Origin of the sequence: Planctopirus hydrillae (genome assembly GCF_001707835.1) — a bacterium.
Lineage (GTDB): Bacteria > Planctomycetota > Planctomycetia > Planctomycetales > Planctomycetaceae > Planctopirus > Planctopirus hydrillae.
This window is the reverse complement of the sequence record NZ_LYDR01000027.1, coordinates 10001-118716: the sequence shown is the minus strand read 5'-3', so window position 1 is coordinate 118716 and position 108716 is coordinate 10001. Positions and strand designations below refer to the sequence as shown.

Here is a 108716-nt window from a genome sequence, read left to right as displayed (position 1 = left end):
AGAAGGTGGCGGATCGCATTCGCAGCTATGAGTTTCAATTCTTTCCGTTTCAGAAGATCGTCATTGATAGCTGGGCAAGGATTCACTCTCCTGATCATGCTCGATATCGGGGAAGCGTGCCAGCATATTCTTACGAAGAGCGACTATTGCTTCAGCCAGCTCTTCCTGACGAATTCGACGATGGGTGTGGAATCGGTCAGTCCGTGGGGGTGATGCTTGACACCGGGCTTGGGAATAAGAGTGATCTCGCCACCCAGGGCTTTGTATCTGGTGGCGAGTTCACCGGTGTTTTCATCCCAGGGTACGACTTCGTCGGCATCGCCATAGACATGGAGCAGGGGGATGTTTGCCTTGGCCAGGGGTTCGAGTTGATCGATCGGGCTTAAGCCGGCTTTGGCAATGTCGATATCGCTGGCGATCCCGGCAATCTCCTTGAGTGCTTTCCAATTGGGAGCGCTGCCTGGCCCTTTGTATTGGGCGTTAACGGGTTGGCCAGCAGGCCAGCTCAGGATATTACACACCGGGGCGTCGCCGTAAATGCAGCAGACTTTGTCGGGATGCCGGGAGGCCCAGTTGTAAACATATAAGCCACCCCGGCTGATGCCGACGAGTGCTGGCTGCTGGTCGAAGCCATAATTGCGTGTCAGAAGATTGTAAAACTCTTCCCATGCTTTCATGGCGGGTGCTAAACCGAACTGATTGGGAGTCGGTAAATAAACAATTGCGAACCCTTCCCGCAGCATGCGGGTTTCGAAGTCATTGAGCACATGCGGAAATTCGCCAATCCAGACCCAGGGCTTGCCGCGGCCTTCGGGAATGTTGTGTGCCATTTTGGGCATGACAATCATGGCCTGTTTGCCACCACTCTCGAGCTGATGTACGGGAAAGCCCTGCCACTGGGACTGGCTGGGTGGCAGCTCCCCGGCGATCAAAGCGGCATTCATTCCCAGACCGACCCACAGTCCTACTGCAATGAGGCTGGAGGTGATCTTTGTGAATGATGTTGTTGCAGACATCGTGATCAACAAGTGCGGTATCGAGCTGAATGCGTGCATCGGTGGATGATCCTTCAGGGTTGATTCAATGAATGTCTGTTTTCAGTCAGAGTTGGCATGCGTCACTAAGCTGTTGTGGAATTTTCCACGACAACCTCCGGCCCTTTCAATGGTTGAGTTCATGATTGTGATCTGACTCTTTCGGCAATGCCACCTTTTCCAATTGCAAGGTGAGTTGAAACACTGTTCAGACTGGTGATGAGAGTCGTGAACTGATTTGGGGAGTCTGCGGGTGGCGATGATTTCCCTGTGGGTTATGCCGAAATCTCTCGAATTCTAAGTCAGATCATTTGCCGGAGCCGTGCGGTGTCGCCTATTTCGCCAGACTACCCTCAGGTTTTGAGGCGTGCTCGCGATCCGCTCTGGATTGCGGGAGCCGTTGCTCTGTTATTTCTCGGGCTGATTTTTTGGGATCAATCGTACTCGCTCGATTCTCAACGCGATTCTCTGCGACCGTCATCGAGCGTGAACCCTGGCATCTCGCAGACTCTGGCAGCTCGTCCGAAATTTATCCAGACGGCTCATCTGGCCAGCGCCCATGAGATGTGCCCGCTTCCAGCCTCTGCTTTTGGTGTGGCAGCTTCTGCGCTATCGCCTGTGAATCGACTTGATTATGCACCGTCGCGGACTGGTGCACCGATTGTCGATTTCTTCACTGGTGGCGGCTACTACATGCCCCGCACGCATTGTCTGCTCACATCGGAGGGGACGAGTGATTGGCCGTGGATTATCGCGCTGCTGATGCTGAATGCCGCGGTGATTGTGGCCTATCTACGAATTTTTATTTTCTGGATGAGATCTTACTTCGACGAGCGGGCTGAAGATCGCAATCAGCAGTTGTTCGATCTGGCCGCGATTTTTCTCTTCTGCGCGATCTGTGGCTATGCCATGTCGATGCTGATGTTTGTCTGGCCCGCCTATCGGCTGCTGGCATTCTTCCTGCTGGCACTCAATATCTTTTCCTGGCGATTTTGTACCAATCTCGCATCGTTCGGGAAGATTTTTGCGTCGAAGAGGTTGGAGCGTCAGTTGCGTGAGACAGTCGAGTCGAGGGCCGTCGAACTGGAACGGCAGGTGAGGAATCGCACATCGGAGGTGAACCGTCTCGCGGAAATCGCGCGCCGGACGGCGAATGGTGTGGTGATTACCGATCGCAAGGGCCGTGTCGAATGGATTAACGAAGGGTTCACCCGCATCTGCGGTTATACCATTGAAGATCTTCGCGGGAAAAAACCGGGAGACGTTCTGCAAGGTCCCCATACCAACCCAGAGGTCATCCAACGAATTGGTGATGCGATCCGCCAGGGGCTTCCCGTCACAGAAGAAGTGGTGAACTACTCCAAGAGCGGGCGAGAATACTACATTCGGATTGAAATTGATCCACTGCGCGATGAACGTGGCGAGATCTCGGGTTTTATGGCGATTGAAAGTGATATCACTGAGCAGCATCAACATCAGGAGGAACTCAAACGCCACGCCGAGGAAATGGTGCGTCTCAGGAATGCTGCTGAATCGGCCAATCGTGCCAAGACCGATTTTCTCGCCAATATGAGTCATGAAATCCGCACGCCGATGACAGCGATTCTGGGCTTTACGGAACTCCTGGCCGAAAACAGTGATTCGGCGGGGACGACTTCGGCCGAGCGTGTCGAGTGCATCGAAACCATTCGCCGCAATGGCGATCATCTCCTCGCGATCATTAACGATATCCTCGATCTCTCGAAGATCGAAGCGGGCATGATGACCGTCGAGAAGATTCCCACGGATCTCGTGCATCTACTTAAAGATGTCGAATCCCTGATGCAGTTCAAGGCGACTCGCAAGGGGATCAATCTCCGTTTGAACCTTGTGGAACCACTGCCCACGATCATCCATACGGATCCGGTGCGGCTGAAGCAGATTCTCGTGAATCTGCTGGGGAATGCCATCAAGTTTACCGAGCATGGCGAAGTCTCGATAAAGGTGCATACCGATGCGAATCCCTTTCCGGGCTTAATCGTGATCGATGTCGTTGATACCGGGATCGGGATGACTTCTCAGCAGATGAGTCAACTCTTCGGCGCTTTTGTGCAGGCTGATACCAGTACCACGCGCAAGTTCGGCGGCACTGGCCTTGGCCTGCGTATCAGCAAAAGCCTGGCTCAACTCCTGGGTGGAAACATCACGATCAACAGTGAGCCAGGGAAGGGGAGTGTCTTTCAACTCACCATTTCAACGGGGCTGGCTAAAGCGCCACAGGAAGTCGTCACAGACAACAAGCCCGAGAGTGCCACGCAACGACTGGTGAAAGAAGAGGCGGCGGTGGAGATTGTCAAACAGCTCCCGCTGAGTGGTCTGAATATCGCTCTCGTTGAGGATGGGTTGGATAATCAGCGACTGATTGCTTTTCATCTTCGCAAGGCCGGTGCAGATGTCGCGGTGTTTGACAACGGGAAACTGGCACTCGAAGCGATGACATCCGACGGAACGATTCAAGGTTCTCTGGGGAATGTCGGTCTATTTGATCTCATTGTGACTGACATGCAGATGCCTGAAATGGATGGCTACACTTTCGCGCGATCACTGAGGACGAAAGGGTTCACTCACCCGATTATTGCCTTGACGGCACATGCCATGGAATGGGACAAGAAACGCTGCCTCGATTCCGGATGTGACTACTATATATCCAAGCCAGTGGATCGTGCGGCATTGATTGATACCTGCCGTAATGCGGTCGCGGCATCGGTCAATACAAATTGATACGAATTCCAACTAAAAGCAGCGGTCATCGACAAAAACTGGGGGTTCGCGAAGACGCTCAACCCGAGCCAATTATGGCACAGTTGTTAATTGGAATCTATATACATTGTTGGCTGTATCAGGAGGTGAGAACACCACGTTTTCAATATTAAAAAATAGAAGATGCCGGGCGGAAAAGCTTGAAAAGGTCACTTTCCGCCCGGCGGCTATCGTTGTCGAGAATGGTTGGCTTAAGGTTTCATTTCTTCGAGTTGATCCGCCTTCTTCTCGCCAGCCTTCTCGATAGCATCGGCCTTTCGCTCTCCAATCTTCTCAATGTCATCAGCCTTGTCTTCTGCGACACCGGACTTTGATTCACCGGTAAGAGTTTTTCCTGTCTGGTTGCGAATTGCATCGGCTTCGCTATTGGCTTCGTTCCGGACATCGTTGGCCACACGCTTCGTTTCGTGCCGGATCATGTCGGCCTGTGGCTGCATGGGGCTTTCGCTACATCCGACCAGTCCGGTAATCAACGTGATGGCTACGGCGCCGCTCATTAAATTCTTCATCATGTCTCTCCTGAAAAGGGTGTGCGAGTTTGGCAGTCGTTGAGCAACTCTCGGCAAGGCGAACTAGAACTGCCTTGCTGAAATTCGGGGATGGTGTGTCAGCTTGAGATCTAATGCGTTTCCCAGGAAATAACAGCGTGTTGCTGGTTGCGAAAACATGCTTGCCCAGTATTAACACTGGCAGGCTGCAAGCATGGCACACAGATCGCCCTGATTTCGTGGAAAGCGAGTTCATCACCAGTTCATCCCCTGCTATCGGGGATGTGACTTTAAGCAAGTGGTGTGCCGACGAACTTTCGTGCTGGTTTCGCTGAGAAATCATTGAAAATCGACAACAGGATGGTCGTTCAGCGATCACATCGACTCGTGGCAACACGCAAGTGTGCACGATGAGACCTTTGTCTCTGGCAGCTTCCCGCCTCAATTCGCTCGGGGTGCCATTCGCTGTGAGTGTTAATTGGCTGTGTATGAAAATTTGCGTGGGCGGAAAGTTACAGAGAAGGTTGAGGTCGTATGAGGCTGAGGCCCACGCGTCGACGTTCTTTGTCGATGTCTGCGACCCAGACGGTGACACGGTCGCCGACAGAGACAATTTCGTGCGGGTTGCGAATGAACTGATTCGACATTTTGGAAACGTGGATCAGGGCGCTGTCTTTCAGGCCAATATCGACGAAGGCACCGAAGTCGACCACATTGAGGATGGTCCCTTCCAGTTCGACACCTTCCGCAAGGTCTTCAAATCGCAGAATGTCCTGCCTGAAGACCGGCTTGGGCAGGTCGAGACGTGGATCGCGCCCGGGCCTTAGCAGCGAATCGAGGATATCGCGCAGAGTTTCCATGCCGACATGCACATCGCTGGCTAGACGTTCGAGTTCGGCAGGTTGCTGCTTGATCTGTTCGGCCTGCTGCAGCAATTGGCTTCGCCACTGACTGGTCGAGTTCTCGCCGGTTAACTCGACGAGTGGAACCTGCAGCTTTTCCAGCAGAGTTTTGGTGGCTGGGTAGCTTTCCGGGTGAATCCACGTGCCATCCAGTGGTTCGCTGCCGGCGACTTTCAAAAAGCCCGCTGCCTGAGTGAAGATCGTGGGGCCGATCCCCTGGACTTCGAGCAGTTCGGCCCGATTTCGAAATGGGCCGCGAGCTTTGCGTCGATCGACAATGCGTTTTGCCAGGAGTTGATTCAGCCCTGAGACATACCGCAATAACGAGGCACTGGCGGTATTGAGATCAACCCCCACGTAGTTCACGCATGATTCGACGACACCATCCAGAGCCGACTTGAGTTGTTTGGGCGGGATGTCGTGCTGATACATGCCGACCCCCAAGTGTTGAGGCTCGATTTTGACGAGTTCGCTGAGGGGATCGAGCAAGCGGCGGGCAATGGAAATCGTCCCTCGAGCGGTGGCATCCAGCTCGGGAAATTCTTCGCGGGCGATCGTACTGGCGGAGTAAATGCTCGCCCCGGCCTCATTGACAATAATGTAGTGGACATCGGGAAGTTCATCGCGAATGGCCTGTGCCACAAGTTCTTCGGTTTCGCGGCAGGCCGTGCCGTTGCCAATCGCGATGGTTTTGATGCCATGCTCGCGAACCAGTTGGACAATCTTGTTGCGGGCCTCGAGTTGCCGGTCGGCATTTCCGGTGATGTAGACCACATCGAGTGCGAGGACATCGCCAGTTTCGTTGAGCACAGCCAGCTTGCAACCCGTTCGCAATCCCGGATCGATGGCCAGCACCCGCTGGGGTGCTAACGGAGGTTGGAGCAGCAGATTGCGAAGATTTCTGGCAAAGACATCAATCGCGTGCTTCTCGGCTTTGAGTGTCACATCTTTGCGTAGTTCGCGGTCGAGCGAAGGGAGCAAATGCCTTTCGAGTGCTTCGGCGATGGCCTCGTTCATGAACTGGTTGTAGCAGCGGGCATCGACGTTGAGAATTTTTCCGGTGACAAACTGTGCGCGATGCTTATCCCACGAAACCTTGATGCGCAAAACCTCTTCGCGCTCACCTCGATTGAGTGCGAGCAGCCGATGAGGCGGGATTTTCATGATCATGTCGGAGAAGTCGAGGTAGTCGCGGTACTCGGCCTGCATCTGAGGTGTGGCTTTTTCGATCCCTGTCGATTGCAGGCGACCTGTCTGACGGAGAACCTGTCGGCAGGCTTCGCGAACGGCTGAGTTCTCACTGATCCACTCGACGATGATATCCTGTGCACCACACAAGACCTCTTCGATATTATTCAACCCCTGTTCTGTGGAGATGAAGCTCGTCGCGGCCTGCTGCAAATCACCTAATGTCCGGTCATCATGCAGAATACGTGTGGCCAGTGGTTCGAGACCACGCTGCCTGGCAATGGTGGCCCGGGTTTTTCGCTTGGGTCGAAATGGAAGATAAAGATCTTCGAGTTGTTTGAGTGATGTCGCACTGCGAATGGAGGCTTCCAGTTCCGGCGTGAGTTGCTGCTGCTGCTGAAGCAGGCGGGTAATGGCCGATGCCCGTTCTTCCAGTTGACGCCCGGAAGTGAGCTCTTCGCTGATGAGCCGCAGTTTCTCTTCGTCGAGATTGCCGGTGGCTTCTTTGCGATACCTGGTGATGAACGGGATGGTGTTCCCTTCATCGAACAGACGGACGGCTGCTTCGACCTGGGCAGGCCGAAGTTGCAGAGTTTGAGCGATTCGATCCGTTAATGGTGCGGGAGACGGCATCCGTGATGTCTCAATGGATCAGGAAAGTGATATCAGAAAACTGGAAAGTCGGTCTCTCAAGAAACAAATCAATGATTCGCAAGGGCAAACTTTTCGGATTGTTTCACTTCCACACATCGTGGCGTGTGAACAACTTAAGTGCCAGTGCATGCGATGGTCTCTCAAAAAGGTACCGACAATAGCGATTCTTTCAATTGTTCTCATCGGTCTGGCGGCGAATTGTCTTCTTCGGCTGCAATTGCCGATCGTCATGCAGTCGATGGAGGGTGATTGCCGATTCTGCCTGAACAACTGGCCTAACGCTCAATCCATGGGACGGATTAGCGTAAGCCTCATGTCAGGCATCGCTGGAAGAGCGTGCTTGCCGTGATTAACTGACGCTTGCGGCTTGATCCCACTTTTCGGAACAAATTGATTGATTTCGGCGGCTCTCGCCGGTCGATCACATGAAACAGCTCAGATGGAAGATTGAACTTCGGGTTCGATTTCGATGCGAGCTGTAACCGGGAGTGGTTACTGAGAATCAGGTCGCTGCCTTTCAAGGAGGAATCATGCGACACCGACTTCGACTTTATACAGGTGATGACAGCGAGTGCCTGGCTCAGGACAACCGTGTGCCTGTCCGGCTGAGCGAGATTCGTCGTGCTCTGGCTGATGCATCACGATTTAATCGTGCCTGGCTCAACGACTTCGAAGACGAAGAAGTGGCCATCTCTCCAGATCTGTACGACGTGCTGTCGGCATATCTTCATATGCGTCCGGGTGCATGAGCTGCTTTCGCGGTTCAACCTGATTCTGGCGGTCAAAGCGCTGAATCCACATCAACAGTTGGCCCTTGCTCCCGTTCTGATGGGAGCAGGGGACGTTGAGTGTTGCCATTCTCCATGGGTGCTGCGTTGGAGAGCACTGTGATGACTGGGGTGACGTCGTTGTGCCTTTCCTGGAAAATCACAGCGAGTTGTTGGTTGTGAAGACATGCTTGCCCAGTATTAACACTGGCAGGCTGCAAGCATGGCACACTTCACTTACGGCACACAGAGCGCTTCTATCTCATGGAAAGCGTTTGACTCTATTTCGTGGGATTTACTCGGCGTCTGGATGTGCGGGTGCGGTCTTTGGTTCATGCGGCGGTAAGGTCGAATAGACGGAAACCAGCCGCGACACGAGAATTGCCATGTAGAAGACGCCCGTAATCGCTTCGATCATGGCCAGCATGCGTGCCAGTGGTGAGATGGGAATGATATCGCCATAGCCGGCCGTCGTCAGTGTGATGAAGCTGAAGTAGAGGGCGTTGAACGCATGCATCCGCTGGTCGGGTTCGTGGGGTGTGCTGAACTGGAAGGCGACGCCACTGATCGCGAGATCATCTGCGAGCATGTAGAGTGGGATCCAGGCCATGCCCAGCATGAGATAGCCGCAAATCGCTGCACAGACGACTCGCTGGTCGACCTGAGGTGCCCTCACGATGTACTTCAGCAATTGTGAGATGACGTACAGAAAGAAAATCGTGGTCGTCACCAGATAGATTTCCGGGCCGAGGAGTCTGGGTGAAAAGTGATTGACCCATTTGGCAACCAGCGTCGGGATGGCCAGCGATAAGGCCACAATCAATGCCGATTTCTTTTCGGAGACGGCAATGATGGCCATTGTCATCACCAGTGTGATGAGTACGGATTCAATCAGATCTTTCTGTGGCATGCGCTCAAGAAACGGAGCTGCCAGAAAGAGCAGAATGAGTGAACCCAGCAGTTCAAAGGTCGAATAACGAATCGGCAAAGCTCTCGGTTTCGATGAAGTGCCTGAGTTCTGCCTTGCAGGACTGGCTGTGAGAACTTCCGAGGGATGGGAGGTTGTGCTCATGGACGGATTATTCAAAGAGTTTTCCGTGTGGAAGGCGATGGCCCGGGCTGTGCTGCCGGTTCATCGAACTCACGATGGCAGGTCATTCAGGCGTGACCTGCGACGTGTGTCGATCCTTGAAGTTGATTCTGCAGTTTGGCGTCAGGAATGGTATTCGGCTGTTTCGATGTGTTCTGGCAAGGGGCCCAGGCCGATCATGCGGGCCATGCGTCTGCGTACGGGGTTCGCCATGAAGAAGATCATCCAGCGGAAGATCCACATGCCCACGCCTTTGGCGCGAAAGCCTTCATTGGGGTTGAAGATTTTCGCATGAGCGAATGCCTGGATTTTCTGGATGAACTTCACGGGCTTCTCACGCCGCAGTTGCACCAGATGCAGATCGTCCAGCGTTACTTTCCCTTCGCGGAGTTTTTCTCCCAGCAGATTTGATGTTGCCACGGCATCCTGAATGGCCATGTTCACACCGACGCCACCGGCTGGCGACATGGCGTGGGCAGAGTCTCCAATACAAAGGAAGCCAGGTCTGGCCCATTCATTGAGCCGATTGATCTGGACGGAGAGGAGCTTGACCTGATCCCAGCTTTTGATCGATTTTGTGGCTTCTTCCAGGAATGGGGCGAGTTGTATGACCTTCTCGCGGAAAGCCTCCAGGCCATCGGCCTGAATCTGGTCCAGCTTGCCTTTACCAATCACTGTGCCGCACTGGAAGTAATCTCCACGATCAATCGTGACCATCATCTGGCCGTTGCCCACTCGACCGAGGACGTGGCCTTGCGGATCTTCCATGGTTTTGGGCAGGTGGTACCACAAGACGTCGATGGGGACACCGATTTCCTGCACGTGCAAGTCGGCCTGAGTGCGTAATCGGGAGCCGCGACCATCGGCGGCGACCACAAGATCGGCACGGATTTCATACTCTTCGCCATCGTGGATCGCTTTCACTCCCACGATCTCGCCGTTCTCAAACACGAGGTCTTTCGCTTCGGTGTTCATCATCAGTTGGAACGTCTCAAATTTCGAGGCGTATTCGGCCAGGAAATTGAGAAAATCCCACTGGGGAGCAATGGCCATAAACTTACAATGTGTCGGCAAAGTCGTGAAATCAGGCCCATCAAAGACGTGGCCATCGAGTACTACCTTGAGACTCGGGTACTCCTGGTGGGGAACCTGGGCTCGGAACGCTTCCAGTTGACCCAGTTCGTAGAGGAGTTCGAGAGTGGAAGGATGGATGGTATCTCCCCGGAAATCCCGGAAGAAATCACCATGCTTTTCCAGCACGATGACTTTGACTCCTGAGCGTGCCAACAGGCAGCCCAGCATGAGGCCGGCTGGCCCGCCACCCACTACGCAGCATTGCGTCTGAATCATCTTGGTTCTCTTCCAGCCTGGCGATTGGTGTGGGTAACCCGCTGTTTCCGGGGGCGGCGATCAGTCAACGTGTCGGACAGGCTCCTGCCTGCCGATGCCGCAGCATGGGCATATCACGTCCATCGACCATCACAGTGCACGCGCATGCACGAACTTCGTGATGTGTGCAAGCATGGTGTATTCCGAAGACTCCATGCACCGTGCAAGCGAGAGAAGGCAATAGGCAGGCGGGAGCCTGCTCTACGGAGATGGAAGAGTCGGCTCGACCGTTGGAATCAGCCTGTTGAGAAACGTCGGCAAGGCTGGTGCATTCCGAGGACTCCATGCATCCTACGTTTGGACGGTCGATAGTGGCAGGTGGGAGCCTGCCCTCCGGAACTGCGAAATTGCCCAAGGGGAATTCAGGAATAGATCACGGTTCTCCCCAGTGAGAAATCATGGCTGCGTAAAATCAAGGCGATCGCACGGGCAATTTTTGATCCACCGATCTCCGACGGTTCGATCGGTGAGATCGAAGAATAGTCACGATCCTCGTCGCAGATCAACCGCAGGTCGAGTACTGGAAATCCCGCCAAAATGGCCTCGCGAGTGATGATATCGTTGAACAGAGACAATCCCATTCGATCTGTGATCGTCATGCCCGGGATTGAGTCATAGATCGTGCAAACGACGATGTTCGAAATGCGGTGTGCCAGCAGACGAAGTAGCTGCCGGTATTCCGATTGAAACTGTCGCTGCATGTCCGCCAGATCATGAAGTAGTGCTGGCAGATCCGCTCCGCTGGATCGAAAGAGCGGGGCACTTTCCAGAGCGTTGTTGCCTCCGGCACTGAGTACCAGATGGGATGTCCCATCAGGAATGGCTTGCAATTGTCGGGGAACATTCTCTACGACGGCTCCATCGCGGGCGAGAAGTGTGGCCTGCCAGTCTGTCGGCAACCTTTTCCGCAAGTGCTCAATCACCGGCGAACCTTCAGCCACGTAAGCCGCGTTATCGAAAATCGAATCGCCAAGCAGCGCGGCATGGGGCATGAGAGAGGCTCGCGAATTGTCATAAAGCGCCGGTTTGATGAAACGCCGATCGGGATCCCACGAATGGAGAGTATTTCTTGTCGGGTGCATGCCAATGCACCATTTTTGGTTGATCAACGCAAGGGTGGTGCATTCCGAGGACTCCATGCACCCTACGTTTGGAAGGTCGTTAGTGGCAGGCGGGAGCCTGCCCTACGGAACTGCGATGTTGATTAATTTATCTCGCGGAGTGGTGGAATGGCTGGTCCGTTACCTCCGTTGAAAAAATAGTCGATTTGCACGAGCGGCCAGTAGAAGACATATAGAGAAAAGTTGATGTGATCGCGGGATGTATTAATGGGTTCGATAAAGTAATACCCATGCGAGTGATACCTTTGTGCCTCGCGAATACCAATGCGCGAGAGGACCAGGAACGATCCAACGTACAGCACAATAGCAATGATCACCGCGACATCGGCTCGATGCATGGTTCGGGGCATGGGCGTCATCCGATTAATAACGGCATGATTTGCAGGGTCTCTGTTATCGCACCATCTTTGGTTGGTCAACGCAAGGATGGTGCATTCCGAGGACTCCATGCACCCGACACATGAGAGAATGCAATCGGCAGGCGGGAGCCTGCCCTACGAAATGCTGGCTTCTTTCCTTCCTGCTTTATTCCCTTCTCCCCTCGACTACACTTCCAGTTTGCAGATGCCCCATTGGCCGAAGTTTTCTTCGACTTCTGCCTGTACGTACTTCACCTGCTGGCCAGGCCAGGCGCGGACGACTTCGCACAAATGCTTTGCGAACCAGTCGGCCAGGAGTTCAGCCGTTGTGTTGGCAATGGGGAGCAGGGCGCAGTCTTCCAGAGGAAAGACCCAGCGGCGATCCTCGAACTTCGCTTCGACTTCTTTCGGACCAACTTCGACTTTGATGGTCGGATGCTGGAGCGGCAAGAGGACTTTGTGATCCAGCTCATGGACGAGCTTCTGCGTTGCATCCCGAAGTGCGATGAAATCGAATACATAGCTGTTTTCATCGAGCGGGCCAGTCAACTCGACAGCGACTCGCCAGTTGTGGCCGTGCAGCCGCTCGCAGATGTTGCCGTTAAAGGTGATGAAGTGGGCGGCGCTGAAAACGAGATGGTCTTTGGTGACGCGAACGCGGAATTCGGGCATGGTGGGGGTTCTTGGTTGATGGTTGATGGTTGATGGTTGTGAAGTAGGGTCCGCTGTGCGGACCATGTTGAGTGTGAAATGGCTGTTGGTTTGTCAGAAGTTTACTTGATTCATTGAGGTGGATGACGTTGGCGTGTCGAATTTGGTCCGCATAGCGGACCCTACACAAACGGTCGTCCGCATCGCGGACGCTACGCAGATAGAATCGTGCAAAGATAAACTAACCAGGTGGCGGCGATGAGGTCGGCGGTCGTGCCGGGGTTGCGTTGGTGGCCGTCGGCGCGCAGCCATTGGTCAAAAGTATGATAGAGCTGCCAGCCAGTGGCCGTATAGGGCCAGCCGGCTTCCAGGATGTTTCGGGCCTGCAAGGGAACCTCGGAATGGAACTCAGCCCCCAGCTTCCGAGCAATCAGAGAATCGCCCTGTTGTGAGAGAAGTTCCAGTTGTAATCCGATGGCCGCGACTTCCCACGAAGCGGGGGGAAACTCCCAGCCGGAGGCAAGGCTCAAGGAATCTGTATTCGCTTGAGACTGCTCATCAATCCACCGTTCCAAGCGTGGCAACCAATGTTGGAACAGGCGGGCGAAACCATCGGCATAGCAGGCCGCAATCTGATCACGATCCCGAGCGAGATGCATGACCTCCTGGAGTGATATTGTGGGAGTTTCCCGCACATCCTGTGTGGTGCTTTTTCCCAGCCCGCCGGGTTTGGCTGCCATAATTGCCCGGTACATGGCGGCTGCATCGGCGGTGGTTGATGTCGCGATCAGATGGGCAACAGCCTCTTGCCAGCTTTCCAGTGTTGTGCCGGTTCGAGGGGTCATGCCAGTTCGCCAGGTCATGGCCAATGGAGCGACCAGCAGGACGATCCCGAGGTTCACATTAGAAGGGGAGGAGCTTTGCGATGCAGCCACGGCCTGTTCAATCCACGTTCCGAGTGAGCCGGGGGCTTCCTGGCTCGGCTGGGGCTCGAGTGCAGCCTGGCTGCTGAACTTTGCCAGTAACTCGCCTGCATGGCAAAAATCGACGTAGGAGAGATCGTCAAATGATGTCCAGGGATGCACATTCCCGGCTTTGCGTGAAGTCGCCTCGATAAGGCACGCCAGCTCGATGGCCTCGCCAAGGAGAAGGGCCTGGTTTTCAAGGGTTTTGTCGAATTTTCTGGCCTGGTTCTCGTGCCAGCGAGAAAGAGTTTCCGTGATCTCTTGAAAAACTTGCATCAAAAAAGCGTTTCCTGTGGGTGCCTGCCGGGTGCCAGATTTCGTATTTTTCGCGGGAGAGATGTCGAAAACGAGGTGAGTGAGAGGACTTTCGTCAAAGTGAAGGGCTCTCGATCTTTAGAATTTTGCCAATTCGCCAGAGTCTGTTGGAAGCTCACTCTCCGGCCCGATATCATCTCAGACGCTGCAAGGGCACAATAGCCCATAGGATCACGTCAGGGAAACTGGTTGTCGACCTGTTTCAGAGTGTGCTGAGACAGGGCCCACCGAAGTAACGGAACAATGCATGAAGATTCACGAGTTTCAGGCAAAAGAACTTCTGGCCAAAGCCGGAGTGGCTGTACCACGCGGAATTGTCGCCAAGACACCTGAAGAGGCTCAGGCCGCTTACGGTCAACTGGGAACAGCAGTCGCTGTCGTTAAATCGCAGATTCATGCGGGTGGTCGAGGGAAGGGACGGTTCAAAGAGCAGCCCGAGCAGCCCGGGGTGGTGCTGGTGAAGTCGGCTGCGGATGCAGCCGCCCATGCCAGCCGCATGCTGGGCAATACCCTCGTGACGATCCAGACGGGCGAAGAGGGTAAGAAAGTGCAGACGCTGCTGGTCGAGCAGGGTCTGAAGATTGCCCGCGAGCTGTATGCGGCCTGTGTGGTGGATCGTGAAGTGGCCGGCCCCGTGATCATTGTCTCTTCAGAAGGGGGCATGGATATCGAAGAGGTGGCGGCTCATCATCCGGAGAAGATTCTCACGGAAGCGTTTGATCCCGTCTATGGTCTGGAAGGCTATCAGGCCCGCAAGCTGGCTTTTGCTCTGGGTCTGGAAGGGAATGCTCTCAAGAACGCCGAGAAATTCTTCCGGCAGCTTTCGAAATTCTTCCTCGACAACGATTGCAGCATGGCGGAAATCAATCCGCTGGTCGTGACCGAAGAGGGCGAACTGCTGGCTCTCGATGCCAAAGTGACGTTTGACGACAACGCACTCTTCCGCCATCAGAACGTTTTGGCTTATCGCGATCTGGCCGAAGAAGAGCCATCTGAAATCGAAGCGCAGAAGTGGGGCCTCAGCTACGTCAAGCTCGATGGCAATCTTGGTTGCCTGGTGAATGGTGCCGGGCTGGCGATGTCCACCATGGATCTGATCAAACTGCACGGCGGTGAGCCAGCCAACTTCCTCGATGTGGGTGGTGGTGCCAATGTTGATCAGGTGACAGAAGCCTTCCGCATTATCCTCGCTGATAAGAACGTCAAAGGGATTCTCGTCAACATTTTCGGTGGCATCATGAAGTGCGACACGATTGTGACAGCACTTTTGACGGCCTACGACAAGATTGGTATTCAGGTGCCGCTGGTTGTTCGTCTCGAAGGAACCAATGTGGAACTGGCCCGCAAGATGTTGGCGGAAAGTGGCAAGAAGATCACGACGGGTCTGGATCTGACTGACGCTGCCAAGAAGGCCGTCGCTTCGATTGCCTAGTCCGGCGCATTCACACAACAGGTTTTGAACTTCTTCATCTTCCGAACATCACGTATCTATCGTCGTAGAAAGAATTCTCGAAATGTCGATCCTTGTGGATAAAAATACCAAGATCATTTGCCAGGGGATTACTGGCAAAGCCGGGCTGTTTCATAGTCAGCAGTGCCGGGCCTATGCGAAAGAGCATCGTCCTGGTGAAGATGTGTTTGTCGGCGGCGTGACACCTGGCAAAGGGGGCACGACGGTCGATGATTTTCCGGTTTTTAACACCGTTGCTGAATCCTGTGCCAAGACGGGAGCCAACTGCTCGCTGATTTTCGTACCGCCTCCTTTTGCGGCCGATTCGATTCTGGAAGCGGCTGATGCCGGGATCGAACTGATTGTCTGCATTACTGAAGGGATTCCGGTTCTTGATATGGCGCGGGTGAAGAAGGCGTTGGCCTTTTATCCCAAATCGCGTCTGATCGGGCCGAACTGCCCGGGTGTGATCACTCCCGGTGTGGCGAAGATTGGCATTATGCCCGGCTATATTCATAAACCAGGGACCGTGGGACTGATCAGCAAGAGCGGTACGCTCACTTATGAAGCGACATGGCAACTGGGGAATCTGGGGTTAGGGCAATCGACCGCTGTCGGTATTGGTGGGGATCCCATCATCGGGACGCCTTATATCGAATTGCTCGAAATGTTCCAGAACGATCCCGGGACTGAAGCGATCATGATGATTGGCGAAATTGGTGGAAATGCCGAAATCAAGGCGGCTGAGTACATCAAGGCCCATGTGACCAAGCCAGTGGCGGCATTCATTGCCGGCCAGACGGCACCTCCTGGCAAGCGCATGGGTCATGCGGGGGCCATTATCTCGGGTGGTGCCGGGACAGCCGAAGAAAAGATGGCGGCTCTGGAAGCTGCGGGTGTGGTTGTGGCACGCAGCCCGGGCGAGATGGGTGTGGCTTTGAAGAAAGCGATCGACAATCGCAAGTAGACTTTCCTCGCTGAGAGAGTCATGCTGGCGAAGGATGCAATGATGCTGACGAGACCCCGCCGGAGCAGGGGATTTGCCCAGTTCCGGTGGGGTCGATGATATCGAGTGTCGTTGCGAATCCGCTGATTGATTGAAACTGGTGATTCCGACTGAGTCATATCAAGATGGCGATGGGAAGATCATGCGAGTGCGTTTTGCCTCGTGTGGTCTGGCGACAGTCTCCTCGAATCGGTGAGTCCATCCTCCACAGGAAGACCCTTGCATGATTGCAGCCTCGCATGATGATGGATACTGGCTGGGGTTTGATTTAGGCGGCACAAAAATGCATGCCGGTCTGTTTGACCGCAAGCTGCAACCTGTGGGCCATCGGAGAAAGAAAACCCGCGGGCATGAAGGTGCCGAAGCGGGTGTGGAGCGAATTTGCAACAGCATTGAAAAGCTGCTTGTGGAACTGGATGTTTCTGTCTCGCAATTGCGCGGGATCGCAGTGGGTTGCCCCGGGCCGTTGGATCTCGACAAGGGGATCATTGTCGAGTCTCCGAATCTGGGTTGGAAGAATGTGCCACTGAAGGAGATTCTCGAAAAGCGATTTGGTTGCGAAGCCACCATCCTCAACGATGTGGATGCTGGTGTGTATGGTGAGCATCGCTTTGGAGCAGGTTCTGGTGCCCGTACGACTTTAGGAGTTTTTCCCGGGACCGGGATTGGTGCAGGTCTCGTCTATGAGGGGCGAATTTACCGCGGTCGCAAATCGTCTTGCCTGGAATTGGGGCATATTCCGGTGGTGCCCAATGGGGCCATGTGCGGTTGTGGTCGCCGAGGATGCCTGGAAACAGTCGCGAGTCGATTGTCGATGTCGGCCGAGATTGCCAAAGCGGCGTATCGTGGACAGGCCCCCCATCTGATGCGGGTGGCGGGAACAGATCTGGCGAACATTCGCAGTGGCACATTGGCTGAGGCCATCAGCGATGGTGACACAGTGGTCGAAAAGATTGTTCGCGATGGAGCCCACCATCTCGGTGTCGCGATTGCAGGAACTGTCAACCTGTTGCTTCCTGATGTGATTGTGCTGGGGGGAGGATTGGTGGAAGCTTTGCCCAAGCTCTTCCTGGAAGAAGTTCAAAATGCTTTGGGACGTCACGTGATGCCCGCCTATGAAGGGGCTGTCGAAGTGAAAGTTGCCAAGCTGGGAGATGATGCCGGCGCACTGGGTGCTGCCGCCTGGATTCGTCATCTTGTCGAAGAGAAGACTGCCAAGAATTGATGTCTGGAACCCCCGGGAGATGGTTCGAGTGACCGGCGAGTCGCCCTTGAAAGACGTTGCGTTTCGATCCCTGCCCTGGCATGAATCTGTGATTGGTACCGGGGAAGCATGGAGGAGGCCGGCATGTTGATAGGTCTGAGAGGATTAGAGGGTGTCGAAAGTGGTGGAGGCCACCGCTCGCCGGCGCATGTTCGACCGGTGGCTGTGATTGATATTGGTGCCACGTCGATTCGCATGGCGATTGCTGAACTTCACGAATCGGGAGAGGTGCATCTGCTCAGCACGCTGTCGCAAGCTGTGCATCTGGGGCGGGACGTTTTTTCGAAGGGTGTGATCGACAAAGCGACCATTGAAGAGTGTGTGCGCGTGCTGCGCAGTTATCGGCGAGTTCTGGCGGAGTACGAACTTTCCCGGCCTGACCAGATTCGTGTGGTGGCCACAAGCGCTGTTCGCGAGTCGATGAACAAACTGGCCTTTCAGGATCGAATTTATACCGCTACTGGTCTGCAGGTCGAAGTGATCGACGAGGCCGAAGTCAGTCGGATTACTTACCTGGGTGTTCAGCCACTGCTGAAATCCGACAAACAGTTTGCCGAATGGGGAACGCTGGTTGTCGAAGTAGGTGGGGGTAGTACGGAAATTCTGGTGCTCCAGAATTGTGATGTGCAGTTTTCGCAGACCTATCGGCTGGGTTCATTGAGACTGCGGGAAACGATCGAAGCGTATCAGTCTTCCCGCGTCACGATCCGGCATATTCTGGAAACACAGATGCGGCGTGTGATCGAGCAGGTCTCGCAGCATGTGAATCGTTCAGAAATCCGCAATATGGTTGCACTGGGTGGCGATATGCGGTTTGCCGCCCATCAACTGGGTGGCGAAGTGGGCCATGATGGCATGCTCAGGTTGAAAGTGAATGAACTCGAACAGTTGACGAATACGATTCTCGATCTGAATGAAGACAAGATAGTTCACAAGTACCACATTTCATTTCCTGATGCGGGGACATTAGGGCCGGCACTGCTGGCTTACGTCCAGATGGCGAAGTCATTCCAACTCGATGAGATTCATGTGGCGAACGTCAATCTGCGCGATGGCATGCTGACGGACATGGCTTCGCACGGGGCTCTTAATGAAGATTTTCGCAATCAGGTGGTGCGTTCGGCGATTGAGCTCGGGAGGAAGTTTAACTTTGCTGAAGCTCATGCCCGGCATGTGGCTAAACTCTGCAAAATCCTGTTTCAGGGTTTACGAGAAGAGCATCATCTGGAGCCCCGGTTCGAACTGCTGCTGACTGTCGCTGCACTTCTGCACGAAATCGGTCTGTATATTGGCCCGAGCGGCTATCATAAGCATTCGATGTATCTCATTCTGAACAGCGAGTTGTTCGGTCTCAGCCGGACGGATGTGATGCTGATTGCGTTGACGGCCCGATATCATCGCAAGACATCTCCCAAGCCGACGCATACTGGCTTTACACAACTGGATCGCGACCAGCGCATTGCGGTCGTGAAGATGGCGGCACTGTTAAGACTGGCAGATGCTCTCGATGCTTCGCACAGCCAGCGACTGCACGAATTGTGGTTCGCCCGGGAAGGTTCGAGACTGGTGATCAGTCTGCCTCAAGTCGAAGATCTGGCTCTGGAACAACTGGCACTGAAACAGACCGGAGCACTTTTTGAGGAAACCTACGGAATGTCGGTTCTGCTCCGAAAACTGAGGCAGTAAGCCATGTGTTGATCCAGTGGCGATCTGCCATTGAGCCTGACTGACCAGAGAAATCTTTGGATCGCTATCGATCATCCGCCGTTTATTGTTGAAGAAGTCGCCTATGAATTCCAAAGCCAGCCAGCCTGCTCAATCTGCTGTTTCACAGTCTGCGGAGAGTCGTTTTTTCAATCGCGAGTTGAGCTGGCTCGAATTCAATCAGCGGGTGCTCGATGAAGCACTCGATGCGACATCACCGCTGTTAGAGCGACTCAAGTTTCTGGCGATTACCGCCTCGAATCTTGACGAATTCTTCATGGTGCGTGTGGGCAGTTTGCAGATGCTGAGGCGACAGCAGAACACGTCGCGCGATCCTGCCGGCCTGACGGCAATCGAGCAACTGGAAGCCATCAGCCAGCGAACACATCAGATGGTGAGGGAACAGTATCGCTGCCTGCTCAAAGAGATTGAACCTGCGTTGCAAGCCGATCAACTCCGTCGAGTCACCAAAGATGAGCTTTCGGATCGCCAACATACGGTCATCCGGCAGGTCTTCGAGCAGAAGATCTATCCAATTCTCACTCCGATTCGAGTGACGGGCCATGATGATTTTCCGCAACTCGTCAATCAGACAATGAATCTGTGTGTGCGATTAAAAGGTGAGAGCGATGACTCACCCAAGTTCGCGGTGATTCCCTTTGGACGGGGGCGTGAACGCATTGTCACGTTGCCTCATGAGGCGGGTGGGTATTCTTACATTCTGCTGGAAAACCTGCTGGAAATCTGCATTGGCAGCTTCTTTGCCGGTGAGATGGTTCTGGAATGCGTCCCATTCCGCATGACTCGCAATGCCGATATGGAACTGCGCGAAGATGGTGCGAGCGATCTCTTGAAGGAAATGGTGGAGGCACTCGATGCCCGCCGCGAAGGGGATTGTGTCCGGCTGGAAGTTGCGTCCACGGTTTCCACAGAAACTTTGAGCTTTCTGATGCAGGTGACAGAGGTCTCCGAGCAGGATGTCTATCTGCTCGACGGGCCACTGGATCTGACCGTCATGATGCGGGTGTTTGAGATTCAAGGGTTCGACCAGCATCGCGATAAGCCGTGGCCCTCACGCAATTCGCCCAGGATCGATGCGACTCAAAGCATCTTTCAGGAGATCGCGAAAGGGGACATTCTGCTGTATCACCCTTACGAAAGTTTCGATCCCGTCGTGCGGTTTATCGAAGAGGCGGCTGTTGATCCTGATGTGCTCGCCATTAAGCAGACGTTATACCGCACCAGCCGCAACAGTCCGATTGTCTCTGCTCTCAAGCGGGCGGCACAGAATGGCAAGTATGTGACGGCAGTCCTGGAACTCAAGGCCCGCTTTGATGAGGCCCGCAATATTGAGTGGGCACGCGATCTGGAACGATCAGAAGTTCAAGTGATTTATGGCGTCAAAGGTCTCAAGACGCATGCTAAAGTCTGCCTCGTGGTTCGAAGAGAGCCGCATGGCATTCAGCGGTACATGCACTTTGGAACAGGCAACTACAATGAAATGACATCGAGGCTGTATGTCGATGCCAGTCTCTTTACTTGCGATGAAGATTTAGGGTCGGATGCGACGGCGCTGTTTCATGCAGTCACAGGTTACAGCCAGCCTCAGCGTTTCCGCAGGCTGGAAGCAGCACCCTTAGGGTTGCGTGAAAAACTGCTCGAATTGATTGATGCCGAAATCGACCGCAAGAAGCATGGCCAGAAAGCGATGATTCACGCCAAGCTCAACGCGCTGGTTGATGAAAAGATGATTGAGGCGCTGTACCGTGCGTCTCAGGCGGGTGTCAAAATCCGGCTCAATGTCCGTGGCGTCTGCTGCCTGAAACCGGGCATTGAAGGATTAAGTGAGAACATCGTCGTCACGAGTATTGTGGATCGATTTCTGGAACATAGCCGGATTCTGTACTTTCATCATGGGGGAGACGAACTGGTTTTCATTTCCAGTGCCGACTGGATGCCGCGAAACCTGGATCGACGGATCGAACTTCTGGTTCCGGTCAATGCACCGGCCGCCAAATCGAGGCTGCTCAGTATTTTGAAGACTCATTTCATGGATACTGCCAAAGCTCGAAAACTTATGCCTGACGGGCGTTATGTTCGCAGTGCTGTTCCTGCGGGGACAGAGCCGTTTCGCAGCCAGGCTCAGCTCTATGCGAGGATTTCTGAGGAAGTTCAGGAAGCTGAGCAAATGCGACCCACCATGCTGGAACCACACCTCCCTTCTGATGTGGAGAAGCTGAGTCGCTGATTCTGTCGGGGCAGTCCATTTGGCAGGAGAGAACTTCGCAGGAGATGACAGCGAAGAGTTGATGCTCAAGGCATTCTGGCTCAGAGCCACCCCGTCGCAAGCATGGCACATTGCGCGAGACACTGTTCTGTCATCGGGCAATTCTCAGGATAGTGGCACGCGAAGTTTACCTGGGCTGATTCAGCCACTCGATCGGCTTGGCCTTGCTGTCCGTGGCCTGGCTCTCTTTCGATAACATGGTCGCATGGAATCGTACAAGGCGGCCCTGTTGATCGCCTGCCAGCAGATCGCCTGTCGTTCCATCAAACGCCAGCGAAAGAGCCATCGCTGGAAGTTTCAGACGGTTTGTAATGGATCGTTTTTCGGGATCACCGCCAATCAGCACGATCTGCTGATCGCGTAGTGCCAGAGCGAGGCATTCTTCGATCCCGGCAGTAGAGTTTGGAGGGCGGTATGCGATGCGGACAGGAGCTGCGGGGAGCTTCACTTTCTGTACGACTTTGCCATCTGCAATATTCCAGATCAGCAGTTGTGCTTCCTGAGCGATACTGGCAGCCTGCTTCTCAGAAAGGCAAACGACATCACTGATCGAGCTCGTATGCGATGAAAAAGTCAGTTCAATATTGCCAGTTCGGGCCGAGGCCACTTTGATCGTTTTGTCTCGACTGGCCGAGAGAAGTCGCTGGCTGTCAGGTGTCCAGGCCAGAGCGGTAATCCAGTCGGAATGATCTTCGGAAAGTCGATACTCGATGAGCGATTGTCTTTCATACCAGCGGATGGCCCGATCCGTTCCGCCGGTTGCCAGCCATTTGCCATCGGGTGAAAAGCGAACGGAAGTGGCTTCATCGACCGTCATGGCAATGGTTCGCTGGCCAGGTGATCCTGCGGATGAGAGTGGCCAGGGAGCAATGCCGATGGCACCCCATCGGCCGGGCTTCCCGGAAGCGATGGCAAGCGTCTGGCCATCGGGCGAAAAACTCAGCGATAAAACACGTTCACATGGCAACGGCAGGCGGTGTGAGAGCTGTGCTGCTCGATCCCAGGCCAGAACTTCCCCATAGCCAGATGTGACAATCTCGCCGGAAGTCGGTTGCATCGCCAGGGCGGTGATGGCGACCGGTCGAGTGACAGTTGTGGAGTTTACCGCCGGATTTGTGCTGGCTGCTCCAGCCAACGTCACAATCGATGTTTGTTCGTGGAGACCGATACCCGGCGAGGCACCCTGTTCAATCCAGTGCCGCAATAATGCGAGTTGATGATCAGAGAGTGAAGGCTGATCTTTAGGCATTAAGCCTTCGCGGCAATCGGTGTAAAGTGATGACTCTTCGGGGCGGGAAGGGATAAGAACGGCTCCGGATTCGCCACCACGCTGCAGGCTCGCCCAGTTCTCCAGATTGAGGCTGCCTCCCGCCACCCGGCTGTTATGGCAGGCATAGCAATGTTTGACCAGCAGTGGGGCAATGTGCCTGGAGAAGGTCAATTTTCCATCACCCCATCGACCGTTTTTCAGATCTTCGTCCCGGGGTGCCTGACGAGTTTCTTCGGCTTGAAGCCATGCCGTGAGGCGGGTTTCAGCGACACGATGATCAAAGCGTCGAGCTTCCTCTTCGATGGTCAAAACTTCGAATGCTTCACGGGCTTGATCAACGGCCTGGCGGAGTCCTTTCAGTTCGGGTTCCGCCTGTTGAAGCTGCTCCTGCAGTGGTTCCTGACGCTGCTTGAGTTCGATGACTTTTCGCTGGAGGGCAGCCTCTTTTTCTGAAGGGTAGGGGGCACCGGCCAGTTCATCGTCTTTCACGGTCGACTTGGCGAACTTCTCGCGAAGCTCGCGGATCTCCTTCTGGCTGGTGTCCAGCTCACGACGGATTTCGCCAAGTTGGTCGTGTACAGGATCCAGTGGCTTGGCTGTGCGCCTGAGTTGATTCTGAGCATTCAACAAGACCTCTTCCGCAGCAATCCGGCGCGAGGTGGCCGACTTCCACACTTCGGAAGTTTGAGCGACGGCAACCGTCAATTCCTCTGGCGGACGGGTCTCTTCTGCCCATGAGGTCGTGGAACAAATCAATCCGCAGGCGATCGCACCGACGAAGCCAGGGAGCATGCCGATTCCGATCGGCATGCTCCCTGGGATACTCTGGGCCATGACAGAAAGCCAGGCGAAGTGAGATAGTCTCGGCATGGCAAGTGGGTGTCTTCTGTATAGTTTGGTCTGGGCAGGGTCGGTAAGTCTCTACACGTGCAGAGGCTATTAGAACCCATCAAACTACACAGATCTGTCGTGTGATTCGAGTGGATTTTTCGTGCAGATCGTCTGTTGAAACTGGCACGACTCAATGCAAACAGACCATGAGACGCCAGTCAGGAACTGGTGTGACATGGTCTGGAAGAATGCATGTGGCTGATCCAGTCAAAGCTTCGACTGTATAAGCTCAATGTTATCAATTACTTACGATGACGAATTCGAGCCCGCATCTTTCGCTTTTTGCGACCAATCTTGCGGCGGCCCCGCCCAGTTTTCTTAACACCCATGACCTTAACGCTCCGTTGTTTCAGCGTCCGCGAAGTAATTTATTCCGTCAGAAGTGATGAAGGTTAGCAGCAACTCGACGTTCCTTCAAGCAACTGCCCGGGAATCCATCACTTCAGGGCTGCTTGTGCTCACTTCGCCCATGATCGTGGGAGTGATCGTGGGAGTGATCGTGGGAGTGATCGTGGGAGTGATCGTGGGAGTGATCGTGGGAGTGATCGTGGGAGTGATCGTGGGAGTGATCGTGGGAGTGATCGTGGGAGTGATCGTGGGAGTGATCGTGGGAGTGATCGTGGGAGTGATCGTGGGAATGGTCGTGGGAATGGTCGTGGGAATGGTCGTGGGAATGATCGTGGGAATGATCGTGGGAGTGATCGTGGGAGTGATCGTGGGAGTGGCGTGTGGCGATCTTCTCTGGTGCGATCGATTTCTGAGGCTGCGTTCCACTTACGAGATAGGCGGCTTCAGCAGCCCGATAAATCTCACGAATCGGTCGGCCTGCCAGTTCGGCCACCTGTCGACAGCTTTCAAACTCAGGTGCAAACGATGGTGCCAGTTGGGTTCCCAGCCCGAGTTTGCCTTCCACGGGGCCAAACTCTGTCTCGACGATCACCGATTGTCGTGTGCGTTTGGATCGTCGCATGATCGAGCGGCGGATTCCCAGCGTGCCGGTTTCAGTGAACAATATTGCTTCCAGTTTCGGGCCGTCAGCCGGGTGGCACAGGAGACTCAACAGCACTCCCGGGCGGTTCTTCTTCATGTCGATCGAAGTTAACCAGACATCAAATGCTCCCGCTGTGGCAAGCTGCTCGCGGACATAGCCGATCACTTCTCCACTGACATCATCCAGATTTGTCTCCATGAGCAGAACGGTGTCGCTCTCGGGGTCGGCAATGGCCTCACCCACAAACAGCCGCAGAATGTTCGCCCGTTCCGGCATGTCGCGAGTTCCCGCGCCATGTCCAACTTTTTCAATCACCATTTCCGGAACACCCAGCGTGAACCGGTTGACCAGCACCCGCAGAATGGCAGCCCCCGTGGGAGTTGTCAGCTCGTAAGGGAGGTCTTCCTGCGCGAGGGGAATCCCCTTGAGAAGTTCGGCTGTCCCTGGCGTGGGAATCCGGCAGCGCCCATGAGCAATCATGACATCCCCACGACCGGTGGGAGTCGGGCTGGCCAGAATTTCATCGACACCCAGGAGATCGAATCCCACCGCGGCGGCTGTGATATCCACAATCGAATCGATGGCTCCGACTTCGTGGAAGTGGATTTTCTCCATGGTTGAGCCATGCACATGAGCCTCGGCAATGGCGATTTCCTGGAAGATCCGCTTGGCCAGAAGCCTTTGTCGGATGGTCAATTCATCCGCACGATCAAGGATTTCGTAGATATCGGCCAGATAGCGATGGGCGTGCTGTTCCGGATGATGGACTTTCATGTGCCGGGCTCGAAAGCCACCCCGCATCACCGTTTCGAATTCGATCCGAACTCCCGGCAAGCGCAGCGAGTTGATCGCGGTTTCGAGTGCGAGTTCCTCGACACCGGCATCAACCAGTGCCGCCACGGTCATATCTCCACTGATTCCACTGGCGCAATCGAGGTACGCAATTCTCATGCTGCTTCATTCCCTGGCCATGTTGCCTATTTGTGATAGAGATCAATTGGCCAAGAGATTGACGTTTTTCGGGCAGGTTTGGCAAGTGCGAGAGAAGTCGGCACAATACAGATTCCTCGCCGCCAGTGAATTCACTGACCGGCCTCCACTTTGAGCCAGTCGTAAAACAGGAATGGCATTTATGGCCGACATCCGTGTCACTCACGAAGCGCAGGTGACCGTGATTTCGTTTCCAGCAGTCTTTCAAAGATTGCGTGAAACCGAAGTTGAACAGATTGCCTCCACATTTCTCGCTGCCATGCAAGGGGCGCAGCCGAGGAAAGTTCTTATTGATCTTGAGGGTGTCGAGTTCTTCGGCTCTTCGTTTATCGAATTGCTGGTTCGCGGCTGGAAGAGAATTAAAGAAGATCAGCAGGGAGTTTTCGCCCTGTGCAGCGTCTCACCTTATTGCGTGGAAGTGCTGCAGGTGACTCATATCGATGAAGTCTGGCCACGCTACAACACAAAGCAGGAAGCACTCGCAGCCATGGCCACGTGAATCGGCCGAAGGTGTCAATCGCTCCATGATTTAATGGTGCGCTGAGGTTGCTTAAAGCATGCTTGCTCAGAGCCGCAAGCATGGCACATAAGTGCTGATAAATCGTGGAAACCGTGAAAAAGTTGCCTTTTTGTAACAACGAAAAACCCCGGTTACTGAGTTGTGAAACTGAGTGACCGGGGTTTGTTTTGTTAATCAACTCTCTGGCAGCGTAAACCCCAATTGTCTTTTGATCGACTGGCCCGCATACGCTGCCCCAAAGCCCGTAAGGGCATTAGTCGACGGAACTGATGGAGAGTTGGGCTTTCTCGACCAGTTCGATTTTCGATTTGAGGTCGGCCAGGTGTGCAGCGGTGTAAGGATCGAGTTTGACGCCGTCCTTCTTTTGGGCTGCTTCGATCTTGGCCTTGATCGCATCGAGGTGAGTGCGAGCCAGGACACGGGCATCATCGGGTGCACCCGTAGGTCGGGTGGCCATTGAGCCGAGTGCCTTGATGATGGCCCGCTGCAGGTTGCGGCGGTAGCTGTCGACCAGTGGCTTGCGGGCGGTGTAGTCGCCAGCGGCTGGATCGTTCAGTTCGCTGAAGACCGGCACAATGATCAGATCCATATGCTCGGCAAGTGTGTAGGCATCATCATCAGCACCCACTTTGCGCTCATTGTCTTGAATGCGCGAGAGTGTGAGCGATGACATCAACTGGCTGAGCAGCTTGAGTTGCTGTGTTTCAACGAGCTGATGCAATGCCAGATCCTGTCGTGCGGGTGTCGTGGTTCCCCAGTGCGACCACTTATTGGTTGCCAGGAAGTTAACCACATTTGGGTCGAGCTTGGGGGCAGCGAAGGCCATTTCCGCCAGGAGCTGAGTGGCGGCCCGCTGTTGTTTGGCATCCATGACACGGAACGGTGCGCGGGCATTGGCATCGCCCTTGTGATCGCGAGCGACCTGCAAACCACCTGGCAGACGAGCCGCAAAGTTAGCCGTCTCCCAGTATTCACCGAGCAGGTGGTTGAACGCGAGCCGGACATTCTGATAGCCATCCCCTTCGACAGCGATCTTTTCCACGACCTTGGGCAGCAGTTCATTGACGAGAGTCATCTGACGTTTGGCAAAGGCCGAAATATCATTCCCCATATCGAAGCGGTTTGAATAGGGGTCAGCATCGCTGGGGCGGGTATCTTCGTCAGTCGAATAGTCGAGACCAGGTTCAGCGGAGCGGCTGGCGATCTTCTTCAGCTCGGCCGGTTCGTCGCCACTGATTGGTTTGTAACCATATTCGATGGCCCAGTAATCGTATGGCCCGATGGTTTTGGTGTAGTAAGCACCTTGTGGCTTGCCGGGAAGGGCAATGCTGACCGGGCAGTAATCCATTACTGAGGCGACCGTCGCTTCGTTGGCTTTGGCGGGGTCTTCAATATCCGCGAGGGATTTCCAGGCACTGGCTTTGAAGTTATGCCTCAGGCCCAGTGTATGGCCCACTTCGTGCATGACGACTTCCTTGAGTGCCTGCTCGATGTATTCTTCGGGAAGTTTGCCATCTTTTGTCATGTCGCCGCGTGCGAAGAGAGCGGCTGCCGCCACACCCATCTGCCGCTGCATCCCTGTGGTCAACTGGCACAGACGGTCATTGCCTGGCATCGCCACAGTGGCTTCGGGTTTGGCCTGAAGATCAAAGAGACCGTTGGCTTTATCGCTGGGCGTAGCGAACAGGTTGTAATCCCGTGCCCACGACCTGAGGAAGCCGGCATCGAAGAGAATGTCGGCGTCGAGAATCTGACCTGTGAGTGGATTCACACGTGATGGTCCGATGGCAAAGCCGGCATCAGCGGTAATCCAGCGGAACGTGTTGTAACGCACGTCTTCCGGATCCCAGTCGTCGTCGTCTCGCTGCTGGCGAACTTCGATGGCGTTGGCAAAACCAACTTTCTCGAAGGCTTTGTTCCACTCTTCAATACCGGCTCGAACGACAGGCCGCAGATTGATAGGAATGGTCTTTTCCATGTAGAAAATGATGGGATCTTTAGGTGGCGAGAGTCGGGCGGAAGGATCAGCCTTCTGCAGATCCCAGCGGGTAATGTAACGCACAAAGTGCTGAGGATCGGCGTTGTCGGAGAAGTCCTTGGTGGCTGTGAGGAAGTAACCCACCCGGTCATCGGCTTTGCGAGGTTTGTAGCCTGTGGATGGAAGCTGGCTGATGCTGTAATGCACACCGACTTGCACACCACGGGAATCGGGGACAGTGTCGATCGACATCGAGCTGGAATAAACCGCATTAACGGCGATTTCCATGTTCTTGGGGAAGCCTTTGACCTTGTTGATCGTCGATCGATCCATCACAAAGCTGCCGCCAAAATTGCGGCCAATCTGCTCGTCATCGCTCAGGAAAACTCGCGTCATATCGACGAGAATGCCACTTCCCGACTCTGCGATCACGGGGAGGGCATACATAATGCTGTCGCTGTAAGCGAGTTGGACGGCTGTGGCTTCAGGGCTGCCGGGTTTGGCTTTGAAGCGGACATTCTTCTTCAGGAGATGAACTTTTTCGCCCACCTTGCGGAATGTCCAGATGACATCATCACCCCAGCTCATGCCGCTGGAGAGGAAGCCACCACCCACACCACTGACACCGCGTGCCAGCGAAGAGAGCATGAGGTATTCCTGCTGCAGTTGAGCGGGTTTGAATTCGACCAGTACCTGCTGATCTTTGAAATAGATGGTCCAGAGACCTTCGACCTTTTTGGCACCTTTTGTTGCCAGAGCAAACTTGTCAGGTGCAGCTTCCTGGGCCTGGCAGGAGGATGTGGCCCAGTCCCCCGTAACTGCCGAGGCAACAATGAGTAAGGCCCCAAGCCACCACGTTCTACGCATAGATCATCCTTTGGAACTGATTTGTCGTGCTAATTGATGCAATCGATACAGACAGCCCAGGTTCTTCACCTTCGCTACAAGATTCTAGCTGATGTTGAAGCGTGTGGAATGGATCAGTTCGCTGGATCGATCGCATTCGTGAAAATCATCGCACCCTCGATTTCCCGAAAATGCGGGTTCGGAGGTCTGTACCAGAGAATCTACGACAAACTGGCAGGCAGTGTGGGAGGAAGATTTCACAGGGCGAAATGGTCTCTTGTGCACTTTCGGTGAAGTTATAGCTCCCTGTGTGCCATGCTTGCAGCACTGGGCAAGCATGTCTTCGCAAGCAAAACATCCCTTTTGTTTTCAGAGAAACATCTCAGCGCCATTGGCAGTTCGCAAGGGGCCTTCATAAGGCGAGCATTCCTTAAGTGAAATGCGTGGAACTTGGCACAGACAGCGTGTCTGGGAGCTTGTGAACGACTAGATTCAGGCGTCGACGAGGACCACAATCACCGTGATATTGTCCTTCGAGCCGCCATCTTCTGCCGCTTTGACAATGGTCTCGGCAATCTTTTGGGGATCATCACCAGTGGCCAGAAGCTGCTGAAGCTGAGGATCTGGAATTCCCCCCGTGGCTCCATCCGAGCAGAGCAGAATACGATCGCCAGTCTGAAGTGGATAAGGCTTGGCACCGCTCCCCTGCGAACCATCTTTGGCTCCCAGATACCGATAGAGCACATTGCGATACCGATGGGTAAGGGCTTCTTCCGGAGTTAAAGTCCCCGCGTCCACCAGAGCCTGGGTGAGCGAATGATCGGTTGTCAGTTGCCGAAAATCATGCTTTCGCAACAGATATGTGCGGCTGTCTCCCACACCGCCAGCGAACATCACATCATTGACAATGACGGCAAAAGTGACAGTTGTCCCCATGTTATGAAGTTTGGAATCGAGTTCGCCAAGAGCCATGATTTCGCTGTTCGCCAGCGCAATGGCGTCGTCGATCACCTTGACCACATGCTCACTTGTCGAGCTCGAAAATTGAATCTGGCTGGCAATCTTTTTGGGGATCACTTCCATCGCCAGAGCACTGGCACGCTCACCAGCCGATTGCCCACCCATACCATCCGCGACGAGAAAGAATCGATTCTGAGCGTCCACAAAGAGCGCGTCTTCGTTGTTATCACGAAAGTTGCCCTTAATACTTGTGGAACCGACTCGAAACTTCATGATCTCGACACTCACTGGAATTCACTGGATCAGGCTGCAAAAAGATCTTTCCTCCCTCTGAAAAAACAGTCAGGTCGAGGGATTCCACAGGCTCTTTGCGTGGCCGGATTTAGGGCACTCTGTCAACTTTTGCGTCTGTCAATTTCTGCGTCCGTCAACTCGGATCGCACAATCTATCCTAGCTGAACAGCCTCAGTCACAACAGCATTTCATGGCTCTTCAGGGACAATTGTGAAAACATCAAAGCCTTCGCGTCACTTTTTTACCGAAAACCCGAATTCTCCAGCAGTTGAGTCGCAAAAACTGTGAATTTTCAGGAGACAGAATCCAATCGTGAAAATCATGTCGAAAATCTGAGTCACAGCGAGGTCGTGGGACTTACTGACTTTTTTCGCTCGTGCCGGGTGGCGATTTCGGGCGTGATGGCAAAAAGGCCTCCAGGGGGTCGCTCACGCCGAGAGTGGTCACAGAAAAAAGAACTTCACCTGCTTCAAATCCGCAACTCGCACCGGCACATCGCGAAGTTCCTTCAATCAGACGGAACACACGATCTTTCGTGGGCGGAAACTGTGATTCGTAGGCCCGCACTGAGGCGATCTTCTGGGGCAGGGTGGCCGAAATGTCCATGACGAAAGAGTTCGGCCCACTCAGGGAATCCAGCGAACTCAGGCTCAGCGAATACCAGAATTGTTTCGAGATCGTGTGGACGGGTAAGTCGCCAAACTCGTCATCCCACTTGGAAAGTCGGCTGTAAAAAACAGCAGCATCGGTGATCTGAGCGGCCTGCCAGTGATCGGGCGAGGCCATCGGCGTCTTGCCTGCAATTCCCAGGACAATTCGCGGACGATACTTTCGAAAGATTCTCGCTAAAGCCACTCGCTGCCCGAAACCGTCAAACAACGTTCGGTTCGTGATCAGGAGATTGTGACGCATTTGAATCCCCAATGCCTCGGCAGCAAGGCGGGATTCTTCCAATCGGCTTTCGCGGCCCGAGCTCAATGGTGTCGGCTCACCATCGGTCAAATCGACAATGCCCACTCGATAGCCGAGTTGTACGAAAGCGGCGAGAGTTCCACCGCAGCCAATCTCGACATCATCCGGATGAGCACCGACGGCAATCACATCCAGTTCATCGTGATTCGATGTCAAAATATCGCGCGACATGCAGCGGTATTCCGTGGGTCAAGGAGTCCGGGTTCTGTATCCATCAGCAGGCATTTCGGCCATGTAGGCTGCCAGATCAGGCTGAGAAATTCCATCCCGAGACACGAAATCATTCTTCGACAGAAACGAGATCTATCCAGCCGTCAGTTCTGCATCGGCTCGGCAGATCAGGTCGTAGCTGGTGTCACTATCCGGAGCAAGACGCAATTCGTCGACAAACCCAGGCTTCTGCAATAAACGACCCAGGCGAGCGAGAACATGCAGATGCGTGCGGGAATCCCGGCAGAGTACCAGAAAGAAGATATCCGTCAGGCCGCGATTCGGTGCTCCAAACGGAATTCCTGAGGGAGTACGCCCCATGGCGATCAAAGATTGACCCAGGGCATCAGGGACTGGGTTTCGCGGATGAGGAATTGCCACACCCATATCGAAAGCCGTCGATAGCACCGATTCCCGCTCCTGGATGGCCGCAAGCAGTGCAGCGGGCTGCCAGATCTGCCACGTCCTGCCGGCAACTTCCAGCATCGATTCCAGCACAGATCGTTTCGTGCGTGCTTCGAGTGGAACCTGAATTGTTTCACGGCTTAAAAGGGCCGCAATCGGTGAGGCGGTGGCATGTTCAACCGTCCGGTGGCTCTGCTCGATAATGGCCAGTTCCCGGTCGGTGTATTCCCGCATCTCCTGTTCGAGCCAATGCGTGATTTCCGTCGGGTGGAACTGCCAATCTCCAGCCACTTTACGACCCGGAATTCGCCCGCGATTCACGAGTTTTTCAATCTCGCGGCGGTCTCGGCCCAGATGTCGAGCCAGTTCATCGAGGCTGTACCAGTCGCGCGACATTCCTCTGGCCAGGTCAGGAGGTTTCAGCAGATGGAATCCGTAGCAGCCGGCTCTGCAGATCGTCTGCTAATAACATGCAAATAAACCAGACAAATTGTCTGAAAAAACACCAAAAATGGATTTCACCAAGAGTGGCGGGCTTAAACAATCTTCACGAGACAGAACCTGAGTTTTTTTTCGCGATTTGCGCCGGTTCTGTCTTCCCGGGGCCAGTTCTCTGCCGTTGCAGTTCACAAAAGCCGCATCATCGGTAACGAAAAGTCGGCAACACGGTCAAAAGAAGTGAACTTAACATCTGTTGTTCCCGGGAGTCACATCCAGATGAATCGCTCCAAACTCGAAAAATCCCATGGTGTGATGAAAGACGCTGTGTGAATCAGCCGAAGCCTGCGATTATGCAGGACGACTGTGATTTAAGACGCCTGTTGTTTAGGACAACTGTGATCACGCGGGAGAATCATTGCGGAATTGGCGAGCCCAATGTCCCCAGGCAGCCGGCCAGACTCGGGCCAGCGATTCCCGCACGTTGGCAAACAATCGGCGGGAGGGAAGTTCCCACAGTTTCTCGGACCAGACGTGAACTTCAAATTTACCTTCAAACCCGCCAATCACAAATTCTTCCAGAATCGCCCGCACCGGGAGAATGCCATCACCCGGCAGACACATCTCGTATTCGGTCGAATTGGGACATGGAAGATCATTCACAAAGACCAGTGAGGTATGCGGGGCGATCGTTCGGAGCGATTTCTTCCAGTCCGATTCGAGGCCGCAATGATACAGATCAATTGCCAGTCCCACATTCGGGCACTGTATCTGATCGAGGATGCCGATCGTCTCATCACAAGTGTTGAGAAACGACCAAGTATGATGGAACGTTTTGCGCATGGGCCGCAAAGCCAGTTGCACTCCCAGTTGCTCGGCACGTTCCGAAAGGGTGCGAATGCCATCCACCACATTTCGCCGCGCATGCTTCGTGATATGCCCATTGAGGCCGCCAGCCACCAGAACGACGGTTTCCGCACCAACGATCGCAGCTTGCTTTAACGCATCGAATCCATCATGGATCGCTTCGGTATATCGATAGCCATGCGAGCCCGTAAAACCACCGGCAAAGCTCAGTGAAGAGACGGACATCCCTGCATCCTGCAGCAGGATGGCCGCGCGATCCTCACCAAAATCAGCCAGCCTGGGACGCCACAGCCCGATCGACCTGAAGCCCTCGGAGCGGAAGTTCAACACCGCTTCCTCGAAAGGCATGCGCATCAGGGTTAACTGACTCAATGCCAGTCGAGGAAACTCCCGTTCTCCCGGAGAAGAGAACGACCCTAATCCCTGAGGGATGGGTTGTGCCAGAGGTGGCGGTTGTATCTGTGACCAGAGATGCTGAGTATCCACTCGTCATTCACCATCAGGTAACGATTTGCATCAATCAACAACAATCGTCTTGATCGATGATCAGACAATTGCCAGTCGAGGAAGTCCGTCGCCCTGTCCTTCCACATTGTCAGTTCATTCAGGTCACTGACTCAGACGGCCACAGGTCTCGCTGGTTACTATGAGCCTCCAGCAAACTTCCGACAAGTCCATTTTTGCAAGACATCGTTTTCACGTTCCGTTGTCTCACCGAAGTTCTGCATCATAGGCATCGCGTACCGGCAAGTCATCCGTCAGAGACAGGGAATTTTCAGAAGCTCTTTCCCTGTCTCTGACTCGCTGAACATATGCAATTCGAACGACTACCCCCGCGTGGTGATGGCATAGTTGGAAGTGTCGGCAATGTTCACCCAGACATGCACATGTGGTGCACCTCGATAATGCCACACAAAAGCCGGCCCCTCGATGCGCCAGTTATCCCACACACCATCATTTCCCAGATCGTTCGATCGATAGAACGTCAGTCGGCACTGATCCAACCCGCCCTGTGCCGCCAGACACTTCATCACTTCATCGCGATCAATCTGACGATAAGGCTCCACTAAAGTTGCCAGGATGTCAGCCGCGAATGCCTGTTGATCTTTCGACATTTCAGCCACCAGCAGACCGACCGGGGCTTTCTGGCTCCCAAAATGAACCTGGGCTTCAGGTGGTGCCTGAGGTGCCAATGCCTGCTCGCGCTGTTTGCCATCGAGCATGGTGTACAGGCTGTTCGCCTTCAGTGCCTGAGGCCAGAAGACATTCCCTTTGTGGCTCGGTTCTTCATTGAACGCTTCAGCGGCATGACCATAGAAAATCGGCCCGCCAAAGCAGGCATGAGGCGTGGTGTCTCCATCGCAGCGAATGGTCAGATGCCGACCGGTCATCACCAGTTCGAAAGGCCCTTTTTCAGGATCACCAAAGATGGCAATCGACTGATGTTTCCCATATCCACCGGCATCATCTTTCAACTGCTTACGAATGCGGTCGTGCCAGTCCGGGTGATACAAACCCCAGAACAGCGCCTCGATCATCTCCTGCTGATCTTTCGTAAAGAGCTTGCTCCCGATATTCGCATCCGAGATCTGCCAGTTGTTCGAGACATGCGTTCGCAGCACCCCTCGATCGTCCTTGTAATCCCAGTCGTAACAGACTTCTTCCCTCTGCTCGGGAGTCAGCGATTGAAACAACGTCTTGACGAGGTTCTCCGAAGTTGGAGTGGCCGTCGATTTTTCCTCGGCCCTGAGCAGAGACGAACTTGAGTGGGCGAGCATTGTCGCTGCCGAGGCCAGAGCGGCTGTCTTGACAAAGATTCTTCGCGAAGGTGCAGCAGGCTTTTGTTCGAGAGGGTTCTGGCAGCAATCGTCATTCAACGATGCCTTCCCGACGGTTTGTTCATTGGGGTTCATGTGCATGTCCTCGAGCGCAGGGGTCTTCCATCACGTTGCCGGCATACCGCCAAACAATCAGTATCTGGTTCATCCCCGAAAAAGGCAAAGAGATTTCCTCCAGGAGGAATCGGCCCTCACCCACGATGGAACAGCGTTTTCTGTGCGATACTTCCAGTCCTGAACAGTCCGTAGACACAAATAGGTGTCATCTTCGCTCAGGGGTGGCCCGGCCAACTCGTGGCCGGGTCGTTGTGCTCAACACAACGACAAGAAGCCGCGCCATGCGTGTCTCACGCCATCACTCTCGTCTCGCCCTTAATTGCCCAAACGTCGATTGACGTTGGTTGATCATCGCAATTCTGGTGCAGATCTATCACGTGCCTCACAACACGCAGCGATCAACTGTCGGATGGCTTGCGGATCGTTAGAAAATCCCCAGATGATCGCGAGCTTCATCGGTCATCCGGTCCGGTGTCCATGGGGGCGACATCGTCAGCTTGATGGTCGCGGTCTCCACCGATTCCAGTCGCTCGAGTGCCATGCGCGCCTGATGCACAATCTGTGGGCCGGCGGGACAGGCGGGACTCGTCAACGTCATTTCGACTTCGACCTGACCACCATCAAGAGCCGTGACTCCATAAATCAAACCTAGATCCACAATGTTGACCATCAGTTCCGGGTCAATCACTTCGCGCAGTGCCGTCAGATACTCATCCTGTGCCGCAGCTTCCGCGAGTGCGGTCTGAGCAGCCGTCTCTTCAGGAGCTGCTGCCGGAGCAGAGGTCTCATTTGTGGTTTCGCCGGTCACGGGTTGATCCGTCACCGCGGCCTTGGCTGGTGCCTTCGCTGGTTCATCAGACACAAAAATCTCGCTATCGCGGATTTCGACAGCGAAGGTTCGCACACCTCGTGTAGCGGGCATGCACATCGCTTTGCCTGTCGATAAATCAAACCGCGCGCCATGGCGTGGGCACTTGATTTCCTGACCCACCAGCGGCCCATCCGTTAATGGCTGCCCGTCATGCGTGCAAAGATCTTCAATGGCGTAAAAGAACTCGCCCAGCCGGATGAGCAAGGCAGGGGTTTCATCCACTTCAATCGAAAGCCGGCCGCCGTCTGGAAGTTCCGTAACACTGGCAACTCGTTCAAACCCCATCACAAAACCTCAAAATTCCTGGTCGCATTTCGCAAAAGTTGTCAGTTCATTCGGTCCCACTTGCCAGTGAATCCAGCCATCTCCCTGGACTTCAACATGGCAACCGGCGGGATTCATTCGCTAGGTATCTCTTCCTAATCCCAGTTTGCGCTCGACTGCCTGGCTTAATGTTTCCTGCACTGCAGGAACCGGAATCCGATCATAAACCTGCTGGAAGAAGCCTTCCACAATCATGTGCATCGCTTCATGACGCGAAAGGCCTCGGCACATGCAATACAAAATCTGATCCTGATCCACTTCGCCCACTGTCGCACCGTGTGTACAACGGACATCATCCGTCTCGATTTCGAGGCCGGGGATGGCATCCGCACGGGCTGTTGTCGAGAGCAGCAGACTGTCATTTCGCTGATAACCGTCGGTCCGGGGGGCCCCCTTTTCGACATCGATCATCCCGCGCCAGATCACTCGTGATTCATCCCGCAGCACATCTTTATAAAGAAGATCGCTGCGTGTATCCGGTGCCCGGTGTGTCTGCTGAGTATAGTACGAAATGACCTGACGATTGATCGCAAACGTCACGCCATTCACTTGAGCCACCGCGCCGCGTCCATCCAGCGAAACATCCTGATGAGTATGTGCCAGGCGGCTTCCCAATCCACCGACTGTCCACTGCAGGAAGCCATCTTTCTCCACATGTCCGGCCTGTGTCGCCAGATGCCAGGTCCGATGATTCCAGTTCTGAAGCTGCACATATCGCAAACGTGCTTCCTGTCCCAGAAGCAGTTCCACCCCGCCCACATGCAGCCCGGTATGGGTCGCATGCAACGATGTCGTTTCTTCCAGGAGGGTTGCCTCAGCACCATCTTCGAGGATCACCAGTGTGTGGCTGAAGTCAGCCGCTTTATCCTTCGCCAGCGCCACCAGTCCGTAGAGCGGGGCTTCCACTCTGACATTTCGCGGAACATAGAGCACAGTTCCACCTGTCCAGAATGCAGCGTGCCAGGCACTCATCCGGTCCTGATCATGCTTGACGGCCTTCTGCATCAGGTAAGGCTTGAGCAGTTCGCCATGTGTTTGAATCAACTGGGTCAGGCTGCCAAACACCACACCGCGGGCCGCCAGTTCTTCGGAAAGCTCAGAAATCGCCAACTGACCATCCACATGAATCACACGCCCGGCAAACTCCGCCCGATCCGCCAGCAAAGTCCCAATGGCCGGATCGGAATTGGCTTCCAGTCCACTGGCGGCATTTGCTTCTGCCGCAGCTTGAGTCGTGACCAGATGAAATTGCGAAGGCTTCAGCGCCCGCAAGTCAATCCGCTTCCATTCCTCGGGATCGAGCGGCTGCTCAAGAAATTCCGTGTACTTGGCAAAAGCCTCGCGGCGAAGTTCACTCACCCAGGCCGGCTCATTGCGGCTGGAGAGAAATTGCTCGAAAACTTCCTGAGAGAAGCCGGCAGCAGAACTGGATGCGATGACAGTCGACATAACCTGAGTCACTCAAACTAAGAAGATAGGCGGATCCGTCGATTCTGCATTCTGGGCAGAAACAACCGTAAAAATTCATGTCGCTAAGCAGATGTTATTCCACGAATCAGCCAACGCTGCCTTCCATCTGCAACTCGATCAGTCGATTCATTTCGACGGCATATTCCATGGGCAACTCTTTGACCAGAGGCTCAATAAACCCGGTCACAATCATGGCCGAGGCTTCGGCTTCCGTCAGGCCGCGGCTCATCAGATACAGCAGCTGTTCTTCAGCAATCTTCGAAACCGAAGCTTCGTGCTCGATCGCCACATGCTCCTGCTCAATTTCAATATACGGATAGGTATCGCTGCGGCTCTCCGCATCGAGAATCAGGGCATCACACACCACATTCGATTTGCAATTTGTGGCGTGTGGTTCCACTTTAACAAGCCCGCGATAACTGGCTCGACCACCCGCCTTCGAAATGCTCTTGGAAACAATCCGACTCGAAGTATTTGGTGCGCAGTGCACCATCTTGGCACCCGCATCCTGATGCTGACCCTTACCGGCAAAGGCAATCGAAAGTGTCTCGCCGCGAGCACCCGGTTCCATCAGGTAGATCGCAGGATACTTCATCGTCAGTTGAGAACCCAGATTGCCATCGACCCACTCCATGAGTGCATTCCCATAGGCCATGGCCCGCTTAGTCACCAGGTTGTAGACGTTGTTCGACCAGTTCTGAATCGTCGTGTACCGGCAACGGGCATTTCGCTTGACGATGATTTCGACCACAGCCGAGTGCAGACTTTCGCTGCTGTAAGTGGGAGCAGTACAGCCTTCGACATAATGGACGGAGGCTCCTTCATCCACAATGATCAGCGTTCGCTCGAACTGACCCATGTTCTCGGAGTTAATGCGGAAATAGGCCTGGAGTGGAAACTCGATCTCGACCCCTTTGGGGACATAGATAAACGAACCACCCGACCACACCGCTGAGTTGAGAGCAGCAAACTTGTTGTCGAATGACGGAATGACCGTACCAAAGTGTTCCCGCACCAGCTCAGGATAATCCCGAATGGCCGAGTCAGTATCAGTGAAGACCACACCCTTCTTGGCCAGATCTTCCTGCAGACTGCCGTACACCACTTCCGATTCGTACTGCGCCTTCACCCCAGCGAGATACTTCTTCTCGGCTTCAGGAATACCCAGTCGATCGTAGGTCTTGCGGATGTCGTCGGGAACGTCATCCCAGGACTGTTCCTGGCGATCGGATGCCTTCATGTAATAATGAATGTCCTGGAAGTTGAGATGCGAGAGATCCCCGCCCCAGGTCGGCATCGGCTTGGAAAGGAAAATGTCATAAGCTTCCAGTCGAAAGTCACGCATCCATGCGGGCTCTTTCTTCATTGCCGAAATCTGCTCAACGATCTCACGATCCAGCCCTTTACGGCTCTTGAACGTGTAGTTATCCGTCGAGTCATGGAACCCGTACTGATATTCGCCGATTCCCAGGTCATCGCTGGTTGAACTACTGAGATCTGTGGCCATTGCTATCCCCTTAAACTGTTGTTCGGGCACATGGGCCAGAGCGAACAGGTCTGTTTTCTCACATCAAATCGATCTTCATCTGCGACTGATCTCGCAGCGATGTTTCAAGCCGAAACAACTACACACTGGCTGGTTCAGCAGTGCGGTTGTGAGCTTCTGACGACCGGCCACTCGCACGGGCTGCTTCTTCAGCCGCCTCTTCCGGATGTCGCAGTCTGACTTTGGAATAACCTTCGTTATGAAGTTCACGAGCCAGCGAAGCATCGCCGGTTTCGACAATCTTTCCAGCCAGCATCACATGGGTGAATTGAGGAACGTTGTATTCGAGCAGGCGTTCGTGGTGCGTAATGATCAGCACGCCCATCTGCGGGCCGGAGAGCTTTCGTAATCCTTCGCTCACCACGCGAACTGCATCGCTGTCAAGCCCCGAGTCCGTTTCATCCAGTACGGCAAAACGTGGCTTGAGCATTGCGAGTTGCAGAATTTCCATCCGCTTCTTTTCACCACCCGAGAAACCTTCATTGAGGTATCTGCGGGCAAATTCACCATCCATACCCAACTCATCCATCATCGACTTGAGTTCTTTGCGGAACTCCCGCATCGGGATGAGCCCTTCGCCTTCTTTGCGATCGGGATTACGGATGTTCGTAATCGCGTGACGCAGAAAGTCAGCCACTTTCACGCCCGGAATCACAATCGGATACTGGAACGCCAGAAACAATCCCAGTCGGGCCCGCTCGCAGGCATCCAGCTCATTGAGAGGCTTGCCATCGATCTCAATCGAGCCCTGTGTAATTTCGTACTTGGGGTGACCCACCAGCGTGTAAGCCAGTGTGCTTTTGCCCGAGCCGTTCGGTCCCATCAGGGCATGAATTTCACCCTGGCGAACTTCGAGGCTCACGCCGCGAAGAATAGGGAGTCCTTCCACCGAAACATGCAGATCTTGAATCTTGAGCGAGGCAACCATGAAACTCTCTTTTCCACTCTCGACAGAAAACAATGGAGGATCAAAAACTCGCTGAAACAGCGAGGTCAAATTGATGTGCTGACAACCTCAGTTGAATTTGTGCTGGTCACAGGCGCAGTCATCGACGATATCGAGACCACAGGGGCCAGCTTCCCGTATCCCGAACGATGCGGCACAGGGAGTTGAGACACCGTATTACGGCCCAGTTTTCGGGCACGAATTTTATCCTGAATGCGCATCACCCCTTCGAGTAACGCTTCGGGGCGAGGTGGACAACCGGGAATGTAGACATCCACAGGAACCACCAGATCGACACCTTTCACTACATGGTAGCCGTATTTGAAATAAGGCCCACCACCAATGGTGCAGGCACCCATGGCAATCACGTATTTCGGATCTGGCATCTGGTCATAAAGCCGCCGGATTCGACTGGCCATCTTGTAAGTGACCGTCCCCGCGACAATCATCAGGTCGGCTTGCCGAGGCGTGGCACGAAATGCTCCCGAACCAAATCGATCCAGGTCGTATTTGCTCATCCCCGTGGCCATCATTTCCATGGCACAGCAAGCAATCCCGAAAGTCAGTGGCCAGACGCTCGAAAGTTGACCCCAGTTCATCGCCTGTTCAAGCGTGGTGACAATCAGGTTCTCTTCAAAGCGGCCTTCAATCCAGGGGCTGCCCGCACTCGGCAGTGAATGATGATTGAAGTCGGTACCCGCAGCAGAGGGAGGTGTTTGTTCGCGATTCATGACGTCGCCTCCACCGCATTCCGACTCGGTAATGCCAAAACGGCCACATCAGAGCGGACGGCCACATCAACCCGGGCTGCCACATCAGAATTTCCGCAGCGAACATCCTCTCGAACAGACGTTTCCACCATTCCTGTTGGAACTGGAAAAGCCTCGATCGGATGGAACTCACAGTGACCATCGCCATTGCGACATCGATGTGTCATCGTCAGTGGTACGCCCAGCACCTTCTCAAAGACCTGCTGTTCCAGATCGCAGATCGATTCATCGCTCGCTGCCAGTTCATGATAGGGGCAGTTGTTTTCCCGCAGCACCGGCAGACTTCTTGAACTGTCAGTGGTCACATCCACCGCATGCACACTGAATCCGCTACTCTCCAGAAGTGCCGCCAGTTGCTGCATCCGATCTCGCAATTCGGGAGCATTGACCGATTTCGAGTATTGCTCTACCAGTGCGTCTCGGATGCGACCTTCAAGAATCTTGCGAATGCCTGCATCAGGAATATTTCGCAGTTCCCGCCACAGAATTTGTGCCAGGTCAGCGTAGTTATCCCCCAGTTCTCTCAAACCAGCGGGGGAAACCGTGTAGGAATGATAAGGGCGGCCGCGATGCGCCTTGACTGTCTGCCGCAGAATCCAGCCGCCAGAAAGCAGCCGGTTCAAGCGTTGACGCACAGCGGTCTGCGTGACTTTCACCGAGTCACATAAATCCTGAATGGTGACGGCACCCAAAGGCTGCATCCGCTCAAGGAACTCACGGTCCCCGGGATCCAGTATTGGTTTCATCACTCGTTCTCCTGATCGACTCAAATCGCCAAGCTGAAAATTAAGTTCGACAGAACTCTTTCTCAGGCAAATTCACTCCCGCATCACCAGATCAATCGCGGCTTCATCACCAGTTCCGACCAGCAGTCCGCAGACAATTCTGTCAATCCACCTGCCGGAATGACGCAACTCATTGAAAAAATGAGAGTTGTGAAGCTCAGGTGTTTCGCGAAAGTGGTCACTGTTCGCAGAAGTCGGTAGGCTCCTGAAGTGGCCTCTCTTGCTATGCTAGACATGCCAAAAGGTTTTGACAATGAATTGTGCGAAAAATAATAAGTTGAGACTGAATCTCAACTTAGGGCCTCCCAATGGACGCTGCCCCATGTGAGTCAAATGGTCAGAGCCGACCTTGGCATCTCGGGTGTCGACAGTGCACCATCACCACGATTGCCGACATTCGTCATCACAGCCATGCCGCAAGCCGGGAAGTTGAAGGAAATCGTTATGGAAGCTTTTTCGTTGGAGCGGGTGGCGAATACCGGAGAGACTCTCGAACTCGTCTGGAGCGACGGGTTGGTGCAGCACATCCCCTGGAGCGATCTTCGCCGAAAGTGTCCCTGTGCTGTCTGTCAGGTCGAGCGCGAGAAGCCCACGCTTGTCGAGCCGGTCAAACCTGCGAACCTGTTGGCCGTGATTGATCGAGCCGAAACACTCCCCATCAGACTGACTTCATTTCGTGCCGTTGGCAACTACGCCTACGCCATTTCCTTCAGCGATGGCCATTCCTCAGGGATCTATTCTCTCTCCACACTCCGGCAGATCGGCAACTAGTTTCACCATGATTCTCCGGCGTCCTTTCCTGGTTTATATGCTTTCCATGAAGTAAGAGCGCTCTGTGTGCCATGCTTGCAGCTCTGGGCTATCTATCACACACATCTGTCACTCAAGCGTGGCCCGGCCAACTCGTGGCCGGGTTGTCGTGCAAAGCCACGACAACAAGAAGCCGCGCCATGCGCATGCCCCTCAAGAGCCCTCGCCCACATCATCGTGGAAGAGGGCAGGGTGAGGATCTTCTCTCTGATCTTAGGTAGGGTGCATGAAGTTCTTACGGAATGCACCAGCTCTACGTTTACCTGACAAACTGGAGTCCACACGCCATTAAGGCAACTCTTCGATGACAATGTCCTTAAAGCGAATCTCCGCCACTCCGCCACCGTGAATCTGCAGTGCCAATCGTCCCGCAAGTGGAATCTTGGCATCGTCTTCGGTGTAGTCTATGGTTTCGACACCATTGAGCCATAAACGAATCCGCGGGCCTTCACATCGGATACGGTAATCGTTCCATTCCCCTTTCTTCAATGATTTGGCCAGAACTTCAGCCGTCGGCTTTGCCAGCATTTTGTTCCGCCGACTCTCGTCATAAAGCGCCCCGTCATATCCCTGGCCAATATCGGCCTGATAGCCAATCATCTCGTGATGATCCGGAATCCGCTCCGAGCGAATCTGCACTCCGCCATTTACGAAACCCTCTTCACCTTCAAGTTTGTACTTCAGCCGCAATTCAAAGTTCCCGTAGCTTTTTTTCGAGGCCAGAAACTCGTTACGGGGAACCTTTTCTTTGAGCGAACCTCCCACAATCACGCCATCAACCACCCGCCATGTCTTCGCCGTGTCACCTTCCCACCCTGCCAACGATTTCCCATCAAACAATGAGACCGGTTCAGCCGCATCGACTGTTGATAAATTTCCTCCGCACAAGGCGAAAACTCCGCAGAGCATTCCTGTCCAACAAACCCATCGTTGCCACATCATTGATTTCCTCTTGGGGCTCTACTTGTCGTGATCATGATATTCAAATCGACGAACTCACTCAGTCTAGCAGTCATCACAGTGCATCCGCGTAAGAACTGGGAGCAGGCTTTGCTCCGGTCCTTTCGAGAGCACTGAAAAACTCTTCCAAAGCAGCCAGATAGCGTGCCGTGATCCAGTCGTTGTGTCCCACTTCGTCCAGCAGAATAAACTGGGCCTGAGCATGAGCCTTCGCCACCAGCTTCCGGATCGACTTCCAGCGAATCAGTCGATCTTGAGCCCCATGGCTGATCAGGATCGGGCAGTGAATCTCGCCAATCGCTCGCCACGAGTTGAGCTTCGATGCCGGGATCACCCAGGCCAGTGGGCCATAATTTTGCCAGGCCACATTCTGTAACGAGCGAAATGAACTCTGCACAATCAGCGCCCGCGGCGTGATCATCCGCGCCAGTTGAATCGCAATCGCACCACCCAGAGACTCACCCATCAGCACCACATCGGCTTCATTCACACCAGCCAGTTCCGCTACTCGCGTGCGGGCCGCTTGACTGTCTTCAATCACACCTTCAATGGTCGGCACACCTTCACTGCGGCCATACCCACGATAATCAATCATCAGCGTGGTCACTCGAAACTGCTGCTGCAGAATCGTCAGCCACTCTGTGCGATAAGCAATGTTTCCCGCATTCCCATGGGTGATCAGAATCACTGCCCGCGGGTTCTCACAGGGGCAGTACCACGCGTGCAGCTTCGTACCATCTTTCGATTCAATCCACACATCCTGCTTGACGAGCCCCGGCGGATTCCAGCGACCCACCGGATACTTCACGGGATAAAACAGCATCCACTCGTAAATTCGTGGCCGCTTCGATTTTGGCTGTTGTTGAGAGGACGTCGAGCGATGACCAATCAGCGGCAGATGTCGAATTGTCAGCCGTACCGCTCGCCTGATCTCGCGGTAAAGTCCCATGATCCATCCCCGTAGTCACAATCTCAACCAGAAACATCTTTGCCATAACTCGCAATCTTACCAAAACACCTGGCTTTCGACTGGCACAATGTGAGACTCTTTTTCTCAAGCTCAATTGCAGGTTGTCCATCCCTGCCGAAAATGATGTACTCTCTACCAGAAAAAACAAATCTCAAATCTGTGCCGATCCACTGCTGAGCCTCCGGAGAATTCTGATGCCCATCTCCCCCAAAAAATTCGCATTATTTCTGGCATGGATGATCTTCATTTCCTTTGGGCAGCCGGTACATGCTGCGCAGGCGGTGCTTGCTCAGGAACCTGTGCCCAAAGCGGGCAGACAGCGCCCACCCAATCTCATCTGGATCATGGCCGATGATCTCGGATATGGCGAACTCGGCTGCTATGGGCAGAAAGTCATTGCCACGCCTCACATCGATCAGATGGCGCGGGAAGGGATGCGCTTCACACAGTTCTATGCCGGTGCGACTGTCTGTGCCCCATCTCGCAGTGTGCTCATGACGGGCCTGCACCACGGACACACCCGTGTCCGCGGCAATGCGGGTGACAAAAACCCAGCCGCCCAGGCCCTGAGAGAGCACGATATCACCGTAGCCAAACTTCTTCAGCAGGCCGGCTACAACACCGCACTCGTCGGCAAATGGGGCTTAGGCGATCAGGGCGAAGCCTCGACGGGAATTCCCGCAAAACAGGGCTTTGATGAGTTCTTCGGATATCTCAATCAGGTCCATGCCCACAATCACTACCCCGATTTTCTCTGGAGAAATGAATCGCGCGTCACCTTGCCCAATAAGATTGTTTCCGTAGGCCAGAAGGGTGGGGGATATGCCACAGAACCTCTCGCCTATAGTGATGATCTCTTCGCCGATGAAGCCGTCCGTTATGTGGAAACTCATCAGGAAAAGCCATTTTTTCTCTACTGGAGTATGGTGGTTCCCCATGCCAACAACGAACGTAACAACGCCTTGAAAAATGGCACAGAAGTCCCTGATCTTGTTGACTACGCCAGGCACGATTGGCCAGCCGCCGATCAAGGCCATGCCGCCATGATCACCCGGATGGACAGCTATGTGGGCCGCCTTCTCAAGGTTCTTAAAGAAAACGACCTCGCTGAGCACACGCTGGTCATCTTCACCAGCGATAATGGCCCGCATAACGAAAGCAATCACAACCTAAGCCGCTTCCAGCCCAGCGGCCCATACAGCGGTATCAAACGCAGTCTGACGGATGGTGGCATTCGCGTCCCTTTCATCGCCTGGTGGCCAGGAAAAATTACTCCCGATTCCACCAGTGGACACGTCGGCTATTTTGGCGATTGGATGGCAACTGCCGCCGAGTTGGCGGGGACATCCCTGCCACCGAATTGTGATTCCATCAGTCTGGTGCCCACACTCCTCGGCCAGCCTGAAAAGCAGCAGTCGCACGAGTTTCTCTATTGGGAGTTCCATGAAGGGGGCTTCCGCCAGGCGGCGCTCTATCAGGGTCGCTGGAAAGGAATTCGACAAGGTGGCCCGGATCAACCTCTCCGACTGTACGATCAACAGCAAGATCCCGCTGAAAAAACCAACGTCGCTGCCGAGCATCCCGAAATCGCAGCAAAAATCTCCGCCTATCTCGCCACCGCCCGCACCGAATCTGCCGACTGGCCCGCAATCTGGCAGCCAGCAGCCAGAAAAGGGAAGTAACCTATCAGGGAGCTTCCGTAGTTTCCGTATTCAAGGGAAGTTTTTCGGCAGGGAAGTTTTTGGGCTGAGTCGAAACCCTCAATCCGTCCGATCCTTTCGCCCATTTCACTTCCGGATGTGAGCAACCTTACGGGTTTGTCACGTACTGACGAGGCCTCGACTCGCGGTGAAGATTCCAGTTCGACATGCCGAACTGGACAGAGTGGGCATTTCTCGATTCTCGAGGAGTGCTCAACCGACCATTTCACCATTCTCGAATAGACAGGCGGGCCAGCTTTGGAACGGACACGCGCGAATCAGCTCAATCGGCGTCGTTTTCTGGCTCAGGCTGGTCTTGTGGGTGGCGTCGGAGCCGTCGCGACTCAAGCCGGTTCCTCTCAGGCTCTTGCCGCCAGCAACTTGGCATCGAATTCAAAGCCCAGCCGTGTTCTGGTCCTCGGTGCCGGAATGTCGGGCCTGACAGCCGCACTGGCACTCCACCGGCGGGGCCACGATGTCCAGGTTCTCGAATACCAGAATCGAATTGGCGGCCGGCTGATCTCCGTCCCACTCAAAAATGGACAGACAACCGAAGGGGGCGGTGGTCACTTCCGCACCAACATGCCCCTCGTTTGTGGCTATATCAGCAGGTTTCGCTTACCACTCATTGCCATGAATGACGGCTGCCCCAGGTTCCATGTCGCCGGGCAGATCGGTGACGCCAATCTCATGCAGCCCTGGCCGTGGGAGCTTCAACCGGGCGAACGCAACGTCTCTCTCCCCTCATTGCTTGCCAATGCCCTGGTCAAAGTCGGCATCAATCTCAATACCGTTCTCGAACCACATTGGCCCAATCCACAGGTTCTCAAGCAACTTGACCCTCTGACGCTCAAAAGTCTGTTGCAATCAACGGGAGCATCGGAAGCTTTGATTCGTCTGATCGATGCTTACGCCGCCGAAGCGACAGTCGATACTGCCGTCCTGGCGCTCTTGCCAGATTTCGCCTATCACTTTGCCGATCGAAATCTCTTTCGCATTGCCGGTGGAAACGAGCGTCTACCTCAAGCCATGGCACAGGTTCTGGGGAACCGGGTTCATCTGGGAGTACCAGCCGTCTCGATCCGGCAAACGGCTACCGAGATTTCAGTCGTGACCAAAGACGGCCGCACATGGACAGCCGATTCCGTGATCAGCACCATCCCGTTTACCATTTTACGGGAGATGGAAATCACACCCCGCCTCTTACCCAGAAAGCAGGCTCTCGTCGATCAACTGGAGTGGTCGCCCGTCGTTAAAGTTTATGTTCAGACTCGCACTCCATTGTGGCTCAAAAATGGCGTGCATGGCTGGCCGATGGCCGCCTCTGATCGTCCCTGGGAACGCGTGATTGATATCACGGGCAACGAGCCGGGAGGTTATGGCAACATCTTCTTTTACCTCACTGGCAAGAATGCCGAGAACTTCCTCAAGCGCCCGAAAGAAACCCGCGCCATGGAAGTTGTCAATCAGTTTCGGGCCGACCTGCCCGGCCTCATCGACGAGGTTGTGACTGTGGGTGAATTTTCCTGGCCCGATCAACCGTGGATCAAAGCCGCTTTCGCCAACCTGCCACTGGGGGCTGGCTGGATGATTCAGGAATGGCAGATCCCCGAAGGCCGACTCCACTTCGCCGGCGATTTCACCACGCTCAAATCGGGCTGGGTCGAAGGAGCGATTGAATCAGGGTTACGTGCCGCCCGCCAGATCGATCCCCAGGCCAGACCCGAGTTTGAGATTGAGTGGATTTAGCGATGATCACGCCATTGGCTTGCTCAGGCAGCTCACAGAATTGGGCGAGTCTCACCCACCTTTGCTCTCGGCAAGGCCGTTCTGATCATCCATCGCCCAACGTAAAGCAGCATCCCCGCTAGCGCCGTGATGATGCAGAACCGGTGAAGCGTGCCCACATCAACCAACCCCACCAAAGGGTTCCACCGGCTGATCGGCACAAAAGGCTCCACATCCCTGTGCATCACAGCATCCAGCAGAAGATGGCTGTAGGTGCCAAAGAACGCACTCCACCAGATCACACCCCACCGAACTGGGATGAATTGCGACTGCCCAAGCAACCGGAGGCCCAGATGTGTCAGCGGCCTCCCAAACGCACCGGCCACCACACCAATGACCGTGGCTCCTAAAATTGTGTGCGAGATGCCATGCAGATGCCCCGGCACACCAAGAAAATCTTTTCCGGTTTTGAGGACATAGAGCGGCTCAAGATCAATCAATACCTGTGCCAGGCCAAAGGTCATCAGCGAAAGCCCCGCAGGCTGAAGCCCCTTCCACAACAAACCCGGCCCCATATGAAATGGTGTGAATGGCATGCTTCTCTCTGACAAGGGCCACAATCCATTTTTCTACGCCGGCTAGCGAGTCTTGCACAATCCCTTGGCTTTGTCACTATGAATGATTCTGATGGTCATTCAGGCGTTGATTGCCACCATCTGACTCCTTCAATGAAGTGACCTATGCGATATCTGATATGTTGTGGGCTGATACTATTTTCGGGCTGGCCGTTCTACCTGGTTGAAGCCAGGGAAGTCGCGGATAAACCCAACGTCCTGCTCATCTTCATCGACGATCTCGGCAAAACCGATATTGGCGTGGAAGGCTCGTCGTTTTACGAAACACCTCGCATCGATGCTCTTGGGAATTCCGGGGCACGCTTCACACAGTTTTACTCAGCCCATCCCGTCTGTTCGCCAACACGGGCCGCTTTAATGACTGGAAAAATGCCTCAGCGAATAGGCATTACCGACTGGATCCGCCCGGAGAGCGATGTCGCCTTGCCGCAAACCGAAGTCACCATCGGGCAGGCTTTTCAGGAAGCAGGCTATCACACTGCGTACCTCGGCAAATGGCACCTGGGACACAAACCATACCAGCATCCTTCAGCCCGGGGCTTCGATTGGACGAAAGGCGTCAATCATGGCGGCCAGCCCTCCAGCTATTACTTCCCGTACAAAAATCCCCAGAAACCGCAAGGGCCGAACAATGTCCCCGATTTTGAAGATCGCCAGCCAGAGGACTACCTGACCGATGTCTTGACCTCGAGTGCGATTGAGCATCTGCAGCAGCGCGACCGCACACGACCATTTTTTCTCTGTCTTGCCCACTATGCAGTTCATACACCCATTCAGCCACCCAAAAATTTAGTCGCTAAATATCAGTCCAAACGGGCTGAAGAGAAGAATCCAAAATCTTCAGGCGAAAGGATTCAAGAAGGTTCGGCCATCTCGCGAAGTAGGCAGGATGATCCCGAGTATGCAGCCATGGTCGAGAATCTCGATACCCAGGTCGGCCGTCTGCTCGATGAATTGAAAACGCAAGGGATTCTGGAGCAGACGATTGTCGTCTTGACTTCAGATAACGGCGGTTTGTGTACCCTGAATGGCAAATCGCCAGGGCCGACCTGCAATCTTCCTTTACGAGCCGGCAAAGGCTGGACTTATGAAGGTGGCATTCGCATCCCCACGTACATTTCCTGGCCCGGAAAGATCTCGCCTCAGGTCCTCGATCTCCCCGCATATACCTGTGATTTGTATCCGACCTTATTAAGCCTGTGCCAGATACCACCCAGGCCCACTCAGCATGTCGATGGAATCTCACTCGCTGGACTGCTCACGAAGTCGTCAAGTTTGCCAGAGAGCGAACGAACTCTCGTCTGGTACTACCCACATACGCATGGCTCAGGCCACAAACCCTCAGCCGCCATTCGACAAGGCCCCTGGAAGCTGATTCACTTTCTCGAAACAGACCAGGTTGAACTCTATCACCTCGATAACGATCCCAGCGAGAATCACAATCTGGCATCGAAGCAGCCCGAACAAGCCCTCCAGCTTCAGAAAGAGCTGCAGAGAATCATCGAGTCTTCCAAGTAACCAGATCGAATCACCATGCGGGGCTTCATGCAGCCTTCAGGTTCCAGCCGGTATCCTGAAGGCTCGAAGCAGAGGGGATTGGTGGTACGGCACATCGTGCACACAGACCCTTTGGCCGTTTTCTCTGGGAGCTTCCACATGTTGCGATCTCTTCACGCCTGGGCGATTTCATTCTGTATTGCCAGTTGTTTTGCCGCTGCTGCCGATACCCAAGCGGGTGAAGTGCCGACCGATCTCCAGCCCATTGGTGGTCACTGGTTTCTCAAAACCACTTCCAGATCTGATCAGGCGAGTTCCGACAGACCCATCTATTTCTATCGCGATGGTGAGCAGTTTGTGGACTTGTTTTCTTATCACACGAAAGATTCCAATCAGGATGGGATCGATAATCTTCGCCTGAGCCACGACGAAAATTTTCTGATCATCGAGAGTCAGGGATATCCCAATCATCCCACAGCGATCTTCCCGAATTCAGGCAACCCGAACTCGATTCGAGTCCAGTCATTCAAATTCCGTTTGCCTCTCCGGCCCCGGCTGGCAGAGAGCATCACGCGCTTGCCGCGCGGCCCCATCGGCATGGCTCTCAATGGCGTCGTCTTTTTTAACCCCTTCGAAATGGAAGGCCAGAATGCTGTGGCCGGATATTCGGAGGTCTGGCTCGATTCGTGTTGTGGCCATCCTCAGCAAACGGGTGTTTACCACTATCATAAATATCCCACATGCGTAAAAAGCCCTTTCCGTGAAGATGGAAAGCAGCATTCACCGATCATTGGTTTTGCGTGGGATGGCTTCCCGGTTTACGGCCCCTTCGAATCTTCCGGAGTGAAGGCGATGGATCTCCAGGGACAGCAGGCACTCGATGTCTGCAACGGGCATACCGATGAGCTTCGCGGATACCACTATCATGTGACACCAGGACGCTTCCCTTACATCTTGGGTGGTTATGCTGGTGTCGTGGAAACCAGCAACAGCCGTGATCTCAGGCGGCCGCAGCAGGGGGCCATCGAAGACAATACTCAACCAGGAACTCGTATGGAGGATGTCCTCGTTTCTGTCAGGCCAGGGACTGCCTCGCGAGGGAAAACACATCAGATCCAGTTGGTTCTAAAGCCAGAAAACGCCCGCCGCAGAATCCCCGATGGAGTTCCTTCATGGGTGCAGGTCGGCCCTTATGAAGCGGCAAACATCACGCGTCAGGGGAATCTCATAACGGCTGATCTCACCATCCCTGACGATGCTGCTGTCGATGTTCTGTTCGATGTCCACGTCGAATTTGGTGGCAACCGAAATCCTCTTGCCTATAAACGCAATGATGCCTTTCGAGTTGTCGATTGATACCACGATCCAAGGTTCGTAACGAACAGCGCAAAGCCTGCTCAATCTTTCAACCTGCTGTCAGCCAGCCTTGGGTATCACGATTCTGCGTGGCACGACCTCGGGTGGCACGCCCTGAAGGCTTTGCGGAAGGGCGTGGTCTTTCTCGGCGTGCGAGGGGTTGAATGTCTTCATCAACCCTCACGTCAATCGAGTTCAACATCACGAACGCATCCCAGGCATGCTCGATAAACTCTACGCGCCATCGACTTCTGGAATGGGTACGATGCTGGCATCCGCTGACTGAATCATCACGTTCTGATTTCCCGCTCCTGGAGCACAAAATGCGAGTTAACCGCAGTCATCATGGCACGCTTCTCTTCCTGGCACTCATGTGTGCCATTCCCCCAGCGACCGCCGCAGACTGGGTTCAATTCCGCGGTGCCGGAGCGAGCGGTGTGAGCACTCAATCCAAGCTCCCCATCCGCTTTGGTGAGAACGAAAACCTCTTGTGGAAAATCGCACTTCCGGGGGCAGGTTCTTCGAGCCCTGTTGTCTTTGGGAAAAAGGTCTTCGTCACCTGCTACTCCGGCTACGGACATGCTGTTTGGTAGGATGACGTCTCGTGGCTGTGACACACTGTAGGCTTGCAAGCGATCGTTCTGTACCATTTGCCGGTGCTGAAAGATTCAATTCGTATTGATCCGCCTCTACAAGGATGTTCGTATGCGGTGCTTCATGCTCGCCGTGGTTTTTGCCATTGCTTCACAGGTTGCAGTCCTTTCAGCCATTGGTGGGGAACGGGATCAAGCGTTGGTTGCTGGTTCAGCAGTGACGTTTCACTCACTCCAAGATTGGAAGGTATTCGCCGCGTCTGAAACTCATTTTTCACTCAGAACTGGGCTAGAGATCGTCGGTCGCACGTACGGCAACCATGAACGAGGAATCCTGATTCCTGAAGGACGCCCATGGTGCTTGACGAGTGCGGTCGTCAATCCCAGCGTCGAACAATGGCATGTGTTGCTCGACGATTTTCAGTCTCAGCCAGTCAACGGACTTTTTGTCGGAGAGTATGGGCACGATTCCCGATTTCAGTCTTCTGCCAACTTCATTGAGGCGGTCTCGAAGAGGCAGACTCCCATTCATGTCAGAAGTCTGAAGTTTGTCACCGAGGGCGATGACTCCTCACGACGGATGGCTGTCATCTCGCAGATTGCCGGGCTCAAAGTTCTGGATCTTTCAGAGAGCCAAATCAATACAAGTTCGCTGCGGCCCATGGCAACATGTCGGACAATAGAATCTCTCGATGTGTCTTGGACGCAAGTTGACAATGGCCTTGTCGAGATCATTGAAAACTTCCCGCAACTGAAGAGTCTGGGGGTCGGACACACACAAATCAGCGGAGTATTGATCAAAAAGGTCATGGATCTTCGCGATATTTGCCGGTTGGAAGCGGCGGGGATCCGCGGAGATATGTTTGAGCTGCACGATTGCTTTCCGTCAAAAAGTATAGAAGAACTGGATCTCACGGATAGCATCATTGACAGCCGATTGGCCCAGAAGATCCTGGCTTCTCCGCAATTGACTTCAATCTCCTTGAAACGTACGGCAATTGACGATGACGCCTTCCTGCGAATTGGTGATCTGACGCGATGGCGAAGCATCGATGTCGGCTCGTGCGAGATTTCCGACAAGACTAGCGAACTCTTCAGTCAAATGAAGAACATCGAATTGATTGACATCTCCGAGTGTAAAGGAATCTCTGATGGAGTAATCCGGAGGATTTGGAGTCTACCAAAACTTCGTGAAATCAATCTTTCCGGAACTGGCATCTCAAATTCGGCTTTGCAAGGGGTGGGTGATTCACCTGCACTACAAAGTCTCTGTTTAGGAAAAGCGAGGATTGATGATGAGAAATTGGAACTCCTCGGGGCTTGTCGCAAACTCAAATCATTAACCCTCAATGGCTGCGAAATCTCGTCAAGTGGATTGCAGCACCTAAGCGAGTGCAAGGAAATCGAGTGTCTGGATTTTTCGGATTCGCAATTCTCCGGCCCCATCGCCAAAGGAGTTGGTTCTAGATCCCAGATGCGTATGCTGGTGTTGAGTGAAACAAACATCACCAGCGACGATCTGGAAGAAGTAATAAGACAGTGTCCTCACATCGAGTCGCTTGTTTTGTCAGGCGATCAGGTCACGGATGACGTTCTAAAGGCCATCGCAACTCTGAAAGACTTGCGAGTCGCTTTTGTTCCTGTGTCTGATGACGTTACAGCTGCTGGAGTTGAATCGCTGGTTGCATGTAATAAATTGCAATCACTCTACTTGTCTTTTCCAAAAGAGACCGTCGCGTCAGAGGCTGCAGCGAAGCTGGAGAGAGAATTCAAAGGTGCGTTGTACATTCGTTGAACGTGATTGTAAGGATAAATTTCTCACCGAGTGAGTCATCTGGATGGGTAACAGTTGTTTGGAGGAACTCTGTTTTATGAAAGTGCCTGCCAGTACAATCAATTGTAGAGGGTCTATTGAATGACTGTCGATGAGCTTCTTCGTTCAATGGAGCATCTTGTGCTGCACGAGGGGGCCTCCGTTGCTGCGATTGCCGAAATCGAGTGCCATTTAGGAAAGTCACTTCCAGCTCTCTATGTCGAATTGATGATTCGATCAAGTGGCATTGAAGGGTTTCTTGGCGAGGCGGAGTACCTCACCCTTTGGCCTCTGGAGAATCTGGTGGAACTCAATGAAGGCTATGGCGTTTGCCATTTCGCTCCCGGGATCTGGTTGTTTGGATCGAATGGCGGCGGCACTGGATATGGATTCGATCTTCGTCGCGACGGCATGCCTGTTGTGGAAGCTCCCTTCATAGGCCTGTCGTTGGACGAGGTGGTGCCGAGGGGTAACAGCTTCGGCGAGTTTCTGAGAAGCTTGCAAAGTGGTTAATACGAATTGCAACTTGAAATGGCGCGTTGGAATATGGCAAGCAACATGCTTGCCCAAAGCTGCAAGCAGGGCACGCAGAGCGATATTCCAAATTGGAACGCGTATCGTCAGGTGATTGGTATCTGGCGAACCTATTTAGGCGAGATTTGCCAGCCAAAAAATAAATCGCCGGTCAAGGGCTGCCACCCTCGACCGGAGACCTGATCTATCGGTGCCCTTCCGCTTCCTGTGACATCCTTCCACAGTGCAAGGCGAAAGGTTTGCACGCCGCATGATCATCGACAATGTCGGTCAGTATTTGCGGACGAGGAAGTCACCTCCCGGCCGATGGCGTTTCACCGGGAGTGAATTGGAAGGGTAACAGAGGCTTGCTCAGGGAGTTTGTGGAAAATGGCGTAAATCGACAGGTGTATCATGGTCGACGAATCGTTTCACTGTGGGATCCATGGCGGTTGCCCAAGGCCATGCCACCATCGACGCTAGTCGAGGCAACGCGCATTGAATCCTCCGGATGGCCGGGGGTTATTGTGTTTAAGTCGATTTTGGTTGTGTGGCATGCTTGCAGCTCTGGGCAAGCATGTTTTTGCAACCAGCAACGCAGTGGTTTCCTGGGAACGAGGTTTAATCCAGGGCCGGGTACCATGTGCCCCATCTCTTCATTCGCTTCCTGGTCGATCGAGTTCAACAGTACGCAGGCAGCCAAAGCAGGCTCGATAAACTCTACGCGCCATCGATTTCTGGAATGGGTACGATGCTGGCATCCGCTGACTGAATCATCAAGTTCTGATTTCCCGGTTCTGGAGCACAAAATGCGAGTTAACCGCAGTCATCATGGCACGCTTCTCTTCCTGGCACTCATGTGCGCCATTCCCCCAGCAACCGCCGCAGACTGGGTTCAATTCCGCGGTGCCGGAGCGAGCGGTGTGAGCACTCAATCCAAGCTCCCCATCCGCTTTGGTGAGAACGAAAACCTCTTGTGGAAAGTCGCACTTCCGGGTGCAGGGTCTTCCAGTCCGATCATCGCAGGGAACAAAGTCTTCGTCACCTGCTACTCCGGCTACGGACAATCGAAATCGGAAGAGGGAGATATCAATTCGCTGCAAAGACATCTCGTTTGCGTGGACTGCGAAAGTGGCCAGGTGCTCTGGACAAAAACCATCGCGGGAGAGCAACCCGAGGATAAATATCAGGGCTATCTCACCGATCACGGCTATGCGAGCAATACACCTGTCACCGATGGTGAACGTGTCTATTGCTTCTTCGGCAAAAGCGGGGTGATTGCCTTTGATTTCTCGGGAAAACAGCTCTGGCAGACGAATGTCGGAAAAGAGTCCAGCAGTCGCCGCTGGGGTTCCGGTGCCAGTCTGATTCTTTACAAAGACTCTGTCATTGTGAATGCCTCCGAAGAAAGCCAGTCCATTCGTGCACTCCATAAACTGACTGGGGAACTCCTCTGGAGTGAAACCGCGTCGGCCTTAAATCTGGCTTACGGTACCCCTTCAGTGATCACTGTCGATGAGAAACGCAGCGATCTGGTGATTGCCGTTCCGGGAGAAGTGTGGGGCCTCAATCCCGATACGGGCCGCTTGCGCTGGAATGCCGAGCACAACCTCACGGGCAATATCTGTCCCAGCGTCTTTTCTCAAGGCGATGAGGTGTTCATCTTTGGAGGATTTCGATCGGCGGGAAGCTTGTGCCTGAAGGCAGGCGGGCAGGGAGACGCCACGTCTTCGGCTATCAAATGGACCAGCCGCAACAGTTCTTATGTCGCGACACCTCTCCTTTACGAAGGACGAATCTACTGGATTGATGATCGCGGGCAGGCGTTCTGTGTCGATGCCAAGAATGGTGAACTGATTTATCGAGAGCGTCTGGAAGATCTCAGCTCCGGTGGTCGTCCAGTCTATGCATCACCTGTTGTCGCCCAGGGGCGGATTTATGTCCCTACCCGGTGGGATGGTCTCCTCGTCTATTCAGCGAAAGAAAAGTTCGAGATCCTGGCGTTGAACAAATTCCCCTCCGATCCCAGTGACTTCAACGCCTCTCCTGCCATTCGGAATAACCAGTTGTTCCTCAGGTCAGATCGATTTCTGTATTGCTTCGCCGAGAAGCATCCGTGAACACAGCCTCCGTGATAGATCGCTCGATTCCGAGATAAAATCGGGCAGGATTCCCTGATTACGAACACCGCCAGAATTTCGACCCATCAGGCATTTCTTAGCTCATTTTTGGCCTGAAAGCTGACGACTCCGGTTGCTCGCGATTTCGCAGCGGTCTACGATCGTGAAGTTGTTTGTGATGAATCCGGTTGATGCCCTCACGACTCCCGTGTCATTTGGTGATCACTGATTCGATGAATTTCATTCCGATCGTTTTTATACGCTTTCCATGAGATAATCGCACTTTGCTCGCCATGCTTGCAGCCTGTCTGAGTTAATACTGGGCAAGCATGTTTTCATCCACAACACACTGTTATCTCCCGGGAAACGCATTAGAGCCAAAAGCCGCCATGAATCCTCTCACCTTCGCCTTACGTCGCCCGTGGACTGTGATGGTGGCAATTCTCGCCATCGTGCTGGCTTGTTCCGTCGCATTGAGGCCCAAATGGGTGGATCAGTCGCTGGCGAAGATCGGTGTTGATCTGCCGCTGCAGACGATGAAGGTCGATATCTTCCCGGCTCTCAATCTGCCGGTGATCTACGTCTGCCAGCCTTACGGCGGGATGGATGCCGCCCAGATGGAAGGCCTGCTCACCAACTATTATGAGTACCACTTCCTTTACATCAGCAACATCCATCACGTCGAAAGCCGGAACATCCAGGGGACGGCTTTGATGAAGCTGATCTTCCACCCGGGGACGGATATGTCTCAGGCCATGGCCGAGACAATCAACTATGTCAATCGCAGCCGGGCGATGATGCCTCCAGGAACCGTTTCACCCTTCGTGATGCGTTTCGACACCGGGAGTGTCCCCGTCGGCTATCTGGTCCTTTCAAGCGATACACGCACCGTGGGGGAAATTCAGGATCAGGCACTGTTCAAAGTCCGGCCACTCTTTTCAGCATTGCCGGGAGTTTCCGCACCGCCTCCCTTTGGTGGAAGTGCCCGCACCGTCGTAATCCGGGCCAATCCCGATCGATTACGGTCCTACAACATCTCACCCGATGAAGTCGTGACGGCTCTGGCGCTCGGCAATTCCGTGAGTCCATCGGGCAACATGCATGTGGGCACCAGCTACCCGATTGTCCCCACCAATGCCCTCGTGAAAGATATCAAAGAACTGGGGTCGATCCCCATCCGCACGCAGGATGGCCCGCCGGTTTATGTGCGGGATGTCGCCACCATCGATGATGCGACCGATCTCCCTACAGGCTACGCCCTCGTCAACGGCCGGCGCGCTGTCTATATCCTCGCAACCAAGCGGGCAGAAGCCTCGACGATGAGTGTCATCGACGAGATCAAGAAGGCGATCCCTGCCATGCAGGCCGAGTTGCCGCCCGACATCAAGGTCTCGTTCGAATTCGATCAATCGCCTTACGTGACCCGCGCCGTGGGGAGCCTCCTGACGGAGGGTCTGCTCGGCGCTCTCCTCACGGGATTGATGGTGCTGGTCTTCCTGCGCGATTGGCGCAGTGCGCTGGTGGTGGTGCTGAATATTCCTCTGGCCATCATGGCGGCCGTGCTGGGACTCTGGCTGTGCGGTCAGACCATCAATCTCATGACGCTCGGCGGGCTGGCTCTGGCGGTGGGGATTCTGGTCGATGAAGCGACTGTCGAAATCGAGAATATTCACACCCAGTTCCAGAAGACCGATTCCATGGCGATGGCCGTCCGGCTGGGAAATTCCGAAACCGCCGTTCCCCGACTCCTCGCGATGCTCTGCATTCTTGCGGTTTTTGTCCCTTCGTTCTTCATGCAGGGAGCCGCCAGAAATCTGTTCATTCCGCTTTCGTTAGCCGTTGGCTTCTCGATGATTGCCTCGTACATCCTGTCGAGTACATTTGTGCCAATTCTTTCGATCTGGCTCCTCAAGCGAACCGGTTCCCACGCCCATGCCAACGACTCAGCTCCGCTGAAAAGCTCTCCCTATCGCCGCTTGCTGGGGCAAACCGTGGCCTGGCGATGGGTGGTTGTCCCGGTCTATCTCGCGGCATCGGTTTTGATTGTCGTCTTCGCGGGTCGTCAGTTAGGCCTGGAGATCTTCCCTCAGACAGGCGTCGCCGAGTTCCGGCTCAAGTTCCGCGCACCGGATGGAACACACTTTGACACCACAGAGGATTACGCCATCAAGGTCCTTGATGAGATCGGTGAAACGGTCGGGCGGAAGAATGTTGATTTAACACTCGGTTACGTCGGTACGATCCCTTCGAGCTTCCCCATTAACGGAGTTTATCAGTGGTCGCGTGGCCCCGAGGAAGGTCTGCTCCGCATCGCACTCAAGCACGGAACAGGCATTGATGTCGAAGAGACCAAGAACAGATTGCGGCAAGTTCTGGGGCAGAAGTATCCGGAACTTCGCTTTTCGTTCGAGCCTGCCGACATCATCAGCGAAGTCATGAGCTTCGGTTCCCCTACACCTGTCGAGATTGCGGTTCGCGGTGCCAACCTGCAGGAAAGTGAAGTCTACGCGCGGGAACTTGAAAAGCGACTCCGGCAATTGCCCTCCCTGCGGGATGTCCAGATCGCCCAGTCGCTGGCCTATCCCACAATCAATGTCTCGGTTGATCGCGAAAAAGCATCAATGTCCGGCACCAACGCTTCACAGATCGCCCGTTCTGTTGTCGCCGCCACTTCTTCCACGCGATTTGTGGCTCAGAACTACTGGCCCGATCCAAAAACCGGCATCGGCTATCAGGTGCAGATCGAAATTCCCCAGCCCACAATGACTCAAGCCGAAGATCTCGCGATGTTGCCCGTCGATTACGAAAACGGACAGTCCGTGTTGCTTCGCGATGTCGCCCGTTTGACACCAGGAACCCAGCCCGGGCAATTCGACCGCTACAACATGAAGCGGGAACTGACGATCACAGCCAACATCAGCGGGGTCGATCTGGGGACTGTTTCACGCGAAGTGCAGCAGGTTCTCAGTCAGATGGAGAAGGAGGGTCTCAAACCCAAAAGCATCACAACCGAAATCCGGGGCCAGGTTCCCACCTTGCGGCAGATTCTCAGTGGTCTGGGAGTCGGATTGGTGCTGGCAATTCTTGTGATCTTCCTGCTCCTGACCGCCAACTTCCAGTCGATACGGTTGGCACTGGCCACCGTATCGACCGTCCCCGCCGTCCTGGCGGGTGTCGTTGTGGCACTCTGGCTTACCGGGTCAACGCTCAACATTGAATCGTTCATCGGAGCCATCATGGCCATTGGTGTGGCAATGGCCAACGCCATTTTGCTGGTGACATTCGCTGAACAATCGCGAAAGAGTTCGCATGATTCGCGCGAGGCCGCCATCGAAGGGGGAAGTCGCCGGTTGAGGGCGATCCTCATGACCAGCCTCGCCATGACAGCCGGGATGATCCCTATGGCCGCCGGATTAGGTGAGGAAGGAGCGCAAACCGCTCCCCTGGGCCGCGCGGTGATTGGTGGGCTGCTGGCTGCCACGTTCGCCACACTGCTGGTGCTTCCCGCCGTTTACGCTCTGGTGCTCAAACGTGCTTCCAGCACATCCGCCTCGCTTGATCCACTCGATTCCGAAAGCCGCTATTTTGTGGCCACATCATGATGACCTGTACCGAATCAAGGTTGATCCCTGGGGTGGTTGGGGTCGGATGTCTTCAACCGCCCCCAGGTCATTCTGGAATAATAGCAGGCTTGCATCCTCGACATTCCGATGGAGTCTTTGCCATGTGTGATCAACGCCCTGTGACCTGGGGGCCAACAAGGATGTTGGATCCCAACCACCCCGATGAAGTTGATTTCCTTCCGAACATGAGATTGCTCGCCATGCCTTCCATACCTTACGTGACCGCCGCCCGCTCCCTGATGGTCGGCTCCTGGCTCCTGTTCTTCACCATGACGGCCGGTTGCACTCATCAGGCCTCATCCTCCGCCTCTTCACCATCAGCAAGCGCAGCTCCTCTCGCGCGGGCCACGGCGGCTCCCCTGGAGCGGAAAACTTTGGTTCGCGTGGTGGAGCTCCCCGGTCGTGCGGAAGCGTTTGAAGTGGCACCGCTCCATGCCAAAGTCACTGGCTACATCGACAAAGTGGCCGTCGATATCGGCGACCGTGTCGTCGGGCCCAATGGGGAAACGCCCGGCACATTGATCTGCCAGTTGGATGTCCCGGAACTCAAGGAAGAAGAACTCCAGAAGCAGGCCATGGTCTTGCAGGCGAAGGCCGGCGTGACTCAGGCAACTGCCGAAATTCAAGTTGCCCAGGCGGGGTTGTCGTCGGCTGAGGCCAAAGTGCAGGAAGCGGAGGCCCTCGCCGCCAGGGAAGAGTCGCGCTATGCACGGTGGAAGTCCGAATATGAACGAGTCACACAACTCGCGGCTTCCGGTGCTGTCAGTACCAAGGTCGCCGACGAGACACTGGCGGAACTCTCCAGTGCCGATGCCGGTCGCAAGGAGGTCGTCGCCAAGATTGCTTCGGCCAAAGCGATGATGGCCGAGGCCCGGGCTCATCTGGAAAAATCGAAAGCCGATGCGATTGCTGCCGGCAGCCAGTTGGCTGTGGCTGAAGCCGATCAGCGTCGGGCCGCCGTCATGCTCGAATACACCGCCATTCGCGCTCCCTTCGATGGGATTGTCGTCGAGCGCAGCGTGCATCCGGGTCAATTGGTGCAGGCGGGAAGTCAACAGCCAGCACTTCTCACAGTGATGCGTATCGACCCGATCCGAGTCGTGCTCGAAGTTCCCGAGATCGACGCTGTGACAATCTCACCCCAGTCGCAGATTGATGTAAAGATGGCGGGCTCAGCCGGAGTCATCCATACCGGCACCATTACCCGCACCAGTTGGTCTCTTAACAAGACTTCACGCACTCTCAAAGCCGAAGTCGATGTCCCCAACGAGGCCGGTCGCGTCCGTCCCGGACAGTACCTGCAGGTGCTTCTGAAAGTGGCGCAGGCGGAGAATGCGCTGGCTTTGCCCAAGGCCGCTGTGGTGACGATCGACAAGCAGACCTGCTGCTACGCCGTTGACGATGCGGGTGTCGTGCGGAAGATCCCCGTCGAGCTAGGGCTGTTGGCCGGTAACGAATGGGAAGTCCGGTCAGGACTAGCGGGAACCGAACGCGTGATTCTCCTCAACGCAGCATCGTTCCGCGAAGGTCAGACTGTAGAAGTGGTTCCACCCGTTGCACCTGCCAAGTAAGGCGATCAAAATCGATCTCCAGCAGCATTTCCGGCCGATTAATTGCAGCCAAGTCGTCACAATACGATCCGACAAAATTTACCTGACTGTCAAAAGCGTCACACGCGATCGTGTGATCATTCAAAGCCACATCGGTCACATGACCTGTCGCTTGTCTGGTACAAAGATCATGACCGATAGCCTTGGTAGAAGACTGCGCGCTGCAAGTCTGCCAAGGATGGCATGATGCAACACAAATGGCCGAAAGACGCTCCACATCGACACCACAGCCGAAGGTTCGCACTCATTCCACGAGTTGTGGTGAACGGCATTCTGGCCGCAGCCCTCGTGATGACTGCGGGTTGCATCAGTTCCCGCCCGTCAAACATTGCCGGAAAACCAGTCGATCCCACTCATTACGACCGTTTCGAGCAGGTCGCCAGCGACTTACCCATTTATCGAACCGAGTCCGTGACCAAGGATCGTTCATCAGCCAACCATGCCGGAGCCGTGCGACTGGCCTCTGCGGAGAGTGGCCATCAGGAGTCGTCCGCCACCGCTCCATCAATCAGCGAAGGCATTGAGAGCAGCGAACCACTCAGCGACGAGCCAATCAGCGATACCGCCTTCGTGACACTCGCCTCCAGTGAAAAAACTTCCGCCGATGAAATCCCGCCCGGTTACAACGATGCCACGCTCGCGACTGAGGAACAGGCGGGGCGTTTCAATACAGCGCCTTCAGCGAGTGCATATCAGTTGAGCCTGGGGAACATTCTCTACCTCGCTGATGTTCAGAACCCGAACATCGCTTTGGCACGCGAGCGAATCAACGAGGCTTATGCCCGCGTCGAACAGGCGGATACCTTGTGGCTCCCATCGATCCGCTCGGGGTTGAATTACAATCATCATGACGGGGCGATCCAGGATGTCGCCGGGCGAGTTTTCAACACCAGCCGCAGTTCATTTTATGGCGGCATGGGTGCTGGGGCAGTGGGTGCCGGTTCACCCATAGCGCCTGGCCTCATGGCTCAATTTCATCTGACTGATGCCATTTTCCAGCCGCGCATTGCCAGTCATCAAGCGAGTTCCAGACAATATGGCGCAGCAGCCACCCGCAACGACGCGTTGCGTGATGCCGCTTTCGCCTATCTGGAGCTTGTGCGAGCCGAACAGGATCGGGCGATTGCCCAGCAGGCTCTCTTCCACACCGAAGAACTTTCCTCAGTAACGTCCGCATACGCCCGGACAGGTCAGGGCCTGCAATCCGATAACGAGCGAGTCCTCGCAGAGGTCGCCGTCAGACGCGATGAAGTCGTCCAGAGCGAAGAAGCCGTCGTCACTGCCTCCGCCCGGCTGGCTGCTCTATTGCATGCCGATCCTTCGATGACCATTTCCAGCGGGGAACCCGTCGTCATACCTCTGGAAATTCTGACAGTGCAGGGAACAGCAGGGGAGTATGTCGCCACAGGTCTCTCACGCAGGCCGGAACTTGCCGAGCAGCAGCAGCTCGTTTGTGAAGCCATCGAACGCATGAAGCGGGAACGCTACGCCCCGCTGATCCCCAGTGTCTTACTCGGCGTCAGCTATGGCGGCTTTGGTGGCGGCTTTGGCAGTGATATCACCAACAGCAACGGCCGCCTCGATGCCGATGCCATGGCTTACTGGGAAGTCCGCAATCTGGGCTTCGGGGAAAAAGCCGCACGCGAACAGACATCGTCCGCAGTTCGTCAGGCCCAATGGCGAAACCTGGCCTTGATGGATACCGTCGCGAGGGAAGTTGTGGACGCTCACACGCAGGTGATCAAACGCCGCGAACGGATCGAGATCTGTCGCCTGGGAGTAGTCGCAGCCAAGCGTTCGTTCGATCTCAACCTCGACCGAATCCGCAATGCTCAAGGCTTGCCGATCGAAGTTTTGCAGTCGATCCAGGCACTTCGCGTTGCCCAGCGCACCTTTCTCAACGCGGTTGTCGACTACAACCAATCCCAGTTTCAGCTCTGCCACGCCACCGGCTGGTTCCTCGCCACCTGATTGAGTCTGCATCACGACTGCAACAGGCTTTGGCGTATCCGGTGCAGTCGAGGCCACTCTCGAAAGTACGAGTCCGGTACAGACCTTCACCCAAGCCGTTGCCAATTGAACCACCGCTGATCGAATCGTGAGCGGGCCGAAAATCTGGAAACGAAAAAGGCCCTTAAACCTGTTGGTTCAAGGGCCTTTGAAGTGGAGGATAGCGGGATTGAACCGCTGACCTCTTGCATGCCATGCAAGCGCTCTCCCAGCTGAGCTAATCCCCCATATTTCCATAGTCACACTGGGTCAGTGACCTGATGGATTCGATTCACCGTTTCCAGCGAATCGCGTTCGTCATTTCCTCTGACACACTACATCGGCGTCTGGTTCATAACGACTTGAAGAATGTTAGTCGCTGATCACTCCCCTTGCAACTGTGCGGGTTATCCGGATTGGGTGAAGTTTCGGCAACTTTTGCCGCCCGGGTTCTTCATCCAGCATTCATCATGTCCAGATGCGCATGCTTCTGATGGCACTGCATTACGACTTGGGCCCAAAGCGGGCCAGCGCACAGTCTTTAATCCCCTTCAGATCGAGCTTGCCTGTCCCCAGAATCGGCACAGCTTCGACTTCGATAAAACTGTCCGCTCCAGGAATCCAGAGGTTGGGAATCCCTGTTTCGCCCAGTTTACGCAGTATTTCCGCTACCGGTTGAGCCAAAGGACGATGCACCACCACCAGCCGTTCTCCACGCTGTGCATCAGGTACTGCCGTTACCGCCAGGGGCAGAGCTCCTTCATCATCAGAGGTCTTGACGATTTCCAGCAGTAACTCTTCCACGCGGAGGTGCGGCACCATCTCGCCACCGACCTTTGAAAACCGCGAAAGGCGGCCCGTAATCGTCAGAAAACCCTCGTCGTCCAGCACACCCAGATCCCCTGTGTCGTACCAGCCATCCTGCAGAACTTCGCTGGTCTTCTCGGGATTCTTCCAGTAGCCCGCCATTACGTTGCCACCCTTGAGCTGGACACGCCCCTGGATGTTCACACCCACTTCCTGACCACTTTCCGGATCCAGAATTCGCACGGCAAAGCCAGGCAATGGTCGGCCCACGGTTCCCAGCTTGGTTCCCTTTTGCGAAGTCAACTCGCATCGATGATCAGGCACATTGACGAATGCCGGGCCAGTGGTTTCTGTCGCGCCATAACCTTCCGAAGGTAAGACGCCAAACTTCTCCTTGAACTCGTTCGCCAGTTCGTTGGGAAGTTTTTCCGCTCCCACCACCACCAGGTCGAGCTTGGAGAACTGTGCCGGTTCACAACGTTTGAGGTACGACCGTAAAAAGGTGGGCGTCGCCAGCAGAATTGTGGCGCCATATTTCTCAGCGAGCTGCCCAACCACACGCGCATCGAGCGGATTGACGTGATACACCACCCGCGGCGGAAGGCACAGGGGCAACCACAAGGTAATGCTGTACCCGAGACTGTGGAAGAACGGCAGCACTCCGAGAACCGTATCATCGGCCTCAAGCCGGGCAATATGGTCGGCCGCGTCGATGGTGATCTTCAGATTGTTGTGGGTGAGCATCACTCCTTTCGGCTGGCCAGTCGATCCCGAAGTAAAGATCAGCGTCAGGAGTTCATCAGTGCCGCGAGTGGGGCGGCCAAGTAAAGTCAACAAAAGTGAAGCTGGCATGGTGTAAGCAGCCAGGGCAGCACAGAACTTGTCAAAAGTCGAAACCTGTGGCTTCAAGTCTTCAAGGAGCAGAAACTTCGCATTGAGTTGGAAGTTTCTCTTCTCCAGAACTTTGCGGCTGGTAATGACCGTCTTGATATCACCCTGCTCGAGGCACGCATTGAGCTGTGCATCAGAAAGCGTGTAGTTCAAATTGGCAGTCACCTTGCCAGCCAGCGAAAGTGCCACATTCGCGAGAACTCCGCCCACTGTCGGCGGAAGGAGGATCCCGACCACCTGCTCATCGCCCGGAATCTGTCGACGGAACAACCGGTTGAATGCCAGCGTGGCAATCAGCAGTTTGGTCCCGCTCAGTTCCATGCCACCAGAATCGGCCACCTTAATGCGGCTACCGGCACTCCGACAGGTCTTGATGAATCCCGCCAGCAGGGAAGGCTCTTTTGATTTCAGCTTTTGCACGGATTCGACCCCCAGAAGTTGGACTGCTGAGCGAACCTGATGAACAGTTTTGGGTTCGTGAATGGGCTGACCGTAGAGGATATTGACGGGAAGGAGTAGACGCTTCGGCCATTTCCAGAAAAATTTTCCGCCTTTGAAGCTGAAAATACTTCCCCACAAACCATCCAGATAGACCGGTATCACCGGGGCATTGGTCCCTTGAATGATCTTGAGAAAGCCAGGTTGAAAAGGCTGCATCTGGCCGGTGCGGGTCAAACCACCCTCGGCAAAGATACAGACCACGTGTCCTTCTTCAATGGCCTTGCGAGCTGTCCTTAACGATTCAATGAGAGCTTTGGGCCCACCATCTGCCTTGATAGGAATAATCTCAAAAATTCGTGCCAGCCAGTTCAGCCAGGGAAGATTCACATAATCGGCATAGGCAATGAACCGCACAGGTCGTGGTGTCATCGTCATCAGCAGAATGCCATCCACCCACGTGACATGATTCGAGACGAGCAGCGCTCCCCCTTTTTCGGGGATATTGACTTCGCCATAGCGGCGAATTCGATAGAAAGAGTGCGTAAAGATAAAGAACAGAAATCGAAACATGGCACCTGGTATCAGGAACATGACATAGATCGCGACGGGGACTGTCCCAATCCCGCAGACGAGAAACACCGCAGCCGGGCTGAGTTGCAAAATAGCGAGTAAGAAATAAAAGATCCCCGCCGCAGCCAACGCTCCTGAGAATGCCAGAAAGTTCGTCGCTGCCAGAATTTTTCCCAGCACTTTGGGCTCGCTGCGATGCTGCAAATAAGCCTCCAGTGGAACATCAAACAGCCCGGCAAACACACCCAGGAAAAACAGACCACCGACCGAAAGTTCAAACGCGATCAGACGGTGATCGTCATTCACGATTCCAGCGAGATACAACACCACAGAGCAGATGGCAATACCCATCGCCCCAATTGGCACCAATCCCAGTTCGACATGGCCACCCGAGAGATAACCTGCCAGCAGGCTCCCGATGCCGACACCCAGCACCAGCACCATGCCAAAAACACCGACCTGCCATTGCTTGAGTTGCAGATCATGACCGGCAAATGTGTCGATATTCAATTGAGCCATCGAGGCCAGCAGCCAGAAGAAGGCAATCCCTAACGCTGTCCGGGCGAGAAAAATATCACTCGAAAGGAGCTTCAGGCTTTGCCAGGTATCGACTGGAAAATTCCACGGAAAGCGGCACTCCGGGTCACCCGCCGGCACGCGGCGAATCCCCAGGCTGACCACCCAACCCAGTACGGCAATCGACATGATCACCACAAACGCAATACTGAGCGATTGCCAAGAAATGGTGTCGCTCTCGCCCGGTTGAGCAAGCGTCGCCAGCAGGTTTCCCAAGAGAAAACCCAGCGCACAAGGGACAACGTTCATCAGCCCCATCAACCCGTTGGCACGCGAGAGCGAACCATCATGGACAAGTTCAGGGATACTCCCTTGCCTGGCGGGAGCGAACAGGGCGTTCATCACTCCCGTAAGTGCCACTACGATGAATAGCAGCGGGATATTACTAAAGCCCAGAGCCGCAAAGCCCGCCAGCATGATGAGAATCTCCGCCAGCTTGCACCAGGTAATGACCTTGGCCTTGCTGAAGCGGTCTGCGAGATAACCCGCCGGCGCTGCCAGAAACAGAAATGGCAACGTGAAGGCAGCCAGCCCAAGCGCCAGCATCGAAGCATCTTCCGCCAGCGAAACCTTCCCGGGAGTATGGCGGAAAAGCCGTTTAGCCAGGGGAACCACCAGCCAGCGGAAGGTGTGGTCGTTCAGCACTGTCAAAAACTGGACGGCCAGAAGGCTGAGGAAGCTGATGGACGAAAGACGATCATGCAGGTCGGCGGGGCGGGGAGGTTCCGTCGATTCATCAGTCCGTAGGTTGGAAATAGCCTCCGAGAGCGTCTGCATACCCGAATTGTCCAGTCGTTCTCGCAATCAATGGGGTCGATTCTCTATTCGCTGGCAGTTGCCTCGTCGTCCAGCAGTCTGCTGTGAGCAGTTTCTGGTGAACCCACGGGTTGAGCTGCATGTGTGAATGATAGCCGATCCGAATTTTTCTGCCTTACTCGAAGCCTGAGGGATTCTGCCAAATTTGACGGTTTCGATTTAGATGGTTCATCGAGCAGTGAATCCCTCAATCCCTACGAACTGTCGCCTGACTGACGGCTCAGGCACAAGGACTCAGCCCTTATTGACCACAGCACTTCTTGAACTTTTTACCGCTACCACAAGGGCAGGGGTCGTTACGCCCCACACGCTGGCTGCTGTTGCGAATGGTTTCTACCACCGGGCTGCCATTCGCTCCTTCTCCACGGTGAGCCACCATGTTGGAACCCCCGTCCTCTGACAGATCAGCCAGAGATCCCGGAGCGGCATGCGTTTCCGAAGTCACACTCCACAAAGAACCGACAAAGTTCGGACTGACATCCTCAATGCGGAAAATCGCCCCTGTCACCTGATCGCCAATTCGATCCCACATCTGCTCGAAGGCTCGCATCCCCTCGCGGCGGTACTCGACCTTCGGATCTTTCTGGGCATATCCCACCAGACCGATGTTCGATCGCAAGTGATCCATGTAATACAGATGATCTTTCCAGGCCCCGTCGAGACATTCCAGAATGAGCATCCGCTCTGCAGTATGCAGTTCCGGTCGATAGCGCCGGGTGAACTGCTCAATCAGATAATCGCGAGCCTTGGTGACATCTTTATCTTCGAAATCATCGGCTTCGAGTTCCGATCCAAACCGATCATTCGACCATTGAGCCAGGCGATGTGCCGCCTCGGGGCTAATCGGACGGAACGGAGCTTTAGGAGTTTTCGCTGTCGTTTTCGCACTCGCCTTATTAGGGTCGAGATCACGATCTTCAGGAACTTCGCCACAGGTTTGAATCACCAGTTGCTGAATTTCTTCGAGAATTCCTGCAGGTGGTGCAAACTGCTCACTCTTGAGTATCAGAGCCGACTCGATACTCGATCGAGAAAGATTATCGAACTGATCTGCTGAAAAGCGTGTATGGAAACGAGCATTTGACCACGCGACCAGGCCACTGCGATCATAGCGCTCTGTCGATTGACCACCCGTTTCCGCCAGGAATTGCGACATCCCGACCGACACGGGGAAGGTAATCTCTTTCCGTGTGTAATGATCCAGAATCCGACTGCGAATATGAGCCACCGCTGCCGGAGGTTCGAGACCATCAAACTCTTGTGGTGGAATGTCCAGTCCAAACTGATGCTGGATCCACCCAGCCAACGAGCGGCGTCCCCAGTCATCAGACAGATACTCGTTTAATTGTTCGAACTCATACCGCCCAATGGCATCTTTCGCCCGCTGGTACAGGTAAATCTGCAGCTCATCGATGCCGATTTTCCGCAGTTCGCGATCATTGGTATTGATGCCGAAGTGGTTATTGACCCAGCGGCTCATTGCCGACCAGTTGCGTTCGCGGTCATCCAGATCAGCCGGAAGATTTTCCTCCATCTGCTCACGGATCTGGTCTTCCGCCTGCCGTTCGGCCTGATCACGCAGGTAATCAACCATCCGGTCGTAATCCATATCCCGGAGATCACTGGCATCGACCTGAATACCAAACTTCGCTCCCGCCCAGTTGGCCGCAGTCTCCCAGCGATACTGCGGGCTCAGGAAAGTTTTCGTCCACCGGTTCAACTGCCGGTCGATCATATTCAGGATCAGAGGGCGGCAAATGGCCCCATCCAGAATCGATTGCCGATAGCCATACACGCGTTTGCGCTGCTCATCCATGACTTCGTCATATTCGAGCAGATGTTTGCGAGACTCAAAATGTCGCTCTTCGACCTTTTTCTGGGCAGCTTCGATACGAGAGGTGACCATACCATTTTCAATACGCTCACCCTCCTGCATCCCCATGGCCGTGAGCCAGTCTTTCACCCACTCACCACCGAACTTTCGCATCAGGTCGTCTTCGAGCGAGAGGAAGAACCGGCTGGAACCCGGGTCGCCTTGCCTACCGGCACGACCGCGCAACTGCAGGTCGATGCGCCGGCTGTCATGCCGCTCCGTACCGACCACATGCAGGCCACCCAGTTCGGCAACTTTTTTCCCTTCGCTGTCCATCCCTTCACGGACAGCAATACGCTTGGTTGTTTCATTCCAGACCGATTTCGGGACATCGAGTCGCGAAACATAGGTGTTCTTCAACTCATCCCAGGCGAGATACTCAGGGTTACCGCCGAGGATAATATCTGTACCACGACCTGCCATATTGGTCGAAATGGTCACCGCACCCAACCGGCCGGCCTGAGCGATAATCTCAGCTTCCCGCTCGTGATACTTGGCGTTGAGCATGTTGTGCTTGACGCCTTGCTGTGTCAGCTTGCGGCTCAAATGCTCCGAGTTCTCGATCGAGACTGTTCCCACAAGGACGGGTCTTCCTGTCGCGTGAACTTCCTTCACTTCTTCGATGACCGCATCCCATTTTTCTTTCACCGTGCGATAGATCGCATCGTGATGGTTAATGCGCTGAGTCGGTCGATTCGTAGGGACTGCGACCACATCGAGTTTATAGATCTTCCAGAACTCGTTGGCTTCCGTCATGGCGGTACCGGTCATACCGCTCAACTTAGGATAAAGCTTAAAGAAGTTTTGTAATGTCACCGTAGCGAAGGTCTGCGTATCTTCTTTGATACGGACGCCTTCTTTCGCCTGCACAGCCTGATGCAGGCCATCACTCCACTGGCGGCCTTCCATCTTACGGCCAGTATGTTCATCGATAATGATGATCTCATCATTCTCGACAATATAGTTAACATCCCGCTTGTAGAGATGGATGGCCCGCAGTGAGTTATCGATCAGATGCGGCCATTCCATATTGCCCGCCGTATAAAAACTCTCCACTCCTGCCAGTTCTTCAGCGTAGCGAATCCCTTCATCAGTCAGATGGCAGGTATGTTCTTTTTCTTTGACTTCAAAGTGAATATCCCGCTTGAGCTGCAGACCGATACGGTGAGCTTTAGGATACTTCGTGACATCGTCGTGAGCTGGCCCGGAGATAATCAGCGGGGTCCGGGCTTCGTCGATCAGAATGTTGTCAATTTCGTCGATAATTGCATACTGGCGCCGCTTTTGAACCTGCAGGTCTTTTCGCGGCTTCATATTGTCGCGCAGGTAATCAAAGCCGAACTCGTTATTCGTACCGTAAGTAATATCACAGGCGTAGGCCTTCTGACGCTCAGGCTCGCGCATGTTGGATTGAATGGCACCGACAGTCAGGCCCAGTCCCGTATAGAGAGGGGCCATCCACTCCATATCGCGCAGTGCCAGATAGTCGTTCACCGTGATGACATGCACACTTCCCGCCAGCCCGTTGAGAAAGGCCGGCAAAGTCGCCACGAGCGTTTTACCTTCACCGGTCATCATTTCGGCAATCATGCCTTTGTGAAGGATATAGCCCCCCACCATCTGCACGTCGTAATGACGCATTCGCATGAATCGCTTGCCACCTTCGCGCACAGCCGCGAAGGCTTCCGGCAGTATGTCATCGAGGGTCTGACCTGCATTCAGCTTCGCTCTGAGCCTGGATGTGGTCTGCTTCAACTCGTCATCAGTCAGCTTTTCCATAACGGGTTCAAGCTGATTGATCTGATCCAGCGTCGATCCCGGAGTGATCGTTGTGGCCCCCTGGCGATCGCGAACAAAGCCAATCTGCCGCACACGCCGTTCGTTCGAAGAGCCGAACAACCGGGTGAGAGTCCGTTCCACACCGCTGATGACCGCATTTGTTGCATCACCAATTTTGTCAATCAATTCCATCAGACATCCATCCGTGTTTGCCAGTCTGCCATCATGCACAACTGGCAGTGGAGTAATGGGTTGCTCGTTAACGCCTACCAATTCGAGTTCAGCAGAACCACGAAAGATTCGTCAACCAGCTCAATCGTTTCCCCGAGACCATTGTGACTGCCAAGTCAAATCAACGTAAACTCTTACAGCAAAAAGTTTAGGCGTTCTGCCAAAGAGGGTCAATCTCGCTCATGATGAACAGTCCGCAACTTAAGTGCCAGCTCGCTGTTCAAACTCGATCACCCGCCGCAAGTTGTTCATCTCAAATTGGTTGTGGAGAATGTCAATATTTCCATGGGGAAACAGTCCGTACCAGCTTGGCAGTCGCGATCAGGCATGACGTTTTTGGCAGTCGAGGTTGTCTTTCCGATTGGTTTTCCAGTATCAGCAGCCATTCGACTCAATTGAAAGCCTTAAGAAATGCTGAAAAGGTTCGGACGGATCGACAATCATGAACTTCACGCGGCCGCTTGCTCGCTTCGTGAAAGTACAGGCTTGATACAAGTCTCGTGGACACAGGGAGCACGAGGTTGAATCAGCAGTTTTTCCAGGATATTTGCTTTGAACACACGGCGTGATTTCATCATTGAGCATGCACTGCTGCTCCTTCGCTGGCTGCTGACAAGTGCCTTGCTCAGCGTCACAGTGGGGAGTGCGAGCGCACTTTTCCTCTGGCTGCTCGATCTCGCCACAAAAACTCAGCAAAGTTCCCCCTACTGGCTCTGGTCGTTGCCATTCTGGGGAGCGATTTCCGCCTGGCTTTACCTGTCTTCTGGGCGCGAAGCCGGGCAGGGAAACAATCTCGTCATCGCAGAAATTCAGCACCCGATGAAAGGGTTACCCTGGTTCATGGCACCGCTCATTGTGCTTGCCACCATTCTCACGCATCTGGGTGGTGGTTCGGCAGGTCGCGAAGGAACTGCCGTCCAGATGGGAGCTGGTTTGGCAGGCATCTGGGCACGCTGGACGAAACCGTGGCTGGGCGAAGATTATCGCGAGATCCTGTTAATGGGGGTCGCTGCCGGCTTTGGTGGAGTTTTTGGAACACCAGTGGCTGGTGCGATCTTTGCCGCGGAAGTCCTTTCGGTCGGAAGGCTGCCGACCTCTGCGATCCTGCCGTGCCTGCTCGCTTCCTGCGGAGCCGATTTTGTCTGCACGACGGTCGGGGGAACTCATCTCCATTATCCTGTGGACTGGGCAGAACTGAATTCATCAGGTTGGCTGCATCGTCTGGGAATCGTGGGGCTGATCATTCTCCTGGGAGCTGTTGCCGGGCTGGTTGCCAAAGGGTTCTCTGAAGGCTTGCATCTGGCCGGTCACTGGTATGCCAGATTTTTACCGGATCCCATTCGCCGGATTACGATTGGAAGTTTGGTTGTCGTTTTCGTCGCCGAATTCGTGGTTGGCAGAGATTATCTGGGATTAGGAACGACAAATCTCAATCCTCATGCCGTCACTATTGGCAGTTGTTTCCGAGCGGGTGGGGCTCATGACTGGAGCTGGCTCTGCAAACTCCTCCTTACCATCCTCACCTTGGCCTGTGGCCTCAAAGGGGGCGAAGTGACTCCTTTGTTTTTCATTGGCGCTGCACTTGGGAATGTTCTGGCAGTCAAGACAGGACTATTGCCTGTCGATGTCGCGGCTGCTCTAGGGTTTGTGGCTGTCTTTTCAGCAGCAACGAATGCACCCCTGGCCAGCAGTGTGCTGGCGATCGAACTCTTCGGGCCTGATCGAATCGAATACGTCTTTGCAGCCTGTTTTTCGGCGTGGCTGGTCGCGGGAGGTTCCAGCATTTATTCGACCCAGCATCCGGGTTGGGGCAAAATGCTGAAAGAAAATGCAGGAAATCATCCTCTCGACACAAAGACATCGACCTGAGGCCGTATTCACCTGAGGTGAACATCCCCTCAACTCAACCGTACGACTTCCGATTGACGCTTCGGACCGATTCGATTGCAATCGCCGGTTTGACTGCGGTATCGCAGGCAAACCTGTTCAGTATGCAGCGGAATCGAGAATCGACATGGAATGGTTGGTCAGCCGGTCTTTGAATCTCGGTTATCTGGCACTGCTGCTGGTCGCCAGCCCGTGGATTCTCTGGAATCGACTGGTTCATGGAAAGTACCGCGAAGGGTTTCGCGAGAAAGTTCTGGGTGATCTCCGTCTTTCGCAAACGATGGAAGCGTCTTCAGACAATCGGCGGCCTCTCTGGCTGCATGCAGTGAGTGTGGGGGAAGTGCTCCTTCTGAAACCATTGATTGCAGATTGGATTCGCCTCGATCCGCAGGCTCCACTTGTGCTGACTGTCACCACACAGACAGGCCGGGGTGTCGCCGAGAAAATGATTCGCGATCTGGATGCGAAGCAGATCGAGGTCCGCTATTTCCCGCTCGACTTTTCATGGAGTGTCAACCGGGCGATCAGGCAACTGCAACCACTGGCCATTGTGCTGGTGGAACTGGAAATCTGGCCTAATCTCGTTCTGGCTGCGCGCCAGCAGGCGGTCCCTGTCATGGTCATTAATGGTCGCTTAAGCGAACGCAGCTTTCGGGGCTATTTCCGCTTTGCCGGATTTTTCCGCTGGCTGCTGAAAGGGATTTCCTGCGTCGGAGCCCAGACTAAAGAGTATGCCTCTCGGTTTGAGAAACTTGGAGTTCCCGCCTCGCGTGTCGTTGTGACTGGAAATCTCAAATACGACCGCCTTGAAACCTGCCGACAAAATCCCAGAACAATCGCTTTGCGGGAGCACTTTGGTTTTCAGCCCGAGGATATTGTCTGGATTGCGGGCAGCACACAGCATCCGGAAGAAGCCTTGGCAATCGATGCCTGGTTATCACTCAGAAATGAATTTCCTGACCTGCAGTTGATGATTGTCCCCAGGCATCGGGAACGCTTTGAAGAAGTGGCTCAACTGATTCTGGCAAAAGGTTGTCAGCCATTGCGAAGAACTTCACCCATTTCACACCATCCCCGGCACAATGAGCTTCCTCCCGTTCGTTTGCTGGATACTCTCGGGGAACTGGGAGCCGCCTGGGGATTGGCTGATCTCGCCTTTGTGGGTGGCAGCCTGACCAATCGCGGCGGGCAAAACATGATTGAGCCGGCCGGTTATGGAGCGGCGCTCTTTTTTGGCCCCAACACCCAGAACTTCAAGCAGACAGTCGACTTACTCCTCGCCAACCAGGCAGCAAGTGTGGTTTCCAGCGGTGTCGATCTCGCACCTTTCGTCAGAAAATTGCTGGAGAACCCTCAGCTGCGAATTCTCCAGGGCCAGGCGGCTCAGCAAATCGTTCTTGATCAAAGTGGAGCTGTTGAGAAAACACTTGAGTTGATCACCACACATTCAAAGACTCTGAAGACAGGGGGCTCTGGTGGTCTGGGTAACCTGAGTGCAGGGATAATCCATGATCATGCAGCGTAATCTGCCGGTACTATCGATGTCCGGGCTCAGGATCTCGCCTTGTTCGGTTTTCTCGAATCAATTATTCCTCACCACCCGCGCTCAATGCCTGTCTCAATAATTTCACGTCGCGCGACTCATGGATGAAAGCGAACCGCATGATGCGGCAGCCAATCGCACCTGTTTTCCGGGCCAGAGGCCTTACAGCAGTGTTCACACTGTTGTGGGTGATTTTCTGGGCAGGAACTGTTGTGCATGGCCAGTCAGCACCATCAGGCTCACCGCTACCCGCCAAAGTTGACCGCAATTCACTCTCAACACCGCTTTTCGTGCCACCCGCAGCGATCACTTCGGGATCACATTCCCCGGTTGCTCGTGGCCAGAATGGCGAAGATCTTGAACCCTGGATGCTCGACGAACCAGGTCAGGCCACATCCACCACAGCCAGGACGGTCAGTACTGCGAAGTCCGACCAGGAAACAGGCCGGGCACGCCTCGAAGAAGATCGACCAGCTCTGCCTGGTGGATTCTCGAAGCCACAGGTGACCCCCGCAGGTGGTACAACTCCCCAGCGAAAAACGCTCGCACAGGTCATGCATCCCGAGGACGAACTTCTCCTCGAGGAAAAAAATCGCGACAGTGGCAACTTCCCCAAGTTTGACCCGCTGAAGAAGAAACCGGGGCAAATCCTGCGAACTTCAGCCGAAGAGCAGGCCCCGGCCGAAGTCGATTTCAATTCTCAGGTTGTCGAAGTTCGTGTCGAAGGGAACGACACCATCCAGGTTCGGGAAATCGAAAAGCATATTAAGGTCCGCCCCAATCGCACTGTCAACGAACGCCTGATCAAGCAGGATGTGGACGCTCTGGTACGCACTCGATGGTTCACGACCGTCGAACCCTACGTTCGACAAACCGACGAAGGTCTTGTTGTCATCTACCGTGTCCTGGAGCGGCCGATCGTTCGCGATGTGCAGTATATTGGCAATCAGAAGATCAAAACATCTGTTTTCGAAGGGCTCACCAACTTAAAGCCGGGCAGTCCATACGATATCAGCGCCAATCGTGAATGTGCTCGCCGAATTGAAGCTCACTACAAAGACAAAGGCTACTCGTTTGCGACTTGTACGCTCGAAAAAGGCGACTCCCGCGACGAACGAGAGGTTGTCTTCCGCATTCATGAAGGCCCCAAGGTGGGGGTGGATGCCATTCGCTTCGAAGGGAATGAGTTCTTCAGCGACAGCCTCCTCAGGACGAAGAAAGTCTCCAAAACCCGGGTCCTCAGGCTCTTTGGTGGTAAATATGACGAATCGACCATCCCGGACGATAAAGAAAGTCTGCGACAGTACTATCACAGCCTGGGTTTCTTCGAAGTCGAAATCACGCATCGCGTCGACTTTAATGAGAGCAAGTCAAGTGCCACCTATGTCTATGTGATTAAGGAAGGCCCCCGTTACAAAATTCGCAATGTCTCTGTGGAAGGGAACAATGTCCTGACAGAGGCCGAAATTCGTCAGTACATCGATTTCAAGGCAGGCGATTTTTATAGTTCCCGTGATATTGCCAAGGACGTTGACGAGATTCGCTCCCGGTATGGTGAGCAGGGACGACTCTTTGCAACGGTCGATGCGATCCCACAATTTCTCGAAACTCCTGGTGAACTCGATCTGATCATCCGTATCAATGAAGACAAGATCTACGTCGTCCGCGAATTCCGCGTTCACATTGAAGGCGATTATCCCCATACAAGGCATAACCTGCCTCGGAACATCTCGCGAATTCACCCGGGTGATCTCGCCGATCCGAAACTGATCAAAAAATCGGAACGACAACTTGCCGGGTCTGAATACTTTGAGGGTGGGCCTCAGAATGGACCTCGCCTGGAAATTTCAAGAGTCTCTGAAATCGCCTGGCTGCAGGATCGAAGCCAACTGGCCGAAGGTGGCGATTCCACAGCACTTGGCCAGTCAGACTTTTTGTCGCAAAGACCAGACTTTCTGTCACAGACAAATCAGCAGTCGACTGGAAACAATCCGTCTTCTCATCCAGCAGCGACTCGAACCCCATCACGATCTGCTTCGCATGGAGCAGGTGCTGGAAATTCATCCGTGCAGCAGGAACCGGAAGGACGCAGCTATCTCAATGGCAGTGGATTTTCGCAACCCTCTTTGGCAGCGCCATCGCGGACTGTAGGGAAAGCACCCAGCAGCCAGCCAGCCTCGAAAAAGACTGAGCCAGATTCCGGGGCAGACGATCCCGACGGGATCTATTTCATGCCCGGCTCGATGTTGAAAGTCGAGCAGCCTGAAAGTGTCGATGCCTCTGATCCACACGTCAGCGTGGTTCGCGGGCAGACGCGTGACATGCGTGCTCCGCAGAACTATGAATATGATAACAGCCCCCAGGGAGATCCCTACGGCAACCCCCGTCGATTTGATCAGAATATCTACGATAACTCAGTTCCGCCAGAATTTATTGATATCGATGCGTATCTGAAGGAAGCCCGTACTGGGCGACTGATGTTCGGCGTCGGTGTGAACAGTGATGCCGGTGTGATTGGTAACATTGTTCTCAGTGAATCGAATTTTGATCTCTTCCGCCCACCCACCAGCTTTGAAGATATCGTCAATGGGACGGCCTGGCGTGGAGCTGGCCAGCGGTTTCGCCTCGAAGCGGCACCCGGTAGTCAAGTCAGTCGCTATACCGTCGACTGGTCAGATCCCTACTTCATGGATAGTGACTACAATATCGGTGTCAGTGGTTTCTTCTACACGCGATTTCTCGAATTCTGGCAGGAACAACGCCTGGGTGTCAGGCCTCGTATTGGTCGCCAGTTGACTCCTGAATGGTCTGTCTCCGGGGCGATTCGTATTGAAAATGTCCAGGTGGATAACCCTGTCTATCCGCAACCAGAAAGCCTGACGGAAGTGTTAGGGAATAACTTCCTGACAACAGGCCGTATCGGTCTGGCGCATGATACGCGCGATGCCCCGTTTAATCCTTCGGAAGGTCATTTTATTGAAATGTCCTACGAACAGGCCTTCGGTGATTTTGTCTATCCCAAACTGGAGGTAAATGCCTGGCAGTACTTTACGACGTATCGCCGTCCCGATGGTTTCGGTAAGCACATTCTCTCTCTCCATGCCGATGTAGGTTGGACAGGGAGCGATACACCGATCTTTGAAAACTTCTATGCTGGTGGTTTCCAGTCATTCCGCGGCTTCCGGTTCCGTGGTGTCAGCCCTGTGAATACCGGGGTTCGTACCGGTGGTAACTGGATGTTCCTGGGTGGTGCCGAGTATCAAATGCCAGTCACAGCCAACGAAATGCTGCATCTGGTAGCATTCACTGACTTCGGTACAGTCACCGAAGATGTGACGCTTGATAACTTCCGTCTGTCAGTTGGTGGTGGTTTAAGAATCACTCTTCCAGCCATGGGGCCCGCACCAATTGCTCTGGACTGGGCGGTTCCGATCATGAAGGAAGATTTCGACCGGACACAGCTCTTCAGCTTCTACATCGGCTTCACTCGATAACACGTCTCTGTGCCATGCTTGCAGCTCTGGGCCAGCCTGTTCCCGCAACGAACGCGGCACGTGATTTCCTCGGCGGATGGCCCGGCCAACTCGTGCCCAACTTACTGACACAGATTGTCGCGAATTTTCACGACAACAAGAAGCCGCGCCATGCGCAGGCCCCGCCAAAACGTTTCACACAGCCTTGGGTGGCACGACCCGGTAGGCCCCCAAAATCAAATCACAGCGAAAGGGCGTGATCTTTGCGGGTTTGAATCTCATATTTGACTCACCCATCCATTCGTCTGTGTACGCGTTTCTCAGACTGTCGTCTGGACATCAGTCTTCTGTACTTGCCCGATTGGCCTGTTCTTTGGCCAGTTTCGCTGCCTGCTGTTGACGGATGATTTCCATGGGGCTGAGTGGTTTTGCTGCGGGCGGGGGATCGATCTTTTCCTGAGGATTCACTGGCGCTTCCAGCTTTTGAACCTCTGCCTGAGCCCGCTTTTGTTGTTCACGAATCAGTTCAATCGGGCTTTTTGCAACTTGTGGAGCAACTGCTTCGCTGAGCTTTTCTTGAGCAACAGGCGGCGAAACGCTCTTGGCTGCGGTTGTCGCTGGGTCTGCTTTTGCACGCGCCGCCTGCTGTGCCCGAATCATCTCGATAGGCGATAGTTTTTGAGGAGTCGCTGTGACAGCGACAGGGGCCATCGGCTCTTCGGAAGTCGCTGGCAGTTCCTCTTTCGGCGGAACCTGAGGAGTGGATTCCACCAGCGATTTCGATTTGGCCTGCTGTGCCCGAATCATTTCAATCGGTGAGAGAGGCTTGGCGGGAACAGGTGGAGAAGTCACTGTCGGTGATGAAGACGCCGTCGGTTTTGTGAGCGGAGCAGTTCCCTCTAAGTGGCTCTGATTTGCCGATTTCGCCTGCTGAGCACGGATCATTTCGATTGGCGAGAGCTTTTTGGTCGTTTCTGGTGGTGCCGCAGTGACCGGAGGTTGAGGGACTGCCGCCGGGATAGGTGGAGTTGCCGCGACCGGTTCCACAACTTTCGGTGCATCGACGCGAATCACATGAGCCGGGTCAATGTCGTACCACGAAATATCGACGGTCTGCTGGAACTCCACGAGCAGGCGACAGTTCATATTCACAGTTTTCACGCAGCCCGTGAGTCCGCGAAAACGAGTCAGTGCAGGGATTCCTTCTCGCACTTGAACGTACTGATCCGTCCACGTCCGTTTCAATCGTTCCGCTTGATCAATCAAAGACATGAACCTGGCTTTCAAAGACGCAGGACTTGCGACCATCGAGATTCATCGTACGTATTCCAGAATTCAGCAGCACTTTTGTGCCTGCCATGCACGCGGCGTTCGTGCCCGCAGCGTTCGTGCCATGCTTGCGGCTCTGAGCAAGCATGCATTCTGGATCCGCTCACTCCCTCATTTTGGGCGAATCAACCCCGATTGACCAGTCACAAGTTCACCAGTCAAAGGAATTCTCAAACTGCTGCCCGATGGGAATCGGCTGTCGCTTCGGTTGTTACGACTGACGGATCAGCAAACTGGTATTCAAAGGAAATGCCAATTTGGAGACGACACGATCTGCTCCCTGATGGAACAGATACTGGCGAGTCGTGTCATCGTGCCAGGCCGTCAGTGCGACAACTTCCGTAGATTCAGCGAATGGCTCGCCCGCTAACTGGGCGGCATACTCTTTGAACGTTTCCCGGGCACTAATCGACGCAGGCAGGCTCGTCTGCTGGCAGATCCAGGCATCCGCATCGACCAGCCAGATTTTCTTCGACGTTTCCTTCTGTGCAACAATCTGAGGTTCTGTGCATGCCGGCGTGAGCAGCAACAGCATCGATTCCCGCCAGATCGCATCGGGTGAAAGCACTTTCCAACCGGTCGAATTCTCCGAATGGCTGGTACTGGTTTTTGGAAAGATCCAGCGCATGACCTCTTCGCGTGAAGCGGTCCAGGGGAGTGCAATGTCGCGATTTCGAAGTGCATCGAGAATTTGACGGATCCATCGATCTGCCCAGACTTGCGGGCATCGCAGAGCAGGGGGCCAGATATTCCGAGTCCGCCCATCCCCTTCGCACCAGGGGCCGTAAACCACGACCACCTGACAGGCCTGAACAGCCGCTAAGAATTCGTCGGCCTCAGACGGTTCAAATTCATCCGATGTCGTTTGTTCGATAACGATCAGTTCCACCACTTGTGATGCAGGGAGCTTGATCTTTCCCTGCCAGTAATCAATGGCTTCCGAGAGTGTCTGGACCTTGATCCATTCCAGATTCTCCCTGGCACCCCAGGCGGAGATGCTTTGATACTGATTCGAAGCCTCCTCAGGAGAGACCCACAGGCACGTGATCTTTCGATTCGCATGATTGTCAGGCATTGGCAAGAGTCTTCGAGAAGTATCGGTTTGAGTCATCCCGTCCGTGGATCGTTGTCGGGCAGCTCAGGAAGCTGGATTTTCGACAGGGCTGGTCGCCCGCGGCGCATCCAGTGCTGGCCGAATTTTATGGAGCTGTTTCGCCAGGCCGACCTGCTGTTTCACCCGGCACACTGTCGCCGTCGGACATTGACTGCTGCAAGGACTGGGTTTCAATTTGGTCGCTCCATCGACCATGAATTCGCCGTTGCGAATACTGATGGCCAGATCAATCACACTTTGCTGGACAGCCTCTTGGAGCCGGTGGATGGAACTTTCATCGAGGCGGTTCCATTCTTTGGATTTCCTCCCGGCTTTCAAACCTGCCACCAGGCCTTCTTTGCGCAAGCCCCAGAAGCCTGCCTGCCATGCTTCAGCATTCTTTCCCGCCATTCTCAATCGTTTCACAGCCAGCAGGTAGACCACCAGTTGCAGGCTCAACCCCTGCTGCACAGCCTTTTCGTCGAACCGGTATTGGCTCGCCCCGCCCGATTTGTAATCGATGATCGAAAAGAACTGCTCACCAGTAGGAAGTTGATGAGCATCAATCCGGTCGATCTTGCCACCCAGTCGCACCAGATGCTCGTCTCGCGAAATTTCCAGCGCAGGGTAAGGCCCGAGAATCAACTCGCCGTGGTCATCATAAACCTGTCCAAAGGCAACTTCCGGCAACGTGGTTTCGGGCATACCTCCCCACGCACTGACCATCGTTTCCAAATACTCTCTTTGTGACGCAGCAAACTGTTCGCTCCACGCACTGACAATCTGCGAATCCAGCCGGGCCATGGCTTCTGCCAGTGGAGAACCTTTAGCCCGGCGCTGCATTTCGACAGCTACATGTTCGGCAAAAATCCGGCTCAGTTCCGCTTCATCGGCCATCGCCAGTCGGCCACTCCCCAGGAGAGACGCTAAAGCACTATGGAGAGCTGTCCCTCTCATCAGGTGATTCGTCGAGAGTTGCCTGGTCTCACGCGGCGAGAGTCCCAGCACCTCTTCGATCCAGAATCGAAACGGACAGTTCGCATAAAGTTCCAACCTCGTCACGCTGAATTGATGCTCTGGCCCATATTGGCGGGCAAACTCCTGGCGGAGAGCAGGTTCATTGAGCATCCCCTCGTACTCAGTAAAGCCTTCTGTACGATACCGAGCCTGCAGCATGGGCAGACCGCGAGCCATGTTCCGATAGGTTCGTCCCTCCGTCGTGTCCAGCAAACCTGTCTTCCACCAGCCTGCATGGCCGGTCATCGCCTGGTCAAACGCCACAATACGTAAGTCCCGGCGGGTATGGATCTCTTCCCGCTCCGGCATGACATGGATCGAGCCCACATGCCGCGGCAACTGCACGTCTTTGGTGAATAGATCGCAGGCCGCCAGCACAAATGGGCTGGGAAAAAGCTCCTGTCCTTTGGCATTGATCGCGGGATAAGTGATCAGCAGATTTTCTGTGGCCATGGAGACCAGTTGCCAGAAAAGCAGCGTCTCTTCCGAAGAATGATCCTCTTCCCGTACCAGCCGAAGACCCGCTGCAATCAGGCTTTGGCGCTCGGCATGACTGTAAAGGCAATTGGTATGTTCGGCAGCCGGGTAAGCCTGTTCGGTCGCACCCACAATCACAACGCAACGCGCTGAATCGAGAAATCGTGCCTGGGCCGGATCAATCAGCGGAATCATTCCCGGTGACGGGGCTGGCGGTAAACTGCGTTCCACACTCAGGCAGGCCTCGACTTCACTCCACCACGCCTGCAGGCTGATTCGTTCGGAAGGGTCTTGCCACGTCCCACGGCAGCGGCATACCCGGCGAAGAATCCTTTGCAGAAGTTCCCAGTCGCTACGATCTGCCTTATGGTTGAGTGAATCCGGCAAGAAGGGTGTCCATTGACTGATGATCGCCGCCCACAGATCAATCCACCCCTCAAAACTGTGTGATGTACTGAGTTTCTCGGTCATACGCAGCAGGATTTCCAACCCCTGACTGACCAGCGCGTGATTGATCTCCTTCTCAGTTGTCAATGCGCTGGGATCTGCCGCTCGTTCGCGGGCTTTCAAACTGAGGATTTTGCGACTGGAAGCCGGTGATTTTGCCAGCCAGGCCAGTAAGGCCCGTTTGGCTTTGGTGGAAAATTGCGAAGGGCGAAAAAATGTCGATGAGACGACCAGACGGAGGTCGTGACTCGTCCAGTCATTCAGTTCCAGTTTGACCAGTTGCGCAATCCAGCGCACGACAGGACAGGTTTCCAGCGATGAGGCCTGAGGAGCATAAACCGGTATTCCCGCCAGTTCGAAATGATCCAGCCAGCGCGAGGCTTCACTCGCCAGACCTCGAACCACAACCACGATCTCTTCGGCTGAGAATCCACTCGACCGCCACTTCTTGATCTGATAACTGACCGCTTCCAGTTCGCGATGCGGCCCACCCGCAGCAATGGCATCGAAGCCAGCGGCCGTTGAACTTCGGCTGACAATTCGCGGGTTACCAAAAAGACTCCGCGAAAGTTGCTCAAGTCCCGCAGGAACAGCACCCTGATCTGGATCTGTCGATATCGTGTGGACGCGAATCTCTTGCAGGGGTTGGATTCGAGATCTCAGAATCTCCAGTGTTCGGCGAGGAATGGCAAACAGCTCGCTTCGATCAAAAGAGGTCTTCCGCTGGCTGGCAAATTCATCGGGCAACGTGATAACGATGTCCGCGTTCCATCTCGCAAATTGCTCAAGCAACTCATACTGAATCCACGTGAAGTCGACAAAACCATCGCAGACCACGAGCCGCACCTGATCGAAAGGTGCTCTGGCTCCCTGGGAGATGGCCGCCCGTGCCAGCCACGATCGACCTTCCTGATCGTACCAGCCGCGTGCATTGAGCAACGCCTGGTATTCGTGATAAATCGCTGCCAATGCCAGATCCTTGCTGGTCGCGCCCCCTTTTCGCCGCTGGCAGCTTTTGAGAAATTCCTCAGGCCACGTTTCATCCCGCTTGAGCTCGGCAATCCAGTCACTGACGATTTTTGTCAAACCCCGAGTCTCGATAACAGCGCTGAACTCCTGGCATTCACCCCGCTGATAGACTGTCTGAATCGCGTGTGCCAACAGCAGAAATTGTGTGGAAGGCGTAATGGGAGTCGCTGCCGCAGACCCATGACTAAGAATGATCTCAGAGAACGACTCAAACGTATGCAGGTTGGGGGCCGCGATCCGACCCTTCAGTAATTCCCGCAAAGCCCGATAAGTCCCCGAGTGTGTGCGAGCCGAGGGTGTGAGCCACAGGCCAGTCCCCAATTGACCGGTTGCCAGGCCTTGACCAAGATGAGTGGCATAGCGTTTCAGTGCCTCCTGATGACGTGCGGCACCTGTGCCAGTCAAAATCTCAAGCATCAAGAAGCCTTCGTAGGTGCAGTGAGGATAGGAAAGCGTTCGCCGGGTCGACATTCTCTGGTTTCACTGAGTTTGCCAGATTGTCACACGAATCGACCTTGTCGGCACAGGGGATTTTTCGGTACAACCAGATTTTGTAAATTCTACTTGAGATTTCTCAAGTCTTTTGAGATCACCACCCGGAAAGGAAGCCGGAATGGCTCATACCATCGAGTCCATTGCCTCTTTGATTGGCGCCCGTATTGTCACGCTTGACGGATGCGTGGCCACTCCACAGGAACCTGTGACGGGTGCCGCAGCGATTGAGCAGGCCAAGTCTGGTGAACTGACCTTCCTTTCCGAAGATCGTCATATCAGCCGGTTGAAGGAAACCAATGCCTCTGCGGTGGTCATTCATCCTTCACAAGCCGCCCGCGTCAATGCGGATTATCCTCGTCTGGTGCTGCTGGAAGTGGAAGATCCTCAGGCCGCCTTTCTTCAGGTGCTGCCACTCTTTCGCATGATTCGCAGTCGCTTGAAGCGAGGCATTTCCCCCTCGGCTTTTATCAGTTCCACAGCCCGGATCGGCGAAAACTGTGCCATTGGGCCCGGTGCTTACATTGGTGAAGACGTCATCATTGGCGATGATTGTGACATCCATCCGGGTGCCAGTATCGGAGCCGGTTCGCGTCTGGGACGGGATTGCCAGATTTATTCCAACGCGGTGCTTTACCACGAAGTTTCGCTGGGCGATCGAGTCATCATTCATGCCAATGCCGTCCTGGGAGCCGATGGTTTTGGCTATCGTTTCGAGCAGGGTCGATTCATCAAGGTGCCACAACTGGGTGGTGTGATTATCGAAAGCGATGTGGAAATTGGTGCCGGTGCGACGATCGACCGAGGCGCTGTCGATGCCACCGTCATTGGTGCCGGAACCAAGATCGATAACATGGTTATGATTGGTCACAACTGCCGCGTGGGTCGGAATAACGTCTTTGCGGCTCAAGTGGGTCTCGCAGGTTCCTGCAGCACTGGCGATTATGTGCGGCTGGGTGGTCAGGTGGGTGTGAAAGATCACACGCACATGGGCACAGGTTGCATGGTCGGTGCCAAGGCCGGCGTGCATCGCAATGTGCCCGACGGCGAAACATGGATTGGTTACCCCGCGAGCCCGGAAGCCGAACAGAAGCGACTCGTCTTTACGCTGAAGCGAGTTCCCGAAATGCGGGAAGAAATGCGGGCCATGGCCAAGAGGCTGGCTGAGCTTGAAAAGTTGATGGCCGAATCCGCCAGCAATCCTCTCAAGGCCGCCGGTTAAATCAGAAGCTGGTTTTCTTGAGTCAGCTCAACAACTGGCAGTGAATCACAAACTTTCGAACAGGATGTTCGTTCGTCATGATGAGCATGGATGTTCCAGGATCCGCGCAAAGAGTGGGCCTGCTGGCAGGTGCTGGCAGGTTCCCGATTTCCTTTGCTGAAGCTGCCAAAAAGCAGGGGATCAAAGTCGTTTGTGTCGGTGTTGCCGGCATGGCTTCTCCCGAGCTGGCACAGCATTGCCACATCTATCAGGAAGGGCCACTCGCACGATTTGGCTACGCCATGCGCGTCTTCAAGCGGCATCGCGTTGATCGACTGATCATGGCAGGAAAGATCGAAAAAACCGTCCTGTTTCAGTCATGGCGAATCTTTCGTCTGCTCCCCGACTTCCGGACGCTCCGCATGTGGTACAGCTTTGCCACATCGAACCGAAAAGATGACACCATCCTGCTGGCGGTCATCCGCGAGTTTGAGCGTGATAACTTCCATTTCGATTCTGCCCTTGATTATTGCCCGGAGTTGCTTGTGAAACACGGATTTCTCACCCGGCGTAAACCCACGGAAGCCCAATGGCGCGACATTCGCTTTGGTTGGAGTCTGGCCAAGGAAATGGGGCGGCTCGATGTCGGCCAGTCAGTCGTCGTGAATGACATGGCAGTCATTGCCGTTGAGGCCATCGAGGGAACCGATCGCTGCATTCGCCGTGCTGCCGAACTCTGCCGTCGCGGCGGATTTACAGTCGTCAAAGTGGCCAAGCCCAATCAGGATCGCCGCTTTGATGTCCCGACGATCGGGATTCAAACCATCCGCACGATGCACGAAGCGGGTGGCCGCGTACTGGCGGTTGAAGCCGGGCAAACCATCATCATCGATGAAGCCGAAGCGGTCGAACTGGCCGATAAGCTGGGAATTGCGATTGTCTCCCTCAACGCCGATGAAGTGGAACAGCACATCGCCGCCTGATTCCATTGACGAGCCGGAAGCGTGAGCGACGGGGGCTCTCATCTTCCGCAAGAGACATGGCAAGTTGATTTGATAGCTAGGTTTGAACGTCAACAGAACATAAAAATGCCCGTCGCTGACGCTTCCGGCTCGTATCGCTCGTGATCCTTCCTCGCAAGTCGCCAGGCGAAACTCAAGGTGGTCGTGTAGGGTGAGTTAAGGTTCTGTGCAACCCACCAACTCAAATGACTCCAAACCCATGAGCGATGACCGCAGGGTGGCCCCGGTTGAAACGCTTATTTCTGCCTGAATAGTGAAGCCACAGGCGCGGACTGGCAACGCGGCAGCTTTAACGTTGTTCCATTTGAGTTGTTGAGAACTTCGCCTGGCATTTCATCAGACGACAAAACCTGTTCTATTCAGAACGCAGAGCTCCTGCAGAGCGCAAACCTGTCCCAACCCGGCGACTGCCTGCTGGATCAAGGCCGCTCGAATCAATCGAATAGCGAGGAATTCTGTTGTTTTGAATGATGCTGCAAAGGACGATGGCGGGTTGCGAAAAGCCTTAATCGACGCTGGGTGACTGTGACTAAAACTGGCAACAGCGACCGGGTGGACGGGAATCGATTGGCTCAGCTCAAACGTCCTTGTTCACCCGCAGGTTGTTTGACGCAGGTTGTTCATGACCGTGAAGATAAGAAGTTGAGAGGAACTTTTCACGCGAATTTTTGATTGTGACAACGATAGACTCAATTCTGGTAAAACGCCGCCTTTGTCATGACGGGCATCAGCACTCAAGGCTTTCCAGGGGGCTGGAGGCAGAGAAGCCACTCCTGCCTCCGTAAACAGGCCGCCAGTAGGCCGCTAACCTGCGAATGACTTCTAACGGGTAGATTTGAATGAAAAGAGGTTTGCGATACTCAGCATCAAGATTTCTGTTTGCATTTGTTTGCATACTCGTTGGAGTCTTACTCTACCGAGGAGCTTCTAAGTATTTTCGAATCGATATAATGAAGAATGCTGGCATACGCACCGAACTTGATTACTCGGGGGTATCTCAGAAGTTAGGTATCCCCGAATCTTTTCTCGAGTCGTTTGATACGAAGGTCGGTTGGCCCTACTGGGGGGAAGTCGAATGGATACTGCTTGGAGATGTTGATTTTGATGCCGTGAGTGCCGCATGTCGTTTAGGAACAGTTAAGCGATTTTCCTCATACGAAGCATGTGTAGACGACGAACGAATATTCATCCTTCTGTCTGACAACCCTTGTATCAAACAAGTAACAGCCTGTGCCTCAAGTGACTTACCTCTCGATTCGTCTTTGTCGAGGTTTTCAAATTGCAGGAATTTAGCTTGGCTCAGTATTATAGGGGGCAGAATGTCTGACACTGGCGTTCTCGCACTTTCCAAATCTCAGTCGATCATGCGTCTTAGTCTCCATGGGAAATCTGTAACGGATGCTTCTGTCCCATCGATCTGCAGAATGAAATCCCTAAGGACGCTGGAACTCATGGATAATATTGGAATAACAGAAGAAGGTGTTAGTCGAATACTATTAGAAAGATCAGATATTCTAATTGTCTACCAGGGGAAATGGTTGAGTGGCACAAATTGATTATCGTGCATCGACCTGCATATTAGCGATCAAAGTGGTTAAGGCTCGCAAAGTCGCCGAAGCATGCAAGGTCTTGCAGCCCAGCCGGTGCCCGCTGGATCAAGGTCACGCGAGTCAATCTAATGGAGACGATTTCCCTGTTTTTAATGATGCTGCAAATGAAGATGGCGGGTTGGGCAATGCCTTATAGTAAGCTGCCTGTCTGTTTTGATTGAAAATATAAGTGCATTGGAGTAATACTTAGAAGTCATTCCAGACAAAGTGTTAGTGTGCCATACTGAAAGAATTCATTATTATGCCTTACCACACCACTTATGACCTCCCCTCGATTGCCCGCTATCAGAAGTATGTACTCTATGGCTTGCTGGCCAATATTCTGGCAATCTTGTTGATTTTTACAATTCCGCAACTGATAGTGACAGTTGCTCCGGGTGCGCTGAATCCTTTTGCGGCGACTCTTCTGCCAATTCTGCAGATTTTTTATCTGGCTGTGGCGGTGGCCGTTTTTGTCTCGTCGATCCTTTTGGGGATTAAGGTTTACCATCCCGCTCTTGGGGCGATTCTGGCAATCATGACGCTCATCCCCTGTCTGGGATTAATATGCCTGCTCGTCCTGAATTCGCAAGCGACGACAATTCTACAAAAGAACGGAATTCGAGTAGGGCTGATGGGTGCCCGATGGAAAGATCTCCAGACGTCACAACGTAAATCGGATGGTGGTCCAGGTCGAAATCAATAGGTCATGACCCGCCTTTTTTGTTTGACACCAACAGAGTGCATATGAATCCGGATTGAGAAGTGTCATCGATGCATATAAATCCAGTGTTTGAAGCAATCTCTCATGATTTGTAGTTCCTCTGTTTCAGTGCGCATTTGCGTCACGCAGCAGCAAAATGAACCACCTAACGAATCACTACTGATACGTGCGTCGGCATTAATGAAAAATGTATCGTCTGGAGATCTATGTAAAGAAAAAGTAAAAACATCTTCATAGTCGCAAAGGATTGCTTGGGGGAGTTCGGCTCTCAGGACACATTCAAGATCATCGACCCAAATCCTTAACTGTTGAAGGGTGCAATAACCGATTGAAGTAAAGCCTTTTGAATGTCCAGTAGCGAAAACAACACTCAATTGTGCGTCTCCGCCATTTACAAGATTAAGTGAGATGGTCAAGCTGCCATCAAAAGACCGACTGTTGAGCGTAAGAGTGTCGCACATACGTACTCCTTTTCTTGAATCATCGTGCGTGTGGTGCGGTCAGATTATTTCTTATTTCCACACGGGGACTGGGGTCGTGCAGGGTGGCTGTGGTTAGATATCTCGGCTTTCCCTTGTGCCATTTGACACTGGTTGTTCATGGCAGGGTGGTCCCGGTCGATAATTCAGACTTCTATTGGGGTGGTGAAGTTGTAGGAGGGGACTCGCAACGCAGCAGCTTTATCCTTGTTCCATCTAAGTTGTTGAGAAGTTCGGTTGGCGTTTCATCAGGCACGAAATCGCTCCTGTTTCCAGCAGGCAGATCGACGAGCCGGAAGCGTCAGCGACGGGGACTTTGATTTTCTGCAAGAGCCATGGCAAGTTGATTTAATAGCTAGGTTTGATCGTCAACAGAACACAAAAAATGCCCGTCGCTGACGCTTCCGGCTCGTATCGCTCGTGATCCTTCCTTGCAAGTCGCCAGGCGAAACTCAAGGTAGCGGTGCCAGTTGAATCGATTTGAAATCGAACTGAGTCGTGGGATCATGCCCCTGCAAACTGAAGTGCCCCGCTTCTAATCGCAGTCCTTCACGGGGATTCACATTCGGCTGTCGGCTGTCGGTCCAGTCCACCATTTGAATGCCATTGACCCACGTCGAAAAGTGTGGTCCATCCGCGATGAGTGTGCCTGTCAGCCATGCGTTATCGTTAGCGACAATGCGACGGGCAGAAACCCGGCGGAAGATCGCACCCGTTCCGTGATCAAGTGGCTGATTGCGGTCGCCATTTTTGAATCCGTTATGAATCTGAAACTCATAACCATGGGAAGGGGTCTTCTCGGTCCCTTCCATCGCTCGGAAGAAGATGCCGCCATTGAGATTGTCAGCCAGAGTCCGCGCCGTGAACTGCAGGATGAAATTGTCAGCCGTGGTTTCGGTTTCGAGAAACCCGCGACCACCCGCGACATGCAGCAACTTTTCCTTGACTTCAAAAGTCCCGGCACTCCCGGGCACCACCCGCCAGCCCGCAAGATCCTCGCCATTCCAGAGCAATTGAAAACCGAGTGGTTTGAGATAGATGTTTCGAAATCGAGCCGGCCCACCATTCTGCTGCAGGCCAATAAAGCCCGTTTTGAGCGGATTGGCCGTTTCGTCTTTGTAAGTTGCAATCACCTGGCCATCGAGTTTCACGGTGACCTCCTGGCCAGCCACGGTCGCTTCATAAGTGTGCCAGCCACCGGCTGTCGGTACTGTCCTCGAAGGTTTGGCTCTGGCCACAAGACTGCCACTGGTAAAGCCGGCAGGGTGTTGATCACAGAGATTCAGTTCGTAGCAATCGACGGCCGGATTGGTCGGGTTGAGGGGTGTGCGCAGGAAAATGCCACTGTTCGAAGCGGCATCAATCCAGGCATCACAACGCAGCTCAAAATCAGCAAAGCGGGTGGTGGTACACAATAACCCTTTGGGACCTTCGGGAATCTGGATTTCACCGTTGGAAACAGTCCATTGGGCTTCTGAGTTGGGCTGCCAGCCAAAGAGTGTGTGGCCATCAAAGAGCTTGATCCAACCCGCATCAACATCTTCGGCTGAAAGCTGGTTATTCCCATCAGCCGAGGGAACTTCGAGTGCAGGGATAGGAGCCGCCGTTGAGGTGGCAGGTGCTGCTGTCTGGCTTGTCGTTGGCGTGCCATTCTCTGCCGCTGCGTTCGCCTGAGCTTCCACTGCGACATCATTGGTCGGTGTCGCCACTGGCTCAAATTCGTTGTAAAGGCAACCACTCAGAAGTAACGTTCCGCAGAGCAGGCCGTTGAATGAAACCGGCCTGTTGAGAAGTGGCAAGACGATTCGAGGCATGACAATTTCCACAATTTTCGGAGAGACAACGTTCTGAGATGGTGCGACTTGAGGTGTTTCGTAGACCGAATGAATGCAGATGAGCTACGCCTCACTCTGGGCAGCATGAGCTTTCAGCGCCTGAGGTCTGACTGTCAGGACCGGGCATGGCGATTTGCGTGTAATACGCTCCGCAGTGCTCCCGAGCAGCACATGGGCTAAGCCTGTCCGGCCGTGAGTTCCCAGGACAATCAGATCGATCGCCTGCTCTTCGGCATATTGCAGGATTTCCAGAAATGGAACGCCCGATCGAACCGCTGTCACCACTTGCAGGCCGGTATCCTGGAGAGGTTGCGCTAGAGAATTCAGATTTTCCTGAGTCGCAGCCATCAATTCGGGCAATTGACCCGTGGGGAGCAAAAATGGCGATGCGGGATCGGGAGAGATCATCTCGATATCTTGAACCACATTGAGCAGGTGCAGTGTGCTTCCCAGCCGATTTGCCAGTTCAGCGGCGTATTGCTGGGCAGGTAGGGCAAAATCGCTGAAATCTGTCGGGAACAGAATGCGTTCCAGGCGAATCATCATGGCTCTCCTCAAGAGTTCAGACGACTGAAATTCTGTGTGATTCTTTACTCAATCAGATGAACTTCCACATGGTACTGTGTTGATGGAAAAGATGCTGTCAAAAAAGAGCACGCGCTGGTGGCGCGTGCTCTTTTTTCTAGCAAGTGAATCTCTCGTGGCTTACGCCGATTCGGCCATATCCCAGCGCAAATAGGCTTCCAGAAACTCGTCAATGCGTCCGTCGAGGACGGGCATTGGTGTGCCAACTTTCAGATTGGTACGAGTATCCTTAACAAATTGCTCCGGGTTGAGGACATAGTTACGAATGGTTTCGCCACCGAAGCCAATTTTGGACTTCTGCCCTCGTTTGTGAGCCGCTTCGTTTTCCCGTTTGACAGTTTCGAGCTGCAGCAGTTTGGCCACCAGCATCTTGCGGCACCACGAGCGATTCTTGTGCTGACTGCGCTCGTTCTGGCACTGCACCACAGTATTGGTGGGCAAGTGAGTCAGACGAATGGCCGACGATGTTTTATTCACATGCTGACCACCCGCACCACTGGCCCTGAAGATATCTTCGCGGATGATCTTGGGATCTTCCCAGTTGATATCGATGTCAATCGTGTCATCCGGTTCCGGGATCACATCAACAGCCGCGAAAGATGTCTGACGGCGACCGGCTCCATCAAACGGGCTGATACGAATCAAGCGGTGCACTCCCGTTTCACCCCTTAGCAGGCCGTAAACGTACTCGCCACGAATGGCCAGTGTGGCATTGCGAATACCGGCTTCTTCCGCCTCGGAAATTTCAATCAGTTCCGTCTCAAAGCCACGATCTTCAGCCCAGCGGGTATACATTCGCAACAGCATGGCTGCCCAGTCGGAGGCATCTGTTCCTCCTTCGCCCGCTTGAATCTGCAGATAAGCCGAACAGGGGTCTTCGGGACGACTCATCATCGCCTTGAGTTCGACCTGCTGGAATTTTTCCTGCAGGGAAGCGAGCAGGCCGACCATTTCGTCACGTGATTCGGACGAATCGTCTTCCGCGAGAAATTCCCGCAAGACCGCCAGCTCTTCAGTCCCGTCAATCAGTTCCTGAAGCGGCTTCAAAGACCCGTTCACGTTACGTAACTCGGTTACCAGTCCCTGCGCCTTCTCCTGGTGATCCCAGAAATCGGGTGCAGACATCGCTGCGTTGATCTCCGCTACTCGTGCCTGCCACTGATCGTAGTCAAAGAGAGTCTCGGAGCTGGAGGATGCGAGATGTCAGCTCTTTGGATTGTGCAATCAGTTCGTTATCCATGTCGTCTTCAGTCAGTCCCAGTCAAACGGTCGAGTCGGGCAGTCCATGATTTTCTGCCATCAGATAAAGAGTAGTCGACCATACGCAGACAGAAAAGCGTGACGATGTTCCTCAATGATGAATTGAGTGTGTTTCACTTCACAAAAGCAGGATTTCGCAGGAAAGCGTAGGGGAGGCCGAATGCTTCATTTTCATTCCCCTCATGGGGCTTCATCACTTTGGTTTCATCTCTTTGAACTTTATTAATATGAAACGGTGGCTCTGCGAAACTGTTGAGCATCAATCCCTGGCAGTTGAGCCGAGAAGAGCGGGGCCGTAGTGTCGACCAGTTGTGAATCGGCAGGGTCTTCCGAAGCTGGCCCGGCAAAAGTGACTTCGCCGAACAGGACTCCCTGAATCGATGTGGGTTCCTCTGGCAGCAATTGAGGAGTCTGGCCAGCCAATCCATCCCACAGGCAGATTGTCGGGTGTCCGACCAGAATCGTCCCTTCGCCAGAGATCCGCACAGCGTTTTTCCAATCAGCGCGCAATTCCGAAGCTGTTCGCCAGCGGAGGATGGCCGCATATTCATGGGCAGGTAACCAGACGGTATCGATCGCTTCGATTTCGATGGGTGTGGAACCAGTCTGACTCGCCAATTCGCCCTGACAATCAAGCCAACTGGTTGTGCCCCTCAAAGTGCAGCGATTCACTTGCAGCAGAAACTCACTGCGACGAGTTGATTTTCCCAAAGAGACCAACGCTGCAGACTCGCTTTGTAATACCTGGGAGCAAACGACCTTTCGAGGTGTTTCCGCAGCATAGAGCAGAGTCGCCGAGCCCGATTGCAGCACCCGTTCAAACTGGGCCACACCACCAGTGGCATCTTTTTGCTCGGGTGGTCTCCAGGCAATAGCGGCACGGGCTGGCCCCGCAGGATCCTTCGGCAGGATGAATTCACAATCGGTGACCGTGAGATTGCGAGCACGCAACGTGATGAGTAATCGGGAAGCGTCTTCCTGCGAAACATCTGGCTTGAAAAGAAAACGAATTCCTCGCAGATGCAGCGTGTCTGCCGTGATCTTGAGTGGTTCGTGACCGATGACAATCTGTGGTGTTACGCCTGGAGCCGCCTCAAGAGTGAGATCCCCGACAAATGAAATCTCGGCCACTTCATAGCTCGTCGATTCATTGAGCAGCAGGCTCCCTGTCGACGACGGGACAGGAAGTGGTTTGCCCGGGATAATCGCCGTGTGTGCTGAGAGCCGGAGATACGATTGCTGTTGACCGGACGTTATCGGGACAACAGAGGTTGTTTCCGGGGAAGCAACTGTGGCCGCCTGTTGTTGAACAGCGTTCTCCTTGGCAGGAATGGCCAGTAGCCAGAGATGATCCCAATGGTTGCGGGTGGCTGTGAACAGCACGCCAACCGCGACCAGCAATACGGCTGCAGCCCACAATCCCCTCGATACGGCGGGTTTGGGATGAGTTTGATCAAAATGGGGGACGGTCTCCCGAAACGATTTTTCGAACCGACTGAGGATGCTGGCATGCCCCGGGCCCCAAAGTTCGAGTCCCTCGCGAATGGAAGCGGGCCGGTCAGCAGGATTCTTTTGCGTCAGCAAAGCAATCGCCTTTGCCTGTTGGGGAAGAACTTCAGGGGCAATCTCGGCAATATCAGGTATGGCTCGTTGCCGATGAGCCGCCACACGTTGAAAAAGATCTCCCATCAGAAAAGGGGGCCGTCCTGCCAGAAGTTGCCAGCAGAGACATCCTGCGGCATAGAGATCGCTTTGAGCCGAAGGCGCTGCCTGGTGAGAGAATCGCTCGGGTGCCGCAAGGTCCAGGACGGCCGGGTGCGGAGTATCGTGCAGATTCAGCACTGGAGTCAGGATCCCCCCGATCCCCGGATCGACGAGGACGATCTTCCTGCTGGAAGAAGAGAGACGGAGATTTTCCAGGCGAAGGGCACCTTCCGAAAATCCAAGACTCTCCAGTGTCGCCAGGGCTTGCAGCAACTGGTGGCCAATCGCCTGCACAACGGCTGCAGGGAAACGGCCACGACGGACCAGAAGTTCCGTCAAAGGTCTGCCTTCCACGAAAGGGCTGATGACCGCCAGTCCCGAGGAATGCTCCCGAGTTGCCTGGGTTGTTCCAACTGAAGGAGGAACTGTTGAACTCCAGTCACCCATCCGAAAAACCTCTTGCGGACAGGCGATTGTCGAAGGATCCACGGTGAATTTCGCGGGTTGTTGTCGAGAACTCATCGGCGAGGCCAGTGCCGCGACGAGTCGCTGCAAAGCCTGTTCGATGCGTTGCAATTCGTTGACATCAGCGTGGATCACACGAAGGGCGACGCGCGCTCCATCGGTGATGCGGTGCGCTTCAAAGACTTTGGGGGAACGATGCTGCCCCAGAGGACGCCTGAGAAGATAATTCCCAACGAATAACGAATCGGTTTGTCGGGCCTCAATGCGCTCGGCCTGCCAGGCCGTCAGCAGCTTGCGACGCACGAACTCATTGAGATACAGGCCATCAAATGCCGGGAGGTCATCTGACAGGCGTTGCATCACTCGACGCGAGATCACCAGCGCACTGGCTGAGGAAATTCCCAGCCGCTCAAGCTGCATGAGGAGATCGCTGGATGGCGGTTCTCGCACGAGGTGGATTCCTTTCCACAACTCAACCTGTCGATCAATTGAAGTTCAACTGGTGGTCAAGACTCCAGCGGCTGACGAGTTGATTTTTGGCCGATCACAATCATTTCCGCCAGCAGGAGCAGGGCAGATGCTGTGGTCGCAAGACCCACCAGACCTGCCAGTGCTGTTGACCAGTAGGGAGTCACCAACCCAGGTATGGTGTAGTCCGGCAGCCATGTTTCCCATGTCTGTGCACTTGCGAGAAAACCGGCAATCTCGCCGGTGGCTTCAAGACCATCGGGCAGGATCGAAGCTGTGGGAGTCAGTGGCAGGATACATAGAGCCAGCACAAACAGAATGCGGACTCGAGTTGTGGCTTCATAGGGCAGCACGATGGCAGCCAGTAAAGTTGTGATCATTCCTTCGCCAAGAGCAATGGGGACATGCGTCTGCAGGAGCAGAAGAGCCGTCTGTGTCCCGTTGATCGTGGCTGTTGCACCCAGAGCCAGTTGCACACCCAGTGCCAGGACCGCTGCCATGACACTCAGGGCCGAGACCGAGAACCAGGTCAAGGCACGCAGAGCCAGCGATCCTGTTGCCGAAGCTGGGAGCTTCTGCAGCATGAAGGCTGTGATGGCCACAGGGATCACTCCCATGTTGAGAATGTTGATACCTAAAGCCGAAAGTCCGCCGTCTCCAAAGAGGCTGGCCTGAATCGTCAGAATGACGGCCATGATCAGACAGGCTGCCCAGGGGCCCAAGAGAATCGTCGCCAGGGCTCCGCCCATCAGATGGCCGGAAAAACCCTGACCAGGGATTGCGAAGTTGCACATCTGCATGGCAAAAATCGCACATCCCACACCTGCGGCCTGCAGGATGGACGGAGTCGCTGTGGGTTGACGGAGAAGTTCTTTCCGCCAGTTCCATAAACTGAAGGCGACTGCAGCACTCGCGAGGGGAACAGTGCTCAGGCACAGCAAAGGAGAAAGAACACCATCTGGAACATGCATCGCGAATTGATCCGTCTGAAAGAATGGCAGGCTTCTGAATGAATTCTCATCAACCAGGCAATGATGTCATTACGACCGCTAGAAGATATCAGGAAGCTCAGAACTCTGGAAGCACTCCCTATGCTGGAAGCCACTGCCCTCGATCAGCATACTGTGCTTGGAGGCCATGGGCGCTTGATCCCTCAACTCCCTTTGATCCCGAATCTACTGTTGATCCCTCACCTGTTGGAGTAGGCACGTTTGAATTTCACGGCTGATGAACAGATCGAGTGGGAACGCTGGCGGCGGCTGAAAGAATTGCCCAAGATTTTTCAACGCCTGGCGGAAATCGAAGGGCCAGAGTTTCGACGTCAGGAACTTTTGCGGAGAGAGTACCCCGCCGAACTGGTGACATTAGCCATGCTGGTAGCTGATCTGCGGCAACGGGCTCAGGGACGTTTTGAATTGGCCTCCAGGCTCTGGTTTGACCGGAAATCGCTCGAACAGACCACAACGGAAGCGATTGCCAGGCATAAAGCCAGGCGATTTCCTGTGGGCGAAACAGTGGTTGATTTATGCAGTGGAGCCGGCGGAGATGCGATCGCCCTGGCAGCACGCGGCCCCATTGTGGCTGTCGATTCCAATCCTCTCCAACTGGTTCGACTCCAGTGGAATGCCGAGGTCTATGGCGTCGACCAAAAGATCGAATTTCAGCAGGGTCTGGCCGAGACAATCGACATCTCGAACAAGTGGGTTCACATTGACCCGGACCGTCGGCCCGATCTGTTGTCGAAAGGTCTCAGTGGACGAATTCAGCGAATAGAGGATCTCGCACCACCACTCGAAGTACTGCAGAACATCATGCAGCAATCGCGTGGAGGTGCCATCAAGCTTTCACCCGCCAGCAACTTTGGTGGTAAGTTTCCCGATGCCGAAATTGAACTGATCAGCCTCAGTGGAGAATGCAAAGAAGCTACGGTCTGGTTTGGGGAGTTAGCCGGAGAAGCCCCTTTTCGCGCGACCATCTTGCCCGAAGGTGCCAGCCTGGCCGGTCACCCGCTCAGTGTGATGACTCGGGTTGAACCACCAGGACGCTATATCTTTGATCCGGATCCGGCCGTCGTGCGATCTGGCTTAGTTGATGTGATGGCAGATCAGTTGGATCTGTGGCGATTGGATGACGCCGAAGAGTATCTGACGGGATCTGAGCCCACACTGAGCCCGTTTGTGCAAACGTTTGAAATTGAACAGATTGTGAGCGGAAACGAGCGAGAATTGAAAGCGGCTATTCGAGAACGTGGTTATCGCGAACTGGAGATTAAGTGCCGCCATGTTCGCGTGGATGCCAATCAACTGCGGAAGAAACTCCCTTTAGGGAACGGGCCTGCCGGTGTTCTCTTCGTCGCTCGTATTGCCGGGAAGACCAGCCATGTTCTGGCGCGTCGCTTAAGTTATCGCAGCCAGTCGGCTGTCTCGAAGGTCTAGCAAATTCTGCGATGGAAAACAGCAACGCTGCAGTCTGGTCATCCATGACTGCAGCGTTGGAAATTCTCGCAATGAACTTCAGGACATTCAGCGAAAACTATTCCTGAGGAGCGACATCGCGGAAGCTGAAGAAAGCAAATGGCTGCAGTGTCGTGGGTGGCAAAGGCTTGGGCGCGAGTTGAAATGGATAGCGATAGGCGACCACTTTGCCGGTCGTCATTTCACCGATGTAGACGACACCCGTCGAAATCTGTGGCCCACCTCGTGTGGTGAGATTTCCGTCGCCAGACATGATGACGAACTGAGGCTTGGCCGCTGGGTCGAGACCAAAATCAGCGGCAATACTGCGGAAGTAAAAGTTCGTGAATTGTGCCGACTGCTGGTTCAACAACGCACCCACCAGTCGGCCTGTCAGAAAATCGAGGACAAAAATGGTATCCGGGTTCTGAAAGCCGGTGGTGGCTGTCGTGATGGCGAATTTATCCGTGCGGTCTGTCCCTCGAGCCTGCACCTGTTCAGCAGGCCAGAATGAAGAGATGGCCATTCCCAGAAAAATTCCTGCAACCAGCCAGGGGAGTTTGTTGGAGGCAGCAGGGCGGGACGGGGCCGGATCATTGAACAGCATCATATTAGGAGGACTCCATAGTGACGGGGTGTATCGAGAACTCAACTGAGAAATGACAAAGGCAATATACTCACAACATGGTCGAGCTGGAAACTATGAATCTGCATGGAATTCTGGGGCTTTTGGAGGACTAGGCAGAATTCACGGCCCTCAGAGAAGGGAACTTTTACCTAACGAACGATCCAGCTCGTATCGCGGTTGAGCAATCCGCGATGGCGGATCATTCAAGGCAAGTCGGCACGATGCAGGCTGACCTGTGGCGATTGTTCTCGCTGAAAGATATCCTGCGAGAGCTTCTGTAGATTTCAGTCCCTCGATCGATTGCCCGACAATTTCGCGGCAGGAATGGGAAGTCGGTCGTGGAGTGGGTGCAGGGCCTGATGGCATTTTGATTCTCCCGGTTTTGATTCTCTCAGCACGGAAAGACCAGAAACATGGACACCACGAATGGCAGCTTGAATCGTAAACTCCGGATGGCCCTGGTGGGTGGGGGTTCGGGATCATTTATCGGTCGTGTGCATGCAACGGCTGCTGTCCTCGACAATCGGGCTGCCCTCGTGGCGGGAGCTTTGTCTTCAGACCCCATTCGGGCCAAGTCTTCGGCAGCCGGTTATGACATTCCACAAGATCGGGCTTATGCATCCTATCAGGAGTTAATCGACAGTGAGCTGGCCAAACCAGCCACGGAACGCATTGACTTTCTAACGATTGCGACACCGAATCACATGCACTTTCCCGTCGCCAAGGCGGCTGTCGAAGCGGGTTTCAATGTCGTCTGCGACAAGCCAATGACATTCGATCTGGCTCAGGCCGAAGAGTTACAGAAGCTTGTCGAAAAGTCGGGTGTTGTCTTTGCTGTAACCCATAATTACACGGGGTATCCGCTGGTGCGTCAGGCCCGCGAAATGGTGCAGAATGGGGAGTTGGGTGAGATTCAGTGTATTCGCTCCAACTACATTCAGGGCTGGTTGCGAACCCGGCTGGAAGCTTCCGATCAGAAGCAGGCCGCCTGGCGGACTGACCCTACACGATCAGGTGCTGCTGGCTGCTTTGGTGATATTGGTACTCATGCCTATAACCTGGGTCGATATATTTCGGGATTATTGCCCAGGCAGATTTCCTGCCACCTGAGAACCTTCGAAACAGGTCGCGCTCTGGACGATTACGGTCACGCGGTGATTCAGTTTGAAAATGGTGCTCTGGGGACAGTTACAGCCAGCCAGGTGACCCATGGACGGGAAAATGATGTGACGATTGAAGTTGACGGAACCAAAGGTGCGATTCAGTGGCGGCAGGAAAATCCCAATGAATTGATTGTCCGTCGCAACGGGTCGGCACACCAGATCTACACCCGAGATCCGAATGCTCCGTATCTCCTGCCCCTGGCAAAGTCCTCCTGCCGACTCCCCAGTGGGCATCCCGAAGCCTTTTTCGAGGCTTTTGCCAATATCTATCGTGCCGCATTCGATGCCATGATTCTGCGAATCGAAGGCAAATTTTTTGAGACGAAAAATACGATTTACCCGAACGTCTACGACGGTGTCGAAGGGATGTATTTCATTCAGCAAAGTGTGGCCAGCAGCCGCGAAAATGGTGCGTGGCTACCTTTGCAGCATCAGGCTGCCCGTAAGTAAGGCACCCAAGTCGACAGTTGTCAGGTTTTATGAGGTCGGCAGACACTCATCGAAATGAAGCACATCACAGCCGCCTGTGTGACAAACCCGTTGCACAGGCGGCTTTTATTATCAAGGAGCATGGAGAAAGGAATCGCATTCAATATTCAGAACAAATGCGGAACTCAGAATCTGATGTTCACTGGCATGGATTTCGCCTGATGGAGACAGATCCGGGGTGAAAGGCGACTCTTTGTGTGAATTTGTCAATGAGTTATTCGTTTTGCACAGGGGCGATAAGGCAATGGACGAATTAGGCGATTCACTGAGAGTGTCAGCACTCAGGCTTCTGTGAACCTGTGACAGTCGAAACGAGTCACGTAACTGTTTCGACTGAACCGTTGATGCCGTGCGTATTCGTCGATTAAAATTTTAGTGCGAATGTGTACAGATTTTGATTGAAAACCTGGAGTCAGGTTGGCAGATTACTCAATTCAGAAATCGATCGTATTGCGGTTTGTTTGGTTGTCTTACGAAATTCTTGACGTTCATTGAGGTATGGGGATTGGGCTATGAAAGTCCGTGTGACCTGTCAGTCATGTTTTCAACCCTTTATGGTGGCTGAAGAAAAACTGGGGAAAAAGGTTCGCTGCTCGCAATGCAATGAAGTGACAATTGCCAGCGCCAGCGGTCGTTCCGGTGGAAAATCTTCTGGAGGTAATGGCGTTCCGGTTCCTGTTGTGGTGGGTGGCGGCGTCGCTCTGGTGGTTGTAGCTGCCGTTGCTGTACTGGCACTTCGCGCCAATCCAGTTCCTGTGAATCCGGCACCAGCAGTTGCTGCCACACCCTCCCCGGCGACTGCTGGATCCGCGGTACCGATTGTGGCGTCATCGGGGGGGACTTCTCCTGTCCCTGTGACATCGACCCCCGCGAGTACATCAACTTCGGCAGGGAGTACTCCTGCAGCCACCACTCCTGTGGCCGAAACGACCGCCATGGCAAGTGGCTCGACGACTCCACCGGCTCACACACAGTCTGCTCCTGCAGCCACTTCACCGACACCGATGCCTGCCCCAGCCGGTGAGGCTGGATCTGGAGGTAACGCGGCCGTGGCAGATGCGGCTCCAGGTAATGCCGCGGCTGGGGGGAGTGCAGCTACGGGGGGAAGCGCTGAAAAATCGGCAGTCGCCTCGACCTCGGGGACACCTGCGGCAACTGGCAGCGCAGGAGGAGATGCCTCGACCGATGCCAAAGCCAAGATCCGAAAGTCGGATTTTGATTTGCCATCAATCACCAAACTGGAGCTTCCCGAGCTGATCAAGCGAGTCGAGCCCTCTGTGGTTGTGATTACCACCAGCGGTAAAGATGGTGGGGGGCAGGGAAGTGGTTTTGTCATCGATAAAGAAGGGACTGTCGTTACCAATGTCCATGTGATTCAGGGGGCCAGCAAGGCCACGGTCCGCCTGGCCGATGGAACCAAAGGAGAAGTCACGGGGGTCAAGCTGTTGATTCCCACGAAAGACATTGCCATTGTGACCGTCAACCTGCCCGTCGATAAGCTCCATCCGCTGCCTGTCAGTAAATTGATCCCTGACAAAGGGATTTCGACGGCGGCGTTTGGTGCACCGATTGGTCTCTCATTTACGGCGTCTGAGGGGATTATCAGCAGTATCCGTAAAGCGGATGAACTTGATTCCAGCACAAAAACTGAAGGGATGTGGCTCCAGACGACTTCGCCAATCTCTCCAGGGAACAGCGGTGGCCCGCTGGTCGATATGTTTGGCAGTGTGGTTGGGATGAATACGATGCAGTATTCGGTCGGCCAAAACCTGAACTTTGCCATCTCTTCCAAAGACATTTATGAGGCGATGGATGCAGCACCGGAGAAAAATAAGCCTCTCGATGCCGTGCCCGAACTCCAGGAGAAACCTTCGATCGCCCAGCAGCGTCTGGCTGCGAAGAATGAGATTGGCACAGCCCGTGGTGCCAGGCTCTTTGCGAACGTGACGGAAATCTTCCCCATCAATATGGCTCGCTACCGGGCTGTGATCCTCGATCCAACGGGAAATATCTGGGGGCGAATTGTTCAGAGATCAGAATCAATTGTTGAGAAGTGCGGCATTGATCTTTCGTTCGTCGATGATCCCTCCGACGATGCCTCGGTCATGCTCGTACATCTCGATTTAAGGCGTTCTCGCAAAGGGGGAACAAATTCCGGGACACAAGAATTGTTTGTGCGGGCCGAGTTGATCGTGTTCGACCAGGAAGCTGAACGCCGGGTGGATAAGCTCAACGTCGTGTGGAAAAACGAGATGTCTCTGGGAACGATCAGTGCTCAGGCACTTGCGACAGGCAACTTCCCGCGTGGGGCGAATGAGAATCTCACGAAGTTCTTCGCGACCTTCCAGACGGCATATCAGAAAGCTCAGAGAGATGCCAAGAAAGCGGAAGAGGAAAAGTCCGGAGAAAAGTCAGATGAAAAATCGGGAGACAAATCGGGGGAGAAATCGGGAGAGAAATCTTCCGGTGACGATAAGTCATCTGCTGATACAAAGCCTGAGGTGAAACAGGATTCTTAATTCGATTCGCAGACATTGACTGAAAAATGAGATCACCGCCTGGAACTGCTTTTCCAAGCGGTGATTTCGTTGGCTGTTGTCTTTCTGAGGCTTTTCAGAGCCGTTCAGTCTTGAAGTTTGGCGTGAGGATGTGCCTGCTGATAGGTATCTTTCAAGCGTTGAGTGCTCACGTGTGTGTAAATCTGCGTGGTTGTCAGACTTTTATGGCCCAGCATCTCTTGAACCGCCCTTAAATCGGCACCACCGTCGAGCAGATGAGTGGCAAAGGTATGTCGGAGTGTATGAGGTGAAATCAACTGATCGAGTCCAGTCAATTGAATATACTTTTCGAGCATCCGGCCCACACTGCGGGTCGTGAGTCTGGTTCCAAACCGATTGAGAAAGAGAGCGTTTTTCAATTGGGGGGGAGCCGCCTCTTCTGGCTGACGGACAGCCACCCAGTTTTCGAGGGCTTTTGTCGCGTGCTTACCTAAAGGGGCAATCCGTTCCTTTTTGCCCTTACCAAACACATGGAGAATCTGGGCATCCTGATCCCAGTCGTCGAGATTCAAGCCGACGAGTTCTGCCACGCGAAGACCCGCTGAATAAAAGGTTTCCAGAATGGCGCGGTCTCGCAGTCCATCAACCTCATTGGCCGGAGGTGCTTCGAGGAGTTTGACAATCTGTTCAGTCGTCAGGAATTTGGGCAGCTTGCGGCCCACTCGAGGTGTGCGCAGGGCCTTGGCGGGATTTCCTTCGACTAACTGCTCACGCTGGCAGAAGCGGAAGAACGATCTGAGTGAAGCCAACCTTCGGGCAATTGTCGTTTTGGCATAGCCGCACTCGTTCAGGTAAGCGACATACCCTCGCAGCTCGGAGATCCCCAACTGTCCAGGTTCTGTGATGTGGCCCACCCGTTCAGTGAGATAGTCATGCAGGCTGCCGAAATCTTCTGCATACGATTTCAATGTCAGCTCAGAAGCATTTCGTTCGATCTGCAGGTACCGCAGAAATCGGTCTTCAGCCGCATGCATAGGGCGTCTCAACAAGAAGTTGATCACAGGCACCTGAATGAATACCTGACGAACTCGGGTGCTATTCGGTCATATGTTTTGACCAGCGGTGGGTCGCGGTATGTGGCCCTTTAAGTGTTGTCTGCTGGCCTCGTACCTTTTCAGCCAGAATGGCTGCGTCGTACCAGGTGAAATCCAGATCCGGGTCACTGGCGTACTTGCCAAGCTGGTCAATTAACTGCTCAATGCTCTGCGGGTCGTATAGAAATACATAGCGTTCATCCCCTTTGACCATGGCCAGAACATGCAGTGATTTCGACATTCCTTGAGCTTTCGCGGAAGGTGCAGCGATCACAAGAAGGACACAAAATCGAACGGTCTGTTCGAAATGCCCCTTCTGTCCTATCGGCGAATCAGCTCGGGGGATATTGGAGATTTCAAGAGTTTCAACCAGTTTTATGTGGTAAACCTCAGGTCATCCCGCGGCTCAGCTCAACAGGTTTCCCGATGCGAAAGACCCTGATTTATTTGTACTTACGCTTTTTGACCACGATCCTTCGACGGGCTTCTCCGCCGTGCAGTTGCAGCATTTCGACAATCATCAGATACGATGTGAAGCGAATGAAATCGTCACTGCGCTGCAGATAAGCCTCCCAGCCACCGGCCCTGAGGTCGCCACTCAGTTCGACATAATCCCGGAGATTGGCAACCACCCGGCTGTCGGCTCCGTCGAACAATCGTGTGTAAGACATCAGTGGTCGCGTGGGATCAAACGTCGGCATACTCACAGGCATAGGCGCGGCGTAGGACATGTCGTTGCTGAGTTGGGACTCTGGCGATTGTCCTCGTGTTTGAGCTTCCGGAGACAGCAAAGGGGCAGGGCCTGACGTCGTCGGCGGAACTGGCTCGCAGGTTTCGCTCTCACTCCATGGCCAGAAGGATGATTTTCCCGACTTTTTGCTTTCTTTAAGAGCTTTGCGTTCGGCTTTCTGGGCATCGAGAACGGCTTTACGAGCCGAAGGATCAACCGGTGGGCCAGGTTCGAAAGTCCATGGTTTCGCCGAGTACCAGGAAACCTGCAGGCCGACACGTGGCGGGTAATATGGCGAATAATCGGTCACAGCTCCTACGACCACGGCATCCACATGCAGCAGTTCACTGAGCTTCAGGACGTCGAGGGGGCTATCCATTTCGAGGCGATTCTGGCGGATGGCCTGTTCGGTGATCCCGACAGGCACGACTTGAAAACCCGGAGTTTTCTGCAGTTCTGCAAAGTAGGCGAGTGCAAATTGTCGCCCATCAACCACAGGTTCCTGACTCACATTGAAAAAGGGAGCAATCGCCACAGTGGTGAGCCCCACGATGGGATTGGTGACCCCCACTTCTATCATCACACAACCAGCGGCAGGAAGAGCCATCATTCCTAACAGCCATTCTCGGCGAGTCAGGCTCATGCCAGATTCTGGCGGCAGGCACGAAGGGGCTGGAGCACTCATTTTCAGATGAGCCGCCTCAGCCGATTGGGAATCGATAGGTTCTTTTGCCACTCTGCCAGCACTCCTTGGCAGGAGAATCGGCATATTCGTTACAGCCCCATCAATCCTGCTCAGGATTTGCCAGCTTCCATAACGAGAAACTTGAGAAATCGGCAAAGTCAGCCGTCAGGCAGAATCAGTAAAACTTAGGAAGGCCATCCGGGAGTCTTATGGGCAGTGGCAAACCTGGAGGTGATAGTGACTTACCTGAGATGACTTCGATCAGACTGGGTTCAGGCGAGGTCATCCAGACGGTGCATGATGACGCATTTCCATCCTGTGGCGTAGGTTTCGAAACCACGGGATGTGGAAAAAGCCAGTAGCGTGCGTTCGCCATCGATGATGAATTCCTGAAAGCCCCGCGATCGACTGAGGAATTCCCGACCGGCCAACAAATTCAGGGGTTCACCGACTGACTGTCTTTTGGAATCTGCCAGAATCATGTCGTTCTGGTCAATCAGCAGGCAGCGGGTTCTTTGCATCTCATCATGATCGAGGGGCAAGTCTTCGACGAGCTTCTGGCCCAGCGACTCCCAATCAAACAGGGCACCAAGCACGCCCAGAGGTTTACCATTCAATTGGCCGTCTTCTCTCACAACCCCGGCATAAACCAGCACTTTCCTGTTCGATACCAGATGGGAATGATGCACAGATTCGAAGGCAAATTCAGTGGCATCCCGCGTTTCTATAGCTCGTCGGAACCAGGGTGATTGCCTGCAGATCATCCCTTGAGAACAGAACTGGGCAGGCCGACCATGGGCCACGACTTGTCCAGAAAGATCACACAGAACCAGATCAATGTAGACTGTATAGGAGTCAAGAATCACCCCCAGTCGCCGACTCGCATGGGTAAACCCCTGCTGCGAAGACTGACCGAAGGCATTCACGAGACTCTCATCAGCGGCCCACCAGCGGCAATCGCAAGTCCGCTCGTACAAATTGCGGTCGATCACATCAATAATGTGGTCGGCAATGCTGGTCAGTTTTTCGCCCTGCATTTTCGTGCCCAGGCAAGTACTGATGCGTGCCAATTCACTCAGTGCCGCCCCGGTACGTTCTGAAAGAGTGCGGGCCACGGTCGTGGTTTTGCCAGAAAGGTCCTGAATCGCCTGGGCCACAACTCCAAATGCAGCTCCAATGCGGCCCCCCGCACGAGCTGCCTCAATTCGGGCATTGATCGATAAGAATCGCGTTTCATCATTCAGAGTGGCGATTTCTTGCGATGCATTTCCCAGATGCCCGAGAATTTCCTGTGCTAATTCAGCAATTCGGCTGGGGCTGGAAATCTCGTTGGCTGGAGAATCCCCCGATAGATTCTCAAGCGTGGTTGTCTGGAACTGCGTTGATGAGGCAAGGCTTGTGTACATTTGGATTCACTCGAGCTTGTCTCTAAACAAATGGCCCAAAGAAATGCAGTGATTTCGCTGCACGTTCGCAAATGTCGGCAGAAAGTGCTGGTTCTCTTCAAGTCTTGCCTAATCTGTGGCTGAGTTCTGAAAGGAAGATGACAGTGAACAGGGTTTTAGCGGTCGCAACGAATGACCCTTTTCTGATTTGATGACTCAGACGTTTCGTTTGCATGCTTGAAGAAATCTAAAGCTGGTGTTTACCGTGCGTTGCACGCATAATTGCCGTTCAGCAAAGGTTTGCGCCGTCTTCCGTCACGGGCCGGGGGATGAAAGAACAGAGTTTCAGTCGGGAGAACAGAGCCACCCATGACGTCCAGGCCTCGACGAGGAACGATCTCAGTGGCCCTCGTCGGGATCGGTGAACTCTGGGAGAGCCGAGTAAAACCAGCGATCCAGGAATTTCGTGATCGAGTTAAAATCGCGGGCGTTTTTGATGAAGTGCGCACGAGGTCGGTCGCCGTCGCCTCAGAATTTAAGGCCGATTGCCTTCCCTCGATCACTGCTCTTTCAGAAAGACCAGACATCGATGGTGTGATTATCTGTGATGCTGGCTGGATGAAATCCAGCATCATCGAACTGCTGACCATGCGGAGAAAAGATTGCCTGATCTTTGACTGGGAACGGTTAAGTGAGGCTGAGCTTCAGCGAATTGCAGAACTGGCCGACGATATCGGCACCACCTTGATGGTCGATTTTGAAGCCCGTTTTCAGCCAGTTCTCCGCCGTTTAAGAGAACTTTCAGCAACCGAACTGGGTCCCGCCCGGCACATCGAGATTTTTCTCCCCGCAATTTCATCAGATCGAGAGGCTCGCCACCAATATCTGGCTGAACGCGAATTGATCGAATGGCTCGATGCTTCGCAGGTGCTGTTTGGCCGAACGCCTCACGCTCTTGTCGCCAGGCGCGATTCTTTCATGCTGGAAAAGACTCCATCCGCTGTACCACAACTCCTGAGTGAAACTGCAAACGCAGAGAAAGAATTGTGGTGGCCCTGGTGGGGCAGGGAAGGGAGCCACTTATCAGCGATGTTTCGGCCTCCAGCGCCGTCATCAAAACCAGCCAGAGATACTGGTGAAGATGCGGGAAAAACGGCAGCCCCTCTCAGCCTGACCTTTCGGAGAGAAGTTGTAACATCATATGGCGAATTATCTTGTGACGAAAAAAGACGGCCTGAGATTCGAGCTCGGCTCACATTTGCCAATGGTGTTTCTCAATTTTCCTCAACGACAGAACTGACCTGGACTCCTCAGGCTGGAGTTGCGAATTGTGAGGATCTGAGTGGCGAGCGCCCGGCACATGTCCTGATGCTTGATCAGTTTATCCGCAGATCGATTGGGGGATTGCTCCCCGTCCCGGAGTTAAGCCAGATCCTGCGCTTCCGGCAACTTCTCAGAAATCTCTCCTGGGAATCTCAGGAACTCCCGAACCACTGATGCCCATTTGCTTTCTGTTCTTTCTGTGTACAAGGCAATGAGCAGGGTGGTTTCTCGAAGCCGTTTGGCTGAAATGATTGAGCTGCCAAGGGTGAATATTCATTTTTTCCGGCATACTCATTACGAGAAGTCGCACAAACGCATACGGCATGATCTGCAGTAGGTTTTGCCGGGAAATCGCAAAACTTGGCTGTACGCTGGACAGTCGGGGGAGCAGTCAGCAAAATGCGGTGGTCCGAAGAAAACATTCACTGATGGCGACACTGGTGAATTGGAATTCGGGCGTGTAGCTCAGTTGGTTAGAGCGCAGCCCTGATAAGGCTGAGGTCCGTGGTTCGAATCCACGCACGCCCATCAGAAGTTGTTTCGGTGACTTCTGAGTCAGATTTGATCGAGCAGCCT

The 108716-nt window shown here is 54.1% G+C and carries 74 protein-coding genes and 2 tRNA genes; 32 read left to right on the top strand and 44 right to left on the bottom strand.

Annotated features, from left to right (window positions below; genetic code table 11):
* Positions 1-143: 143 nt before the first annotated feature.
* Entirely contained in the window at positions 144-1055 is a 912-nt protein-coding gene (locus A6X21_RS02085) for an alpha/beta hydrolase (RefSeq protein WP_083233337.1), read from the bottom strand.
* 306 nt (positions 1056-1361) lie between these two features.
* Here A6X21_RS02085 and A6X21_RS02080 point away from each other — a divergent pair, with 306 nt between their 5' ends.
* Entirely contained in the window at positions 1362-3794 is a 2433-nt protein-coding gene (locus tag A6X21_RS02080) for a PAS domain-containing hybrid sensor histidine kinase/response regulator (RefSeq protein WP_131818142.1), read from the top strand.
* 230 nt (positions 3795-4024) lie between these two features.
* Here A6X21_RS02080 and A6X21_RS02075 read toward each other — a convergent pair whose 3' ends face one another.
* Entirely contained in the window at positions 4025-4345 is a 321-nt protein-coding gene (locus tag A6X21_RS02075) for a hypothetical protein (protein WP_131818141.1), read from the bottom strand.
* Positions 4346-4833: 488 nt separating this feature from the next.
* Positions 4834-7044: a Tex family protein gene (locus A6X21_RS02065; RefSeq protein WP_068845741.1), complete on the bottom strand. Its 2211-nt coding sequence runs from the start codon at positions 7042-7044 to the stop codon at positions 4834-4836.
* Between the two features lie 551 nt (positions 7045-7595).
* Between A6X21_RS02065 and A6X21_RS02055 the strand changes: the two genes are divergently transcribed.
* Positions 7596-7814: a hypothetical protein gene (locus A6X21_RS02055; protein WP_013110669.1), complete on the top strand. Its 219-nt coding sequence runs from the start codon at positions 7596-7598 to the stop codon at positions 7812-7814.
* Positions 7815-8127: 313 nt separating this feature from the next.
* On the opposite strand, the gene A6X21_RS02050 is transcribed toward A6X21_RS02055, so the two are convergent.
* The 6 genes from A6X21_RS02050 to A6X21_RS02025 form a co-directional block, all read right to left on the bottom strand.
* Positions 8128-8904: a potassium channel family protein gene (locus A6X21_RS02050; RefSeq protein ID WP_068845737.1), complete on the bottom strand. Its 777-nt coding sequence runs from the start codon at positions 8902-8904 to the stop codon at positions 8128-8130.
* 141 nt (positions 8905-9045) lie between these two features.
* A complete protein-coding gene (locus A6X21_RS02045; RefSeq protein WP_068845735.1) occupies positions 9046-10272 on the bottom strand; it encodes an FAD-dependent oxidoreductase in 1227 nt (408 codons plus the stop codon).
* 401 nt (positions 10273-10673) lie between these two features.
* Positions 10674-11303, bottom strand: a complete 630-nt coding sequence (locus A6X21_RS02040; RefSeq protein ID WP_068845771.1) for an SGNH/GDSL hydrolase family protein — start codon at positions 11301-11303, stop codon at positions 10674-10676.
* A 212-nt stretch (positions 11304-11515) separates the two neighbouring features.
* Complete coding sequence (locus A6X21_RS02035) at positions 11516-11782, bottom strand: hypothetical protein (protein ID WP_068845733.1); 267 nt, start codon at positions 11780-11782, stop codon at positions 11516-11518.
* A gap of 195 nt (positions 11783-11977) precedes the next feature.
* Positions 11978-12463: a 6-pyruvoyl trahydropterin synthase family protein gene (locus tag A6X21_RS02030; RefSeq protein ID WP_068845731.1), complete on the bottom strand. Its 486-nt coding sequence runs from the start codon at positions 12461-12463 to the stop codon at positions 11978-11980.
* 191 nt (positions 12464-12654) lie between these two features.
* Positions 12655-13683, bottom strand: a complete 1029-nt coding sequence (locus A6X21_RS02025) for a triphosphoribosyl-dephospho-CoA synthase (protein WP_068845730.1) — start codon at positions 13681-13683, stop codon at positions 12655-12657.
* Between the two features lie 286 nt (positions 13684-13969).
* Here A6X21_RS02025 and sucC point away from each other — a divergent pair, with 286 nt between their 5' ends.
* The 5 genes from sucC (at position 13970) to ppk1 (ending at position 21394) form a co-directional block, all read left to right on the top strand.
* Positions 13970-15154 (top strand): ADP-forming succinate--CoA ligase subunit beta, encoded by a 1185-nt coding sequence (gene sucC, locus A6X21_RS02020; RefSeq protein WP_068845728.1) that lies wholly within the window; start codon positions 13970-13972, stop codon positions 15152-15154.
* 82 nt (positions 15155-15236) lie between these two features.
* Positions 15237-16139: a succinate--CoA ligase subunit alpha gene (gene sucD / locus A6X21_RS02015; protein WP_068845726.1), complete on the top strand. Its 903-nt coding sequence runs from the start codon at positions 15237-15239 to the stop codon at positions 16137-16139.
* A gap of 262 nt (positions 16140-16401) precedes the next feature.
* Positions 16402-17403 carry an ROK family protein gene (locus A6X21_RS02010; RefSeq protein WP_068845724.1) on the top strand — a complete coding sequence of 334 codons (1002 nt, stop codon included), beginning with the start codon at positions 16402-16404 and terminating at the stop codon, positions 17401-17403.
* A gap of 123 nt (positions 17404-17526) precedes the next feature.
* A complete protein-coding gene (locus A6X21_RS02005; RefSeq protein WP_068845722.1) occupies positions 17527-19128 on the top strand; it encodes a Ppx/GppA phosphatase family protein in 1602 nt (533 codons plus the stop codon).
* A 103-nt stretch (positions 19129-19231) separates the two neighbouring features.
* The gene (gene ppk1 / locus A6X21_RS02000; protein ID WP_068845719.1) at positions 19232-21394 is read left to right on the top strand and encodes a polyphosphate kinase 1; all 2163 of its coding nucleotides are present in this window, start codon (positions 19232-19234) and stop codon (positions 21392-21394) included.
* Between the two features lie 166 nt (positions 21395-21560).
* On the opposite strand, the gene A6X21_RS01995 is transcribed toward ppk1, so the two are convergent.
* Positions 21561-23573, bottom strand: a complete 2013-nt coding sequence (locus tag A6X21_RS01995) for a c-type cytochrome domain-containing protein (RefSeq protein WP_083233335.1) — start codon at positions 23571-23573, stop codon at positions 21561-21563.
* Positions 23574-24036: 463 nt separating this feature from the next.
* Positions 24037-25536, bottom strand: a complete 1500-nt coding sequence (gene larC, locus A6X21_RS01990; protein ID WP_068845715.1) for a nickel pincer cofactor biosynthesis protein LarC — start codon at positions 25534-25536, stop codon at positions 24037-24039.
* A gap of 181 nt (positions 25537-25717) precedes the next feature.
* On the opposite strand from larC, the gene A6X21_RS01985 reads away from it, so the two are divergent.
* Positions 25718-26074, top strand: coding sequence for an STAS domain-containing protein (locus A6X21_RS01985; RefSeq protein WP_068845712.1), 357 nt, complete (start codon positions 25718-25720; stop codon positions 26072-26074).
* A 274-nt stretch (positions 26075-26348) separates the two neighbouring features.
* Here A6X21_RS01985 and A6X21_RS01980 read toward each other — a convergent pair whose 3' ends face one another.
* From A6X21_RS01980 to A6X21_RS01925, 12 genes are all read right to left on the bottom strand, one after another.
* Positions 26349-28940: a zinc-dependent metalloprotease gene (locus A6X21_RS01980; RefSeq protein ID WP_068845710.1), complete on the bottom strand. Its 2592-nt coding sequence runs from the start codon at positions 28938-28940 to the stop codon at positions 26349-26351.
* Positions 28941-29411: 471 nt separating this feature from the next.
* The gene (locus tag A6X21_RS01975) at positions 29412-30152 is read right to left on the bottom strand and encodes a PP2C family protein-serine/threonine phosphatase (RefSeq protein WP_068845769.1); all 741 of its coding nucleotides are present in this window, start codon (positions 30150-30152) and stop codon (positions 29412-29414) included.
* 378 nt (positions 30153-30530) lie between these two features.
* Complete coding sequence (locus A6X21_RS01970; protein WP_068845707.1) at positions 30531-31316, bottom strand: PIG-L family deacetylase; 786 nt, start codon at positions 31314-31316, stop codon at positions 30531-30533.
* A gap of 132 nt (positions 31317-31448) precedes the next feature.
* Positions 31449-32156: a PTS sugar transporter subunit IIA gene (locus A6X21_RS01965; RefSeq protein WP_068845705.1), complete on the bottom strand. Its 708-nt coding sequence runs from the start codon at positions 32154-32156 to the stop codon at positions 31449-31451.
* Between the two features lie 444 nt (positions 32157-32600).
* A complete protein-coding gene (locus tag A6X21_RS01960; protein WP_068845703.1) occupies positions 32601-33551 on the bottom strand; it encodes a sugar phosphate isomerase/epimerase family protein in 951 nt (316 codons plus the stop codon).
* 341 nt (positions 33552-33892) lie between these two features.
* Entirely contained in the window at positions 33893-34978 is a 1086-nt protein-coding gene (locus tag A6X21_RS01955) for a DUF3500 domain-containing protein (RefSeq protein WP_083233334.1), read from the bottom strand.
* 406 nt (positions 34979-35384) lie between these two features.
* On the bottom strand, positions 35385-36116 hold the full coding sequence (locus tag A6X21_RS25715) for an iron-sulfur cluster assembly protein (RefSeq protein ID WP_083233333.1): 732 nt from the start codon (positions 36114-36116) through the stop codon (positions 35385-35387).
* 120 nt (positions 36117-36236) lie between these two features.
* Entirely contained in the window at positions 36237-37604 is a 1368-nt protein-coding gene (gene sufD, locus A6X21_RS01945) for a Fe-S cluster assembly protein SufD (protein WP_068845701.1), read from the bottom strand.
* 106 nt (positions 37605-37710) lie between these two features.
* The gene (gene sufB, locus A6X21_RS01940; RefSeq protein WP_068845699.1) at positions 37711-39132 is read right to left on the bottom strand and encodes a Fe-S cluster assembly protein SufB; all 1422 of its coding nucleotides are present in this window, start codon (positions 39130-39132) and stop codon (positions 37711-37713) included.
* A gap of 118 nt (positions 39133-39250) precedes the next feature.
* Complete coding sequence (sufC, locus tag A6X21_RS01935; RefSeq protein ID WP_068845763.1) at positions 39251-40099, bottom strand: Fe-S cluster assembly ATPase SufC; 849 nt, start codon at positions 40097-40099, stop codon at positions 39251-39253.
* Positions 40100-40164: 65 nt separating this feature from the next.
* Positions 40165-40848 carry an NADH-quinone oxidoreductase subunit B gene (locus A6X21_RS01930; protein ID WP_068845697.1) on the bottom strand — a complete coding sequence of 228 codons (684 nt, stop codon included), beginning with the start codon at positions 40846-40848 and terminating at the stop codon, positions 40165-40167.
* Complete coding sequence (locus A6X21_RS01925; protein WP_068845694.1) at positions 40845-41633, bottom strand: helix-turn-helix transcriptional regulator; 789 nt, start codon at positions 41631-41633, stop codon at positions 40845-40847. Before A6X21_RS01925 ends, A6X21_RS01930 begins: the two co-directional genes overlap by 4 nt.
* Before the next feature lie 372 nt (positions 41634-42005).
* Here A6X21_RS01925 and A6X21_RS01920 point away from each other — a divergent pair, with 372 nt between their 5' ends.
* Entirely contained in the window at positions 42006-42443 is a 438-nt protein-coding gene (locus tag A6X21_RS01920; protein ID WP_083233332.1) for a DUF971 domain-containing protein, read from the top strand.
* A 327-nt stretch (positions 42444-42770) separates the two neighbouring features.
* Here A6X21_RS01920 and A6X21_RS01915 read toward each other — a convergent pair whose 3' ends face one another.
* A complete protein-coding gene (locus A6X21_RS01915; protein ID WP_083233331.1) occupies positions 42771-43424 on the bottom strand; it encodes a 3-keto-disaccharide hydrolase in 654 nt (217 codons plus the stop codon).
* Between the two features lie 73 nt (positions 43425-43497).
* Positions 43498-44391 carry an alpha/beta hydrolase gene (locus A6X21_RS01910; protein WP_068845690.1) on the bottom strand — a complete coding sequence of 298 codons (894 nt, stop codon included), beginning with the start codon at positions 44389-44391 and terminating at the stop codon, positions 43498-43500.
* 215 nt (positions 44392-44606) lie between these two features.
* Between A6X21_RS01910 and A6X21_RS01905 the strand changes: the two genes are divergently transcribed.
* Positions 44607-46094, top strand: coding sequence for an arylsulfatase (locus A6X21_RS01905; protein WP_068845759.1), 1488 nt, complete (start codon positions 44607-44609; stop codon positions 46092-46094).
* Positions 46095-46370: 276 nt separating this feature from the next.
* The gene (locus tag A6X21_RS01900) at positions 46371-47861 is read left to right on the top strand and encodes a flavin monoamine oxidase family protein (protein ID WP_068845688.1); all 1491 of its coding nucleotides are present in this window, start codon (positions 46371-46373) and stop codon (positions 47859-47861) included.
* A gap of 32 nt (positions 47862-47893) precedes the next feature.
* Here the strand turns inward: A6X21_RS01900 and A6X21_RS01895 are convergent, their stop codons facing one another.
* On the bottom strand, positions 47894-48436 hold the full coding sequence (locus A6X21_RS01895; RefSeq protein WP_068845686.1) for a metal-dependent hydrolase: 543 nt from the start codon (positions 48434-48436) through the stop codon (positions 47894-47896).
* Between the two features lie 144 nt (positions 48437-48580).
* Here A6X21_RS01895 and A6X21_RS01890 point away from each other — a divergent pair, with 144 nt between their 5' ends.
* The 9 genes from A6X21_RS01890 to A6X21_RS01850 all read left to right on the top strand — a co-directional run bounded on the left by A6X21_RS01890 (position 48581) and on the right by A6X21_RS01850 (position 63571).
* On the top strand, positions 48581-49993 hold the full coding sequence (locus A6X21_RS01890) for a sulfatase (RefSeq protein WP_068845684.1): 1413 nt from the start codon (positions 48581-48583) through the stop codon (positions 49991-49993).
* Positions 49994-50131: 138 nt separating this feature from the next.
* Positions 50132-51328: a YHYH protein gene (locus tag A6X21_RS01885; RefSeq protein WP_068845682.1), complete on the top strand. Its 1197-nt coding sequence runs from the start codon at positions 50132-50134 to the stop codon at positions 51326-51328.
* Positions 51329-51651: 323 nt separating this feature from the next.
* Positions 51652-51921 carry a PQQ-binding-like beta-propeller repeat protein gene (locus tag A6X21_RS01880; protein WP_068845680.1) on the top strand — a complete coding sequence of 90 codons (270 nt, stop codon included), beginning with the start codon at positions 51652-51654 and terminating at the stop codon, positions 51919-51921.
* 580 nt (positions 51922-52501) lie between these two features.
* Positions 52502-53716: a hypothetical protein gene (locus tag A6X21_RS01875; protein ID WP_165603658.1), complete on the top strand. Its 1215-nt coding sequence runs from the start codon at positions 52502-52504 to the stop codon at positions 53714-53716.
* 120 nt (positions 53717-53836) lie between these two features.
* Positions 53837-54247, top strand: coding sequence for an SMI1/KNR4 family protein (locus A6X21_RS01870; RefSeq protein WP_068845677.1), 411 nt, complete (start codon positions 53837-53839; stop codon positions 54245-54247).
* Positions 54248-55056: 809 nt separating this feature from the next.
* On the top strand, positions 55057-56367 hold the full coding sequence (locus A6X21_RS01865; protein WP_068845757.1) for a PQQ-like beta-propeller repeat protein: 1311 nt from the start codon (positions 55057-55059) through the stop codon (positions 56365-56367).
* 389 nt (positions 56368-56756) lie between these two features.
* Entirely contained in the window at positions 56757-59969 is a 3213-nt protein-coding gene (locus A6X21_RS01860; RefSeq protein WP_068845675.1) for an efflux RND transporter permease subunit, read from the top strand.
* Between the two features lie 221 nt (positions 59970-60190).
* Entirely contained in the window at positions 60191-61561 is a 1371-nt protein-coding gene (locus A6X21_RS01855) for an efflux RND transporter periplasmic adaptor subunit (protein ID WP_165603657.1), read from the top strand.
* A 225-nt stretch (positions 61562-61786) separates the two neighbouring features.
* Entirely contained in the window at positions 61787-63571 is a 1785-nt protein-coding gene (locus A6X21_RS01850; RefSeq protein ID WP_165603656.1) for a TolC family protein, read from the top strand.
* Positions 63572-63764: 193 nt separating this feature from the next.
* On the opposite strand, the gene A6X21_RS01845 is transcribed toward A6X21_RS01850, so the two are convergent.
* The 3 genes from A6X21_RS01845 to secA all read right to left on the bottom strand — a co-directional run bounded on the left by A6X21_RS01845 (position 63765) and on the right by secA (position 71534).
* Positions 63765-63837, bottom strand: a tRNA-Ala gene (locus tag A6X21_RS01845).
* A 256-nt stretch (positions 63838-64093) separates the two neighbouring features.
* Positions 64094-67651: an acyl-[ACP]--phospholipid O-acyltransferase gene (locus A6X21_RS01840; protein ID WP_068845665.1), complete on the bottom strand. Its 3558-nt coding sequence runs from the start codon at positions 67649-67651 to the stop codon at positions 64094-64096.
* Positions 67652-67931: 280 nt separating this feature from the next.
* Entirely contained in the window at positions 67932-71534 is a 3603-nt protein-coding gene (secA, locus tag A6X21_RS01835; protein ID WP_068845663.1) for a preprotein translocase subunit SecA, read from the bottom strand.
* A 591-nt stretch (positions 71535-72125) separates the two neighbouring features.
* On the opposite strand from secA, the gene A6X21_RS01830 reads away from it, so the two are divergent.
* From A6X21_RS01830 to A6X21_RS01820, 3 genes are all read left to right on the top strand, one after another.
* The gene (locus A6X21_RS01830) at positions 72126-73442 is read left to right on the top strand and encodes a chloride channel protein (protein ID WP_068845661.1); all 1317 of its coding nucleotides are present in this window, start codon (positions 72126-72128) and stop codon (positions 73440-73442) included.
* Positions 73443-73587: 145 nt separating this feature from the next.
* The gene (locus A6X21_RS01825) at positions 73588-74985 is read left to right on the top strand and encodes a 3-deoxy-D-manno-octulosonic acid transferase (protein ID WP_068845659.1); all 1398 of its coding nucleotides are present in this window, start codon (positions 73588-73590) and stop codon (positions 74983-74985) included.
* Positions 74986-75173: 188 nt separating this feature from the next.
* Positions 75174-78497, top strand: coding sequence for a BamA/OMP85 family outer membrane protein (locus A6X21_RS01820; RefSeq protein WP_068845755.1), 3324 nt, complete (start codon positions 75174-75176; stop codon positions 78495-78497).
* A 318-nt stretch (positions 78498-78815) separates the two neighbouring features.
* Here A6X21_RS01820 and A6X21_RS01815 read toward each other — a convergent pair whose 3' ends face one another.
* The 3 genes from A6X21_RS01815 to A6X21_RS01800 form a co-directional block, all read right to left on the bottom strand.
* Entirely contained in the window at positions 78816-79748 is a 933-nt protein-coding gene (locus A6X21_RS01815) for a hypothetical protein (protein WP_068845657.1), read from the bottom strand.
* Positions 79749-80016: 268 nt separating this feature from the next.
* Entirely contained in the window at positions 80017-80880 is an 864-nt protein-coding gene (locus tag A6X21_RS01805; protein ID WP_068845655.1) for a hypothetical protein, read from the bottom strand.
* A gap of 63 nt (positions 80881-80943) precedes the next feature.
* Positions 80944-84339 (bottom strand): PD-(D/E)XK nuclease family protein, encoded by a 3396-nt coding sequence (locus tag A6X21_RS01800; protein ID WP_068845654.1) that lies wholly within the window; start codon positions 84337-84339, stop codon positions 80944-80946.
* A gap of 142 nt (positions 84340-84481) precedes the next feature.
* On the opposite strand from A6X21_RS01800, the gene lpxD reads away from it, so the two are divergent.
* The 4 genes from lpxD (at position 84482) to A6X21_RS01780 (ending at position 88878) form a co-directional block, all read left to right on the top strand.
* Positions 84482-85582, top strand: a complete 1101-nt coding sequence (gene lpxD, locus A6X21_RS01795) for a UDP-3-O-(3-hydroxymyristoyl)glucosamine N-acyltransferase (RefSeq protein ID WP_068845653.1) — start codon at positions 84482-84484, stop codon at positions 85580-85582.
* A gap of 77 nt (positions 85583-85659) precedes the next feature.
* On the top strand, positions 85660-86544 hold the full coding sequence (locus A6X21_RS01790) for an LpxI family protein (RefSeq protein WP_068845651.1): 885 nt from the start codon (positions 85660-85662) through the stop codon (positions 86542-86544).
* Between the two features lie 1581 nt (positions 86545-88125).
* Complete coding sequence (locus tag A6X21_RS01785) at positions 88126-88329, top strand: hypothetical protein (protein ID WP_068845648.1); 204 nt, start codon at positions 88126-88128, stop codon at positions 88327-88329.
* Between the two features lie 105 nt (positions 88330-88434).
* Positions 88435-88878, top strand: coding sequence for a hypothetical protein (locus A6X21_RS01780; protein ID WP_068845646.1), 444 nt, complete (start codon positions 88435-88437; stop codon positions 88876-88878).
* Positions 88879-88940: 62 nt separating this feature from the next.
* On the opposite strand, the gene A6X21_RS24215 is transcribed toward A6X21_RS01780, so the two are convergent.
* From A6X21_RS24215 to A6X21_RS01755, 6 genes are all read right to left on the bottom strand, one after another.
* On the bottom strand, positions 88941-89357 hold the full coding sequence (locus A6X21_RS24215) for a hypothetical protein (protein WP_131818139.1): 417 nt from the start codon (positions 89355-89357) through the stop codon (positions 88941-88943).
* 470 nt (positions 89358-89827) lie between these two features.
* Entirely contained in the window at positions 89828-91189 is a 1362-nt protein-coding gene (locus tag A6X21_RS01775) for a 3-keto-disaccharide hydrolase (protein ID WP_068845644.1), read from the bottom strand.
* 84 nt (positions 91190-91273) lie between these two features.
* A complete protein-coding gene (locus A6X21_RS01770; protein WP_083233328.1) occupies positions 91274-91756 on the bottom strand; it encodes a universal stress protein in 483 nt (160 codons plus the stop codon).
* Between the two features lie 159 nt (positions 91757-91915).
* Positions 91916-93035, bottom strand: a protein-coding gene (gene prfB / locus A6X21_RS01765) for a peptide chain release factor 2 (RefSeq protein WP_205847372.1) whose coding sequence is annotated in 2 segments (ribosomal slippage) — positions 91916-92965 and positions 92967-93035 — 1119 coding nt in all. Because the reading frame shifts where the segments join, the coding sequence is not laid out codon by codon here.
* Positions 93036-93277: 242 nt separating this feature from the next.
* Positions 93278-95674 (bottom strand): serine/threonine protein kinase, encoded by a 2397-nt coding sequence (locus A6X21_RS01760; protein WP_068845641.1) that lies wholly within the window; start codon positions 95672-95674, stop codon positions 93278-93280.
* Positions 95675-95730: 56 nt separating this feature from the next.
* The gene (locus tag A6X21_RS01755) at positions 95731-96663 is read right to left on the bottom strand and encodes an energy-coupling factor ABC transporter permease (protein ID WP_068845640.1); all 933 of its coding nucleotides are present in this window, start codon (positions 96661-96663) and stop codon (positions 95731-95733) included.
* A 240-nt stretch (positions 96664-96903) separates the two neighbouring features.
* On the opposite strand from A6X21_RS01755, the gene A6X21_RS01750 reads away from it, so the two are divergent.
* Positions 96904-98127: a THUMP-like domain-containing protein gene (locus A6X21_RS01750; RefSeq protein ID WP_068845635.1), complete on the top strand. Its 1224-nt coding sequence runs from the start codon at positions 96904-96906 to the stop codon at positions 98125-98127.
* Between the two features lie 97 nt (positions 98128-98224).
* Here the strand turns inward: A6X21_RS01750 and A6X21_RS01745 are convergent, their stop codons facing one another.
* A complete protein-coding gene (locus A6X21_RS01745) occupies positions 98225-98755 on the bottom strand; it encodes a hypothetical protein (RefSeq protein WP_068845634.1) in 531 nt (176 codons plus the stop codon).
* 147 nt (positions 98756-98902) lie between these two features.
* Positions 98903-99139 carry a hypothetical protein gene (locus A6X21_RS01740; protein WP_068845633.1) on the bottom strand — a complete coding sequence of 79 codons (237 nt, stop codon included), beginning with the start codon at positions 99137-99139 and terminating at the stop codon, positions 98903-98905.
* Positions 99140-99186: 47 nt separating this feature from the next.
* On the opposite strand from A6X21_RS01740, the gene A6X21_RS01735 reads away from it, so the two are divergent.
* Together A6X21_RS01735 and A6X21_RS01725 are read left to right on the top strand one after the other, a co-directional pair.
* On the top strand, positions 99187-100386 hold the full coding sequence (locus tag A6X21_RS01735; protein ID WP_205847371.1) for a Gfo/Idh/MocA family protein: 1200 nt from the start codon (positions 99187-99189) through the stop codon (positions 100384-100386).
* A gap of 551 nt (positions 100387-100937) precedes the next feature.
* Positions 100938-102944, top strand: coding sequence for a S1C family serine protease (locus tag A6X21_RS01725; RefSeq protein ID WP_068845631.1), 2007 nt, complete (start codon positions 100938-100940; stop codon positions 102942-102944).
* Between the two features lie 104 nt (positions 102945-103048).
* On the opposite strand, the gene xerC is transcribed toward A6X21_RS01725, so the two are convergent.
* The 4 genes from xerC to A6X21_RS01705 all read right to left on the bottom strand — a co-directional run bounded on the left by xerC (position 103049) and on the right by A6X21_RS01705 (position 106838).
* Positions 103049-103957 carry a tyrosine recombinase XerC gene (xerC, locus tag A6X21_RS01720; protein ID WP_068845629.1) on the bottom strand — a complete coding sequence of 303 codons (909 nt, stop codon included), beginning with the start codon at positions 103955-103957 and terminating at the stop codon, positions 103049-103051.
* A 61-nt stretch (positions 103958-104018) separates the two neighbouring features.
* The gene (locus A6X21_RS01715) at positions 104019-104258 is read right to left on the bottom strand and encodes a hypothetical protein (protein ID WP_013110602.1); all 240 of its coding nucleotides are present in this window, start codon (positions 104256-104258) and stop codon (positions 104019-104021) included.
* Between the two features lie 202 nt (positions 104259-104460).
* Positions 104461-105483: a hypothetical protein gene (locus A6X21_RS01710; protein ID WP_131818138.1), complete on the bottom strand. Its 1023-nt coding sequence runs from the start codon at positions 105481-105483 to the stop codon at positions 104461-104463.
* A 221-nt stretch (positions 105484-105704) separates the two neighbouring features.
* Entirely contained in the window at positions 105705-106838 is a 1134-nt protein-coding gene (locus A6X21_RS01705; protein WP_068845625.1) for a methyl-accepting chemotaxis protein, read from the bottom strand.
* A gap of 348 nt (positions 106839-107186) precedes the next feature.
* Between A6X21_RS01705 and A6X21_RS01700 the strand changes: the two genes are divergently transcribed.
* Both A6X21_RS01700 and A6X21_RS01695 read left to right on the top strand, forming a co-directional pair.
* A complete protein-coding gene (locus tag A6X21_RS01700; protein WP_068845623.1) occupies positions 107187-108314 on the top strand; it encodes a Gfo/Idh/MocA family oxidoreductase in 1128 nt (375 codons plus the stop codon).
* Positions 108315-108594: 280 nt separating this feature from the next.
* A tRNA-Ile gene (locus tag A6X21_RS01695) sits at positions 108595-108668 on the top strand.
* Positions 108669-108716: the final 48 nt, after the last annotated feature.

Bases quoted from the DNA above. Each gene is read 5' to 3' on its own strand.
- A6X21_RS01980 (WP_068845710.1), bottom strand. From the start codon at position 28,940: ATGCGTAGAACGTGGTGGCTTGGGGCCTTACTCATTGTTGCCTCGGCA.
- A6X21_RS02010 (WP_068845724.1), top strand. From the start codon at position 16,402: ATGATTGCAGCCTCGCATGATGATGGATACTGGCTGGGGTTTGATTTA.
- A6X21_RS01970 (WP_068845707.1), bottom strand. From the start codon at position 31,316: ATGTCGCGCGATATTTTGACATCGAATCACGATGAACTGGATGTGATT.
- A6X21_RS01955 (WP_083233334.1), bottom strand. From the start codon at position 34,978: ATGAACCCCAATGAACAAACCGTCGGGAAGGCATCGTTGAATGACGAT.
- A6X21_RS24215 (WP_131818139.1), bottom strand. From the start codon at position 89,357: ATGTGCGACACTCTTACGCTCAACAGTCGGTCTTTTGATGGCAGCTTG.
- xerC (WP_068845629.1), bottom strand. From the start codon at position 103,957: ATGCATGCGGCTGAAGACCGATTTCTGCGGTACCTGCAGATCGAACGA.
- A6X21_RS01840 (WP_068845665.1), bottom strand. From the start codon at position 67,651: ATGCAGACGCTCTCGGAGGCTATTTCCAACCTACGGACTGATGAATCG.
- A6X21_RS01735 (WP_205847371.1), top strand. From the start codon at position 99,187: ATGGACACCACGAATGGCAGCTTGAATCGTAAACTCCGGATGGCCCTG.
- larC (WP_068845715.1), bottom strand. From the start codon at position 25,536: ATGAGAATTGCGTACCTCGATTGCGCCAGTGGAATCAGTGGAGATATG.
- A6X21_RS01770 (WP_083233328.1), bottom strand. From the start codon at position 91,756: ATGATGATTCGCCTGGAACGCATTCTGTTCCCGACAGATTTCAGCGAT.
- A6X21_RS02035 (WP_068845733.1), bottom strand. From the start codon at position 11,782: ATGCCCCGAACCATGCATCGAGCCGATGTCGCGGTGATCATTGCTATT.
- A6X21_RS01870 (WP_068845677.1), top strand. From the start codon at position 53,837: ATGACTGTCGATGAGCTTCTTCGTTCAATGGAGCATCTTGTGCTGCAC.
- A6X21_RS01890 (WP_068845684.1), top strand. From the start codon at position 48,581: ATGCGATATCTGATATGTTGTGGGCTGATACTATTTTCGGGCTGGCCG.
- sufB (WP_068845699.1), bottom strand. From the start codon at position 39,132: ATGGCCACAGATCTCAGTAGTTCAACCAGCGATGACCTGGGAATCGGC.
- A6X21_RS01850 (WP_165603656.1), top strand. From the start codon at position 61,787: ATGCAACACAAATGGCCGAAAGACGCTCCACATCGACACCACAGCCGA.
- lpxD (WP_068845653.1), top strand. From the start codon at position 84,482: ATGGCTCATACCATCGAGTCCATTGCCTCTTTGATTGGCGCCCGTATT.
- A6X21_RS01745 (WP_068845634.1), bottom strand. From the start codon at position 98,755: ATGATGCTGTTCAATGATCCGGCCCCGTCCCGCCCTGCTGCCTCCAAC.
- A6X21_RS01910 (WP_068845690.1), bottom strand. From the start codon at position 44,391: ATGGGACTTTACCGCGAGATCAGGCGAGCGGTACGGCTGACAATTCGA.
- A6X21_RS01790 (WP_068845651.1), top strand. From the start codon at position 85,660: ATGATGAGCATGGATGTTCCAGGATCCGCGCAAAGAGTGGGCCTGCTG.
- sucC (WP_068845728.1), top strand. From the start codon at position 13,970: ATGAAGATTCACGAGTTTCAGGCAAAAGAACTTCTGGCCAAAGCCGGA.
- A6X21_RS01780 (WP_068845646.1), top strand. From the start codon at position 88,435: ATGCCTTACCACACCACTTATGACCTCCCCTCGATTGCCCGCTATCAG.
- A6X21_RS02025 (WP_068845730.1), bottom strand. From the start codon at position 13,683: ATGCAAGTTTTTCAAGAGATCACGGAAACTCTTTCTCGCTGGCACGAG.
- A6X21_RS01700 (WP_068845623.1), top strand. From the start codon at position 107,187: ATGACGTCCAGGCCTCGACGAGGAACGATCTCAGTGGCCCTCGTCGGG.
- secA (WP_068845663.1), bottom strand. From the start codon at position 71,534: ATGGAATTGATTGACAAAATTGGTGATGCAACAAATGCGGTCATCAGC.
- A6X21_RS01860 (WP_068845675.1), top strand. From the start codon at position 56,757: ATGAATCCTCTCACCTTCGCCTTACGTCGCCCGTGGACTGTGATGGTG.
- ppk1 (WP_068845719.1), top strand. From the start codon at position 19,232: ATGAATTCCAAAGCCAGCCAGCCTGCTCAATCTGCTGTTTCACAGTCT.
- A6X21_RS01930 (WP_068845697.1), bottom strand. From the start codon at position 40,848: ATGAATCGCGAACAAACACCTCCCTCTGCTGCGGGTACCGACTTCAAT.
- A6X21_RS02050 (WP_068845737.1), bottom strand. From the start codon at position 8,904: ATGAGCACAACCTCCCATCCCTCGGAAGTTCTCACAGCCAGTCCTGCA.
- A6X21_RS01880 (WP_068845680.1), top strand. From the start codon at position 51,652: ATGCGAGTTAACCGCAGTCATCATGGCACGCTTCTCTTCCTGGCACTC.
- sufD (WP_068845701.1), bottom strand. From the start codon at position 37,604: ATGTCGACTGTCATCGCATCCAGTTCTGCTGCCGGCTTCTCTCAGGAA.
- A6X21_RS01825 (WP_068845659.1), top strand. From the start codon at position 73,588: ATGGAATGGTTGGTCAGCCGGTCTTTGAATCTCGGTTATCTGGCACTG.
- A6X21_RS01815 (WP_068845657.1), bottom strand. From the start codon at position 79,748: ATGTCTTTGATTGATCAAGCGGAACGATTGAAACGGACGTGGACGGAT.
- A6X21_RS01985 (WP_068845712.1), top strand. From the start codon at position 25,718: ATGGCCGACATCCGTGTCACTCACGAAGCGCAGGTGACCGTGATTTCG.
- A6X21_RS25715 (WP_083233333.1), bottom strand. From the start codon at position 36,116: ATGGGGTTTGAACGAGTTGCCAGTGTTACGGAACTTCCAGACGGCGGC.
- A6X21_RS01925 (WP_068845694.1), bottom strand. From the start codon at position 41,633: ATGAAACCAATACTGGATCCCGGGGACCGTGAGTTCCTTGAGCGGATG.
- A6X21_RS01995 (WP_083233335.1), bottom strand. From the start codon at position 23,573: ATGCCGAGACTATCTCACTTCGCCTGGCTTTCTGTCATGGCCCAGAGT.
- A6X21_RS01915 (WP_083233331.1), bottom strand. From the start codon at position 43,424: ATGATGTGGCAACGATGGGTTTGTTGGACAGGAATGCTCTGCGGAGTT.
- A6X21_RS02065 (WP_068845741.1), bottom strand. From the start codon at position 7,044: ATGCCGTCTCCCGCACCATTAACGGATCGAATCGCTCAAACTCTGCAA.
- sucD (WP_068845726.1), top strand. From the start codon at position 15,237: ATGTCGATCCTTGTGGATAAAAATACCAAGATCATTTGCCAGGGGATT.
- A6X21_RS01895 (WP_068845686.1), bottom strand. From the start codon at position 48,436: ATGCCATTCACACCATTTCATATGGGGCCGGGTTTGTTGTGGAAGGGG.
- A6X21_RS02085 (WP_083233337.1), bottom strand. From the start codon at position 1,055: ATGCACGCATTCAGCTCGATACCGCACTTGTTGATCACGATGTCTGCA.
- A6X21_RS01800 (WP_068845654.1), bottom strand. From the start codon at position 84,339: ATGTCGACCCGGCGAACGCTTTCCTATCCTCACTGCACCTACGAAGGC.
- A6X21_RS01775 (WP_068845644.1), bottom strand. From the start codon at position 91,189: ATGCCTCGAATCGTCTTGCCACTTCTCAACAGGCCGGTTTCATTCAAC.
- A6X21_RS01965 (WP_068845705.1), bottom strand. From the start codon at position 32,156: ATGTCGCGCGACTGGTACAGCCTCGATGAACTGGCTCGACATCTGGGC.
- A6X21_RS01885 (WP_068845682.1), top strand. From the start codon at position 50,132: ATGTTGCGATCTCTTCACGCCTGGGCGATTTCATTCTGTATTGCCAGT.
- A6X21_RS01905 (WP_068845759.1), top strand. From the start codon at position 44,607: ATGCCCATCTCCCCCAAAAAATTCGCATTATTTCTGGCATGGATGATC.
- A6X21_RS01865 (WP_068845757.1), top strand. From the start codon at position 55,057: ATGCGAGTTAACCGCAGTCATCATGGCACGCTTCTCTTCCTGGCACTC.
- A6X21_RS02055 (WP_013110669.1), top strand. From the start codon at position 7,596: ATGCGACACCGACTTCGACTTTATACAGGTGATGACAGCGAGTGCCTG.
- A6X21_RS01975 (WP_068845769.1), bottom strand. From the start codon at position 30,152: ATGAAGTTTCGAGTCGGTTCCACAAGTATTAAGGGCAACTTTCGTGAT.
- A6X21_RS01725 (WP_068845631.1), top strand. From the start codon at position 100,938: ATGAAAGTCCGTGTGACCTGTCAGTCATGTTTTCAACCCTTTATGGTG.
- A6X21_RS01740 (WP_068845633.1), bottom strand. From the start codon at position 99,139: ATGCCATCAGGCCCTGCACCCACTCCACGACCGACTTCCCATTCCTGC.
- A6X21_RS01920 (WP_083233332.1), top strand. From the start codon at position 42,006: ATGGTCAGAGCCGACCTTGGCATCTCGGGTGTCGACAGTGCACCATCA.
- sufC (WP_068845763.1), bottom strand. From the start codon at position 40,099: ATGGTTGCCTCGCTCAAGATTCAAGATCTGCATGTTTCGGTGGAAGGA.
- A6X21_RS01755 (WP_068845640.1), bottom strand. From the start codon at position 96,663: ATGCATGTTCCAGATGGTGTTCTTTCTCCTTTGCTGTGCCTGAGCACT.
- A6X21_RS02005 (WP_068845722.1), top strand. From the start codon at position 17,527: ATGTTGATAGGTCTGAGAGGATTAGAGGGTGTCGAAAGTGGTGGAGGC.
- A6X21_RS01705 (WP_068845625.1), bottom strand. From the start codon at position 106,838: ATGTACACAAGCCTTGCCTCATCAACGCAGTTCCAGACAACCACGCTT.
- A6X21_RS01715 (WP_013110602.1), bottom strand. From the start codon at position 104,258: ATGTCGAAATCACTGCATGTTCTGGCCATGGTCAAAGGGGATGAACGC.
- A6X21_RS01875 (WP_165603658.1), top strand. From the start codon at position 52,502: ATGGCTGTCATCTCGCAGATTGCCGGGCTCAAAGTTCTGGATCTTTCA.
- A6X21_RS02030 (WP_068845731.1), bottom strand. From the start codon at position 12,463: ATGCCCGAATTCCGCGTTCGCGTCACCAAAGACCATCTCGTTTTCAGC.
- A6X21_RS01805 (WP_068845655.1), bottom strand. From the start codon at position 80,880: ATGCCTGACAATCATGCGAATCGAAAGATCACGTGCCTGTGGGTCTCT.
- A6X21_RS02075 (WP_131818141.1), bottom strand. From the start codon at position 4,345: ATGATGAAGAATTTAATGAGCGGCGCCGTAGCCATCACGTTGATTACC.
- A6X21_RS02045 (WP_068845735.1), bottom strand. From the start codon at position 10,272: ATGATTCAGACGCAATGCTGCGTAGTGGGTGGCGGGCCAGCCGGCCTC.
- A6X21_RS01855 (WP_165603657.1), top strand. From the start codon at position 60,191: ATGCCTTCCATACCTTACGTGACCGCCGCCCGCTCCCTGATGGTCGGC.
- A6X21_RS02040 (WP_068845771.1), bottom strand. From the start codon at position 11,303: ATGCCCCATGCCGCGCTGCTTGGCGATTCGATTTTCGATAACGCGGCT.